The organism is Shewanella eurypsychrophilus (assembly GCF_007004545.3).
Taxonomy (GTDB): Bacteria; Pseudomonadota; Gammaproteobacteria; order Enterobacterales; family Shewanellaceae; genus Shewanella; species Shewanella eurypsychrophilus.
The window spans coordinates 5,481,541-5,596,883 of the sequence record NZ_CP045503.2; the positions used below are offsets into that span (position 1 = coordinate 5,481,541).

Genomic DNA, 115,343 nt, shown 5'->3' on the forward strand with positions numbered 1-115,343 from the left:
TGTCGGTGACTTAGTCTTTACCGCAGGCCACTATAAGAACATTGGCGGCGAAGGACGCCTACGCTTATTCGTCTTCAACGCTAAAGAGCGCTCATTTGTGGGTTACCGCGATATCATCGGTGATACTACACGTCGTTTCCGCACCCTGACCGATGCAAAAGGTAATGATGGTTTCTATACCATTATCGGCTCAGAAACTGGTATGACGCAGAACGGTAATGGTCCGACTCAGATGCTACGTTGGGTGGGTACACAAGATGCACCTTTTGCCGGTGGTGACGTGACGGATGATAGACTTCAAGGCGCTGAAACAGGCTGGGAAGTGGTTTCTGATGCGTCATTTGCTATGACTCACGGCATGATAGGTGACTGGCGTCAGTTCACTCATACCGATGGTACTGAGCGTTTAATCATGAGCTCAGCAGCTCACCCGCATGTCTACAAGTATGGCAATGGTGAAGAGCAGGTTCGTAACCCAGGTATTAGTGAATCAGTTATTCTACTGTCTAACCCGATCCCAGAGGGTGGCTTCACTGCAGCAAATCCAATGGAGTTCACCGAGATCTTCAACATGAACCGCTACGACCCTGCTGAACTTGCAAGTTGGGGACATAAGTGGGGAACCAGTGCGATTCTAGATGGTTATGTCTATTTCGGTACTTACCACCAGGGCAACGATGCGGGTTACAAGCACTTCGAGAAGGCTGCCCCTCAGTTAATGGCTGATGTAATCGCCCGTGAAGGTGCTGAAGCCTTCCAGGTTAACGAGTGGCGTGCAAGTTCAATCTTCCGTATGAAGCTTGCTGATCTTGAAGCGATTGGTGAAGGCAAGAAAGATCCTGAGCTGCTTTACGGTTACGAGACCATGAATATCGTCGATAAGGAAACTGCTTCATACAAGTCAGTACCTAACTTACTAGGTCAGAAGCCACTGTACGGCGAAGCCGGTATGGGTAACCCAGGTAACGTCTACTCTTGGACCTCGATCAGTAAAGATGGCAAGCTATTCTGGGGCTTCTTCGATGCCTTCTCAGGAATGCATGATCTGCTAAACAATGCCTACGCAGGTGATGTGATGATTCCAGGTGTACCAATGCCAATCCCTAACCCAGACTATAAAGATATGATGAAAAATAGTCCTGGCCAGTGGATGATGGATCATACCAAAGAGGTGATGACTGCCAATGGTACACTAGACGATTTCACTCCTGGTGGTGACCTAGTGGTATTCGATGATGTGAACAGCCCTGCACGTGTGTTGACCAAAGATGGTTTTGGCAACTTGTGTTCAAACGGCGTTCGTAACGTAGTAGATATCAACGACAAGCTTTACTTTGGTACATCAACTTGGTGTAACCTTTCAGACAAAGCGGGTCTTGAATTCTACCAGTACAAGCCTGAGCTAGATAAGAAGTAACTAGCAGTTTAACACTAAGGTAGGGCCTAAGGGCTCTACCTTTTTCGTTTTAGCTAGCCTTTACATTTTTAAACTATAAGCAAGCACACTCAGCATAGAAAACATTCAGGAAAACATTATGAATCAAGAATATGCAGCCATTTCCCGCATTGCCAGCAGCACATTATATAGTGAGGCTAGTGATGGTTTTATCCAGACACTGATCGAAAATGAGATAGCAACGAGCTGGCCAAAATTAACCCAGAGTCCTAAACGCCAGCAAGGGCTAGACCTATTAGCCTGTTATCTAAATGAGTATACAATCGAGAGTAATCTGCCACTAACTGTGGAGTTTAATCGACTATTTATCGGCCCAGAAACTATGCCTGCAGCGCCTTGGGGTTCTGTATACCTATTTAAAGATCAGCTATTAAATGGTGACTCTACCGTAGCGCTAAAGGCTTTCTTTAAGCGTAACAATATCGACTTTAAACTCAATGAAAACCAGCCAGTGGATCACTTAGGGCTTATCTTTGCAGCGATGGAACTGTTACTGAATACACCTGATAGTAAAGACGGTGAAAACCAGCTGCGCATCTTGATAGGCGAGCATATGTGCCCTTGGGTATACCGAGTGTTTGAGCTAATATTTGAGCACGCCAACAGTGACTATTACCGAGGCTTTTCCCTACTAATAGAAGATTTTGTCGATACTCTGATTAATGAGCTGAATATCATCCCAAGCCAAAGACCTATCTACAGGTAATTGAAGTTTGCTAATCTTTGAAAGGGCAAAACAAAAATTGAATAAAGATAATAGCGGTAATATTTAGGGGGGATGTTCAAATCCCCCAGCACCAACAAGCTCTTCTTGCTCTTTTAGCGATTTTCGTTAATAGACATTTGAATATACTGAGCTAGCAATCATACTCTCACGCTCAAATCACTGATCACTTTTAATAGCTTATCATAATCAACAGACTCATGATCTTTCCTCCACTTAAGCATATCGGTAAAAAGCATCATGTTTTCATATACATCTAATAGTGAACGATTGATGTAATTGCCTAAGGTTATTATTTTTTTAGGGAGCAACACACAACCTCTTTGATAGGGGTAAACTATTCCCATAGCTCTAAAAACTTGCTCCTGTGTCGCAATCAAATTGCCCTTTCTCATTGGTATCATCCAGAATTGAATGTGGATATTTCTCAGCTGTTCAATAACTTGCTCATGCTCACTCTGTTGACTTCCCCCCTCAAAAAGGCAGATTGCTGGATTAGCAGTGAGAAAAGCAATTCCTAAACGATTTTTTGTACCTGATGATATATATATCGGAGCTAGCAGTGCTGTTACCAATTTCTCACGATCATTCAAACATTCATGATCTTGGATATCTATCAGCATCTGGCGAGTATTAACGGCATCACGGATAAATAACCTAGCTAACACATCTTCCTTACCTGAAAAATGTTTATACAGAGTAGCTCTTGATACTTTAGCCCGCTTGCCAATATCTGCAAATTTAAAAGAGACCATACCATCTTCAAGAATCAACTCACGCGCGACTTCCAGTAGTTGTGATTCTCGATCTAACTTACTCATAACTCCACCTTGTACTTAATACTTTTCTAATATAAATAAACAACCGAAAACTAACCCATGTAAAAACATTAAGGAGGGCTTGGAATATATTGATTTTAAAATTCGCCTGTCGATGAGAGCTATTAAAAAAGGACCATGGAGCGGCATCCAACATTGCAGGGAAAGATGAGCATAACTTTAACTACATGGTCCATATCTAATACTTAAGATATAGAGATCATAATGAGGAACAACATAATCACACTCAGATTACCCACCAATTAGACAGCTGTCAAGACAGCAATCAACCCGAGCGGTTAAACTTATATCCAGATCTAAATTATTAAGTTAGATGTGACAGGAGCTATATCTGGCTTGGTGAGTTTGTGAGGTTGGCTCAAACTTGCGTAGGCGAGCCTTGTCACGCAAAGCTCAACAAATAGCACCCAGATCACAACGGCATCATCAAATTCAGGTCATTTTCATCAATACAGATCAATATCACACACTTGTTTGTACATGTGTCTATATAATTACCTAAAAATAAGTACGAAAACATTAATATCGTTTCCTTTAGAAACTACGAGTGTGAGAGAAGTGATGAGAATCTTACAAAAAATCGGCCTGCTAACTGCGTTTATCGCCGCTACAGTCCTCTCAGTGCCAAGCGCACTGGCAAATGACACCGCTACTCCTTTGGAGCAGCAACTGGTTAATAAATTCACGGAGGCTAACTACTCTAAGAAAGGTGCTGACACCTGTCTGATGTGCCACAAAAAATCACCATCCGTTATGGCTATTTTCAATACGCCACACGGCAATACCGACAAGGGCCCAATGGCTGGACTTCAATGTGAAGCCTGTCATGGACCACAAGGTAAGCACAAAGGTAACAACGAACCCATGCTCACTTTCGGGGATGAGTTCTCTGTCGAAGGTCGCAACAGCGTCTGTGAGTCTTGCCACAGCCAAGAGCACACTCCCTTCCATGACCAAGCCTGTAGTGATTGTCACAACATTCACCAAGCTGAGTTAGTTGCCGAGCAGCCACAAGCTCAATGTGCAAACTGTCACAGCCAGCAAGACTCGGCCCAGTTTAAGCGCTCGACTCACTTAGGCACCTTAACCTGCAGCGATTGCCACAACCCACATGAAGAAGCGCCGCTATCTATTAATGACACCTGTTACAGCTGTCATGCCGAGAAGCGTGGACCTGCACTTTGGGAGCACTCGCCTGTCACTGAAGATTGCACCACCTGTCACAACCCACATGGCTCGGTCAACGACAACCTGCTTAACAGTCGTGCACCTCAGCTTTGTCAGAGTTGTCACAACCAAGCCGGTCACCCAGGTGATGTGCACAACAGCTTAAATGGCTTCACTCAAGGGCAATCTTGCATGAACTGTCACAGCAAGATACATGGCTCGAACCACCCTTCTGGCCACTTGTTTGAGAAATAGGAGTCGATGATGAACGCTAAACTTACTTTAGTAGCACTCGCTGTTCTCTCAGCCAATGCTACCGCAGCAAACTTCGCTGTACCGCAAAATATTAATAATGACTATGCCTGTAAGCGTTGTGTCGCTCCCGAGCACAGCAACACTGTCGGTCTGATGACCGAGCAGCGCACTCACTTAGACAGCCAATACGGCGCCAATGCCGATATTCGTGGTGAAAACTACACTATCGATGCTAAAAATGCAGGCGCTGACAATGGTCATCTAAAAGCGGCAGCCAACCTAGGCGATTTCGCCCTGGAGCTGGCTTATGTTAACCGCTGGAACCTCGACGATAACGACATCGGCGCCGAGCGTCAGCAGTTATCGGCCGCGGCCAAGTATCAGACTCAGCTCGTTACCGCCTTTGTGAAAGCAAGCTCGGAAGACAAGCAGGGTCAGCGTATTAGTTCAGTCGTTGACCCAAAACCGACTAACTTCCTAGAGACCATCGACCACACCACCCAAGTGATGAACGCCGGTGTACAACTCCATGGTGACTTTTGGAATGTCGGTCTTGCAGCCGTTAACTCTGACTTTACTGATAACGCCGGTATCGATGCCGATAACAGCGCTCAGCAAGCCAGTGTTAAAGCCGGCCTGAACTATGGCAAGACGCGCCTAAGTGTCAGCGCTGCTTCGGGCAAGATGATACAAGATGGTCCTATCGAGCAAGAAAACTCCTTAGTGCCTATCTCAAACTTCGACGGTGAAGTCGAAACGCTCGACTACAGTGCCCGCATTAGCTCTCGCTTTGCAGGCATCAAGGTCGCAGGTTTTTACAGCTACAGTGACCGCGATAATGTCAGTGGCTCTTATGAGTTTTTCGAAGCCATCAACACCCCAATCGATAGCAGCAAGACACGTTACGGCGTCGACGCCAGCTACCGTTTAGGCAGCACTAAGTTCAGCGCTGGTTTCGAGCAAAACGACCGTGTTCGCTCAGACTCAGACCGTGAAGAGACTCAAGAGAGTGAAATCTTTGGCCGTGTCGACTACCGCTACCAGCAACTTAGCACCCACGTTAAGTTCACCAGCAGCGAACGCACTGGCTCACAGTACCGTATCGGCGACGATATCTTTCAAAAGTACTACTTAGCCGACCGCGACCGTGTCAGCACACAACTGGGTCTTGGCTATAGCCAAAACAACTACGGCGCCAACCTGAAAGTGGTTTTAGCCAGTGATGAGTACTCAAACAGCTCGGCGCTGCAAGAGTCTGATGAGATGTCAGTCAACCTCGACGGTTACTACCTTATCAGTAAGCAGATGACCCTGAATGCCTATGCCGGTACTCAGACCATCGACAGCCTAGAGATACACAACACCACAGTAAGCGATGAGTTCACCTACTTTGGTTTTGGGCTGAATAAGTACCAAATCAATGAAGATATGGCACTCGGCACCTCCTACACCTTCTCATTTTCGGGCAGTGACACTGCGGTAGATAGCACCGAAATGGGTGACTACTACCAGTACCAACACCTTGCTGAAATCCATATGGATTACCGCATCAATGCGCGTATCTCGACCCGTTTTACTTACAGCTATGAACGTAACTACGACACGAACTACGCCAACCAACCGATTGAAGCCATCAATAGTATTGAAGACCTTAATCAAAATTACACCGACCACAAGATCGGTGCATTTTTCACAATAAAGCTGTAAGGGCCGCAAGGTCATAAACTGAGGTAATAATTATGGAACGTCGCACGTTTCTAAAGTTCTCTGCAGCGGCGGCTGCGGTTGCAACTGTTACTGGCTGTGAAAGCAGCAGTGCCAGCGATCCTCTGCCGACTCCGAGTGAACCAGTACTCCCTCCAGTTGGAGAAGGTGTTACATGGGGCTCATGTGCCACTAACTGTTGGCAAGCATGTCCACTTAAGGTCCACAGTAAAGATGGCGTGATCACGCGCATTGAAACTGAAGGTAAGGCTACCGACGATTGGGATAGTTTCGATCACGAAATTCGCCCCTGCCCTCGTGGCCGCTCTATGCGTCAGAAGGTCTACAACCACGATCGTCTCAAGTACCCAATGAAGCGCGTAGGACGCCGAGGCTCCGATGAGTTCGTTCGTATTAGCTGGGAAGAAGCTGTCTCTAGTGTCGCCGCTGCTATGCAAAAAACATACGCTGAATACGGTAAAAACGCCATATTCATGCCTCTAGGTGGCGGCTCTCACGATCTAAATACAGGTGTGACGCAATCTAGTGTACGTCTACTAAATATGGCAGGCGGTTGTTTATTCTTCCATAACGATTACTCAGCATCTCAGTACCGTGAAGGTTCTGCTGGTATGTACGGATATCTAGCCTCTAACGATGGCGATACCGTCGGTTTTTGGAACACAGGCTCTAGCCTACGTAGTCTAGAAAACAGCGACCTAATGGTGTGTTTTGGGTATAACCCAATGGAAGCACGCTTAGGTGGTGCAGGTTCTGGTTATGAGTATTTGAATGTTAAGAAGAAGAACAACTTCAAGACATACTATATCGATCCACGCTTTACCGATACTGCAGTCACCGCTACCGATGAATGGGTACCTATCCGTCCAGGTACTGACGCTGCATTATGCGAAGCGATTGCCTACGTATTGATAGAGGATGGATACGCGAATATCCCATTTCTTGAACAATACACCTATGGATATGATAAGTACGAGGAGTATATCACTGGCGTAACTGATGGTATCGCTAGGACTCCGGAACGTGCTGAAAGCATCTGCGGTATTCCTGCAGAGAAGATTCGTGAGATTGCACAAGCTATAGGTACTGCATCGGCTCCTTTCGTGACGCAGGGCTTCGGACCTCAACGTCAAGGTAACGGTGAAAACAACGCACGAGCAGTGATGATGCTACCGATACTCGTCGGTAAGATCAGTGGCGCAGGAACTAACCATGGCGGTACGCCTGGTAATGATGGTTTATCCCATTACGCCATGATGCCGGCAGATTCGCTCAAAGATCTGATGAACATGAAAATCATGGACGTTACGATCCCTGCAGCTTCTCACTTAGATGCCATAGAGTTCGGCACTCAGATGAAGCCAAGCACCCATGACGTTCGTTACTCTGATAAAAGCTTGATGGATGCTGATACTCCGTTAGAGACTAACGTACGTTTCTTGTGGCTAGCATCCTCTAATATGTTGGCTAACCAGAATGGCGATATCAACCGTGCCGATCGTCTACTTAACGACGAAAGCTTAGTGGATTTTGTGGTTGTCGTTGAGCAGCATATGACAGCATCGGCCAAATATGCAGATATTATCTTGCCGGAAGTGAGCTGGCTTGAGATGTACGATGTGATCCAAAGCTACAACAAGATGGACTGCGGTTCACTCATGTACGCCTATGGAATCACACCTGCTATTGATCCTATGTTCGAATGCAAACCTGCATACGATATCTGCCACATGATCGCCAATGAGTTAGGCATAGGTAGCAAGTTCACCAATGGTGGCATGACCTACTTAGATCAAGTCCGCAAGGTGTTCGCTGAATTTAAGAAAAGCAATTCATGGATCCAAGGTGACACCTTTGAGGAGTTCGTCAGCTTCGGTCCTCAGCGCCGCCCAGCTGGAGAGCACCCTAACGTAGGCAAACTTCGCGACTTCGTTACTGATCCAGTGAACAACCCCCTAGGAACTCCTAGCGGCAAGGTCGAGATTTACTCTCAGTATTTTGAAAGTAAACAGAGCCAAGCCGAAGGTACCGACGAGATCAATCCACTGCCAGTGTACTTTGCTTGCGACGAGTCCTATGAAGATGCTACCGCTTCTGAGTACCCGTTCCAGTGCATTAACTACCACGGTAAACACAGTGCCCACAGCATTCACGCCAGCACACCTTGGCTCAATGAAGTGCTAGAGCATCACCTCTGGCTAAACCCAGTAGATGCAGGTGCGATCGGCGTTATCAATGGCCAAAAGGTCATCGTAGAAAGCCGTAGAGGCAAGCTAGAAATAACCGTTCGCGTCACTCCTCGTATCGTCCCAGGTGTCGTCGCTATGCCTCAAGGTCAATGGCGCCGTATGAAAGGTGACATCGATGTTGGTGGTTGTGCCAATACCTTGACCGATAGTAAGCCTAGCCCGGTTGCTAAGTCATTCCGCTCTAATACTAACCGAGTCAGAGTTTACTCGGCATAGGAGAAAGATATGCAATTAGGATTCTATGTTGATACAGAAATCTGTTCGGGCTGTAAGGCCTGTATGGTCTCCTGTAAAGATAAGAATGACTTGAATGTAGGGCGTAACTTCCGCCGCGTATATGAATACGCAGGTGGCAGCTGTACGGATAATGGCAATGGCGTGTTTTCCCAATCCGTATTTGCCTACTACACGTCAATCTCTTGTAACCATTGTGACATCCCAGCTTGTACCAAGGCCTGTCCGACAGGCGCTATGCATAAGCGCCCTGAAGATGGCTTGGTCATGGTTCATGACGACATCTGTATCGGTTGCTCATCTTGCGCACAGGCGTGCCCTTATGACGCCCCTCAGCTTGATGAAGCCCGAGGCAAGATGACTAAATGTGACGGTTGTATCGACAGGCTTAACGCTGGCAAACAGCCAATGTGTGTTGATAGCTGTATTCATCGAGCATTGGACTTCGGTCCTATCGATGAGCTACGTGCTAAGTATGGCGATACGGCAGAAATTGCCCCGTTGCCATCAGCAAGCATCACCAAACCAAACTTAATTCTTAGAGTACACCCTGACGGTCAACCTGTAGGTTCAGGCGCCGGCTCAGTAGTAAATCCAAATGAGGTATAACATGAATACTAAACTTTCTCTGGTAGCCATCTTGCTAGCAGGTACTATGGTAACCGGTTGTTCTGACGATGATTCAGAAACCATATATGTCTGTGAAAATGGCGATACGGTTTCTGCTCCAGAGCAATGCCCAACGACCCCAACGGATCCGACAGATCCTACTGACCCAACAGATCCGGTTGTGCCTCCAGTAGTAGATGGCCCGTTCGTACATGCTGCTCGTACTATCATCGATGGCGCGTTCTACAGTGCCACTAGCCCTAGCAACGAGTATGACCCGCTACGTGACTGGGAAAATACTATGCCTGCAGGATACCAAGAGATGCGTAATGCTTCGTACCCTTGGGGAACCACTGTTTATGATTCAGCAGTCAATGGCGAAGAGTTATGGATGGGTACTATCTCGAATGGTTGGTGTGTATGGCCATACCAGAACATAGGTATGCCAATTGAATTGACCACTTACGAGAGTGAGACAACAGGCTGTTCAGTTCCAGGCACTACAGGTACTCCATCACAGATCTTCATCTACAACTTCCGCACTGGCGCAAAGGAAGTGATTCATGAAGGCATGCTAACATCAGGCGGTCCTCAGTTTACTGAAGCGTTCGAACCTATTAACAATACCTATGGCTTCCGCGCTGCAGGAACTGTCGGTGATCTCGTGTTTGTTGCAGGTCACTGGAAAACAACTGAAGATAAAGGTCGTCTACGTCTATTCGTATTCAATGCTAAAGAACGTTCGTTCGTCGGTTACCGTGATATCGTCGGTGATACCACACGTCGCTTCCGTACTTTAGAGCATGCTGATGGCACGACTGGTTTCTACACTATCGTAGGTGCAGAAACTGGTATGACTCAAGATGGTAGCGGCCCGACTCAGCTACTTCGTTGGGTGGGTACCCAAGAGAAGCCTTTCGCAGGCGGTAACGCTGATTCGGGTTACGGTATGGATCTTGATCCATTAACTACTGTTGGCTGGGATGTTGTCTCGACTCAACTGGATGATGATACAACTCCGGGTGGCGTACAGTACGGTATGATCGGTGACTGGCGTCAATTCACCCATAGCGATGATACTGAGCGTCTTATCATGTCAGCCTCGGCACATCCTTTCGTTTACAAGGAAGGCAAGCGTAATGATAAGTACAAAGAGTCAGTAATCCTAATCTCAGATCCTATCCCTGCTGCTGGTTACAGTAAAACAGAGCAACTAACCTTCCGTGAAGTATTCGGTATGGATCAATACGATCCTGATACTAAAGGTCGCTGGGGAGCTAAATGGGGTACGAGTGCGATTAACGACGGTTTCATGTACTTCGGTACTTACCACCAAGGTACAGATGCTGCTTATAAGCACTTCGCTAAGGCAGACCCAGAGCTATTCACTGAGCTAACAGGTCTTGATCCACACGATTACTCTGTTATTGATGCGAATAAAGAAGCTGGTCATAAAGAATTTATGATTAACGAGTGGCGCGCCACTTCAATCTTCCGTATAGACCTTAAAAATATCGATGCTGTAAGCGCTGGCGACACCTCTAAGGTAGAGCTACTTTACGGTTACGAGACTATGCAGGTTAACGATGGTAACGGCTGGAAGGCTACACCTAACAAACTAGGCCAGAAGCCTATCCATGGTGAAGCTGGTATGGGTAACCCTGGTAACGTGTACTCTTGGACCTCAATTGCAAAAGATGGCAAGTTATTCTGGGGATTCTTCGATGCATTCTCTGGTCTACATGACCTACTGTTCGATGCATATGCCGGTGAGTACATGTTATTCGACGGTATCGTATTCCAGAACCCTGAATGGAAGAACCAAATGGCTAACAACCCAGCCATGTGGATGTACGATTACGCTAAAACTGAAATGGATGCTAACGGCCTAGCTGAAGAGTTTGTTCCAGGTGGCGATCTACTGATGATCGAAGCTGACGGTTCTGCACGTAAGCTTACCACTAGCGGTTTCGGCAACGAATGTTCTAACGGTATCCGTAACGTCGTCGATATCGATGACAAGCTGTACTTCGGTACGTCAACTTGGTGTAACCTTGGTCCGACTTCTGGACTCGAGTTCTACCAATATGAGCCTAGCTTAGACAAGTAGGTATATCATTAAGGCGGCCTTCTGGTCGCCTTTCTTTTTGTTTCGGAGTTAATATGAATAAAGCACTAGCTGAAATTACCCCTACCTTAGCTGCCAATATGTACCATGACCCGAGCGATGAAACTCTTGAGGTCTATAAAGAGCATGACTTTAACGAGTGTTACCCTCTATTGACAGAGAGCAAGACCCGCAGCGAAGGTGTTGCATTGGTGAGTAATTACATCACTCAATACACCAGTGAGCAATTGCCAGCACTACTATTAGATTTCAATCAGTTGTTTATTGGTCCAGGTAAAATGAAGGTACCATTATGGGGTTCATACTACCTGAGTGAAGATAACTTACTGTGTGGGCCAAGTACCCAGAGACTACAAAAACGCATCGATTCACTCGGCATAGCACTCAGCACAATCGATGGTGACAACCAGCCTACCGATCACATATCACTAGTTCTACAACTAGTGGAGTTTACCCTGCAGGAAGAGAAGAGCTTAGAGCTAAAAGTTATCGTAGCCGAGCATTTAGCTCCCTGGGCATATCGAGTGGCTGAACTAACAATCGAACACGCTAAAACTGACTTCTACTTAGGCTGGGGATTATTACTTAAGGATTATCTAGATGTGTTAGTTGAATCCAATGACATCATAGTGAAAGAGCTGAACCTATGGGGGTAGTAGGGCCTCTGAGACTCCAATGTTAAATCGGTAGGGTGGCGAGTAACAGAGATAACGTACAGAATATCTTGGTTTATGCTGTTAAGAAGGCTGTAGGAGTGCGCCCACGACCTCACTCCCCAGTTGAGTCAGCCCCACAAAGTAGGCAACTAGCACGCTATCATGCCCGCTTTCTTATGTCTTCCAATGGCTATTAACGTCTTTTCATAATCGACACTAGCATGCTCTTCACACCAATTTAATGCCTCTGTCAATTTCAGTAAGTTTTCAAATACTTTTCGCAAGGTATAGTTAATATGCTTACCTGCCGTCATCACGTTTTGCGGAATGATGACACAGCCTCTTTGATAGGGGAAAACAGAAGCCATTACCTCTTCCATCTCATCTTGAGTTACCTCGATATGGCCTTGCTTAAACGGTGCTATCCAGAACTCTAAAACAATGCCACGAATTTGAGTCACAATCAGCTCTAGCCTTGCTTGTTGCGCTTCACTGGCAAACATGAAAATGCCAGGGTTGGCACTGAGTAATGTGGTACCTGAACGATTTTGAGTTTCCATAGAGCCTGCAACTGGTGCCAACAGACTCAAGACTAACTTCTCTCTATCATTAAGGGTTTCATCGGCCTGAATATCGAGTAGCATCTGTCGAGTTTGACCCGCATCACGAACAAATAGGCTCACCACTACATCTTCTTTTCCTGAGAAGTGATTATATAGCGTAGCCCTGGATACGCCTGCACGCTTTGCTATCTCAACAAACTTAAAAGACATGGCACCATCTTCTAAAATGAGCTCTTTAGCGATATCCAGTAATAGTGCTTCACGTGTTGCTTTGCCCATAGCCATAAAAATCCCAAACCTTAAACAGATGACTAACGAGAGTCTATTTTAAAAAGAAATTAAAATAATAGTGCACTCTATAGCGATTAATTTTAGTGAATAAATAACCGAAAGTTCAAATAAACCTTCCTTTTGTAACCTAAGAATATCAGGCAATCAAAATATTAACCAACGTGTAAACCCTGACTCGATCACATATAGAAAAAACAGCACGACTTCAGTAGGGAGCCTGACGACTCTTTACATTCAGAGATGGACTCACTACTTATATCAGTTACAAAGCATATAGACACCTGCCCACGTATTTTGAGCTAGGGCTCACAAACTAGGACATTGGTTCTATTTAAGCTATTATTAGCAAAATATTGAGATAGATTCTGCGATAACACTCCCTGTTTTCTAGTGGTATAACCAGATAATAGACACATGCCAACTTCAGTTCCAAACACAATGAATCACACTTCACTTTCCATCAGAGCGATTATCTCTGGGATGTTTTTCGGCTCAATTTTGACGGTGTGCAACATCTATATGGGACTCAAGGTGGGCTGGACATTAAACCTTTCGGTTCTAGCCGCCCTGCTTGGATTTATCTTTTGGCATGGGGCTCACTCACTATTTAACACTAAAAAGTGGTCCGTGACCGAGAGTAATATTCAACAAACTGCGACATCAGCAGCCTGCAGTACCATGGCAGCAGGCCTAGTTGCTCCGATTCCCGCCTATCTAATTATTACAGGTAGCCCATTCGAATACTGGCCTATGGTCATCTGGATGATAGCAATCAGCTTATTGGGGATCTGTGTGGCTTCAGCGCTCAGACCTGCAATGGTTAACAATCCACGATTGCCCTTTCCAGCAGGAATAGCCACTGCAGAGGTGATAAGAGATATATTTGATAATGGCCAAGAAGCGAAGAAAAAAATCAGGGCCCTATTTATTGCGGCGGCAGTCGCCCTTTCTCACCGTATTATTTTTCCGGGATCGATGAAGCTATCATTGGGCTTTTCAATTCCTGGTTACGGTGCATTAACAGGCACCAGTATCAGCGCAAAAAATCTGGGATTTGTACTTGAACCATCATATATGCTGCTAGCATTTGGCAGTATTATAGGCCTACGGTCAGCGCTTAGTATCATGCTTGGCTGTATCATTGGCTGGATTGGACTTGGCCCCTACATTCTCGGTCAAGGCTGGGAACTGGCAGGCCCTACAGACGCTAGCTGGTTTGTCTATCTCGTGGACTGGCTACTCTGGCCTGGTGTGAGCTTGATGCTAGCATCATCCATCACCAGTACAGCCATTGTTCTACTTAGATCAAATAAGAACAAACGACTTGCACTTGAGTGGCACTGGCAGGAATATACCTTTCTTGCACTACTCACCCCGTTAATCGTTTCACTGCAAATATACTTTTTCGATATCAGCCTATTTGCCGCCATATTGGCCGTTCCTTTGGCCTTTATATTTGCTGTCGTTGCCGCGCAAGTTGTCGGTGAAACAGGGATACCACCAATGGGCGCACTAGGTAAGATGTCGCAACTGTCATTCGCGGTTATTAGCCCAGGCAATATCTCTACGAATTTGATGACAGGTAATGTGTCTGGTGGCGCTGCAGGCCAGGCAACCGATCTACTAAACGACCTGAAAGCAGGCTACCTACTCGGCACCTCACCAAGACAGCAGTTTATCGCACAAGCATGCGGCATAGTGACCGGCTGCTTAGTCAGCGCTGCAATATTCATGTTACTCATACCAAACCCAGCGACACAGTTGATGACAGAGCAGTGGCCAGCTCCAGGTGTTGCCATATGGAAGTCAGTAGCCATTGCGTTAACTGAAGGCTTAGAGGCAATACCACAATCGGCACGATATGCCATGTTTATCGGGATTATCGCAGCCACGATTAATGAAATTTTACCACTCTTAATCAAAGAAAAGTGGCATCGCTACCTGCCTAGCATGTCAGCAATGGGACTCGCTTTTGTATTACCAGCCCAAGTGAGTATCATGCTATTTATTGGTGCTATTTTAGCGTGGGGCTTACGCCTAATAGCACCTAAGTGGTCACAAAGATTTATGCTGGCTATTGCGGCAGGCTGTATAGCCGGAGAGAGTATTGCGGGGGTTCTGGGCTCTATTTTTTACCTTCTTTTCTAGCTCTCCTAATATTTTTCCATATGTTCCACCGTAATAGGCTTGGTATATCCCAACCTAGGCCGCTATTATCAATTATTCATTGAACTAAAAAGTGATTATATGTGCGGTAGACTCAATTTTATCGATGATCTCTTTATGCGTTCTATAATGCTGAAGCTATCGGTTGCCAACCCCAATGATATGGAATATCGCCGCTTTAAGAAGCCTACAGATGAGATCTATATTGTTCGTGAAACACTAGGGGTCAGAAGGTTACAACAGGCTAATTGGTGGTTACTGCAAGATATGACCTATGACAGCTTCACACCGAGTCGATTTACCTCATTTAACACGCGGTATGATAAATTGAATCAGCCAGGTTCTGCTGGATATCAGCCCTTCAGAGAGTAGATGCATCATCCTAGCAAAAGGTTTTGGGGAAACAGAGAAGCATGAAACTGGCGTCAAATACTACGACTTTATCGCTCAGGACTCGGCTATTATATTAGGTGGTCTTTTCAAAGAATGGCACCATCCAAAAACCGGGGAACATAGTGTCTCTTGCTCAGTCATAACCAACCCACCACATCCAGACTTAGCCCCATATCACAGTAAAGCTAGCCCGCTTATACTGCCACAGGAGCCAGCAACGTTAGATGCTTGGCTCGATCAAAGAAATCATCAAATTGATATGTTCAGAGAATTACTCAAACCTGCATTAAGGCATGACTTTATAGTGCAGCAGATAGATAAACCAAGCAGCCATAACCCCATCGGTGAAGCCATATTGCTTCACCCTAATGACTATCATTAACTCACTGTCTAGGCCAGCTTGAAGTAAAATCCAATAGAACTGGGAGGAGGTTAGCTGAGATAAACCTTTAACTTAGTTTCCTGCTCAAGCAGACTCTTATAAAGAGTAAATTGGTTAGCCGCACGCTCTAAATTATGGTTTTCATGATGAATATTGAAATACACATCACCATTAAGATGATCAGTAAGAAAACGGACACCAATCATCAAGCAGATCACACGAGCACCTAGCCAGAGACTATTCTTTTCATCTTCACTCAGTACTGTACCTAGCTCACTTAAATAACCACGACAGATAGCAGCAAAAATAGATTCTCGCACATGGACATTGTCTAAGGCTGTTGAATCTTCCTCCTCGGGTGAGGTAAAGGTTCTGACCATATCGCCAAAATCATACATGAGGTGGCCCTTCATGCAGGTATCAAGATCGATAATCGCTAGGCTGCTCATGTCACGCTTATCGTAAAGCATATTATTGATTTTAGTGTCATTATGACATATTCGTAGAGGTAACTTAGGAGATAACTCAGCCAGCTCGCTTAATAAAGCTTGCTGTGATGAGGCAAAATAGATCCATTCACGGCACCCTGCACTCCGTTGATGAACATCTTGCTCTACTGCACTCTGTAACTGCTCGAGCCTACCAGGGAGATGGTGAAACTGAGGAATAACATCTTCCAGCTGAGTGGCATCAAGATCACTCAATGCTGAAGAAAAATGACCAAAGGCTTTTGCTGCAGAGAAGGCTTCATCTTCGCAAGTCACGACCTCGATACTAAGGCTATGAGGCAGATAGCTAATCGCCCTCCAAAAACCCCGCTCTCCAAGATCGATAGCTAATTGCCCCTCGTCAGTCTTCAAAGGCTTAACTACCTGTAATGCGTACAGCTCTCTCTCTCTCTTCCCTGAAAGATGCTTAGCAATTTTATGAGCATTTTCAACCAAAGCATTCGGAGTTTTAAATACCTGAGTATTGATCCCTTGCAGAACAAGTTCACCATCACCCCAACGAACAAGGAAAGTATCGTTGATATGGCCATTGCCCAGAGGGGAAACTTTGGCATCATTGGTCCTGATACCAAAATAGGGCAGCACAGTCTGCCTAACAAAATCGATCACTCAATAACTCCATCACTCTTATTTGCTAAAACTCTGCAGAGTTTATCTTTTACCCACTCTACATCCTGGGGGTAGGTTACACCAAACCAAGGCTCTTGCGCCGTTTTAACCTGGATCTGTTTCGTGAGAATGGCCTCTGCCGGCGGATCATTATTTGCAAATCCAATATATTGCTGCACCACTGTTGGGAGATAACATTCAGACTTAGGCTCTAATCCATGCTCAGTAATAAAACGAGTTAACTCAGATTCTATGACAGTAAAAATATCATCAGAAAAGCCCCAGCAGGTCATAGAAACAGGAGTCTCAGCTTCCAATTGCTTATGTGAACCTTCACAACAACCATAAATGCCTTTCGAGGCAGAGTAAATATCTGTCCACTCTGCAACGCCTTTTAATATTCCCTGCTCAACCAAACAAACACCACGGTTGACTCCGCCATGCTCAGATAAAGTTAAACTCAATGGGTAAGCCACTAGCATCCAATCATTAGGAGATGCTCTTAAACCTTGAGCAAGAAGTGGAAACGCAGAGTCACCATAGTAGTCATCAGCATTAATCACGGCCATTAACCCTTTGACCTGGTGACGAGCACTCCAAAGTGCGTGAGCAGTTCCCCAGGGTTTGGCCCTATGACTAAAATCAACAAGGTAGTCGCGTGCAGCTTCAGGAAGATCATCCATCGTTTGATAGCTAAAGCAACATTCAAAATCTGCAGAGACATGGGGCTTAATACGTTTAGCCAACAAAGAGGTAAGTTCAGTCTCCAGCTCCGGCCTTATTACCAATACCACTTTAGTAAAATCAGCTCGATAGGCTGACATGATGGACAACTCAAGCATTGTCTCACCATTTGGGCCAAGACTCGCTAACTGCTTATCACCACCAAACCGGCTACCTAGCCCTGCGGCCATGATGACTAAAGTTAGCGGAGCTAAAGTTCGCGGAGTTTGAGCTAATGAGGTTTGGTTTTCTATGATGGTATTACTCAACATTCACAAAGCTTCTATAAATAATCTCGGCCGATACACGGATCAGCCGAGCAGTCTAATGACAAAACAATTTTTCCAGCTATAAATAGGGGATAAAAGCAGCGTTTCTCGCTAGCGCTGACTGGCTTCCCTTCAAGCTGAAATCATAGCCACATAACTTGACGCTCCCTCGACGAGCAATATCAGTGATAATGGCTTGAGTATCTAATGGAGAAAAACGTGCTTCGATTGCGGTATCAGGCATATATTCCACTAATATAGTTCGATAGTCAGTGCCGTTATTAAACCTCAGATTAGTACAACTTCTATCACCTTGAGCCGATGCCAGAGACCAGATTTCACCAGGCGTTCTTGTCTCTCCTAGCCAACGCATAATCAAGATATTGCCCTCGAGTAGAACACTAAACCCGTCAGGGATTTTAGCCTCTTCTCTAGCTGAGGTGAGTACTGGCTCTTCTACTGCTAGAGTCGTAAGCGCTACAGTCTCCTCCTCAGAACTAGAGACTAAGCTCCAAAGGCCACTCAAGAGCGTGATAGCTAATAGCCCCCCAGCAACACTTAATAAGATTTTGGGGTGCTGTTTACCCCACACAGCCCAGCCCTGCAGAGAAGCTGAAAATGACCTAATTGAAACTGAACTCTCCCAATCCTGCTGATTGTCTGAGGCATTACCTCGCTCCGATTCAGTATCAGACTCTTCCCGATAAGAAGTAGACCCATCGGCATCTAATGTCGGCTCTACTCTTCGCCGGTTAGCATGACTCTTTGCCACTGCAGCCGGGCCAGCATAACCATTTTGGTATCTGCTCACTTTACTTTTAGATGCAAGCATTGCTAAAAAAGCATTTACTGCTAAAGCAAAAAAGAAAGCGACAGAAGATAATAGTGTGCTATTTCCAAAGGCTAATGCCATCGAAAAAAGAGATAGAGGAATAAGAGGTAACCCTGAGTACCAAATTGGACGAGCAGCATCTCGCACTCTTCGATAAGTCGTTAACACCAGTAGTGGAGATAATAGCCCAGCCAGAATGAGCATGACGCTAGTTTGGCCAATAAGTAAAAACCCAAAGATTAAAACAAAATAAATAGAGGCACTTATTACAGCAAACCTGGCCCCATTATCACGACCATGAATACATAAAAGAGATTGATATTGCATGAAATAACACCTACAAAGATTCGAATTAAACAGCATAAACCTGAGCCAAGCCTTAATGACCGCCTTAGCTTCATACAGACTAACTAATTTATCAATCAAAGTCAGTGTCAGCTTGAAAAAAGCGAGTTTACAAAACATTAATCTTGCTTCATATGAATAAACTAGCGATTGAATGTACGGTATCAGATCTCAACCTGAATTAACCAAATCCTACTTAAGATTAAACTGACACTAGCGCCTATGCTTGAGTAGAGCGTATAATATACGGCTTCCCGGTATTCGGGAGCCTCATTTAGCATTAAAATTTTGGATACTTAGCTCATGACCGCACGCGGAAATCTATTTATCGTATCGGCGCCAAGTGGCGCAGGTAAGTCTTCTCTTATATCGGCACTTCTTAAAGACAAGCCCGCTGATAAACAGGTCTCCGTGTCACACACCACGCGCAAACCCAGATCAGGCGAAGTCAACGGACAGCATTACCACTTTGTCACAGTAGAAGAATTTAAGGCACTCATTGCCGAAAATGCTTTTTTTGAGTGGGCTGAAGTGTTTGGCAACTACTACGGCACCTCACGTAAAGTCATCGAGCAAACCTTAACAGACGGTATTGATGTATTCCTCGATATTGATTGGCAAGGCGCCCAACAGGTAAAAAAAGTCATGCCTGAAGCCATTGGTATATTTATTTTACCTCCTTCAAAAGCTGAGTTAGAAAAACGTTTAACGGGTCGTGGTCAAGACAGCAGTGAAGTCATCGCCGGCCGCATGGCCCAAGCCACCTCAGAGATCTCTCATTATGCTGAATATGATTTCATCATCATTAATGACGATTTTGATACCGCTTCTAGCGATTTAGTCGCAATTATTCGCAGCCAACGCCTAACTGGTGCTGGTCAAATTCATACGCAAAATGATATGATTAAAGATCTGTTGGCAGATTAGCTGTCATCATGTACAATTTTGCGTCATTTTTTCATCCTAACACTGGAGTTTCACACATGGCTCGCGTAACTGTAGAAGACGCCGTAAACCAAATCGGCAACCGTTTTGATATGATCCTGGTTGCAGCGCGTCGTGCTCGCCAAATCGCTGTGCAGGGCAAAGACCCTATGGTTGAAGAAGAGAACGACAAGCCTACGGTTATCGCACTGCGCGAAATCGAATTAGGTTTAGTTACTGCTGACACTTTGGATGCCGATGAGCGCCAAACTGTTCGTGAACGTGAAGCGGCAGAGATTGCTGCTGTTGCTGCGATTGCCGAAGGTCGTAACAACGTAATATAAGGAGTACAGCCACTTGTATCTGTTTGAAGGTCTCAAAGAGTCTGCATCAAGTTATTTAGAACCTGATCAGGTAGCATTACTCAAGCAGGCCTATCAGGTGGCGCGCGATGCCCATGAAGGTCAAATGCGCACAAGTGGTGAACCCTATATCACACATCCGGTTGCGGTCGCCCGCATCCTGGCCGATATGCGTCTCGATCATGAGACGCTTATGGCCGCTCTCCTGCACGACACCATTGAAGACACCCCGGTAACGAAAGGTGAATTGGCTGAGTTATTCAGTGAATCTATCGCCGAACTCGTTGAAGGCGTCTCCAAACTCGATAAGCTCAAATTTCGCGACAAGAAAGAAGCCCAGGCCGAAAACTTTCGCAAGATGATGATGGCAATGACTCAGGATATCCGAGTTATTCTTATCAAATTAGCCGATCGCACTCACAATATGCGTACCTTAGGGGCATTAAGACCCGATAAGCGTCGCCGCATTGCCCGAGAAACCCTAGAAATCTATGCCCCGATAGCCAACCGTCTCGGTATTCATAATATCAAGTGTGAGCTAGAAGAATTAGGCTTTCAGGCTTACTATCCAATGCGCTATCGCGTATTAAAAGAGGTGGTAAAAGCCGCTCGTGGCAACCGTAAAGAGTTGATCCAGAGCATCGAAGCTGCGGTGCATACTCGACTCGAAGATACTGGCTTAAAAGGCACTGTCAAAGGTCGCGAAAAGAACCTCTACTCCATCTATAATAAGATGCAGAGTAAAGAGCTACAATTTCAGGAAGTGATGGATATCTACGCCTTCCGCGTCATTGTTGACTCTATCGATACTTGTTATCGCGTCATGGGCGCCATGCATGGCTTATACAAGCCGCGTCCAGGTCGATTCAAAGATTATATCGCTATCCCTAAAGCCAATGGCTATCAATCGTTACATACCTCTCTATTTGGCCCTCATGCTGTGCCTGTAGAGATACAGATCCGTACCGAAGATATGGATCAAATGGCTGATAAAGGGGTCGCTGCCCACTGGGTTTACAAGAAAGGTAGCTCGGCAGAGCAAGGCACGACGACACAAGTTCGTGCCCGTAAGTGGATGCAAAGCTTGCTGGAACTACAGCAAAGCGCCAGTACCTCGTTCGAGTTTGTGGAAAACTTCAAGACAGAGCTCTTCCCTGAAGAGATCTATGTATTTACCCCAGAAGGCCGTATTCTTGAGCTTCCTGTTGGCGCCACACCAGTGGATTTCGCCTATGAAGTTCATACCGATGTCGGTAATACCTGCGTCGGTGCACGGGTAAATCGTCAAGCTTACCCACTGAGTCAACCATTGATCTCTGGCCAGACTATCGAGATCATTACAGCTAAAGGCGCACGCCCTAATGCTGCCTGGTTGAACTTTGTCGTTACAGGTAAAGCTCGCGCTAAAATAAGACAATTACTCAAAAGTTTAACCGAAGGTGACGCTGTTATTCTCGGTAAGCGTCTGCTCAATCACGCCCTAGGTGAAACTAAGCTAGATTCAATTGCTCAAGAGCAAATTGACAAGGTCGTTAATGATACCAAGCACGATACTTTAGAGGAATTACTCGCCGATATCGGTCTTGGTAATGCCATGAGCATAGTGGTTGCCCAGCGCTTACTCGGTGATAAGGTTGAAACTCTAGAGCACAACGACTCCCATATGATGCCGATCCGTGGTGCCGAGGGAATGCTAGTGACCTTCGCCAACTGTTGTCGCCCCATCCCGGGTGATGCGGTTATTGCGCACGTTAGCCCAGGTAAAGGGTTAGTGGTACATATGGAAAGCTGTGCCAATATACGTGGTTATCAAGGCGAACCAGATAAGTATATTCCTGTGCAGTGGGATAACGCTGAAGGCGTTGAATTCCAAGCAAACTTACGTGTAGAAATAGTTAACCATCAAGGCGCACTTGCCAAGATCACCTCAATTGTTGCCGGTGAAGGTGCCAATATTCATAACTTGAGTACCGAAGAGCGTGACGGAAGAGTCTTCCTGATCAACCTGAGGATCGCGGTCAAGGACAGAATTCATCTTGCTAACGTGATGCGCCGTATCAGGGTCTTACCCGAAGTGCTACGAACGTCTCGTAACCGATAAACATCTTATCCAACTAGACTAATTAAAGAGAGCGTTATGGCAGAAAAAATCATCATAGCAACCGATAAAGCACCACAGGCGATCGGCACCTATTCTCAGGCTGTTAAAGTGGGTAGCACTGTATACCTTTCGGGTCAGATCCCACTTAACCCTGAAACGATGCAGATGGTAAGTGATGAATTTGACGCTCAGGTTGTTCAGGTTTTTGAAAACTTAACTGCTGTGTGTGAAGCTGCTGGCGGCTCTTTGAGTGATATAGTTAAACTCAATATCTTCATGACAGATCTGAGTAACTTTGCCACGGTCAACGAGATCATGGAGCGTTACTTCACTCAACCCTATCCAGCTCGTGCAGCCATCGGTGTTAAGCAACTCCCGAAAGACTCATTAGTTGAAATGGATGGAGTCATGGAGATTTAATCTCTATGACTTATCTATCAGGGCGCTTCGGCGCCCTTTTGTATTTTTATCTTTTAAGAAGATCCCCATGAGCCCAGAACGCTTTGCACGTATCAATGAGATGTTGGATAACCGTCAACCTGACCTTACTCTATGTTTAGACAAGGTTCATAAGACCAATAATATCGCTGCAGTTATCCGCACCGCTGATGCCGTAGGTATTCATCAGATCCACGCAGTTTGGCCAGATATAGAGATGCGTGTCTCTGGCAATACCGCCTCTGGTAGCCAACAGTGGGTAAAAACCATCAAACATTATCATATGGATGAGGCACAGCAGGCGTTTCGCACTCAAAATATGCAAATTCTAGCCACCAACTTCTCCGAAGATGCCGTCGATTTCAGAGAGATTGATTATACCCGTCCAACCGCCATCATCTTAGGCAATGAACGTGATGGTGTCAGCGCCGAAGGCATAGCGGCTGCCGATCAACATATCATTATCCCTATGATTGGCATGGTGCAGTCTCTCAATGTTTCAGTAGCATCGGCCCTCATCATGTACGAAGCCCAAAGACAGAGGCAGGCAGCTGGCATGTATGGCAAACGTAAACTCGATAATGACTATTGCCAGATAAAGCTCTTTGAACAAGGCCATCCGATTTACGCTAAAGCCTGTAAACGCAAGAATATTCCTTATCCCGCCATTGATGAACTCGGCCAAATCACCGCCGATGACCTTTGGTGGGAAAAAATGCGCGCACCAGATTATCATTCACTTGTCGGATAACAAGTTGCTGAAATATCTTTTATTGGTTCAATTGGCAGGTTTGGTATTTAGTTAGTTTGTTTGGTACCAAAGCTTCATGTTTACCTATCACCTGCCGTGGGCTTAAGTGCAAACACTTATATGGACCCATCCCGTTTGCAAGACATTTGATATCAATTTTGAGAAGAGTTCATTGCACCCATATATTCGGCCTGTTTATGAGGTTAACCTCTGGCCCTGATGGATATTTGCCTCTACTTTCCTTATCATCTGTACGGCTTCTTATAGAGCCTAAGTGTTTGTAAGGTTTTAAGTAGAGCAGTCTGACTGTCTCATCATCAAATCAAGTGTCGTAGCAACTTGCTGGTGTGTTTTTACACTAACTCGGTTCGTCTTACTGTAGGGCTAACTGCTACGCAAATGTCCTATATTCATCTTCCCTTGCAGCAATAGCCCAGGTCATTCTTGCAAGCTTGTTCGCTACTGCAACACAAGCTTTATTGAACCCCTTTCTTTCAGCCAAAGCGTATGCCCAGCGGCTCAGCTTATCTTGCTTCCCTCCGCAGTGCTGCAAGACCGCTCTTGCGCCGTGTATAAATAACGTTCGTAAATAGGCATTGCCTCTTTTACTTATCCCTAGCAGGTTATCAATACCGCCACTGCTATGTTGCTTTGGCACTAAGCCACACCAGGCTGAGAAGTGCCTACCATTGGTGAAGTCTTTTCCATCCCCTACGGCTGCGTAAAAAGCAGTAGAGGTGATAGGGCCTATACCTGGCGATGTCTCTATACGCTGGCAAACTGGGTTTGTATTTCTCTCTTCTACTATCTGCATATCACAGCTTTTTAGACGTTTCTCAATATCGCTAAACTCGTCATGCAACTGACGAAATATGTATCTTCCTTTCACTGTCAGCTCATTGTTTTCATCAGATAAAATGTCAGGAAACGCTTTTCTAAATGCCGCTTTGCTTTTCGCTATTACGATGCCGTATTCTGCCAGCATGCCTCTGACTTGGTTGACTAAAGCTGTAGACTGTTTGTTTAAACGCTGCCTCATTCGGTGAAGCATCTGTACATCCTGCTGTTCAACAGGCTTTGGTTGTACGAAGCGCATGTTCGGCCTTTGGGCAGCCTCAGCAATGGCAAGGGCATCGTTATAATCATTCTTATTCCCTTGTCGATAGGGAATGACAAATTGTGGCGCGATTAACTTCACTTGGTGCCCGAGTTTTTGAAACTCCCTAGCCCAATAGTTTGCGCTACCACAGGCCTCCATGACTATTAGGCATGGCTCTATCTTGGCAACAAAGCACATCACATCTTTTCGCCTGAGCATCTTCTTTTTTACTAGCTTGCCAGCCTGATTTACTGCAACAAAATGAAAAACAGACTTTGCGATATCTAAACCAATTGTAGTAATCTTCATAGTGGACCCGTCCTCTTTCTGATGAGTTTTAGCAACTACATCGTGGCCCATTGCGAGGCCGATTAAAAGGGGATGGGTCCATTCCATTATCTGTGACACGCCGCAAGCACAATCCCTGTGGGCTCTACCGTGACATCCATGTCACGGAAGGTCACAGCCGCGTTTACACCTGATTATTTATCTCTTCGATTGGGGTTTGACTAGCAGGTAAGTCGTTTCTGGACACAAATAAATCAGAGGTTAGCATCTAACTTGTGAGCTTTATTTTAGGAAAAGTGTGGCAATTGTATATTAGTTAACGCCGCATTGAGGTGTGGGCAAGCCACCACAAAACAAAACCACTGCGCCATAAACACAAAACCCAACGATTGAACGAAAAATGCCAAGCGTTGGGAATCACTCTTAAATGCTTTATTAGCATTCTATTATGTAACTAAGTGAGCTTTATATTCACGAGCCTTTTGCACTAGATCTAAATTGCTATATTTAGAGCTAGAGATAACAGGATATGTCGAATATACCAATTTGATGAACTCTTCGTAGTTCTTGTTTTTTGTAGCTTCAATCACAAAGTCAACTATTTGCTTTAGCCGGGGACTTAGTTCAATTGAACGAGTAACATCTCTAGATAATACAAATAATTGCTTATTACCTCCAAACATAGTGGTAGTTGTCGTTACCTGAATTTCAGAATCATCTTTTGCCATTTTGACAAAATCATCTACATACGGTCCGTAATGATGAAAGTGCCAAACCGTATTAGTTAACTGCGAGTCGTACTCTAGTGCCGACTTCCAGTCCGTAAGATACAACATCTTAGTTAGTCGTGATGCTGATAACTCATCTTTATATGGATAAGCCTGTAATATATACTTGATAATATTCATAATCACATTTTCCATTAAAAGCCCTCCGATGAAGCCATTTCTAAGCTAGGCATATGACTATCTAATGATTCTAGCAGATGGCACAAGTTTGCCATCTCTCTTGGTGTCATGGCATTTTTAATTCTAGATAGTTTTAAGCCTTCAGCCTTAATGGACTCAAAAACTAAAACAGCTACTGTTTCCGTTTGGCGATTTCGGATTCTAAACCCCTGTAATGCCCTACTTTTCATTTTTATATTATCTAGAGTCTCAGTATCAAAAGAAAATTCATCGATATTGTACTGTTTCCAGCTTACCAACTCTGTTTCAGGATCATGAGGGTTAACATCCTGAAAGTAGCCTGTCTGCCAAATTTTCTCGATACAACCAATGTTTCTAGGGTACAATCTGCTTGGCCGTGTCCTGTATAGCTCATTATCAGAGTGTCTACCAACACACAAAAACAAATCCATATCCAGTTTATACAAACTTATTCTCTCATTCGAAGAAAGCTCAAACTTAGAAAAGTAGTTATTAAAAATGTATCGACTAAATAACTCATAGCAATTAATAGCATTACTCTCATTTTTCTCTTGAAGTTGTTGCACATCCTCAAGTAATTGCTCATTTTCACCATTTATTCTACGATATGCACTCTTCAAAAGTGAACGTGTCTTATAACCACCCACACCACTCCAAATTGCACAAATTAGAGCGCTGATAAATAGTGCTGTGAACCAGTCATCTAATGGCCAGAACTCCAAAAGTTCAACTCGAATACTCGGTGAAATCTGGCGACGAACCATCTCTTGAATTTCAGTAGGTATACCAATATAACCAAACGCAATGACACTATAAATACTTGGAAACAGCCCCAGACTTAAGAATTTATACCACCATCGTTTGTAAGGAGGCATGTTTTGTAATGCAAGCTCCAATATCTTCCACCTTATTGATATTAATAATAATTACATACTAATAAGTATAACGTACGCTTAAATTTTACGGTAGCTATGAAAGCTAACGTCTTAGTATTTATGCGTTGCGCTGTTTGCAGAGCAAAACGCGCATGCACAATTAACAAACCTACTATTTAAGCCTTACTAAAGTAAAGCTATTGATTTATAAGCACTCTACCAGAGTGGTGTTGAATAAACGAGCACTAGAAATTGGAAAGTGAGCATTTATAATAATGTCTTATCTAAAGTAGTCAGCAACGGTCACTTATTGATTCGCCAAAGTAGGTCAGCTGACTTGTTACAAATCTATGCTGCTTATGGCCTGTAACTCATAAAGGTGCATAAGTGAACTACGGAACACTAGCCATAATTCACAATCGAAGAGATAAGTAACCAAGTGTAGGTGCGGCTGCGAGCTTCGATTTCAGGGTGAGGCTTCACTTAGTGGAGCTGTGGAGCTCTTCCAAACAAAGGGGTCGTAGCGAATTAGGTAGATCTCATTATTCAAAATTGTTTACAGGTAAGGTTAATTAAATAACCTTCTTTTGAATAACCAAGTGTAGGTGCGGCTGCGGACTTCGGCTTCATGGATGAAGCCGCAGAGCGTATAGGGATATATTCACAACGTGACGCAGAAGTAGCTGCACATGCCTCGCCGGCCAGGCGGTAGATTGCAATAAAGAGGCGACCTTCAAACTACTACCCAAGAACAAAGCAGCCAAATGAAACCCAAAATTACCGAGTATAGAAGTAACTACACATTCTCCCCGCTGGGAAGCGATAGATAACCATGAAGGGTCGACCTTCAAACAAACTACCCAATACCAACTCAGCCAGAAGCTAAAACCAGAAAATGTAATTAGCCTTCATTCAAAGGCTAGGCCGACTTTGTATCAATTTAGCTCACAGTTATTCAAAGAGTTTGTCTTAAATCACATTTTTCGCCATACTCAAAATGCGTAGCCAGACAGAGTGATACCAAAATAATAACCAACACCTCTCTGCTTGGACTGGAATTAACAATGACAATAATGGAATTACCAATGGAATCATCCACCAAAACTCCTGTTGAGATGTTAGCGCATTGGGTCGAAAAACAAGGTGATTCGACCTACCTTAGACAACCTATAAATGGTCAGTACAAAGACTTTACCTGGCGGGATGTTCAGCAAAAAATGCAACAGCTTGCCGGAGCACTACGACACTTAGGGCTTAACCCCGGAGATAAAGTTGCCGTGCTTTCAAAAAACTGCGCCGAGTGGTTTATTACCGATCTGGCCTTAATGCACGGTGGTTATATTAGTGTTCCAATCTATCCAACTGCCAACGCCGATACCATTCGTTATGTAATAGAACATAGCGAAGCCAAAGCTATCATTATCGGAAAGCTCGACTACTGGGCCGACCAAGAAGCTGGTGTGGGTGGTGATATTTTAAGACTCGCCATGCCCTACGACACTATGCCTGCACAATATAAGTGGGACAGTCTACTCAAACTTGGCGAGCCCCTTGTCGATGCACCATTTGCCGAACCTGATCAGGTGATGACCCTAATCTATACCTCTGGCTCAACGGGTAAGCCAAAAGGTGCTATTCAAACGTTTTCCAGCTATGCCTGGACGTGTAAAGCCGTGGTCAGAGATCTGAAAACAGGTGTTGATGACAGACTTATCTCTTACCTGCCTCTGGCACACATTACCGAGCGTGTGGCGATGGAAGGATCCTCATTCTACTCAGGGAGTTGCGTGGCCTTTGTTGAGAGTTTAGATAGCTTTGTGGAAGATGTTAAACGAGCAAGGCCAACCATATTCTTCTCAGTACCTAGGCTCTGGAGCCTGTTCCAGCAAAATATTATTGCTAAAATTGGCCATAGTAAACTTAACTTTCTGCTTAAGATCCCTATTGTTAACGGTATTATCAAGAAGAAAATACATGCAGGTCTTGGCCTCGAGCATTGCCACCTGCTTGGCTCTGGCTCAGCCCCCATTCCTCCGTCGCTCATTAGCTGGTATCACGATATTGGTCTCAATATCAGTGAAGCTTGGGGGATGACAGAAAACAGCGCCTACTCCATCATCAACTATCCCTTCGATGCCAGTAAAATTGGCACTGTCGGCCGTGCAATTGAAGGCTGTGAAATCAAGCAAACCGACAGCGGTGAGCTCTTGGTAAAAAGCCCAGGATTGATGACAGGTTATTACAAGCAAGATGAGATGACCGCAGCCTCATTCGATGAAGAAGGTTACTTCCGTACCGGCGATCTTTGCTCTATCGATAGTGATGGCTGCGTTTCAATTACCGGACGAGTAAAAGACAACTTTAAAACCTCGAAAGGTAAATATGTTGCACCGGTACCCATAGAGAGAAAACTGGCCCAAGACCCTCACATTGAACTTCTCTGTGTTATCGGTTCAGGCTTGCCTCATCCTATCGCATTGGTACAACTGTCAGAAGGCGCAACACTGCAACCAAGAGAAGAGGTCCGTAGCTCGCTTAAAGCCACGCTCGACAGTATCAACCCAAACCTAGAATCACATGAAACAATCGATGCAATTATAGTCGTCAAAGAGGCTTGGGATGTCGATAACGATGTACTAACGCCAACATTGAAAATTAAACGCCATGTACTGGAACAGAGGTTTAGCGAAAAAGTCGATGGGATCCGTGGCGGAAAGATCCGCTGGGAAGAAGAGATAGATTAATTGGTATCATTCAATCATTGAAAGCACGCATTATGCGTGCTTTTTTGTATCGACAAAAAAGCTGGAATATAAAATATATTTAATGACACAAAATGATATGTTTATTGCCTTATAGTGAAAAATCCTTAAGCTGGCCAATCGAAAATCACATAGGAAAAACGAAAGATCATGTTAATTGCCCTCTCAATCTTAGGTGGCTTTATTATTCTCACCTTAGGCGCAGAAGCCTTAGTTCGTGGTGCCAGCGCTATCGCTCTTAGACTAGGTATTACACCACTCATTATCGGTCTCACCATTGTCGCCTTCGGCACCAGTGCACCAGAGTTAGCCGTGAGCTTGAAATCAGCCCTAGCGGGTAACAGTGGCATAGCACTAGGTAATGTCATCGGCTCAAACATTGCCAATATTGGCCTGATCTTAGCGATCACAGCCCTTATCCGCCCCATTCAAGTTAAATCACAAATGGTTAAACGTGACATCCCCATCATGATCGCGGCCTCCATGCTTTTTTGGGGCTTATTGCTCGATGGCGATCTCAGCTTTTGGGATGGCGCCCTACTCAGCAGTTTACTCGTTGGCTACCTAAGCTTTAGCTATATCAGCTCTAGAAACAGTGGTGAAAGTGAAGCGCTAGATGATAGCCCGCAAAAACCTATGCTTTCTGTGTTGTTTATTATCATAGGAATAAGCATGCTCGTCGGCGGCGGAATACTATTTGTCGATGGCGCGGTCGACTTGGCTAAGACTTTTGGCATCAGCGAAGTCGTGATCGGTTTAACGATTGTTGCCATAGGCACTAGTATGCCTGAGTTGGTCACTTCGGTTGTTGCAGCCCGTAAAGGCGAGAGTGATATTGCTATCGGTAACATCGTCGGATCGAACCTGTTTAATATCTTAGGTATCTTAGGTGTCACCGCATTGATTCACCCTATTGCTGCAGCGGGTATTCAAAACTTCGATTTTATGGTCATGCTGGCACTGGCAGTATTGGTGCTGCCTTTTGCCTGGAGTGGATTTAGAATTGGTCGTCGAGAAGGGGCCATTCTTTTACTCGGTTATCTAAGCTACATAGGCTATCTAGTCTCTCACGCCACTGCCTAGCCCTAACTCCCTAAACAACAGATGAGATCTTGGTGACATTTGTCATCATGATCTCATGACCTTTGTGCCTGCAAGTTTCCTGCAATCTCTTTGATACTAGTCCTGTACCCAAACAGGGGCTTTATGCATTATCAAGGAGAACAAGATGAAAAAATTCTTATTAGGCAGTCTTAGCAGCGTGCTAGTACTCTGTAGCCAAATGGCTATGGCCAACGATATCGAACAGATCGATGCCGCTGCTAACACGATGAATTTAGAACAGCTACAAACCTTAAGTCAGCAGGGCCAAGATTACGCTCAAGCTTATGCCTATTACCGTCTAGCCATTAGTGCCAATGTGCTTAGCCAGCCAACGCTTGCCAATAGTGCATTAAGCCATGCTCAATCAGGTCTTGAAGCCTTAAACCGAGTGTCATCCAATGCTGACAATCTTGCCCTGCTTGCCTCCGTTTACGGCATGCAGATTGCTCTAGATCCAGCAAAAGTGAGTATCTACGGCTCTAAAGTCGGTTTAACGCTGACTGAAGCTAAAACTCTCGAACCCAATAATCCCAGAGTCGTTCTTATTCAAGCCATATCAGCTTTTAATACACCTTCCGCTTATGGTGGAGGCATGCAAAAAACAATTATGTTAAGTAATATGGCTATTGATCTGTTTGCAGAACCTTGCGATAACATCTGTTGGGGCCACGCAGAAGCGTACACTTGGCGAGGACTAGCGAAACAGAATAGTGGCGACAAACAGGGAGCACTTGATGATTGGCAGCAAGCGATTAATGTACAAACGGATTACGGCTGGGCTCACTTCCTGCTTAAACAGAATAGAGAAGTAAGCCAATAGTTAGAGATAAGGCCGTTTTGTACCACACTCACCGGCCTTAGCGAGGAGGAAACCTTATGCATAACATTAATATCGCCACCGATACCAAACAGCGCAGTACTGAAGATAAACTTGCCTGGATATATTTGGTCAACCTAGTCTTCTATCTGATCCCACTATTTATCAATGATAAATCTGCATGGGAAATCGTATTAGCGCTATTAACTCTTATCCCATTTATCTACTGCTATTTCTGGGCATATCGCAGCCCCAGCGATAAAGCCATTTACCCTATATTAGCCATGATAATGTTGGGCATTGCGATCACACCGATCAACACAGGTTCACTGTCACTGTTCACCTTCGCGGGCTTTTTTATTGGCTTCTATTATCCGCTCAGAAGTGCATTTATCAGCCTACTAGGGTTTGTAGCTCTCCTTGCAACACTCACTTTTTTACTTGGCATCAATCACTATTATTTTATCGTCTACGGCGGATTACTCATCGGGGGAGTCGGCTTATTTGGTGTTGCAGAAAGGAAACGTGTCGAAGCTAAATGTCGTGAGCAGCAGAGTAAGGCCGAAATTAGCCAGCTGGCGACCATGCTGGAACGCGAAAGAATCGCAAGAGATCTCCATGACATCATGGGACACAACCTTTCCAGCATATCTCTAAAAGCTGAGTTAGCCGAAAAATTGCTAGATAAAAATCACTACGAACAGGCCAAAGAACAGTTAAAGGAACTCAACGCGATTGCCAGAGAGAGTTTAAGCCAGGTACGCGAAACCGTCTCGGGTTATAAACATAAAGGCCTCGCATCCAGTGTCATGTCCCTGTGCCAAACTTTGCGTGATAAAGGTGTAAGTGTGAGCCTAGAAGGTAATATTCCACAGCTTGGGCCTGAATTAGAAACCCATGTCATCTTAAGTCTCACAGAGCTGTGCAATAATATTCTTCGCCATAGCCAGGCCGATCACTGCAGCCTTATCTTTGGTGAGTCTGCAGATGAGATAAGCATTTCCATCACAGATAACGGACAGATAACACACATCATTGAAGGTAATGGTTTAAAAGGGATACGGGAACGCTTGAAAGCGTTCCAGGGTAAGCTAGATTATGTGGTGGATCAGCAATGTCGATTCACCATTACGTTTCCGGCACAAGAGTCATAACCAAAGGTTAATCCAGGATGAAGATATTACTAGCAGAAGATCAAGCTATGGTCAGAGGCGCACTAGCAGCACTTTTGAGCTTAGATGGCGAGTTTGAAGTCACCCAAGCCAGCGATGGGAATGAAGCACTATCTCTGTTAAAAGCCAATAGCTACGATCTTCTGCTAACCGATATTGAAATGCCGGGCCTGACAGGATTAGAGCTTGCCAAATGGTGCCAACAACACGCTTCTATCAAGGTAATTATTCTCACCACATTTGGCAGAGCTGGCTATATTAAGCGTGCTATTGAGTCGGGCGCTGGCGGATTCTTGCTCAAAGACGCACCTTCCGACAGTCTTATTAAAGCCATACACCAAGTCATGTCGGGGAAGCGAGTTATCGACCCAGAGCTGGCAATTATGGCCATAGGTGATGAAGTAGATCCTCTTAACGATAAAGAGCGCCGTGCTCTTCGCTTAGCTGGAGACGGAAAATCTACCGCAGAGATAGCCACCAGCCTGTTCATTGCTGAAGGTACGGTACGAAATTATTTATCTGAAGCCATAAGCAAGCTTAACGCTACCAACCGAATAGACGCGGCACGTATCGCTAAACAGAAGGGCTGGCTTTAACTTTGATATATAGCAATCACCCAGCAAGATTGCCATCACTGAATTATCTGATAGTATATGTATATAAATACAGTGTTTGAGTGTTTAGCTTAAATAACACTCAGCAATAAAATGGTACCGGGCGTGAAGAGACTCGATCTAGTTCCTGTCACAGAACTGAAAGGCGTAGCTAAAAAAATGGCCGAACGCCTGGCTAAGCTCGGCATCAATACTGTGCAAGACCTGCTTTTTCATCTGCCTTTAAGGTATGAAGATCGCACTCAGATTTTTCCGATCGCCTCACTCTACCCTGGTAGTTACGGCACGATAGAAGCGACAATTCAATCGAGTCAAATCATACAGGGTCGCAAACGTATGATGACCTGTACCGTAAGAGACGACACGGGTTATTTAACCCTAAGGTTTTTTAATTTCTCCGTGGCGCAGAAAAATGGCTTAGTCAATGGTGCAACCATCAGAGCCTATGGTGAAATTAGACGTGGTAAGCACCAGGCAGAAATCATCCATCCGGAATATAAGCTGATCCATGATGACTCAGATATGGTGATGAGTGATACCCTCACACCTGTATACCCTACAACCGAAGGGTTAAAACAGGCAAGCTGGATCAAACTGACAGAGCAAGCCTTAACCATGCTCGACAATGGCGGATTACAGGAATTACTGCCGCCTCAACTCCAGCCGAGTAATATGAGTCTCAAGCAGGCATTAGACTTACTCCACAGGCCTAATAATCAAGTGTCACAGTTCGATCTTGAACAAGGTCATCACCCGGCTCAACAACGCCTGATCCAGGAAGAACTTCTAGCCCATAACTTGAGTATGCTCAAACTGCGTCAACGCAGCAATCGCGATCATGCAGTTCCTATGGCTGCAACAGGTAAGCTACTCAATCCATTTTTAAGCGCTTTACCCTTCAAACCCACGGGCGCACAGCAAAGAGTCGGCGCTGATATTTGTGCCGATCTAGAAAAAAACTCCCCCATGATGCGTTTAGTTCAGGGAGATGTAGGCTCAGGAAAAACCTTAGTGGCAGCACTCGCAGCACTGCAGGCCATCGAAAACGGTTACCAAGTTGCCATGATGGCTCCGACTGAATTGTTAGCCGAGCAACACGCCGAGAACTTCGCTCTCTGGTTCGAGCCTTTAGGGTTAAAAGTCGGCTGGCTAGCCGGTAAAATAAAGGGCAAGGCCAGAGCACAGTCTTTGCAAGATATTGAGTCTGGTGAGGCTAATATCGTTATCGGCACCCATGCCATATTCCAAGAACAAGTTGTCTTCAACAATCTTGCCCTGATCATTATCGATGAACAACATAGATTCGGCGTTCATCAGAGACTTGGCTTACGAGAAAAAGGCATCAGCCAAGGATTTCATCCGCATCAGTTAATCATGACGGCTACCCCCATTCCTCGCACATTAGCCATGACAGCCTATGCCGATCTAGATACCTCAGTGATTGATGAGCTGCCACCAGGGCGAACTCCAGTGACCACGGTAGCAGTGGCCGATACCAAGCGAAATCAACTCATCGAAAGAGTCCGTCATGCGGCCACCACAGATAACCGGCAAACCTACTGGGTCTGTACCTTAGTCGAAGAGTCTGAGGTTCTCGAGTGCCAAGCAGCTGAAGATACGGCTGCGGAGCTAACTCTGGCACTACCTGAGCTAAAAATTGGACTGGTCCATGGCCGTATGAAGTCCGCAGAAAAACAGGCCATAATGGCCAAATTTAAGTCCGGCGAACTCAATTTATTGGTCGCGACCACTGTGATTGAAGTTGGCGTAGATGTACCCAATGCCAGCCTAATGATCATCGAAAATCCCGAACGTTTAGGTTTAGCACAACTGCACCAACTCAGAGGTCGAGTTGGCCGTGGCGCTATCGCCAGTCATTGTGTACTTATGTATAAATCACCACTGTCTGCCACCGCAACCAAAAGGCTTGGTGTGCTCAGAGAGAGTAATGATGGTTTTATTATCGCTCAGAAAGATCTAGAAATTCGTGGACCAGGCGAAGTACTCGGCACTAAGCAAACTGGCATTGCCGACATGAAGATTGCCGACTTAGTCAGAGACCAAGCACTGATCCCACATATTCAGAAACTGGCCGTCCACATCATGGAGCAGGTACCGGATAACGTCGACAGTATCGTTCAGCGCTGGCTAGGGGATAGAGAACAATTCGTTCAAGCTTAACCTAGAGTAACGAGTCCGTTAATTGTTCTTGAATTAATTATTCTTTAATTCGGTCAACTTCTCTAGACATGGCCGTTAATTTTTGCAAAATGGAGAGGTCCTCTTTTTGGCGTAATGCCTAAAATAGTCACTTCCTGTTACCGAGTCGTATTTATAAAGGGTATTACATGCAAGTCAACCAAGAAGATAGAATCGCACCGCAAGAGAAGTCAGCTAATACTAATACCTTAGCAATCGTTGCCGTTGCAGTTGCCGCACTCATTGCTGGTGGCGCGTATTACTACTTAAACAGCGACGAACCGACCCCAATTCCAGAGCCACTTCCGCTACAAATACCTGAAATGACTCCCGATGAGCCCATTGAGATTATCGCCGCTATTCCAGAACCTGAAATAGTTGAAGTTACCCAAGCAGAAGTGGTTGAAATTGACCCCTTACCTCAGGTCGAACCTTTACCTAGCTTAAGCGAAAGCGATGGCTACGTGCATAACAAAACAGTGGTCATGGCCGACGGCATGAAGATTGAACCTCTGTTAGTCGAGGAGAACCTGGTGAGACACTTTGTTGTCTTTATCGATAACCTGGCTCAAGGCGAGTTAGCCAGAAAGGTTAGCCCGCTCAAAGCACCTAATCGTAGCTTTACCGTTTCTGATATCACCAACAAAACTTATCTAAATCCAGATAGTTACCATAGATATGATCTCTATGCTGATTTTATTACCCATTTAGATGAGCAACAGCTCGCGGCAACTTATAAAGATCTGACTCCTCTTTTAGCTGAGGCCTTTGAAGAATTAGGTTATAGCAAAATAAGCTTTAATGAACGTATGCTAGAAGCTATTGACGTCATGCTAGCTGCGCCAATTATAGAGCAACCAATCGAATTAGACGGGATCAGTGTTAACTATCAGTTTGTCGACCCTCAGCTAGAGGCTTTGCCTAATGCGCAAAAACTACTGGTTCGCATGGGCCCTGAAAACACCAAGAAAGTTAAGGCTGCGCTACGTAAACTGAAGAAGCATCTAGATAACTAAAGCGCGCTCAATTAACCCAAATACCCGTAGTATCGTACTACGGGTGACCCACACCAATACTACACAGCTGCATACATAGCCGTAACAGCTGTATCTCAAAACACTTCATCATCTGAGTTATTCTAGTGTAGAATAAGCAAAATTGGCGAGCTAGCTACTGGTCAGAGAATCTTGATATTTAAACTTCTCTTTCACAGCTAAATTTTCAGCATTTGTAATTAAAACACAAACTTAGAATAGTGTCAGAGGCAGTTTAAAGTGCAGTTAAAATTTAGCATTTGTTCATGGGGAGCTTGGTCTCCTCAATATCAACAGAGTCAAGATTGGCAACAATGGAAAGATAATTCTCTAAGCCAACATACAGACCTGCCTGATGCCCCCAAACTAGCCCAAATTCCAGCGATGAAAAGAAGGCGCTTTAGTCGTCTGACAAAAATGCAGCTCGAAGCAGCTTTCCAAACCGATGCGCCTCAATCATGCCGGACAATATTCTCATCGAGACACGGAGAGCTAGAGCGAACTTTAGGCCTGCTCGACAACATTGTCACTCAAGAGCCATTGTCGCCAATCGCGTTCAGTCAATCGGTACACAATACCGCGAGTGGTATTTATAGCATTCTCAAGGAAAATAGAGCTGCATCAACCTCTATTGCTGCAGGTGAAGAAAGCCTGCCACAGGCTCTATTCGAGGCATTTGCCCAACTGACAGACGATCCTTCACCGCTATTATTAGTGTTTGCCGATCAGCCAGTACCTGGAGTTTATTCACAATTTGTCGAGGAACCCGAACTGCCATTATCCATGGCCTTCTTGCTGACTCTTGTCGATAACCAAAGCCCAGCGCCTGAATTAGTCATAACACCAGCCCGCGAACAGGCCAAGATAAGTTATGGCCAATTGTTACATAGCTTAGCCAATAAAAAGTCATTAGCCGGAGACATGTGCAATTTCCACTGGGAAGTTCGCTTTGACTGATACAGCAGTAAAGTTAACAGGCGCTGCCTATATTCCCCGATGGATCGGAGGCGTTAGCTGCTATATCACCTTTGGGATCGGTGGTTTACTGAGTTCATTAACCATATTACCTCTGCTGAGGTTTTGGCCTGGGACTGAATTAGCACGTATTCGTCGAGTACAAAAAGCCGTGCACATTATGTTTCGTGGTTTTGTCCATATGCTAACTTGGACGGGTGTTATCAAGCTCAACCCCATAGAGACTGAACGACTAAGTTCAGCCAAGGGTCTAGTTGTGATTGCTAACCACCCAACACTTGTCGATGTCGTCGTGTTAATCAGCCTAATGCCCAACGCAGGCTGTATAGTGAAGCAAGGAATATGGCGTAATCCATTTATGCGTGGCGTGGTCGCTTGCGCTGGGTATATTCCTAATCGAGGTGCAGAGCTATTACTCGAAGATTGCAAACAGGTGTTAGAAAGTGGCACCAACTTGATTATTTTCCCCGAGGGGACTCGCACAGTTTTAGGCACCTGCATCAATGATTTTGCGCGAGGCGCCGCCAATATTGCACTAAGAACCAAGACAGACTTATTGCCTGTGGTTCTTCGTACCAATGCACCCGGCTTGAGCAAGCAACAAGCCTGGTATGAAATACCCCGTCGCACCATAGGGATGCGAGTCGAAGTAGGCGAAACCATCAGGCATATCAGGTATGATGCTAACGTCGGTGGCGATGCCAAAATGGCACGTCAGCTTACACGGGATCTGGAAGATTACTTTAAAACGAACTTAAAAAAATGATGAAACTACATAACGAAATAAAACAATTGATTATAGATTGCCTCGATCTCGAAGATGTCACTATCGATGATATTGACACTGATGCAGCACTTTTTGGTGAAGGTTTAGGCTTAGACTCTATCGATGCTCTTGAGCTTGGCTTAGCAATTAAAAAGCAGTTCGATGTCAAAATAGAAGCGAACTCTGATGCCACGAAAGCACACTTTTATAGCGTGGCGAGTCTAGCCAGCTTTATTGAATCACAGCGAGCTTAGGAGAAATTATGCAAAGCCGTGAAGACATTCTTGAAGCACTAACGCAAATTTTAGTCGATGAATTTGAGATCGATGCAGAGGATATTTCACCAGAAGCCTCTCTTTATCAAGAATTGGATTTAGACAGCATTGATGCCGTGGACTTAGTCATTAAGCTACAACAGATGACTGGCAAAAAAATAAAGCCTGAAGAATTTAAAACCGTACGCACAGTAGATGATGTCGTTACGGCTATCGAAGGGCTCGTTAAAGAGTAATGCGGTTATTCTTGCAAATAGTGACCAGTTTACTGCTGCTAGGTTACCCTTTAGCTGTTTATTTTGGGCTAAACTATTTGCCAGCTGGCACCATAGCTATGGTGCTTTGCTTTATCTTAATCTTGCGGTTATTGATTCAAAAACAGCAAGTCAAAGCCATGATATTACCTATCATAGTTGGGATTGGCCTAACAGCAGCAAGCTTCATAGCAAAGCAGCATGATTGGCTACTTTATTACCCTGTGGTTATTAACTTAAGTATGCTGATCCTCTTCGCTTACTCGCTTAAGTTAGGCCCAAGCATGATAGAAAAATTAGCCAGGTTAAAAGAACCTAACTTGCCTGACGAAGCGATACCTTATTTAAAAAAAGTCACCCTTATCTGGTGTGGCTTATTTGTGTTCAATGGCTCTGTCGCCTTATACACAGCAAATTTTTCCTCCCTGGAAATATGGACTCTGTATAACGGCCTTATTGCCTATCTACTTATCGGGTCGCTACTGGGTGGCGAGTGGTTGTATAGAACTATTTGGTTAAAGAAATCATGACAGAGTTACTAAAATCTTGGTTATCCAAGGGGCCATCGAGCCAACAACTGATCAGTTTTGACCATCATGATATTGTCACTGGTGGCGTGTTTACCTCTCAGGTTGCTCATATCCATGAGCAGCTAAGTCAATCATCATCTCAGCGTTGGTTGCTCGCCTGTGAAGCTAGCGATCTGTTTGCTGTCGGCCTATGCGCCGCACTATTAGCTGGCAAGCAGGTCATATTACCCGCCAATACTCAGCCCGGCAGCCTAAGTGAACTGAATAATGAGTTTGATGGTGTACTTTCCGATGTAGCACTGTGTGAAGATAAAGCTTTTGTCATGCTGAAAAAGGAGTTTCCCAGCTCCAAGTATGAGTGGCCAAGCCTAGATAAATTAGGCAAGTTGGTCTTATTTACTTCCGGCAGCAGCGGTCAACCCAAAGCGGTTTACAAAACGATTAAACAACTCGATACAGAAGTCAGCATTCTTGAGCAAACGTTTGCCGCACACCTGCCACACTGCAGCGTGATCTCAACCGTCTCTCACCAGCATATCTATGGCTTGCTATTCAAAATTCTTTGGCCACTGGCTGCCAGTCGTCCGTTTCTTAGCGATATCGTGGAATATCCCGAGACTTTAACTTACTACACCAGCCTTTTTCCTAACCTGTGCTTAATCAGTAGTCCGGCGCAGCTATCTCGTCTACCCGAGGCATTGGATCATGAGCAGATGATGAGATCGCCAAGTCTAGTCTTTAGTTCGGGGGGGCCATTAAGTTTTGAGGCCGCCCAAGGCATAACTCACTGCTATGGTCACCCTCCGATTGAAGTTTTTGGTAGTACGGAAACTGGTGGTATAGCCTATCGACGTCAGACTCAAACCGATCAACCTTGGCAAGCATTCAGTAATATACAGATCTCTCAAGATCCTAAAGATGGTGCATTAACACTACAGTCTCCTTACTTAGAAGATGATAACTGGCTCAGATGTGAAGACAAAATTGAGCTTATCGAACCCGGTATTTTCCATTTAGCGGGACGCTTAGATCGCATCATTAAGATCGAAGAGAAACGCGTATCGCTATTGCAGATGGAAAGCCTGCTTGAGGGACATCCCCTAGTCAGTCAATCTGCTCTCGTTATGCTGACAGAGCCCAGAGTTCAACTCGGGGCCATCATAGTGCTATCGGCTCAAGGTCAGGCCCATTTAGAAGCTGAGGGTAAGTTGAGTCTCAACAATGTGCTTAAAGCGCACCTGTTAACTCAATTTGAACGGGTCACCCTGCCAAGACGCTGGCGTTATCCTGACTGTCTACCGGTCAACAGCCAAGGTAAACGGGTGTTGGCACAACTCACTGAGTTATTCGATCATGATTAAATCTAGTCTTCCCCAAATTCTGTCTACGACATTAAGTGGTGAAAGCGTACAACACCGACTCAAGATCGCTGCTGATTTGCCATTTTTTAAAGGCCACTTTCCAGAGCAAGCCGTATTACCTGGTGTCACTCAGCTTGACTGGGCGATTCGTTTAGGTTGTCAGCATTTTGGCTATACACAGGATGTTGCAACGTTAGAGGTGCTCAAATTTCAGCAATTGATGCTGCCAGACTCTGAAGTCACTTTAGAGATCAGTGAAAATAAGGCTAAGACTAAGTTGATTTTCAGCTATTTCGACGATGAAAAACGCTTTGCTTCCGGCCGTATTGTGCTTAACTCTACAGATAAAATCGAGAACAGCTGATGCAAGTTGCATTAGTTATCCCCAATTACAATCATGTTGTCGCCATCGAGGAAACCCTCGAGAAGCTGGCACATCTGCAGTTGCAATGCTATTTAGTCAACGATGGCAGTAATGATGAAACCCGCTATATGCTTACTGCGTTAGCGAGTAAATACTCCTGGGTCACCCTGTTGCACCACCCATTCAATCGGGGCAAAGGCGCAGCAGTAACAACTGGCTTAAGAGCCGCCTACCGAGATGGCTACACTCATGCGCTACAAGTTGATGCCGATGGGCAGCACAACTTAGACGATATACCCGCGATGCTGGAAAAAGCAGAAACAGCTCCTGAGGCACTCATATCAGGTCTGCCTCAGTATGATGAGTCAGTGCCTAAGAGTCGTTACTACGCACGTTACCTCACCCATTTCTGGGTCTGGGTCGAAACCTTAAGTTTCGACATTCAAGACTCTATGTGCGGCTTTCGAGTCTACCCGCTCGCAGCAACAGAGAAGCTATTTCTTTCTTGCGCCTTAGGTGAACGCATGGATTTCGATATCGAAATCTTAGTCCGTTTGCACTGGCAAGGCGTACCTGTGCTCCACCTGCCGACTCAAGTCATCTACCCCGAAGATGGGATCAGCCATTTTCAGGGCTTATGGGATAACATACGAATTTCAAGCATGCATACCCGTCTCTTCTTCGGCATGCTGAAGCGACTTCCAGGGAAACTCTACAAAAAATGTCTATCTGAAGACTCAGATTCACATTGGTCAGGTATGGCTGAACGAGGTAACTATTGGGGAATTAAATTTCTCGCAGCTAGCTACAAGCTAGGTGGTCATTGGCTCTGCCGTCTTATTATGTATCCCGTTATCCTGTATTTCTTCCTGACCGGACGAACCGCAAGAGAGGCATCGAAGGGTTTTCTCACGAAAGTAAAAGCCTTCGATCCACAACAAACTCAACTTCAGGGTGATATTAGCTGGCGTCATAGCCTTAAGCATTTCTTCGCTTTCGGCAATGCAGCCCTAGATCGCATCGATGCCTGGTGCGACAGAATTCAGCTCAGCCAAGTTGATTTCCCCAATCGAGCACAGCTTGCCGATCAACTCGAAGCTGGACAAGGGGCGGTATTACTCGCTTCCCACTTAGGCAACCTCGAACTTTGTCGAGCGATCTCTATTCACCAAAAAAAGGTGAAAGTTAACGTGATGGTAATGACCGAAAATGCCGAAAACTTCAATCGAGTACTGAAACAACTCAATCCAGACAGCTCAATAAACCTTATCCAGGTCTCCGAATTAGGTCCGACAACCTCTATGTTGTTGCAACAGAAAGTAGAGGATGGTGAGCTAGTGGTTATCGCCGCAGATAGAACCTCATCAAATACTCAAGGTAGAGTGATTTACGCCCCTTTTATGGGTGAGCCGGCGCCATTTCCTCAAGGCCCTTTCATTCTTGCAGGCTTACTCGACTGCCCTGTATATCTGATGTTCTGCCTGCGCGAGCAAGGCCGCTACGTGGTCCATTTAGAAGAATTTTCAAACACGTTAAAAGGCCCAAGAAAAGGCCGCATGCAAAGGCTCGAAGAAGCCGTGAACAACTACAGCGCACGACTCGAATATTTTGCACGGCGTGAACCCTTGCAATGGTTTAATTTTTTTGATTTTTGGCGCAACGATGACGATATTCATCGCGCCAACTCTCAGGGTAAAGATAGGACAGATAAATAGATGACTCAGAATAATCAATCAAAGCCAGCGGACATGATTGTTCAATTTGGTCACAGGGCCTTAACCCTGGAAGATGTGGTGGCTGTAGCCAAAGGCGCCAAAGCAAAACTTAAAGACACGAGTGACTACCAGACCTATATTCAAAAAGGGGCTCGCTTTATCGACAGCCTCCTTAAAGAAGAAGGTGTGGTTTATGGTGTCACCACAGGTTATGGCGATTCATGTACCGTCACCGTAGGACTCGATCTTGTCCATGAGCTGCCGTTACATTTATTACGTTTTCATGGTTGTGGTCTAGGTGAAATATTTAGCCCTGTTCAAGCCAGAGCCGTTATGGCATGCCGTCTCAGCTCATTAGCCGTAGGGAAATCTGGCGTCAGTTACGAGTTACTGCAACGCATAGAGACCTTGCTTAATCTCGATATTGTACCTGTGATCCCAGAAGAGGGCTCAGTGGGTGCCAGTGGCGATCTGACCCCGCTTTCATATCTGGCAGCGGTACTTGTGGGTGAACGAGATGTGTTCTATCAAGGTAAACGCCAAGCCACTGCTGATGTATATGCACAACTCAACATCACTCCATTACAGTTGCGCCCTAAAGAGGGCTTAGCACTCATGAATGGCACCGCGGTTATGACTGCTCTTGCCTGCCTTGCATACGACCGCGCTCAATACTTGAGTCGTCTGGCTAGCCGCCTCACCGCGATGGCGTCATTAACGCTGAAAGGTAACTCGAATCATTTTGACGATATCTTATTTGCTGCCAAGCCGCATCCTGGACAAAACCAAATTGCCGCTTGGATCCGTGAAGACTTAAATCATTATGAACATCCGCGTAATTCGGACAGACTGCAAGACAGATACTCCATTCGCTGCGCACCACATATCATAGGTGTCATGCAGGATGCCCTGCCCTTTATGCGACAGTTTATCGAAACCGAGCTCAATAGCGCTAATGACAACCCCATTGTCGATGCAGAAGGTGAACACATACTCCATGGTGGTCATTTCTATGGCGGACATATCGCCTTCGTGATGGATTCGATGAAAAATACCGTGGCAAATATTGCCGACTTGATCGATCGTCAAATGGCACTGGTCATGGATCCTAAGTTCAACAACGGCCTCCCGGCTAACTTATCGGCTTCAACGGGTGAAAGGTGCGCCATCAACCACGGCTTTAAAGCAGTACAGATAGGTGTATCGGCATGGACTGCTGAAGCGTTAAAAAACACCATGCCAGCCAGCGTGTTCTCTCGCTCTACTGAATGTCACAATCAAGACAAGGTCAGCATGGGAACCATAGCTGCGCGAGATTGCATGCGGGTACTACAGCTCACAGAGCAAGTTGCTGCAGCAGCGCTATTAGCCATGACTCAAGGGATCAATCTGCGCATATTGCAAGATGAACTGTGCCAATCCTCACTCACGCCTTCCGTGGCCAAGACCTTAGAGCAAGTCAAAGCAGACTTTGAGTTATTAACTGAAGATCGACCACTGGAATCTGCTCTCAGACAAACCGTCGATAAAATTCAAGCCGGTCTTTGGGAAGTGTGTTCATGAGTAAGGCCATATTATCCACTGAAATAGAGATACTTATCCCTTTTCATGATGTTGATTCTATGGGAATAACCTGGCACGGAAACTACTTACGCTATTTCGAAATAGCCAGGTGCCAGCTGCTCGACCAAATTGAATACGGTTACCGTGAAATGCAAGATTCTGGCTATTCATGGCCTATCGTCGATCTGCAGATCAAATATGTACAGCCCAGTACTTTCGACCAAAAGGTCAAGGTGATCGCGTCTCTAGTTGAGTGGGAAAATCGCATAAAGATCAACTACCAAGTCAGAGATCTAGCCAGCAATAAACGCTTAACCAAGGGCTATACTATTCAGGCTGCAGTCGATGCAGTAAAGAATGAGATGTGCTTCGTGACGCCTGATATTTTCAGACAGAAGCTCGCTCACCTGCTCCCGGTCACAAAAGATCAAACACCTGGAGTCGGCTAATGAAAAGAAGCTTCAGATCTTACCTCAAAATAACTAAAGTAAAATTTTTGCTGCAGTCACTATTGCTGACCTTTATGAGTCATAGTTTAGCATTGGCCGAAATACCGACACAAACAGCTAATTTTGAGGCCTTATTTCAATCTGAAGTGAACAATCATCAGATAAAGCCTATCTCCGATAGACTGGAACTTGGTGAACATGCCAGAGGCAAGTTTACTCAATACCGCCAGCTCAAAGTACTTAAGAAACCCTTAGTCAGCCACGGCAGCTTTATTTTTGATGCGCAGCTTGGACTTGCATGGAAACAGGAACGCCCTTTCAAGTCGACATTAATTTTAAAAGATAATGAGTTAATTCAAATTGATAGTTCTGGTGAACTGCATGTATCGAAAGCCAGTGACAATCGAGGTGCTGGCGCACTGGCTCAGACTTTACCGCTCTTACTTAAGGCGCTGTTAAGTGGTGAACTGGAAACACTGGATAAGCATTTTCACTTCTATTTGCTAGCGAGCTCGGCCAACGCACCTTGGATGATTGGCCTGAAGCCTAAAGATCCTTTACTGCTCAAGGCTATTCCTCAGCTAGTGTTAGAAGGTGATGAACAGGTTACAGCCTTAACACTACTCAGCACCAATGGTGACAGTAGCAAAATAGAGTTTGAAGAGATCGATAATCAAGCCCTTTCTATCGAGGAGCAGCAACAGCTGTCACCCACCACTTCTGACACACAAGATAAGTCTTCTCAGACGATCACAGAGCCTGAACACAAGCCTAAGACAATATCATGATCGATAGATTGGCAAGCTTACTTGGGCAATGCTCAGCAAAGTTAAAGTTCATCCTCTGGATTGGATTCATCTCGATCATTGTGCTTATCGGCATATCTCTTTGGCAAAGCGGCGCTAAAGTTCAAAGCGATATCCTGGCCATGTTACCCAACATTCAAGAAGATCCACTCACTGAAGTCGCCCTATCTCGCGTTGAAGATCAGCTTGCTAATTCACTCTACCTTGGCTTTGTTTCAAATAATAAAAATCAAGCCATCAGCGCTGCAAAAAGTGCCATGGCAGAACTGAATCTCAATGGCAAAGGCACTTTTATCGATATAAAGAGTGCGGATATGACTCAGGTAGAGTCACTCAACGATTACTATTTTTCTCACAGATTCCAGCTGTTAACCCAGCAACAGGCTGATAGCCTGAAAAACGGCGAGCTGGAACAGATGATCGACCAGGCTGAGCAGCAACTTTATAATGCCTTTAGTTACGCCACCAGCACTCTAATAGCCAAAGATCCTCTGCTGCTTTACCCGCAAAACCTACAAGCCCTAGCCCCGAAACAGGCGCTTGAGGTACAGCAAGGCATACTGATTGCGAAGCTTGTAAATCAAGTCTCAAGTAAAGTGCCAAGCCAAGTGCCAACCCAAGACTCCAGTCCAAAATTTGTGGCAATCGTCATGGCGAAAGGTCTCGGTAGTGCCTTTAACCCTAAGGTTCAAGAGCAACAAATAGCCGTACTCAAGCAAGCTTTTGACAAGCTAATGCTTGAAGATAAAGAGATCGAGATACTCAAAGCTGGTGCACTTTTCCATGCCGTGGCAGCGACCATAAGTGCAAAAAATGAAGTCACCCGTTTAGGACTCGCTTCTCTCATCGGCGTAAGCCTATTAGTCTGGTTAGCATTTAGATCTTTTATGCCACTGGCTATCGCGTTATTGACTATTTCCAGCAGCATGTTAGTCGCAATAGTCATGACTTTACTGATATTTTCAGAGCTGCACCTGCTCACCTTGGTATTTGGCACCAGCTTAATTGGTATCGCCATAGACTATAGCTTCCACTTTTACTGCGAACGTCTGAATAAGCCTAAGGCCACAGCGAATCAAGTGACCCAAGGGATATTCCCTGCAATTTCACTCGCCTTAATCACCAGTGTATTAGCTTATTCCGCCATAGGATTAGCGCCATTTCCCGGCATGCAACAAGTCGCTATTTTCTGTGCATCCGGACTGGTTTCAGCTTATATAACCATAATACTCGCCTACCCATTACTCGCATCAGGCAAGCTACCAAAGGGTGACCAACGGCTGAAGTTTGCTGATAGCTACTTACAAAAAATCAATGACCTGTTAAGTCATCTTAATGCTAAAGGTTGGAGTCTACTCCTCATTACAAGCCTGCTAATCTCTGGATTAGGCATCACTATGCTGACAGCTGATGACGACATTCGTAACCTGCAGCAGAGCCCGCCAGAGATCCTTGAGCAGGAGTCTACGCTCAGACAATTACTTAGCGGTGGCACAGATAATCAATTCCTGTTAGTCAGAGGCGATAGCGAGCAAGCCTTGCTACAAAATTTACAAGCCCTAGCACCAAGGCTAAACAGTGCAGTCGAAAAAGCGTTAATTGGTAATGCCTTTAGCTTAAATAATTACCTGCCAAGTCATAAACAACAAGCTGATAATTACCGCTTACAGGGTGAGATTTACAGAGACAAATTAGACACGATCATTTCCCGATTAGGGCTTAACGATTCTCTTGCGCCTGCATTACAACAGGCCTACCAGTCAGCCGATGGGGAATATATCGATGCAGCTTCCTTTCTCAACTCTAAAGCTGGACAAGTCTTTGCCCCTTTATGGATCGAGCCATCGAAGACTCAAGCACAATATGGCGCCATAGTGCTACTTGGTGGTATCACTGATATCGATCAGCTCAAGCGTCACTTTGCAGATCTTTCCTATGTACAGCTAATCGATAAGGTCGGCGATATTTCCCTAGTAATGGGTAAGTATCGACAACTTACATTAATTTTATTGGCATTGGCTATGCTAGTGGCTGCGATAATATTTTCTACTCGATTCAATATCAAACTAGCCTGCTGCGTGATCGCTGTACCGGCACTTTCAGCCATCTTTACTCTAGCAATACTCGGATTTAGTGGCAGTTCTTTAACATTGTTTCATGCTCTCGCACTGATCCTCGTCTTCGGGATTGGGGTTGACTACAGTTTATTCTTCGCCGAATCGAAACAGCAAAGCCGAGGCGTAATGATGGCAGTGTTTATGTCGGCAACATCGACAATACTCGCTTTTGGCTTGCTGGCATTCAGTAGCACTCCTGCCATTCATTATTTCGGTTTAACCCTACTAATCGGAATAAGTTTTACCTTTATGCTATCCCCTTTTATTCAAACTTTTACAAGGATTTTTAAGTGATGCTAGTCACCAAACAAACCCAAGGTGCCCCTGCAACTTACGACGTTGCGATTATTGGTGCAGGTCCATCGGGTAGCATCGCCGCCAGCCTTTTACACCAGCAAGGAAAGCGAGTCATCGTCATAGAGAAGCAAGACTTTCCTCGCTTCTCTATCGGGGAAAGCCTTCTACCGGCTTGCATGCAGATCATCGCAGAAGCCAACATGCTTGAGGCGGTCAACAAGGCCGGGTTTCAATTTAAAAATGGTGCAGCTTTTAGTCATAAGGGTCAGAGTAGCCAGTTTGATTTCACCAATAAGTTTACCCAAGGACCAGGAACCACTTTTCAGGTCGAACGCGCGAGTTTCGATAAACTGCTTGCCGATACAGCGCAAAGCCAAGGCGTAGAGATACGCTTTGGTGAATCTGTAGAAGCAATCGATCTCAGCCAAGAGCCAAAGTTAACGATAAGAAACCGCGACGGTCAGGTTTATTCAATCCAAGCCAAGTACCTGCTCGATGCCAGTGGATTTGGCCGTGTACTGCCTCAGTTATTAGACTTAGAGAAACCTTCTAGCCTACCAAGCCGCACCGCAGTATTTACCCATATTCGAGACAATATCGATGCCAGCATCGCTGATAACGCTCATTTCGATCGACAAAAGATATTGATCAGCGTTCACCCTGAAAACAAAGATATCTGGTACTGGCTCATTCCCTTGGGCAAAAATCTCTGTTCCTTAGGCGTAGTCGCAGAGCCTCATCTTTTAGGGGATGCCAAACAAAATCTCCAAGAAGTACTGTTAAAGATGCTTAAGCAGGAACCTAGCCTAAATAAGCTATTAGCTAACGCCGAAATAACTCGAGAATGCGCATCACTCAAAGGTTATTCGGCGAATGTCAGCACGCTCGCCACTGATAAGTTTGCCTTGTTGGGCAATGCAGGAGAGTTTCTGGACCCAGTATTTTCGTCAGGCGTCACTATTGCGATGCAATCAGCCTCAATGGCGGCTAAATGTGTTGTCAGACAACTCAATGGTGAGCAACTAGATTGGGACACTGAATACGCAAAACCATTAATGCGCGGTGTGGACACCTTCCGCACTTATGTGGAGGCTTGGTATGACGGGCGATTTCAGGACGTGATATTTTTCGATAAACCCGATGAGAAGATTAAACAGATGATCTGCTCTATTCTTGCGGGCTATGCTTGGGATGAAGCCAACCCCTTCGTCAATGACTCAGAGCGACGCTTAAACATGATTGTCGAACTCTGCCGATAAGGGCGTTAACATGAACTCATCAATCATACTCTCAAACTGCAAACACAGATTAGATACAGCGATAACTCTAGGCATACTATTTATCATCTCAATCATGCTTGCAGGCTGTAGTCATACCGTTCAGAGGGAGACCTGTGTGGCACTCGCCAAAGACGTGAGCTATTGCCTGGCACCTATTCCCTTGGATGGCGCTGAAGACAACTGGATACGTTCAGCGACACAGAAAGCAGAAATTAAGGTCGATGCATCACGACATGAACTGATGACACAGTTAGAGATAGACCCAAATAATCTGACCTTAGTCGGACTCGCGCCGTTAGGCCAGGCACTGTTCACGTTAATCTATGATGGCCAAAACTTAACTAGCGAACAAAGCATTTTACTCGGCAGTGAATTTAAAGCCGAGTATCTACTCGCAATGATACAGTTGATATACTGGCCTGAAGAGGCGGTAAATGCACATTTACGAGGTGCAAAGATCATCTCAATCGACTGTGCTGCACCAAGCTGTCGAACAATATATGCTAACTATGATGCTTCATTAAACGTACTCAGTAATAGTCGCCACGATGACACTGTTTTGAATATCGAGTACAGTCATAAGAATAAGTGGCAAGCCGAAATTAAATTGAATATACCTCAAGCTAACTTCGAGCTTAAGATCACACCAATTTGAGCCCTCGGTATTGACTGAGCCATCCATTACCTAAGAATTAGATTGATAGAGATAATGACTAGAATAGCCATCTCAAACCTAGGATTGTGTACGCCTCTGGGGCAAACTGCTGAAGCGGTATTAGCCAGACTCATTGCCGGAGATATAAGTGCAATGACGACGCGATCCGATCTCATACCAGATACTAAAACCTTAGTGGGTGAGGTCAGTTATGATCTGCCCGATGTGCCTGAACACTTAGCTAAGTTTAGCTATCGCAATAACCGTTTAATTCTGTGTGCGGCTAAGCAGATTACAGATACGGTAATTCAAGCTAAATCACAGTGGGGCAGCGAGCGGATAGGCATAGTTATTGGCACGAGCACTTCAGGCATAGCACAAGGTGAAGACGCTTTAGCTGAAAAAGCTAGATCTGATAGCTTTCCAGAGCACTACCACTATTCGCAACAGGAACTTGGCAACAGTAGCGAATTTTTACGCCAATACTTCAATATCACGGGTCCTTGCTATACGGTATCGACTGCTTGCTCCTCTAGCGCCAAAGTATTTGCCAGTGCTAGGCGATTACTGCAAGCGGATCTTTGCGATATGGTCATAGTCGGTGGTAGCGATAGTCTATGTAAGCTGACACTCAATGGTTTTAGCTCCCTAGAATCTGTTTCTAAGGGCCATTGCCTACCTTTTAGCGCCAATAGAGATGGCATCAATATTGGCGAAGGCGCGGCACTCTTTACCCTCGAAAAGCTCACTTCAGCTCATCAAGATTATGATGTACTACTGGCTGGCGTGGGAGAATCTAGCGATGCCCATCATATTTCTGCCCCGCACCCTGAAGGGAGAGGAGCCATAAGTGCTATCGAAGCAGCGCTCGATGATGCAGGCTTATCGCCGCAAGATATTGGCTACATCAATCTTCATGGCACTGCGACGCAAAAGAACGATGCTATGGAAAGCCGAGCTCTAGAGCAGATCTTCAATACGAATATTCCACCATGTAGTTCGACCAAGCCACTGACAGGTCATACTTTAGGTGCCGCAGGCGCTATCGAAGCGGCATTTTGTTATTTATTACTCAGTAAACATAACGTGCAAGGTAATCTACCCCCTCAAATTTGGGACGGTGTGCAAGATCTCAATGACCCACAGCTTCCCTTAGTTCGTTCTGGACAAACGGCCACGATTAACTATGCCATGAGTAACTCCTTCGCCTTTGGCGGCAGTAATGCCAGCCTCATACTCGCCAAAAATGAGCAAGGGCTAGATAAACTATGAGCCAATTGAAGCTATCGCCTGCTGTAATCAAACAGATGCCAGTATCTGAAGTCGTTCCCCATAGAGATCCGATGATCTTAATCGACCAACTTTTAGAGCATGGTATAGATACCTTGTTAACCCAAGTCAATATCAGTGAGTTAAGCCCCTATTTTGATGATGCGCACAAGGGGGTGCCTAACTATGTTGGTATCGAATATATGGCTCAAAGCATAGCGGCTCTAGCAGGTGTTGAGGCTAAGATCCGCGGCGATAAAATTCGCGTAGGCTTCTTACTCGGCACTCGAAAGCTCAAGATGCATATTCCCTATTACAGCCAAGGCGAAAGCTATCAGACTCGAGTGTCTCGCCTCTATCAGGAAGAGGCAGGGCTTGCGGTTTTTGAGTGCAAAATTTTTCACGAACAGACACTTGTCGCAGAAGCCAATATCAATGTATTTCAGCCTCAGGATGCACAAGCTTATATCTCTGAGAGCACGCAGGAAGAGAACAGATGAACACAGAAAAAAAGCGCGTCCTAATTACAGGCTCTAGCCGCGGAATAGGCAAAGCCATCGCCCTACAGCTGGCCGAAGCAGGCTTCGATATCGCTCTACACTTCCATACGAATATCGATGCCGCCGAGCAAACCAAATCAGAGTTGAGCGAACTAAGTGTTTCAGTCTCTTGCCTGCAATTTGATATTGCCGATCGTGGACAAGTCAAAGCAGCCATTGAAGCGGATATTGAACAAAATGGTGCTTATTATGGCGTCATCCTCAATGCCGGAATTAACTGTGATACCGCCTTCCCTGCCATGACCGAAAACGAATGGGATAGTGTGGTCCACACTAATCTAGATGGTTTTTACAATGTGATCCATCCAACTATCATGCCTATGATCCAGACTCGTCAAGGTGGTCGTATCATCACCATGGCGTCCGTTTCTGGTATCGCTGGCAACCGTGGTCAGGTGAACTACAGTGCATCAAAAGCTGGCATCATTGGTGCAACGAAAGCACTGTCGTTAGAGCTGGCAAAGCGTAAAATTACCGTCAACTGTATCGCACCAGGTCTTATCGAAACCGACATGGTGGCAGGTATTTCTAAAGATATGGTGAAAGAGATCGTGCCCATGCGCCGTATGGGCAAGCCATCAGAAATTGCCGGACTGGCTAAATTCCTGATGTCCGAAGATGCAGCTTACATCACCCGCCAGGTTATCTCAGTCAATGGCGGTATGATATGAATTTAGTCATCCCCGAAATAGCTAAATTTTTGATGTCTGAAGATCCAACCTATACCACTAGGCAAGTGATCTCAGTCTATGGAGGTATGATATGACCTCTAGCTCAATGGGAAGAAGAGTCGTGATCACAGGCTGTGGTGGTATTTCCAGTCTCGGCCATGATTGGCCGACAATTGCCAATAACTTAAAAGCGCAGAAAAACTGTGTGGTACGCTTCGATGAGTGGGATCGCTATGAAGGGCTTAATACCCGCCTAGCCGCACCGGTGACAGATTTCGAAAAACCTAAACATTACTCGCGTAAGCAGATCCGCTCAATGGGCAGAGTATCTTTAATGGCTACTAGAGCCAGTGAGCTCGCCCTTATCGACGCAAACCTACTCAACGACCCCATTATCACCTCGGGTGCTATGGGCATCGCCTATGGTTCATCTACGGGTAGCACAGATCCAATAATAGCCTTCGGCGACATGCTCAAGGATGGCGATATGTCAGGGATCACTGCCACCAGCTATATTCGTATGATGGCCCATACCACAGCCGTTAACGTTGGGGTCTTCTTCGGTCTCAAAGGCCGGGTGCATACCACCAGCAGCGCCTGCACCTCTGGCAGCCAAGGTATTGGTTATGCCTATGAAGCGATAAAATATGCTCAACAAGATTTGATGCTAGCAGGTGGCGGCGAAGAGCTATGCGCCACCGAAGCTGTCGTCTTTGATACCTTGTTTGCCACCAGCACCAAGAATGACTCTCCAGCGCTCAGCCCTAGCCCATTTGATAAGTCCCGTGATGGCTTAGTTATCGGCGAAGGGGCTTGTACTTTAGTGCTTGAAGAACTGGAACACGCCCAAGCTCGAGGCGCTAAAATATACGCCGAAATCGTCGGTTTCGGCACGAACTCAGATGGTTTACACGTGACTCAGCCCAATGCGACCACCATGGAGGTCGCCATAAGACATGCACTGAAAAATGCCAAGCTGGAACCTGAAGTCATTGGCTATGTCAGCGCCCATGGCACAGCAACAGATCGTGGCGATATTGCCGAGACTCAAGCCACCAGTTCAGTATTCGGCCCTCACATGCCCATCTCATCCCTAAAAAGCTATACCGGCCATACCTTAGGTGCTTGCGGGGCACTAGAAGCTTGGCTAAGTATAGAGATGATGAATGCTGGCTGGTTCGCTCCCACGCTCAACCTGACCGAAATCGATCCCGATTGTGGTGAACTGGACTATATCAAGGATGAGATCCGCCAAATTGAAACCAACTATGTAATGAGTAATAACTTCGCCTTCGGCGGCATTAACACCTCATTGATCTTCAAACGATGGAACACAAAATAGAAAGGGAACTCCAATGAAAACACTCGCGCTAGCACTCTGTTTAACCCTAAGTCTGTTCAGCCTAACGCTGTCAGCGAAGACACTGACTGAAGCTCAATATATCGAAGTATTTCAAGGTGAAGATATTCAGCAGCAGAAAGATGCCCTCGCGAGCTTAGTCATGGCGGGAATGTCAGAACCTAAGGTCTATAACAAGATTGAAGAGAATCTGCAAAAGTCGCTGCCATTAGCCGTCGATCGCCACAGCATAGATTACAGCGCCTGGTTATTGAAAGGCTTAGCCTATTCAGGCGATGAGAAATATATAGCCACCTTTAATGCAGTCATAGCGGGTGATTATCACAGTAAATTGCAAAAGTACGCTAGAAAATCACTTAAAATCTTAGATCAATACAAGGTCTGGGCACCGATATTAAGCAATAAGAGTCTCTATGATGATAAGTTCAGTCAAGCGAGTAACGTCTTAGCTAACGCGTTAAGAAGCGATGTTCTGGAACTTAAACTCAATGCAGCTAAACGTGTGATTAATCAAAATATTGATAGCGAGCAGATCAACGAAGTGCTCAATGAAGAACTTAAAGATACCCGACTGCTAAAACATGAAAAGCAGTCAATTCAAGCTTATGCTTATATGGCTAAAGCCTTAGCCATCACAGGTGATGAGAAATATAAACCGACTATAGAACAGTTGGCTCAAGACAGCAGCGAGAAAAAACTGCGTAAATATGCCTCAAAGTACTTAAAAAAGTACTACTAATACAAGTAACTGATACCAGGAACTAAAACCGATATCGATAAATACAGAAGGCGCCCTTAGGCGCCTTTTTACTTACTATCTTTATGCCGCAATAGCATTCAATGCAGCTTTTGCCTCGCTCATACCTTTCTCTGTCGCCTCAGGGCCCATGCTCAAGGCTTCGCCATAGACAGTTTCCACATCATCGATACCGATAAAACCCAGTACCGTCTTCAAATAAGGCACCACATGATCAGCCGAGCTGTCTTTATGTACCCCACCTCGAGTCGTGATCACAATCGCTCGCTTACCTGTGATCAAGCCTTGCGGGCCACTCTCTGTATAGGTAAAGCTCACACCAGCACGAGCAATAAGATCAATCCAGTTTTTAAGCTGAGTCGGAATAGAGAAGTTATACATAGGAGCTGCGATCACTATGGTGTCATGATCTTTAAGCTCTTGGATCAGCTTATTAGATAGACTTAACACCTCTTGCTGACGCTGTGAAAGATCATCTCCACCTTGTAAACCCATGGCGATTTCACCATCGAGAACCGGTAAAGGTTCAGCCGCCAGATCACGAACCGTGATATCGGCTCCCTGCTCAGTCCAATGTTGGCTCAAGTGCTCAATCAATTGACCCGATTGAGAGTAACCACCTAAGATGCTCGACTTTAAAATAAGAACTTTTGACATAGCTGACTCCATTAGATTCTATGATTGAGAGACTCTCTCAATTCGATGAAGCCAGTCTAATAAACGATTAAAGAGAATAAAAGCGGATAAAATCTATCAAAACATCCTAAAAAATAGAATCGTTGTGGTGTGGGGGGACACTCTAAAAGAGAAATGATGGCTCAGGTTTATTCGTCTAAGATATGCTCTGCTTTGGTTTGCTTATGTAGAGCCCCTCAAAGATTGCGCAGCATGTGTTATCACAATAGAGTTTAACCTCGAGCATTACCTTGAGTCGCCGGCCCTTAGATAATACTGACATATCGACCTGTGGCCAACTCACTTTAGCCACAGGTGCGGCTTCAATGGGAGCGATGTATTTTACCTTGGCATCGGCCAAGACGATATCGCCCTCTAAGCCGGCAAGCGACTGCTGTAACCACACCATGCCCCAGCCAGTGAGCGTCATCAGCGTATAAATACTGCCGGCAAACATGGTTTTATGCAGATTGATATTGGGCTCGAGTGGCGCCGTGACCCGAAATTCTTTATTGAAATATGACACAGGCTCGATCTTCATAAAGCCACTGACCGGAATAGTTCTATGCCAAGTCTGCTGCAACTCTGATAAGAGCTTGTCTATATTTTCTGGCATTCCAATACTTCCCAGTCCATCAAACTTATTTGAGTGAGAAAACAAGGTCTAGCCTATACCGTCAGGTTAAAAGTAACCGGACCATCATTGACTAGGCTGACCTGCATATCGGCAGCAAACTCACCGGTCTGGGTTGTCACGCCTTTGGACTGACAGAATCCGATAAACTCTTCATACAATACCTTTGCCTGCTCCGGTGTCCCAGCGCCAGAGAAGCTCGGCCTCAAGCCACGTCCGGTATCTGCAGCTAGCGTAAACTGAGATACCACCAGCAAGGAACCTCCCGCCTGTTGCAGATTAAGATTCATCTTGCCATTCTCATCAGAAAATACACGATAACTCATCACCTTAGTGGCTAACTTCTCCATTTTGGCCGTGTCATCTTCACGCTCGACACCGAGCAATACTAACAAGCCTTTATCTATTGCGCCGATAGTTTCACCATCGACATCCACTTTAGCTTGCTTTACACGTTGAATAAGGGCTATCACGTTACATATTTCTCTTTTTAAGAAATTCCTAGGAACTAGGTCCTAGGAACTTGTTTGATCACAAAGACTGAGCTTGCTGCATTACCGGAATCGGCTTAATCAAATCCTCTGAACCTTTTGGTAGAGAGCGACCAACCTGACGTAAACCTTCGTCGGTCCACAACATGAATCGGCGGATCTCTTCCAGCTCTATCGTATTGACAAAAGTCGCTGCCCCTTGCACCTGAATAACTGCACCGTTATCGCGAAGGGTAAACTTAGCAAAATTCAGCTTATGGTTAAGGGTACCAATCAAGATAAGCAGCTCTTTACTGCCCTTGAGCTTAGGATGAACCGCATAGAAACGATTCATCATGATGCGATCAATACCGTTTGGATTTATACTTGGCTGTAGGACAAACTGGTTATCATCGAACTGTAACGCAATTCGGTTTGGGCTCGCCATCGTTGCCAAGTAATTCTTTTTAATTAAGGCTTCAAATAATGTTTTAGTTGCATCTTCGTTCGACATTCCACCTAAAGTCACACTCTCCGGAGCCGCAGCAGTACTTGCTGGCACATCGCTAGATTCCGTCGCCGCGCAGGCACTTAAAACAATGGCTAAGCCAGCGATCATCAATTTTCTCATTTATCTATTTGTCCTTCATATTATTTGCCATTTCCCGTATGGCATAAACGACTTCACCAAACATTTTATCATTGGCTAACCCATGATACCCGCTTTTAATTACCGAGTAATTGATGATATTTGAACCAAATTCCAATAAAAAGTTCTCAGTAATTTGAGAGGGACAGACCCAATCTAACTCGCCTTGTAATATACGAGTTGGCGCCTGTATACCCGCTGATAATTGTCGCATTAATTGGTAAGCACCGAAATATTGGTGGCTAGCATAATGTAACTCTAATTCAGCCAGGCTTTTACTACTGGTTGACTCTATACAAACTAAATCGCAACCAGGCATTGATAGTGACTGCTCCCACTGAAGCCAGGCTTGAATAAATTCGTGCCGTATATCAACATTCTCATGATTTAAGCCCGCTCTGTATGTCTCGAACAATCGTTCAATATTCGAGGTATAAGGTGCTAGAGCAGTAAAAGCTAAATACTCTGTAGCAAAAAGATTCGCGGCGCCCTTATTGGAGTACAACCAGTTGGTACCATTTTCGCTGGGAATAAACAGCCCCCAAAACACTTGAGACAGCACTCGCTCAGGAAAAGCACCACTGTAAATCAAACCTAAAGTTGCACCAAATGAACCACCCACTAGACACCAACTAGAAATATTCAGCCAAACTCTCACTTTTTCAAGATCTTTAAGCAGAGATAACAGGGTATTGTGCTCTAGCTCTCCAAGAGGCTTAGAACGCCCCGTTCCTCTTTGATCTAACATTAAAATATGAAAGATATCGCCATCAAATAACATCAAGTCATCACTAACACAACCCGCTCCAGGCCCACCATGCAGATACAGAACCGGGATCCCATTAGGATCACCGTATTGAGCCAGATGCAGCTTATGCCCACCTCCTACATCGAGCCAGTCACGGCGGATCAATGCAGGAAGCTCGCTCATGACTTTACCGATGGCTTGGTTGAATGCTTTCCTAGGTGAGGCTTATCTGTGCCCTCAAGCTTCTCGGCCTCTACTTCTACGCTGTGAGTTGAGTAGCTGATGTCCATCTTTAGCTCATCCTTGCCTGATGGGAAATCTGATGTCTGGTGTTTAACAATGGTCTGTTTCTTATCAAGGTACTCTGGCATAGCGGCCGTGATCACGGCGCCAATCAAGACAATCATCCAGGAAAGATATACCCACATAAACAAAATTGGGATAGTAGCTAGCGCACCGTAAATCGCCTCATAACTTGGAAATTGGGTCAGATAGAAGGCGAAGGCTTTCTTACCAAATTCAAACAAGAGAGCAGCAGCAATAGCCCCCAATAAGGCGTGAAAAAATTTAACCTTAGTATTAGGCACCACCATATAGATAAGCAGGAAGGTAGCGACCGAGAAAAACATCGGTAAGCGCTCCACCAGCAATGGCACCACACCTGACAGATCGGCGCCATTGAACACCTTAAGTGACACCACATAGGAAGTAGCCACTAGACTCGCCCCCATAAGCACTGGCCCTAACGTTAACACCATCCAATACATAGAAAATGAAACAGCCATAGAACGCTTCTCTGTAGTACGCCAAATACTATTGAGGGACTTATCTATGTTAGATATCAGCATGATCGCCACCACCATCAATGCAGCGATACCCACAGCCGTCCCTTTGGAGGCATTGTCGACAAATTCATTAATGTAAACCTGTACGCTGTCACCGGCCGAAGGCAGGAAATTATTATAGATAAAGCTTTCTATCTGCTCCCTAATACCGCCGAAAACCGGAAAAGCGGATAGCATAGACATGGTCACAGCGATCATAGGAACCAGTGACAGTAGGGTGACGTAGGCAAGGTGACCTGCGCGTATATTAATCTGATCTTCCGCAAGTCGTTGCTTTAGATGTATCATAAAATGCCAGATGCTCAGCATCAATGTACGAACATGGGTTCCATCTATCTTATTTATCACAGCTATCTCTTGATTCTCTTGATTTAAGGAGTTGGTATTAAATACGTATATTCGTACAATAAAGCTTATAACCTAAGATTTACAAGTGTAAGGAATAAATAGATGTCACAACAAGGTTCTGCAGGCAACGTGATTGCCGCTATCGCAAGCTTCTTCTTTCCTGGCTTAGGGCAATTAGTACAGGGACGGATCATGGCAGCATTGCTTTTCTGTATAATAACTATCGTAGGCTATGCCATGTGGTGGCTGATCTTTCCCGCAATTATAGGCGGTATCGCTCACCTTTGGAGCATCATAGACGCCGCTAGGTTCAGAGCCGATTAAAGGTCTCGACTCACCCCTATTAAGTTTCCTACTATGGACAAGGACTATCCAAAAATGAAGAGATATTTATCAATTGCCATCGTGGCCACCAGCTTACTCTTAACAGGCTGTCAAAGTGCCTATTATGGTGCCATGGAGAAAGTGGGCTACCACAAGCGTGACATAATGGTCGACCGCGTCACCGACGCTAAAGAATCTCAAGAGGAAGCACAAGAGCAGTTCAGTTCAGCGTTAGCAGAGATGCAAGCCTTGCTCAACCACGACGGTGGCAATCTAGAGGCGGCTTACAACAAGGCCAAAGATGAATATGAATCCTCTCAGGATGCGGCCGATGATGTCAGCAATCGCATCGATAAGGTCGAAGATGTCGCCGAAGCACTGTTCGACGAATGGCAAACCGAGATAGGCGAAATAAGTAAAGCCAGTCTGCGCCGTAGCAGTGAGAGTAAGTTGCGTGAGACTCAGCGATCATATGAGCAGTTAGTACGCACCATGAAGCGCGCCGAGAGTAAGATGGCACCGGTACTCACCGCAATGAAAGATAATATGCTTTATCTGAAACATAACCTCAATGCCCAAGCGATTGGGGCCATCAAGGGCGAGTTTGCCAGCCTACAGACAGATATTTCAGGTTTGATCAAAGAGATGAACAAATCTATCGAAGAGTCCACCAAGTTTATTGCTTCGATTGAAGGAAATTAAGATATTAGGCTCTAGGCTCTAGAAAGCTAAAAACTTAAAGCTCTGAGCATGTTATGTTCAGGGCTTTTTAATGTCAGGAACGGTTTAGACCATGGCGGTCAGATATACTTATCCCCGATCGCAAGGATAGCGATGGAGGGGATTTGTATCTGAATACATTATCATATTGCTTCCCCCTACCTCAGCAATATAAAAAAACAAGCCATGTAATCATGCTTTTGTGATGCATCTCCTAGCCTAGATGCTATCTAGACCTATTATTTAGAGATGACACACAAAAGCATTTTCTGGCCAGAACTAACTCTCAATTAACACCTCTGATTGATACAAGTTGTCACTAACATCAGAAACCACATGACCTTTATAGAATCATTAACCTTAATGCTAGCACTCGCCTATAGTGCAAGCTTACTTTACTGGAGTGGAAAAAAATCAGGAGCCGTGACCACTATCATTCTGGCTATTGGCGCCTGTATAAGCTCACTGTATTGGCCCTTAATGATCGCGAGTGCTATCGCAGCATTATCTATCTTCCTGCTAACTAAATTTAAGCCTGAGCTTGCCAAAGGTGAGCAGAGGATAAACACTCTGCGAGATGCAACTCAACATCTACTGGCACTGTCTATGCTGTTAGTCGGGGTTCAATTTGTGATGAACACCGCCATGCTAAAAGCCGGCATCACGCCTTGGCTAATGAGGCCCGATGTTGGTGATGCTTTTCTGCCCATTGCTGGTGGTATCGAGATAAAAGCCATACTCACCTTAGGCCTGTGGGATCAAACGCACCCCGCCGCCGCCGTAATGCTAGCTGTGGTCTTGCTGACAGGACTACTATGCAAACGCGCTTTTTGTGGCTGGGCCTGCCCTTTAGGCATAGCCGGTGAATACCTGTATAAACTCAGGAAGCGTTTTATAAAAAGTGAGATGCTGCCACCAGCCTGGTTGGACTGGCCACTTAGAATGCTTAAATATCTACTGTTAGCCGCATTGCTCTACATCATCATAGGCATGCCAGCTCAATCAATCCCTCACTATCTAGAGGGTAACTATCACAAGATAGCCGATCTTAAAATGGCGCTATTCTTCATGACTCCCGGACTCGTTACCTTAGCGTGCTTCGCGTTCATCTTAGGACTCGCTGCATGGCGTCGTCAGGGCTTTTGCCGCTATATCTGCCCCTATGGTGCCCTGCTCGGTCTATTAAGCTTCCTGAGCCCGTTTAAGATACGCAGAAGCACTCAGCACTGCTTAATCGAATCCAAGGGAATGAACTGCGATAAGTGCACCCGAGCCTGCCCCGCAAACATCTCGGTGCACACTCAGAAGAATATTCGCTCCGACGAGTGCCAAGCCTGTATGCGTTGTGTATCGGCTTGCCCCAAGAAGGAAGCACTGCACTTCAGCACCCGTAATGGGATTAAGCTTTCAGCGAGAGGATTAACCATAATGCTGTTACTCATTATGTTCCTCATCCCACTAGGCGCCTATGTTGGCGGGTTTTGGCACAGCCAAACCTTAGATGCAGATCGTATTTACTTGATACAGCATTTAGGTTCAATTGGACATTGATACATTAGCCTTCAAAATGGATTGGCCTTCGAATGAAGGCTGATTACATTTTCTATATTTGTACATCTGGCTTAGTTGGTATTGGGTGATGTGTTTGAAGATCGCCCCTTCATTGCAACCTACCGCCTGGCCGGCGAGGCATGTGCAGATGCTTCTGCGAAACGCTGTAAATATGTCCCTATACGCTCTGCGATTTCATCCCTGAAATCGAAGCTCGCAGCCGCATATACACTGTTATTTAACAAGAATATTTCTCTTGTTAGATTAGCGCATTGCTATGGGAGCTTGATCTCAAAAGATGCTAATTAGTTACGGCCCCTTTATTCATTTCATCCCAAACCGAAGCCCTCGATCTCACTTACATCTAGTTATAATCTCTTCGATTTAGCCTTATTTTAACAAAGATCCCCCAAAGCTCATTCATCCAAATTAACCATAGAAAGCTAATGAGTAGTAAAAGAAACGAAGCCTGAATTAAGTTATTTTCCTAAAGCTACTTTTGACTTCAAAATCACAGCCATGTAAGGACTTAATTATAGAAAAACACAGTCGGACACACCTTTAAATTTCAATGATTTAAGTTTACCTATATCATTGCCAAAGTTAATGTATTTTGAGTATCTGAATTCAGGAGCAAAGTTTGAAGTCTTTGAGTGAAATACTGGTAACAATGCCGAAACGTGCAGAAAGGAAGCCTGACGACTATTTAGTTAAGTCGTTTGTACATGTAGGTTCTGTTTTTTCACTATTTTCATGCCTTGAAAATCAAATCATATACGGCAGGCGTGGCACGGGTAAAACACACCTTCTTAAATACCTTAAAAACGACGTGCAGAGTCAAGGTGCAATAACTCTAGAACTAGATATGAGAACTATGGGGTCCACTGGTGGGATGTATTCAGACTCTCAACTTAGTTTAAGTGAAAGAGCATCCCGCTTGCTTTCAGATACGCTCTGCGAGATTAGAGAGCAAATCCTTGATACTTGCTACGAACATGATCAATGCGACCTATCCGAGTTAGCACCGCTTTTAGATTGCTTTGTTGAAGAGGCGACTAACATGAGTGTTGATGGCCAATTTGAAAGAGAAGTAAACAAGAAAAACTCCTTTGCCTCTGAGACCTCACGCAACCTAGCAGCCTCAATCGCAAAACAAGCAAGTTTATCAGTAGGACGTAAAAACTTAGAAAAAGAAAGTGACTCAGATTCATTAACAACAAAAGAAACTGGCAAAAAAATTCTTCGGATGCATTTTGGGTCCCTCGCAAAAATGCTTAAACGCATAGTACAAAAACTTCCACAAAACAGGCTTCTAATACTCATAGACGAGTGGAGTGAAGTTCCTTTAGAACTACAGCCTTACCTTGCTGACATGCTTAGGCGAATAGTGTTTGCCATACCGACCATAACAGTAAAAATTGCAGCTATACCTCATCGCTCAAATTTCAGAGCCTGCAGCGATAATGGTGAATTTATAGGCTTAGAAATCACTTCAGATGCTTCTACTTCAATAAACTTAGATCAGTTCATGGTGTTTGATAGCGATAGTGATAAATCCGTAAGTTTCTTTAAAAATTTAATATACAAACATGTAAAAGCGGCAGATAGAAGCAACATGGTTCCTGATGACATTGAATCATTTATATCTCAAATATTCACAAATAAGCCAGCTCTAGAAGAATTTGTCAGAGCAAGCGAAGGCGTTCCTAGAGATGCTATTCATATCATTTCTCAAGCATCACTTAATCAAAACGGCCAGAAGATAGGGGTAAAAACTATCCGAAACGCTGCTAGGTATTGGTACACGACCTCAAAGAGCAAAGATATCAACTCTCGAAAAAAAGCAGTGCAGTTACTTGAGTGGATAGTCAATATTGTAATTGGGCACAAGAAGACAAGAGCATTTCTTGTTCAAAGTGATGTAAATGATGACCTTATAGATTTCCTCTATGATTCCCGTGTTATCCATCTAGTCAAACAAGGCGCTTCGGTTAAATCTATACAGAGTCAGAAATTCAACTTGTACTCGTTAGATTATGGCTGTTATGCACACTTAATTAACACAAAGGAAGAGCCTAAGAGATTGTTATGTGATGATGCCAACTATATTTTAGTTCCCAAAATAGACAATACCTATAATCGGAGTTCTATCTTGAATTTAGAGCGTTACTACAATGCAGGCTTATTGCCCCTAGTGGAGCATACTGATGAAATTGTTCTGCCTAGACAGTTTTATTCTGAGACTACGACTATTCTAGATTTTGATGATGAAATTTTTAACTCGTTCCCCCGATACCTCGAAGCCCAAAAGATTAAAGGGACTGTATTTATCCCTATCATTTTCGCAGGATTGATTATTCGAAAGAAGCAAAAGCAAAAGTGGAGTAGTGGTAGCGAAATTACACATTCAATCAATACTTATATTGTGTCAGATAAAGATAACGCCAAAATTCCAAACAATATTTCTAGGGCTCTGAGAAGTGAATTGTTGTTGAGTGAAGGTTGGCTCGTTAGACATTCTACATCAGATTCACCAGTTTTTAGTTTATCTGACAATTGGGAAGAACACTGGATCTATTACTTTAAGTGTCCACCTCCACAGACTTAAAATACTATATATTCACTAAGTTAGATCATACCAAGGTCATAGATTCTGAACATACTATCTTTCTCATCTATACCCAAGATCTTGCTTGATACTCCGCATTGCCAAATCGAAGAGGTGGATAACCCGGTGTGAACGCGGCTGTGACCTTCCGTGACACGGATGTCACGGCAAAGCCCACAGGGATTGTGCTTGCGGCGTGTCACAGAAGTGGTTGCACTTAAGCCCACGGCAGGTGATAGATATCAACGAAGCTATACTTACCAGATGACATCCAAATACAAAGCCAGCCCAATGAATCCGCAATAGATATTTCAGGAACTTGTTATCCAACAAGTCATCACGTTTTGTCCAGAAACAAGTTTCAAACCAGTAGATCTAAAATCGAAGATATAAATACTCAGGTGTGAACACGGCTGTGACTTTCGACAGCAAGGACGCTGTCGCAGAGGCTATATGGACCCTTTCCGTCAATAGAGAGGACGCCGTGTCACAGAAGTGGTTGCACTTAAGCCTGCTGCAAGCAATAAACATCAATGCCGCTACGGTAATGAGCAAACTAATCAAATAACAATAAAGCCAAATGAATCAAACCAATAAACTGACACTATCTGCCAGGCTGCAGATAACAAAAAGCCCTGAGCATTTACATGCTCAGGGCTTTTCTTACGAAATTCGAAACCTTACGTTTCGATTAACGTAACTAACTCGAAGAGATTACTTACGGTTGTGACGCTTACGCTCGTTCTCAGACAAGAAACGCTTACGAACACGAACGTTCTTTGGCGTTACTTCTACTAGCTCGTCATCATCGATAAACTCAAGCGCTTGCTCAAGTGTCATAGTGATAGGCGTAGTCAATACTTGCGCTTCATCGGTACCCGATGCACGCATGTTAGTTAGCTGCTTACCTTTCAAACAGTTCACTGTTAAGTCATTTGCGCGAGCGTGAAGACCAACAACTTGACCTTCATAAACTTCTGCAGCGTGACCAATAAACAGACGACCACGCTCTTGAAGATTAAATAGAGCGAAGGTCAATGCCTTACCGGTAGCGTTAGAGATCAATACGCCACGAGCACGCTGACCGATATCACCACCTTTCACTGGACCATAATGGTCGAATGAATGGTAGATAAGACCTGAACCAGAAGTCGCTGTCATGAAATCAGTTTGGAAACCAATCAAGCCACGGCTTGGGATAACGAAATCGATACGTACACGACCCTTACCATCTAGCTGCATGTCTTTCATGTCACCCTTACGGATACCAAGCTTCTCGATAACGCTACCTTGATGTTGCTCTTCAACATCGACAGTTAACGTTTCGAATGGCTCACACATCTCGCCGTCGATCTCTTTAACGATAACTTCAGGACGTGAAACAGCTAGCTCGTAACCTTCACGACGCATATTTTCAATTAGGATTGACAGGTGAAGCTCACCACGACCAGAAACACGGAAACGATCCGGGCTTTCAGTCTCTTCCACACGTAGTGCTACGTTGTGTACTAGTTCCTGCTGCAGACGTTCAAGGATGTTACGTGAAGTCACGTACTTACCTTCTTTACCTGCAAACGGAGAAGTGTTGACCTGGAAGGTCATAGTCAGAGTAGGCTCATCGACAGATAACGCAGGCAAAGCCTCTACATTAGTCGTAGCACAAACAGTATCAGAGATAAGTAGCTGACCCAGACCTGTGATAGCCACGATGTCACCGGCATTACCGACTTCTACTTCGTTACGATCAAGACCCATGTAACCTAATACTTGGCCAACTTTACCGTTACGCTTAGTACCATCGGCACTAATTATGGTTACTTGCTGGTTAGTCTTAATGCTACCGCGCTTGATGCGACCGATACCGATAACGCCCACGTAGGAGTTGTAATCGATCTGGGAGATCTGCATCTGTAAATCACCTTCTGCATCAGCATCTGGTGAAGAAACTTTCTCGACGATTGTTTCGAACAGCGGCGTCATGTCGCCTTCTGAGATGTCTGGGTCTAGACCAGCAAAACCGTTTAATGCAGAAGCATAAACGATTGGAAAATCTAGTTGCTCATCGGTAGCACCTAAGTTGTCGAACAGGTCGAAAACTTGGTCGATAACCCAATCAGGACGCGCGCCAGGGCGGTCAATCTTGTTGATTACGACAATAGGCTTAAGGCCTAGGGCGAAAGCTTTCTTGGTTACGAAGCGAGTCTGTGGCATTGGGCCATCGACAGCATCAACAAGAAGCAATACCGAGTCAACCATAGATAGAACACGTTCTACCTCACCACCGAAATCGGCGTGACCAGGAGTATCAACGATGTTGATACGGTAATCGTTCCACTTGATGGCAGTATTCTTTGCCAGAATCGTGATTCCACGCTCCTTTTCAAGATCGTTCGAATCCATCACCCGCTCAGTGGCTTCTCCTCGAGTTTCAAGGGTTCCAGACTGCGCCAGCATCTTGTCTACCAAGGTAGTTTTACCATGGTCAACGTGTGCAATAATGGCGATGTTACGTAAATTCTCTAACACAGATAAACCTCTTACCATCAAAATATAGGGGGTATTTGTAACAGCTTAAATAATAGCTGTTGCAATAAAAAACGTGCCATTCTACTCTAGCCGAGGGCTCTCGCACAGGATTATTTTTTAGTCAGCTATGAATAGTTTGTTTTATATGCCTTCGCACCATAATGGTGATTGCACCAAGATCGAACTTTGCATGCACCAATGTAGTGCGAATACTCATAGCTGTGCGCTCTCCGCCTTTTTAGTTCCCTTTAAAATCATATCGTTACGTTTTTGGCATGAGTCTAGCTTATTGAAAGCAATAATCGTATAAAAGCGTTAATGAAGTTTAAAATAAATAAGGGTTAACCCTTTACCCTACTCGGAGACTTAGAATGTCAGCTGAATCAGTTTTACAACAACTCGAAGAATTAGAAGTTAAGTTTGTTGATCTACGCTTTACCGATACAATAGGTAAAGAGCAACACGTTTCAATTCCTTCTCATCAAGTCGATGCAGACTTTTTTGAAGACGGTAAGATGTTTGATGGCTCATCAATCTCAGGTTGGAAGGGCATTAACGAATCAGACATGGTTTTGATGCCAGATGCTGCCAGCTTTGTACTTGACCCTTTTACAGCAGAAACCACAGCTAACATTCGTTGTGACATTTTAAATCCAGGTACTATGACGGGTTACAATCGTGACCCTCGCTCAATCGCTAAGAAAGCAGAAGAGTATTTACGCTCTACAGGTATCGCTGACACTGTATTGATTGGCCCAGAGCCAGAGTTCTTCCTTTTTGATGATGTTAAGTACGGCGCTGACATGTCTGGTTGTTTCTACAAGGTTGATGCCGAAGAAGCTTCTTGGAACTCAGGTACTAGCTATGAAGGTGGCAACACGGGTCACCGTCCAGGTGTTAAAGGCGGTTACTTTCCTGTAGCTCCTGTTGATTCTTCACAAGATCTACGTAGCGCTATGTGCCTTGTACTTGAAGAGATGGGCCAAGTGGTTGAAGCTCATCACCATGAAGTAGCAACAGCTGGTCAAAACGAAATTGCGACTCGCTTTAATACGCTAACGCTGAAGGCCGATGAAGTTCAGGTACTTAAGTATGTTATTCATAACGTCGCACACGCTTATGGTAAGACAGCGACCTTTATGCCTAAGCCAATTGTTGGTGACAACGGTAGCGGTATGCACGTTCACCAGTCGCTTGCTAAAGACGGTGTTAACCTTTTCGCCGGTGACAAGTACGGTGGATTAAGTGAAATGGCTCTGTTCTATATTGGCGGAATTATCAAGCATGCGCGTGCAATCAACGCTTTTTCTAACCCATCGACTAACTCTTATAAGCGCCTAATTCCACACTTTGAAGCGCCTGTAATGCTTGCTTACTCAGCGGCTAACCGCAGCGCTTCTATCCGTATTCCAATGGTACCAAGTGCTAAAGGACGTCGTATCGAGTTAAGATTTGGTGATCCGATGGCTAACCCATACTTAGCCTTCTCTGCAATGCTAATGGCTGGCCTTGACGGTATTCAAAACAAGATCCACCCAGGTGAAGCGATGGATAAAGATCTATACGATCTTCCACCAGAAGAAGCGGCTGAGATCCCAACAGTGGCAACTTCACTTGAAAATGCACTCGAGTGTCTTGATGCTGACCGTGAATTCCTGACTCGTGGCGAAGTATTCAGCAACGATTTCATCGATTCATATATCAAGCTTAAGACTGCTGATGTTGAGCGTGTTAACCAAACCACTCACCCAGTTGAATTCGAGCTTTACTACAGCTTGTAAGCTCGCAAATTCATAGAGCAGTATTACCGCTGACTCGATTGAATAATCTGAAACCCTAGCCAAGTGCTAGGGTTTTTTATTTCTCTAAGAGTCAAATTTGACTCCACTTACAGCCTTGGTTACTTTTACAGCAGTCTTCTTGTTAATCATTCAACGATTAATACATATAAATGGATTCTTGCATGTGGAATATACTCCAGCCCTATCGTTCTTCAATCATCTTACTCGCCGCACTTTTTTTAGGTGGTTTACTGGGTATTTTACTTCCTGATATTGCACTGAAGCTTAAGCCTATTGGGCAAATTTTTCTCAACTTACTGTTTATGATCATCGTCCCCTTAGTCGCTATCAGTGTGACCTCTTCCATCGCCCGTATGACAGATTTAAAGAAGCTAGGCACCATACTTATCGCAGTTTTGTTGGTTTCAATTGTCATGGCAATTATCCCTGCTGCAGGGATAATCGCTTTGGCCTCTATATTCGATCCGGCTCAAGGGGTTGTGATCAACTTAGAGCAAGCAATAGAAACAGGCTCAGGTAAAATGGACTTTGTCAGCTTACTTACCACCAATGACTTTGTCGGCTTACTATCCAAATCTAACATTCTTGCCCTCATCATCATGTCGGTAATATCAGGTATCGCCATAGGTCAGTCGGGTAAAGATGGCGAAAAAATTTCGGCGATGCTGGATTGCCTGAACACCGTGGTATTGAAGATTGTATCGATTCTAATGCTTGTAGCCCCTGTTGGATTGGGGGCTTTTTTCGCATCGACTATGGCCAGCCAAGATACTCAACTGCTCACGACTTTTGCCCGTGCTATTGCGTTATTCTTCGCCGCAGCAGCCATCTATTTTACCTTAGGGAGTTGTTTCTACGCTTGGCTAGGTGGTGGAGTCAAAGGAATCAAAGTATTTTGGCTCTACGCTTTAGTCCCTTCTATTACAGCCTTAGGAACCAGTTCCTCTTTAGCGACACTGCCAGTCAACATTCGAGCGGCCAATAAAATGGGGATCAGAGAGGATATTGTTGATATATGTTTGCCCCTATTAGTAAACTTTAACAAGGGAGGTGCATCCATGACGACAGCGTTGAAAATTGTCTTTATATACTCTCTGTTAGGTTTAGAGTTCACCCCCGAGATATTGGCAGTTACCCTTCTTATCTCCGTATTATCGGCATTTATTATTGGCGGTGTGCCTGGAGGGGCATTTCTAGGGGAGATATTTATTGTCACAACTCTTGGATTACCCATAGAAGTGATCCCTATTTTAGTCATTATTGGCGCAATTACCGATGCTCCAGCCACGGTAATTAATGTAACCCATGACCTCAATGCGACTCAAATCATTGAACGATTGAGCGGTAAACGCCATCATGCTATCAGCGAAACAGGCGGCTAGATTCAGCTTACAGACCATATCCTAAACCTTTACAAAGTTTATTTAGCGATCACTGAATAAGCTTTATTTAAACAGAAGGTTATGAGCAGTAAATACTAGACAGTTCAAAAAATATACCTTAAGTTGCAATTGTGACACAGATCACATTTACGATGAAAAGGACTCTAGTATGAAAAAAATATCCTCTGCAGTACTGCTCAGTGCAGGCATTTTATTTTCAACAGCAAGCATCGCCAGCATGAATGGCATTGTTGAATGCAACGACTGCTCACAAACAAGATCACAACTGACGGCGAACGAGTTTAAAGGCGAAAACGTGTTTGTTGTAGACTTCGTTAATCGTACTGCACAAAAGTATATTGTTGAAGGTAAAGATACTGCACAGCTTACCAGCATGACTTTAGGCGAGCTTAACCGTATCAATCAGAAGTATGATTATCGAAAGGCACACTTAAGAGCCGTTAAACCTTAAAAGGTTATTATCAGTCAGGCCTTCAGATTTTCAGATTTTCAGATTTTCAGGCCTGAGTTTAAGCTGTCATCAACGACCGCTACTGTGAATATGACATTCGATTAGCTATAACAATAGAATAATAATCTAGAATTATTTACTTGTGATTTTTGATGAAAAAAAAGCTAACCTTGTAGGGCATACAAATATGTAACAAAGGAACTTTTATGCGTTGTGTTGTCATCATTTTTCTACTGTTTTTTACTGTGCTAGCTCATTCGGCCGTATACAAATGGGTCGATGAAGATGGCAAAGTTCATTATTCAGACAAGCCTGTAGAAAACTCTGAAGCTGTTGAATTTAAAAGTAATACTGAAAACAAAATTAAATTGCAGATCCCTGTAAGCATCGACTCTGGCACAGCGAAAGAAGATTCAACTCCGTCATATGAGTTAGTCATTACCTCTCCTACAGAAGAACAAACCATTAGAGATAATGAAGGAAATATCTCCATTATGGCGACGATATCGCCTGACTTAGCGGCTAAACATCGGTTAGTACTACTGATGGACGGTATCATAGTCGGTGATCCCCAAAATACACCGATATTCAAGCTTAGAAATATCGATAGAGGAGAGCATAGCTTCGAAATCAAAGCTATTGCACAAAACGGCAAACAACTTGCATCTACATCACTAAGAACAATATTCCTTCACAGATCAATTATTAGTCGCCAAGCAACACCAAGTCCTTTAAGTGGAAATTAATAGAAAGTAGATTTTTATTAGTTAGTTAGCTTAGATTAATATTAGCAGTTGAACTGAGAAGAGTATTGCACAGTGCACCAACTTGGTGCACCATGATGGTGCATCGAATTCGCTGGGAGTACTAATGGATCTTAAACACCTTTTCAATAACCTTGTTACTGCAGTCATGGTCATAGATGTCGACCTAAGGCTGTGTTACGCCAACTCGGCAGCAGAGCAGTTACTAGGTATAGGTAGCCATCGCTTAACAGAGCACTCTCTTGCTGATAACTTTCAAATTATTGGTATTAGCACTGAGTTACTCAGTAATGCTTTAAGAGACAATCAAGGGCTGACAGTCAATACAGCTCCCTTGGTAACACTAGATAATCAGCACCATACTGTTGATATTACTTTTACCCCGCTCGAACAAGAACAAGGTCTGGGCTTACTAGAGCTTAGACAAGTCGATCAGCAACGTCGCATCCATCAACAGCTAACATTAGATGCTCAACAGCAAGCAGCTCAATATTTAGTTCGCAATTTAGCTCACGAAATAAAGAACCCCTTAGGCGGGCTTAGGGGGGCTGCACAACTACTTTCCCGCGAATTACACGATCCTGAGTTGAATGAATTTACCGACATGATAATAGAGCAAGCAGATCGATTAAGAAACTTGGTTGATCGATTGCTGGGCCCACAACGACCTAGCCAACATTCATTACAAAATATTCATCAGGTCATTCAAAAAGTACTGAAGCTGGTCACTATGGCTTTACCAGATAATATCAAGTTAAAACAAGATTATGACCCATCCATACCTGATATAAATATGGACTCTGAGCAGTTACAGCAAGCAGTGTTAAACATTGTTCAAAATGCAATTCAAGCACTCGAATATGCTCATTTTGATACAGAAAAACAAATAACAATAAAAACCCGAACTCAGCACCAAGTCACCATAGGCACCAAGCGTCACAAAATAGTCATAGCTCTATCTATTATCGATAATGGGCCAGGCATCAAACCTGAACTCATGGATACCCTATTTTACCCAATGGTGACAGGTAGAGATCAAGGGTCTGGCTTGGGTTTATCGATCTCACATAACTTTGCTAGGCTGCATGGTGGAAGGATCGATTGTCAATCGAAGCCGGGGGAAACTGAGTTTACTATTTTACTGCCAATACAAAGCAAGTAATCGAACAAGAATAATTTAAGTTCATCAGGGGAAACAAGTATGACGGAGCAAGTGTGGGTACTCGATGACGATAGTTCGATCCGTTGGGTTGTTGAAAGAGCATTAAAAGGTGCCAAAATATCCTCAGCAAGTTTTGCCGCGGCAGAATCCTTGTGGCAGGCATTGGATCAGGCGCAGCCAAAAGTAATTATCTCTGACATACGCATGCCAGGCACTGATGGTTTAACCCTATTAGAGAGACTGCAGACACACTATCCGAATATACCAGTGATCATAATGACTGCACATTCTGACTTAGATAGCGCAGTCAGTGCTTATCAGGCTGGCGCATTTGAATACTTACCTAAGCCCTTCGATATAGATGAAGCTGTCGCCCTGGTTGAAAGAGCCCTGACTCACTCAAATGAGCAAACCATCGCACCAGTCGAAGATATACAAGTAAAGGCGCCAGAAATAATAGGTGAAGCCCCGGCGATGCAAGAGGTCTTCCGCGCAATAGGCCGCTTATCCCGTTCATCCATTAGCGTGCTTATTAATGGCCAATCAGGGACAGGTAAAGAATTAGTCGCTAGCGCACTACATAAGCATAGCCCACGAAAAGATAATTCTTTCATTGCCATTAATATGGCTGCAATACCTAAAGACTTGATTGAGTCTGAATTATTTGGACATGAGAAAGGGGCTTTTACCGGTGCAGCGGGAGTTAGGCAGGGGCGATTCGAACAGGCAAACGGTGGTACTCTGTTTCTCGATGAAATTGGCGATATGCCATTAGATGTACAGACCCGATTATTACGTGTGTTAGCAGATGGTCAATTTTATCGAGTCGGTGGCCACTCACCAGTACAAGTCGATGTTAGAATTATCGCAGCAACGCATCAAGATTTAGAGCAACTGGTTCAAAAAGGTGATTTTAGAGAAGATCTCTATCACAGGCTGAATGTGATACGGGTTCATTTGCCACCTTTATCCCAAAGGCGAGAAGACATACCTCAACTAGCTAGGCACTTTTTAAATTCTGCAGCCAAAGAGATCTCAGTAGAAGTCAAAATACTCACGCCAGAAACAATTGAAAAACTAACTCAGCTGCCTTGGCCAGGTAATGTACGTCAACTAGAAAATACCTGTCGCTGGTTAATGGTCATGGCATCCGGGCAAGAGATATTACCCCAAGATCTCCCGCCTGAACTTTTAAAAGAACACAACCAAGCTAAGTCCCAATCATCAGGAGAACCATCAGATTGGCAAGGATCGTTAAAGCTTTGGATTGCTGAACGCCTTAGTGCTGGCGACAATGATCTGCTAACCGAAGTGCAACCCGCATTTGAGCGCATATTACTGGAAACAGCGCTGGCCCATACCAATGGCCATAAGCAAGAAGCCGCTAAACGACTCGGTTGGGGACGTAATACTCTCACCCGCAAACTCAAAGAGCTCTCGATGGATTAACAATCTCTCCCCTAAATGACTCAAGCCTACTGATTAGAGTAGGCTTTTTTATGCCTATAGCATAGAGACGAAACGGGTTATTTGAATCCGTAATCTTTGGCTTTCGTAGATATCTGGATCATGACAGGCGCCTTTGTTAAGGTTTTAAAAGCTCCTGCTTCGAAGCTATTCCGCCGCTGAGCGGTCAGGCTCTCCAGTTCGACGACTACGTCGCCTCTCGCTACAAAGTAGATGAATGCTTCGCATCCAAAGCGCGACATCTCTACCCCCATGTGTTCAGCCTTCGGCAAGTATCATGTCCATTCCAAGCTGGGCCATGGCCAGCTACGCTAAAGCTTCGCGCTAACCCACATGGATGTGGGAAATGCAGAAAGTACATGGAGCAACTTTCTGCCATAAACACATCGCTATTGCGATATTCGCCCTACTATCACATGAAATGAATCTCACTGCGTTCGGACTTTCTATTTCCCCATGCTCGTTCGGTCATCTTTCCAGGCTAAAACGAAAAAAGCCCGTTGCGTTAGCAACGGGCTTTATCGACTCTCTTTACGAGAAATTAGGCGCCTGGAAATGACCTACTCTCACATGGGGAGACCCCACACTACCATCGGCGCAATTGCGTTTCACTTCTGAGTTCGGGATGGGATCAGGTGGTGCCACAATGCTATGGTTTCCAGACTAATTTGGCAAAATTTCGAAAGCTGGCGATTCAGATGCATTAACGCGTCTAAATCGCAAAAATAATTGGTCTAACTTAAATCAAATACGTATTCTTTTGTTCTTATGAAGTAACACACACATTAACTACACAAACCCATCTGGGTTGTATGGTTAAGCCTCACGAGTCATTAGTACAGGTTAGCTCAACGCCTCACAACGCTTACACACCCTGCCTATCAACGTCCTAGTCTCGAACGGCTCTTTAGAGGAATTAAATTCCTAGGGATGACTCATCTTAGGACTCGCTTCCCGCTTAGATGCTTTCAGCGGTTATCGATTCCGAACGTAGCTACCGGGCAATGCTATTGGCATAACAACCCGAACACCAGCGGTTCGTCCACTCCGGTCCTCTCGTACTAGGAGCAGCTTCCTTCAATCATCCAACGCCCACGGCAGATAGGGACCGAACTGTCTCACGACGTTCTGAACCCAGCTCGCGTACCACTTTAAATGGCGAACAGCCATACCCTTGGGACCGACTTCAGCCCCAGGATGTGATGAGCCGACATCGAGGTGCCAAACACCGCCGTCGATATGAACTCTTGGGCGGTATCAGCCTGTTATCCCCGGCGTACCTTTTATCCGTTGAGCGATGGCCCTTCCATTCAGAACCACCGGATCACTATGACCTACTTTCGTACCTGCTCGACGTGTATGTCTCGCAGTTAAGCTGGCTTATGCCATTGCACTAACCGTACGATGTCCGACCGTACTTAGCCAACCTTCGTGCTCCTCCGTTACTCTTTGGGAGGAGACCGCCCCAGTCAAACTACCCACCAGGCACTGTCCTCAACCCCGATTCAGGGGCCAGAGTTAGAACATCAAAACTACAAGGGTGGTATTTCAAGGTTGACTCCACAAAAACTAGCGTCTCTGCTTCAAAGTCTCCCACCTATCCTACACATGTAGGTTCAATGTTCAGTGCCAAGCTATAGTAAAGGTGCACGGGGTCTTTCCGTCTAGCCGCGGGTATACGGCATCTTCACCGCAATTTCAACTTCACTGAGTCTCGGCTGGAGACAGCGTGGCCGTCATTACGCCATTCGTGCAGGTCGGAACTTACCCGACAAGGAATTTCGCTACCTTAGGACCGTTATAGTTACGGCCGCCGTTTACCGGGGCTTCGATCATGAGCTTCTCCGAAGATAACCCAATCAATTAACCTTCCGGCACCGGGCAGGCGTCATACCGTATACTTCCTCTTGCGAGTTTGCACAGTACTGTGTTTTTGATAAACAGTTGCAGCCACCTGGTATCTGCGACTGCCAGCAGCTTAAGGAGCAAGTCCCATCACCGCCGGCAGCGTACCTTCTCCCGAAGTTACGGTACCATTTTGCCTAGTTCCTTCAGCCGAGTTCTCTCAAGCGCCTTGGTATTCTCTACCCAACCACCTGTGTCGGTTTGGGGTACGATTCCTACTAACCTGAAGCTTAGAAGATTTTCCTGGAAGCATGGCATCAACTACTTCATCCCCTTGGGGACTCGTCATCAACTCTCAGCTTTGCAATTTAATGCGTTCACCCGGATTTGCCTAAGTGAACAGCCTACAGCCTTAAACGCGGACAACCAACGCCGCGCTAGCCTAGCCTTCTCCGTCTCTCCATCGCAGTTAGTAGAAGTACGGGAATATTAACCCGTTTCCCATCGATTACGCCTTTCGGCCTCACCTTAGGGGTCGACTTACCCTGCCCTGATTAACATTGGACAGGAAACCTTGGTCTTTCGGCGAGGGAGTTTTTCACTCCCTTTATCGTTACTCATGTCAGCATTCGCACTTCTGATACCTCCAGCGTGGGTTACCCCTTCGCCTTCAACGGCTTACAGAACGCTCCTCTACCGCTTGCTAGTAAACTAGCAAACCCATAGCTTCGGTGTATTGCTTAGCCCCGTTAAATCTTCCGCGCAGGCCGACTCGACTAGTGAGCTATTACGCTTTCTTTAAATGATGGCTGCTTCTAAGCCAACATCCTAGCTGTCTAAGCCTTCCCACATCGTTTCCCACTTAGCAATAACTTTGGGACCTTAGCTGATGGTCTGGGTTGTTTCCCTTTTCACGACGGACGTTAGCACCCGCCGTGTGTCTCCCGTATAGTACTCATTGGTATTCGGAGTTTGCAAAGGGTTGGTAAGTCGGGATGACCCCCTAGCCTTAACAGTGCTCTACCCCCAATGGTATTCGTACGAGGCGCTACCTAAATAGCTTTCGAGGAGAACCAGATATCTCCGAGTTTGATTGGCCTTTCACCCCCAGCCACAAGTCATCACCGCATTTTTCAACATACGTGTGTTCGGTCCTCCAGTTGATGTTACTCAACCTTCAACCTGCCCATGGCTAGATCACTCGGTTTCGGGTCTACACCTTGCAACTAAACGCGCAGTTAACACTCGGTTTCCCTACGGCTCCGCTATTCGCTTAACCTTGCTACAAAATGTAAGTCGCTGACCCATTATACAAAAGGTACGCAGTCACGGTCTCAAGGACCGCTCCCACTGCTTGTACGTATACGGTTTCAGGTTCTATTTCACTCCCCTCACAGGGGTTCTTTTCGCCTTTCCCTCACGGTACTGGTTCACTATCGGTCAGTCAGGAGTATTTAGCCTTGGAGGATGGTCCCCCCATGTTCAGACAAGATGTCACGTGTCCCGTCCTACTCGTTTTCATCTATAGTTAGTTTTCATGTACGGGGCTATCACCCTGTGCCGCTGAGCTTTCCAACTCATTCCACTAACACCCTATAGACTTAAGGGCTAATCCCCGTTCGCTCGCCGCTACTAGGGGAATCTCGGTTGATTTCTTTTCCTCCGGGTACTTAGATGTTTCAGTTCCCCGGGTTTGCCTCACATACCTATGTATTCAGTATGTGATACTCACTTATGTGAGTGGGTTTCCCCATTCGGATATCGTTAGCTCAAATGCTTGTTACTAGCTCGCCAACGCTTTTCGCAAGTTACTACGTCCTTCATCGCCTCTGACTGCCAAGGCATCCACCGTATACGCTTAGTCACTTAACCATACAACCCACATAGGACTGTATCGCAACTAATGGTGTTTACTTTCGCCAAAAGAATACTCTTGAAGTACATTGCTGCACTTCGGCACTTGATTTAAGTGTTTGAGAACTCAATTATTTTATATTTCGCGCTAATGCTATAAACCACTGCAATTACCGAATCTTACGAATCAGCTTTCACAATAGTCCCTTTCACATTAACACTATCAGCTTTCCAAATTTTTAAAGAACAAACATCACCGTAAAGGCATGTTTCTCGCTCTAACAAGAACAAGTTATCTGTGTGAACACTCAGCAAATATTGAGTTAGTCGTATAGGTAAGGAGGTGATCCAGCCCCAGGTTCCCCTAGGGCTACCTTGTTACGACTTCACCCCAGTCATGAACCACACCGTGGTAAACGCCCTCCCCGAAGGGTTAAGCTATCTACTTCTGGTGCAGCCCACTCCCATGGTGTGACGGGCGGTGTGTACAAGGCCCGGGAACGTATTCACCGTAGCATTCTGATCTACGATTACTAGCGATTCCGACTTCACGGAGTCGAGTTGCAGACTCCGATCCGGACTACGACCGGCTTTGTGGGATTAGCTTGACCTCGCGGCTTTGCGACCCTCTGTACCGACCATTGTAGCACGTGTGTAGCCCTACTCGTAAGGGCCATGATGACTTGACGTCGTCCCCACCTTCCTCCGGTTTATCACCGGCAGTCTCCCTAAAGTTCCCACCATTACGTGCTGGCAAATAAGGATAAGGGTTGCGCTCGTTGCGGGACTTAACCCAACATTTCACAACACGAGCTGACGACAGCCATGCAGCACCTGTCTCACAGTTCCCGAAGGCACCAAGCTATCTCTAGCGAGTTCTGTGGATGTCAAGAGTAGGTAAGGTTCTTCGCGTTGCATCGAATTAAACCACATGCTCCACCGCTTGTGCGGGCCCCCGTCAATTCATTTGAGTTTTAACCTTGCGGCCGTACTCCCCAGGCGGTCTACTTAATGCGTTAGCTTGGGAGCCCAGTAACTAAGTTACCAAACTCCGAGTAGACATCGTTTACGGCGTGGACTACCAGGGTATCTAATCCTGTTTGCTCCCCACGCTTTCGTACCTGAGCGTCAGTCTTTGTCCAGGGGGCCGCCTTCGCCACCGGTATTCCTTCAGATCTCTACGCATTTCACCGCTACACCTGAAATTCTACCCCCCTCTACAAGACTCTAGTTTGCCAGTTCAAAATGCAATTCCCAGGTTGAGCCCGGGGCTTTCACATCTTGCTTAACAAACCGCCTGCGTACGCTTTACGCCCAGTAATTCCGATTAACGCTTGCACCCCTCGTATTACCGCGGCTGCTGGCACGAAGTTAGCCGGTGCTTCTTCTGCGAGTAACGTCACAGCTATAGTTTATTAAACTACAACCTTTCCTCCTCGCTGAAAGTGCTTTACAACCCGAAGGCCTTCTTCACACACGCGGCATGGCTGCATCAGGCTTTCGCCCATTGTGCAATATTCCCCACTGCTGCCTCCCGTAGGAGTCTGGGCCGTGTCTCAGTCCCAGTGTGGCTGATCATCCTCTCAGAACAGCTAGGGATCGTCGCCTTGGTGAGCTATTACCTCACCAACTAGCTAATCCCACCTAGACTCATCTAATCGCGAAAGGCCCGAAGGTCCCCTCCTTTCCCCCGTAGGGCGTATGCGGTATTAGCAGTCGTTTCCAACTGTTATCCCCCACGACTAGGCAGATATCTAGGCATTACTCACCCGTCCGCCGCTCGACAGCGAAAGTAGCAAGCTACCTTCCTGTTTCCGCTCGACTTGCATGTGTTAGGCCTGCCGCCAGCGTTCAATCTGAGCCATGATCAAACTCTTCAATTAAAGTTTTTTTGATGCACTTCCTTTCGAAAATGACATCGGCTCAACGAATTATACTGTTTCACAAACCCGAAAGTTTATGAAGCTTACATATTTTGCTTCTTTGAATTTACTTTCTCGAAAGAAAGTAGAAACCAAAGTTGCTATGGTCACTCAGTAGTTCATTGAGTAAATTTTTGATTGCCTACATTCCGAAGAAAAGAAGGCAATTTCGAATAACTCAACACCTGTGAGTGCCCACACAGATTTCTTGTTTTGAATTGTTAAAGAGCTTGGTACTTGATAGTACCGCCGTTGACGCTAGGCCGTAGGCTTTTACTGACTAACTAAGACGTTTCGTCTTGGCTAGGGAGGCGTATTCTACACTCTCCGTGGTTGGCGTCAAGAGCTTTTAAAAATTAAATTTTTAAGCGCTTACTTGTTGCCCTGACTGGCTTTGGTCTTACTTAGCTTCTGCTTAATAGGACTGGTTTGCCGTGTCAGTGGATGCGCATTATAGGGATGTCAGCCCAGAGCACAAGGGCTTATTTGAAGTTATTTTAAAATAACTAACCGAGTGCATAGTTATCACTCAACAAGACGTTTTATAGTACAAAAACAGCTTAGTGATTAGCCGCTAATGCATTTAGGCAACAAAAAAGGGACCAAAGGTCCCTTTTCTATATAGATGGCAATGATGATTTAAGGTTTATCAATAAAGCTTTGGATAAGCTCAATGGCTTTTTTATCATCCCAGTCAACAAAGGTGCGTACAAAAGCAATGAGTTCACCTTCTTTATTTAGAATAAAGGTGGCAGGTATTGTATCAAGTGGAAATACCTGAGCTAACATCTGCTTTTCATCATAATAAGAAGTGAAATCTTCCATACCTAGCTCTTTTAGGAAAGGTTCTACTTTTTTCTTTCCCTCAAAATCTATAGATATAGGTAAAATTTCAAACTGACTGTTATCAAATTTTGATGACAGCCTCTTTATTGCTGGTAACTCACGGACACATGGCGGACACCAGGTCGCCCACATGTTAACCATGATGACTTTTCCTTTATATTGGCTAAAGTCAACCGGCTCGCCTTTTGCGTCACTAAATGGAACCACTTCGATAGGATAGGTTTGAGGTAACACATTAACCAAATCAATACTCGAAGCTTTACCTTCAGCTTTTTTCTCCATGCCTGGATATGCCATAACAGAAGAAACCGACATCGAAGTAAGCAAACCCAGTATTAACGCTTTAGCACGCCAATGGTTCATTTATCATCTCGCTTAAGCAGCTTATCTAATTCACTCTGCTCTTCAGCGCTAATCTCTACAACTTCAGTAGCGACAATGCGTTGTTTACGAATAAAAATAAAACCAATTATAAATGCAATAATCAGCAAGCCAACAGGTCCTAACCATAACACTAAGGTTTTAGCTTCCATTCTAGGCTTATACAAGACAAAATCACCATAACGGCTAGTCATAAACTCTATAACTTCAGCATCATTTTTACCTGCATCAACCATCTCATAGACTTCAAGACGTAAATCTTGCGCTACAGGAGAGTTTGAATCAATCAGATTCTGATTTTGGCACTGTGGACAGCGTAGAGAATGTGCAAGCCCAAGCGCACGTTTCTGATTTTCAACTGACTTGAATTCATAAGTATCTACTGGTGTTGCATTTACTGCAGTAACGGTTAACGACAGAAGTAACGCAGCCATTATAGTAAAAATAGATTTAATCATGATGCTCCCTCCTGTTTAGCCACTGCTTGTAACTCTTTAATCATAGGTAATAACGTTTCACTCCAAACACGCTGGTCGATTGGGCCTGCATATCTGTAGCGGATAATACCATTATGATCAACCAAGTAGCTCTCTGGAGCACCGTATACCCCTAGGTCTAAACCTAGTCGGCCATCATGATCAAAGATATTCTTGGTGTAAGGATCCCCTTCACGAGTAAGCTCTCTAATGGCCGGACCTCGATCATCTCGATAGTTAATACCATAGATAGGTAAAATATTCTGTCTTGCAAAGCGCATCAAATAAGGATGCTCATACTTACAAGATGGACACCAAGTAGCCCAAACATTAAGTAACGACACTTTACCTATCAAAGTTTCATTCGTGATTATTTCGCTACTATCTTCCAAACGCTCCAGTTGGAAAGCCGGGATCGGCTTTCCTTCTAAGGCAGATTCCAATTGCTGAGGGTTTAGGAAGAGACCTTTATAGAGGAACACTCCCATCACCATCACTAGGATCAGTGGAATAAATAATACTAGCTTTTTCATACTTGCCCCAATTCAAGTTAAGCTGTAGCCAATTAAGCCGTAGCCAATTTTGCTTTATCTGTGTCTTTAGATTTCTCTGTCACTTTCTTTGTACGGTAGCGCTTATCCGATGCAGCAAAGAAACCACCGACCATCATAAAGATACTTCCGAACCATAACCAGCGAACAAATGGCTTGTAGTTAAGACGCACAGCAAACTGTGTTCGACTCAGTGGATCACCCATGGTGACATAAAGATCACGGAACAGTCCCCAATCGATACCCGCCTCAGTCATATCCATAGTACGCACATTGTACTGACGACGATCCGGCTTCAACATAGTGACATATTCACCGTTATAGGTAACTTCAATCTGACCCTGTTGAGCCGTGTAGTTAGGACCAACAACATTTAGTGTTTCAATGTAGTTGAATTTATAGCCTGCTAACTCTTGACTAATACCCGGTCCCATACGGACACTCTTTTCCAATGAGTAATTAGAAACCATAGTGCCGCCAACAACAGATACTGCGATACCTAAGTGAGCAATGAGCATACCCATTTCGCTGCGACCCAGCCGGGCAAGACTCAAACCACCATCTTTATCTTTTATAAGATCATAGCCGGCTCTGAATGTTGTTAGGGTCACCCATGAAGCTGCACCAATACCCAACATAACCCAGATATTAAACTGACCATCGACTAAGAAAGGCGTCGCAACACCAACGATAGATGCCACAATAGCAGGAATAATGAGCTTAGCTTTTAACACACCTGGCTTAGACTTTTTCCAGCGTATGTTTGGACCAACACCCATAAATACAAATAGTACAAGAATGATTGGTACGAAGACTGCGTTAAAGTATGGAGGTCCTACAGATATCTTACCCATATTCAGGGCATCAATAAGTAAAGGATAAAGCGTACCCAGTAGCACAGTTCCACAAGCTACAGTCAATAGAATATTACAGACCAGTAGCATGGTCTCTCTTGACAGTAAATTGAAACGCGCCGGGCTCTTCATCTGACTGGCTCTGAATGCAAACAGAGTCAAGGAACCACCGACAGCTATACCCAATAGAAGCAGAATAAACATGCCTCGGCTAGGATCTGCAGCAAATGAGTGAACCGAAGTCAACACACCTGAGCGTACGATAAAGGTACCTAGCAAGCTTAATGAGAACGCAGTGATAGATAACAGAACGGTCCAGTTTCTAAAGGCCGCTCGTTTCTCAGTAACAATAACAGAGTGAAGTAATGCCGTGCCGATTAACCATGGCATAAATGAAGCATTTTCTACTGGGTCCCAGAACCACCATCCGCCCCAGCCAAGCTCATAATAAGCCCACCACGAACCTAATGAGATACCACCGGTGAGAAATACCCAAGCCGCTAATGTCCAAGGACGGCTCCAACGTGCCCAAGCAGAATCAAGACTACCACCCATTAGTGCAGCGATTGCAAATGCAAAACTAACAGCAAAGCCAACATAACCTAAATAAAGCATAGGAGGATGAAAAATGAGTCCCACATCCTGAAGCATTGGGTTAAGGTCACGCCCTTCCATCGGTACCGGGAATAGACGTTCAAATGGACTTGAAGTCAAGATCATGAATAAGGTGAAGCCTATGATGATCAGTGCCAACACGGCAAGTACCCGAGCGACAAACACCTCTTCAATCGACTTACTGAAGTAAGCTACTGCCGCAGCCCATGCTGATAGTGCGAAGACCCAAAACAGTAGTGAACCTTCATGACCCCCCCATACCGCAGCAATTTTGAAGAAAATAGGCAGTTGTGAGTTAGAGTGATGGGCTACGTATGCTATCGAGAAATCATCAATAGCAAAACTATAACCAAGCACAACAACAGATAAGAAGATAAAGAAAAACATGCCATAACTTAATGGCCAAGCATATCTAACTAGATATTGGTCTTTACGAGCAACACCAATTAAAGGAACACTGGCTAACAGGAAGGCAAATGCCAAACCTATAATCAGTGATAGGTGTCCTAATTCTGGGATCATGGGGTTTCCTCAGTCCTATAGATTAATTGTATAAGCTTACGCTTAATTCAATCACTCAACATCCTTAAGCAAACAATAAATTAGCTGCTGAAGGTTTAAAATTTGAGTCATTTTAGTATTTGCTATTGTATCTGTCTGCTTCTTTCGCACAAATATGGGTTATTTGTCTCATTCTTAGTTCATTTATTACAAGAGATACAGTTGTTAAATACAACAGATTCTATGCTCTGACCCTTAGATGAATCTTAAGTTTCAGCCATTTTTCAAAAATAGAATCGAACTGTGAACCAGCACTCAACTATTACTTTTTACCGAACTCAACACCTTATATTACTGTTCAATGAATAATCTTTACGTATAATCCTATTCCTAGCCCAGCGGTGTATCCGCTTTTCTTGTAACTAATGTGAAAAAGAAATAATGACCACTCTCTGGATTTTTATTGCGCTTTTTGTGTTAGTCAGCCTAGTGCTGATTTGGTTTCCTCATTTCCGTCAACAAAAGATGCTTAAAACGGAAGAAGCAGGTGTTCGCAGACAAACGAACCTTGAGCTGTTTAACGCCCGTCTAGCTTTTTTAGAAAAAGAGCTGGATGAAGAGCTACTCGATCAAGTCGAGTTCGATGCTCTCAAAAAAGAATTAGAGATAAGCTTGTTACAAGATATGAAACAAGGTGAAGATGAATCTCTTATCAACAAGGTAAAGCCGAAAGGTTTGATGTGGCCTGTATTAATGTCAGTCGTTATCATAGGCATTTCTGGTTACTTCTACAGTACCCTTGGCGCCTACGCTAAATTAGACCAGCCAGTAAAAGCGAGTCAGCATGATGGTATGAATGCAGACCAAATAATGCAACAGCGTCTACAAATGATGGAAGCGCAAGTTAAAGCGGAACCTGAAAATAGTCAATTGCTGTTTAGCCTTGGCCATATGTACATTTCAGCAAGCCAATACAATGACGCTATTAAAACATTCGATCAAGCAATGGTACTAGTTGGAACCCATGCTGAATTGCTAGGACCTAAAGCAACGGCAATGTACTACAGAGCCAACCAACAGATGACACCAGCAGTTGAAGCTATTATAGAGCAATCTTTGGCACTTGATGCAGAAGACCCATCAACGCTATTGCTTGTGGGTATGGATGCATTCTTTACTGCGGACTATAACGTAGCGATCGATGCTTGGCAGGCCATTCTCGATAGCGAGAGAAAAGATGTTGATCGTAGTGCTATTATCAATGCAATTGATAGCGCAAAAATGAGAATGCAAACTGAAACAGGCGAAATGCCTGATGATGCAGCGCATGCAAATGTAGAAGCTACGACTAAAAGCGTTAGCGTTGAAGTATCTGTATCTGATGAGCTAGCTAAGCAAGTAGGCAGTTCTGATATGCTGTTCATCTTTGCTCGCAATACCGAAGGACCCAAGGTCCCTTTAGCCGCAGTCAAAATTTCGGCTAAATCACTACCTACAACAATTACCTTAGATGACTCGACCTCTATGGGTGGCGATGTAAAACTCAGCAGCGCTAAGAATGTTGAGATAATTGCAGTTCTCTCTAAGCATGGCAGCGTAAAGCCTCAAGCAGGCGACCTTCAGGGTCGACTTGCTATGGTTAAAGTCGGTGGTTCTGCTCAGTTGGTTATTGATACTCAAGTAAAGTAATCGGTTAGCAACGCGAAACTAAAGGTCTGCATTTGCAGGCCTTTTTTATTGGCTGATAATCAATGAAGAGCAATAGGTGCTAATACCATTCCGAATATTCAGCGGGAAAATAGAGAGGATTCGACACTGGGCTACACAGTCGAAGATAAGAATTTCAGACATAAAAAAACCGGCTATATACCGGTTGTTTTTATGCCCAATGAAGGAGCAAGATAAAGATTACTTAGACATAAAGTCGATCGCATTCTTATAATCTTCATCAGTACAATCAGTACACATTCCACCTGGTGGCATTGCGCCTTTACCAGTTTTAACTGTACCGACTAATATGTCCATACCTTGTGCTATACGGGGCTCCCAAGCAGCAGCATCGTGTGCTTTTGGAGCGCCAGCGACACCCATGCTGTGGCATACTTGACATGCCTTGTCATATACAGCCTTACCATCTTGTGCAAATACGTTTGCAGACAAAGTCAAAGCAGCGACTGCAGTCATAGCTATCAGTTTTTTCATGTTCGATGTTCCTAATGCAAATTCTAACAAAGCTCAATGCCGCCTTTCCTCTGACAATGTAGAGTAGGCAGACTATTTTTATAGCTGCATTAGAATACATCAAACTTCAATAAAACTCACCTTTTTGTGATTTCAGTCAAAGCTTGCAGATTATAAGCACAACTTACAGCCTAAATTCGATATTATATTAGCAGTTGTTAAAAGAGCTTTTATTAAAAATGAAAAAGTTCCAATATTTTGTTAAAAGCTTTCAAATATTGGAAGCACATCAAATTGCTGACACATAGCCTCAAGCATTACTAAACCCTTAAAAAGGATTGTGTTAAGATCCCTTGTGTTTATTAATGGCTTGATATAGAGGACTCAGTGGTAGAAGAAATGACAAAGACCCTAATCTCAGCCAATGATCTGACCTGCATACGTGAAGAGCGCATCTTGTTCGATGAACTCAATTTTGAGATCTCTGCCGGTGAAATCGTTCAAATTGAAGGCCCAAACGGATCAGGTAAAACCAGCTTATTACGCATTCTTGCTGGCCTATCTCGCCCCTATGCTGGCGATGTACATTACAAAAATGAAGACATAAATCGCTGTAGAGATGAATATAATGATGACCTTCTCTATATAGGCCATCTTGCAGGTGTTAAATCTGAGTTAACCGCAGAAGAAAATCTTAACTTCAATTTAAGAATTAGTGGTTATGATGATTTCGATACACGTGACATCCTTGCAAAAGTTAATTTGGCCGGTTTTGAAGAGGCTTTAGCAGGTCACCTATCCGCTGGTCAGCATAGACGCACCGCTCTTGCGCGTTTATGGCACACTAAGTGTAAAATTTGGCTTTTAGATGAGCCCTTCACTGCTATCGATAAGAAAGGCGTTGAGGAGTTAGAGCTACTCTTCCTTGCTCACTCTAAACGTGGCGGCTGCGTAATCTTAACGACACACCAAGATATGGGCATTATCGGCGACGATATCCTGCGTAAAATCAGCCTTGAATATCGCTTTGTATAAAGGTTCAAAAATGAAAAAAGGCATTAGTTTTAGACAAGCATTTTTTACACTATTAAAGCGTGATCTACAGATAGCAATTCGTCATAAAGGCGACATATTCAATCCGCTACTGTTTTTCATCCTAGTGGTAACCCTATTTCCATTGGCAATTGGCCCGGAACCAAAAATATTATCAAGAGTTGCTCCTGGTATTATCTGGGTTGCAGCTTTACTTGCTTCAATGCTCTCATTAGAGAGATTATTTAAAGCAGACTATAACGATGGTAGCTTGGAGCAAATGTTACTCAGTCCACAGCCTTTACCTCTAATGGTATTAGCTAAAGTGTTAGCTCACTGGATATTGACTGGCGTTCCATTGATTCTAGTTGCACCACTTTTAGCCGTGTTACTTCATTTAGACGATAATAGTTATGGTGCGCTAATGGCGACACTAGCTCTTGGCACCCCCGTATTAAGCTTATTAGGCGGCATAGGTGTTGCGTTGACGGTCGGCTTACATAAAGGTGGGGTATTACTAAGCCTGCTGATCTTACCCTTATATATTCCAGTACTCATATTTGCAACAACGGCAATCGATGCGGCTGGTTTAAATTTACCTTATAGCGGTCAACTCGCAATTATCGGTGCGATGCTGGTCGGTTCATTAATCTTGGCACCTTTTGCTATTGGTGCTTCATTAAGAGTGAGTACAAACTAATATGTGGAAATGGCTACATAGCTACGCAGACCCAGAGCGTGCGTATAATCTATCTGGTAAACTTCTTCCTTGGTTCGCAATGCTTGCCATAAGCCTTGTTGGTATCGGTTCAGTGTGGGGATTAGCATTCGCACCAACAGATTATCAGCAAGGTGAAAGCTACCGTATCATCTTTATTCACGTCCCTGCTGCATCCATGTCAATGGCTGCCTATATGGGAATGGCGACCTCTGCTTTTATTGGTCTTGTATGGCAAATTAAATCTGCCGACTGGGCTGCCGCCGCAATTGCTCCAATAGGCGCTGTAATTACCTTTATCGCCTTAATTACTGGTGCAACTTGGGGTAAGCCGATGTGGGGCACTTGGTGGGTCTGGGATGCACGCCTTACAGCAGAACTAGTGCTACTATTCCTTTATCTAGGTGTTATAGCTCTTTATGCATCTTTTGAAGATAAGGTCCTAGCTGCAAGAGCTGCAGGGATTTTAGCTATTGTAGGTGTCATTAACATCCCGATTATCAAATACTCTGTAGAGTGGTGGAGCTCACTGCATCAGCCATCTACTATTAAAATCACAGAAAAATCGGCAATGCCGACTGAGATGCTCTATCCGTTACTGATAAATATTCTTGGTTTCGGCGTAATGATTGGCGCTATCACCTTAGTCAGATTTAGAGCAGAAATTTTGGCTCGTAACAGTATGCGACCTTGGGTTCGTACTCTAGCTAAAGCCCAGGGAGTTAAATAATGCAATTTGATTCGTTCAGTGATTTTATTAACATGGGTGGCTATGCATTTTATGTATGGCTGGCGTACGGTGTAACATTTGCATCATTGGGAATACTGGTCATTCACAGCATGGGACAGAAACGAAAAGTGCTGACTGAAATAGCCAAGAAAATACAGCGTGAAGAACGCCTAAAAGAGAATCGGAGTAATAAATCGTGAATGCCAGACGTAAAAAAAGATTAGCTTTAGTAGTCGCATTAATTGGCGGCGTAGCAGCGATTGCATCGCTTTTGCTGTATGCATTGAATTCAAACCTTAACCTCTTTTACACGCCAACTGAAATAGTACATGGCAAAAAAGATACCGGCGTCTTGCCTGAAGTCGGTCAGCGTATCCGTGTCGGCGGAATGGTAACCATAGGCTCTATGGTTCGTGATCCTGACAGCTTACATGTTGAGTTTGCCGTTCATGATTCATTGGGTGGTGAGGTCATAGTCACTTATGACGATCTGCTTCCTGATCTTTTCCGTGAAGGCCAAGGTATCGTCGCTCAAGGTGTACTGATCGAAGGTGGCAAGTTGCAGGCAACTGAAGTACTTGCTAAGCATGATGAAAACTATATGCCTCCAGAAGTTGCCGAAGCTATGGGACAAACCCATGAGAAGCTAGACTACAACACAGAGCAGAAAAGCGGTTACTAAATTTTGTTACTTTTAAAAGGCCTCATTTGAGGCCTTTTTTATGCCCATAAAACACCGTTCCAGCGCAATTAAGCTATAACTAAGGAAAGCCCAACAGAGACTGATCTAGATGCGTAGTGTCTCACTCCTATTGCTCTTGCTGCACATATGCACTTCATATTGTCAGGCAGGCTCAATACTGATCATAGAAAGCTACCATCAAGAATATCCATGGGATGTAAATTTCAATCAGGGCATTCGCACGATTGTTAAAGATAAACTTGAGTTTCATCATGCATACATGAATACCAAGCGCCTTCCCACTGTCGAGTTTATTCAGCAGGCTGATTTAGCTTGGCAACAGTATCTGACGCTAAAACCGGATTTAGTCGTATTAGCAGATGATAATGCGATTAGATTACTCAGTTCGCGTTTTGCTAAGACAGAAATTCCAATTGTTTTTCTAGGCCTAAATAGTAATCCGCGTGATTATGATCTACACACATTTACAAACTTCACTGGAGTATTGGAGCGCCCACTATTTAAACGGTCAATATTACTGGTGAATCAGACACTAGCAAATCGAAAGGATAAAAAAGTATTGGTTCTTTTCGATAATAGCCGGACCTCTAAAGCCGCAGTTGAAAGCCTTATACAGCCAGAACAAGAGCAATTGCGATTAGGTAATACTCAGGTTAACCTTGAGCTATCCCTTTCTTACACTGCTTGGCAGCGAACCGTCTTAGCAGCTAAAGAGAAAGGATACGATGCAATCTATATTGGCTTGTACCACACCTTAGTAGACAAGCATGGAAGCAATACCTCACCCAGTGAAGTGATGACTTGGACTAACCGTAATTCACCTGTACCACACTTTGGATTCTGGGAATTTTCCATCGGTTCAAAGAGTAATATTGGCGGCTATGTGCTTGACGGCTTTGAACATGGGAAACTTGCTGGAGAACTTATCTTACAGATCCTTGCTGGAAAGGAACCTTCAGATCTCCCCTATATTTCTGATAAGCAAGGTCAGTACTTATTCAGCACCGCGGGTGTTGAAAAATGGAGCATAGTCATACCAAAGGAGATAAAGGCTAAAAGCATCTGGAAAGACTGAGGCAGATGCCTAAACTAGGCCAAGCATCTGCTATATATGGCTCTTGTCTTTTTGAGCTTATTTTCTTCCCCTATTAGGCAATAAACTCGACTTAGCCGTAACCTCTGGCTGCTCCTTCACCTCATCCGCTTCTTCTGATTTCGAACTTGGTAAAATTAGATTGAGTATCACAGCTGAAATAGTGCCTGTTGTAATACCTGAGTGGAATAACATCTTAAGATCTTCTGGGAAGTGCTGTAATAAATTAGGCTCCAAAGTCACCGCCATGCCCGATGCTAACCCCACGCAAACCACCAAGGCATTACGTCGAGAATCGGTCGCTTGCACTAGCATACGAATACCTGCGTAGGCAATCATACCAAACATAACAAAGCCAACCCCGCCTAATACGGGTTTAGGTACTGTTACAGCTAAAGCTGCGAACTTAGGAAAGAGGCCTGCTAAGATCAACAAAACACCAGAGATCCCTACAACAAACCGGCTCGCGACACCACTGATCCCAACAATACCCACGTTCTGGCTAAAGCTGGCTACTGGCATCGCAGTCATTAATGAGGCAAATGTACTACCTAAACCATCACCGAGCAGACCACGTTTAAGATCTTTTCCGGTAACCTCAGTATGACAGTTACTGCCTAGCGCCATAAAATCCCCCGTCGCTTCCGCCACCACAACAACATACACTAAACTCATAGTGATAATTGCCGGTATTGAAAAGGTCATGCCATATTTAAACGGTTCTGGCAGAGCAACCCAATGGGTATCAGATAGGGGCTGTAGATCCACCATACCGAGTGCAAGTGCCATTAAGTAACCTGCGGCAAGGCCTATTACAATGGAAGATGCGGCAATTGCACCTTTGCAACGTACGGAAACAAAAATAACCACAGCTAATGAAAAGAACGCTAGAAACACTTTCGGTAAGGAGGCAAAACTTGGGTCTCCTGCGGGAGCATCGCCAATCCAGCTCATCGCTACTGGGAGTATGGTTAAGCCGATTAAGGTCACCACGACACCACTCACTACACTAGGAAATAATTTTTTGACATAGTCCATATAGAAACTGGCAATAATAACCACAAACGACCCCACAAAAGCCGCCCCCATAATTCCGGCCATGCCTTCGGTCTTGCCTATACCTATTAAGGTTCCTAAAAATGCGAAACTAGCGCCCATCACCACAGGTAACCTAATACCTACAGGCCCGATACCAAAGCATTGCGCCATGGTGACTAAGCCTGAAACAAGTAGCGAAGCACTAATAAGAATAACTATTTCATTTGGAGGTAAGCCAATTGACCCTCCCACAATAAGAGGTACTGTGACTATGCCACCGATAGATGCCAGCATATGTTGAAGTGCAAGAAAAAAAGTGATCCCATAGGGGGGGCGTTCATTAAGCTTGTATAGCAATTTCATGTCAAAACCCTCAATCCAATTATTGAACCTCCTCCTCAAGACCTATATTCATATAGATATACTTGGTATTGAGAAGGTAGATGTTTTGCTGCTTATTAGTGCTCGATATTGTTAATGTTATATTTGCTGCATTACCCCTGCTTAATAACGGCTTTAATTGAATCAACAATGGGTTGATAGCCAGTACATCGACATACATTCCCCTCTAAGGCATCTAGTAACTCACCATCACTGGGTTGACTGTTTTGCTTTAGCAGTGCGGTAGCACTCACTAACACGCCAGGGGTACAGAAACCACACTGCACTCCGCCCTTTTCAATAAAGGACAGCTGTAATTGTTGGGCCAAAGGATCATCATCTAATCCCTCGATAGTCGTCACTTCTGTGTTATCACATTGCGCGGCCAGTACCATGCATGAGCATACGGCTCGCCCATCGAGCATCACAGTACACGCACCACACTCGCCAACTGAACAGCCCTCTTTAGTCCCAGTTAACAGCAAGTCATCCCGTAGTAGATCAAGCAGACGTAAGGAACCCTCGACCTTTATACGATGCGATATTCCATTAACAGACATAGCAATCTCTGTTTGCATAAGCTTATTCGTGTTCATGGTCATCTCCTGCTAGTTCTGTGACTATTTCTCGCATTACACTACGGAACATGTTGATAAATACCGGCTGCTTATATTGCGCTGACCAGCGTCCACCAATCGCAGTTTCAATCATGTCTAATAGCTGCCGTTCTGTTTCGGCGAGATTCTCTGCAGTTAATTGTCGCCCTAATAGGTAACGTTCTAATTCAACCAACCTGCGAGGGTGACTAAATAATGCGCCATCTGCGATTCTAATCAGGTCAACTTGATTTTTTTCATTAAGGCTTAGCACGCATGCCAAAGACAAACGGGATATGTTGACCGCATTTCTACGTCCTAACTGCCTATATTTATGTAAAGCATTGGGGATGTTATCGATAGGAAGAATAACCTTAGTGAGTAGCTCACCAGGCTTTATCAGTGTTTTGTAGCTGCCACAGATAAACTCACTTATAGGGAAACGTCTCGTTTCCGTAGCCGATTGAAGCTCAACCAAAGCGTTGTAAATCAATAAAGGCGGGATTGACTCTGCGCAAGGGGCTGCATTAATTAAATTACCGCCTATGGTTGCTCGATTACGTATCTGGTTTGAACCCACGGTCTTACAGGCTTCCCAGAATATCGGGAACGTCTCAGCAATAATGCCATTTTCGACGATCTCATTAAAATTGGCGCCACCACCGATAATCACTTGATCGTTAACAAGGGTGATCCCCTTTAGTTCAGCTAGTGCCGAAATATTGAGTAGATTATAGCTTTTGGTATGAAGTCGGCCCCTAACTAGAATGTCGGTGCCGCCAGCTAGAGGAATAAGACTCGCGTCAGCTAATGATGCGAGTGCTTCAGCTAAACTCCTTGGCGTAGTGACATTGGTATTAGACAGTCTATGGGTCTGCTTTTTTAGTGATGAGCTATCTAATAGCTCACTCTGCCTAGCAGGTTTCTTTAGGTTAAACCCTAAGGTTATCTGCTCAAGCGTCAGCGGTAGTTGATAGAAACGTTTATTCAATGCAAAACTAGCTGCATTATTGATCGCTGCCGCACCTAGCTCAGTACATGGCTCACCGATACTCTTGGCGCCAAATGGCCCACCATCATCACTGTTCTCAATAGAATGTATATTAATCCGAGGAATGTCTTTAATCGTCGGCAGTAAGTAGCTATCGAAGTTCTCTGACTTTAATTCGCCATAGGCAATGTTGTAATCTTCTAGTACGCCCAAGCCAAATGCCTGTGCGATGCCACCACTCACCTGCCCTTCAAAACCAACACGATTAATCACCTGGCCAACATCATGCACTGCAGTGACATCAACAAGTTCAAGCTTGCCAGTGTTAGTATCAACCTTTACTTCGATAACCTGACAGCCATAAACCCACGTAAAATAGGGGTTGCCGCTTCCAGACTCTTCATCCCAAGTAATGTCCGGTTGATCAAACCAGCCATAAGCCGCTAAATTCACACCTGCCCACTTAGTTTGATCTACCGCTTTAGCAAAGCTAATACATAACTCAGGCCGCTGACGGTTGCTTATCAACCCATTGCACCATGTTGTTTCATCGATATCGGTCACCTGAAGTGAATCGGCAATGACAGCGAAAATCCTTGACCTTATCGTCTCAGCCCCATCTTTTACCGCATTTCCACCCGTCATCGTTGCTCTAGATGCTACCGTAGGTCCACCATCAGAAATCATCGATGTATCAGGCTCAGTGAAAGTCACTGAGCCGACCGGAATACCAAACACTTCAGCAGCAATCAACGACATGGTTGCTTGAAGTCCCTGACCGTTTTCACAAACACCGGTGGAGATGCTAACACTGCCATCACTGTTAACAGAAACTAACGCCGATGAGGTATCCACCCCTTCAGCTCCCATAGAGCAACCACGGTAACTGAGCGCTAATCCAACGCCGTATTTGATCTCACTATTGAGGGTATTTAACTTTTGATATTGCTTAACTTTATTATCGTAATCTGATTCTAAGACTGCTTTTTCTAATACTTCGACAGCTGATACTTTATGGTTATCAAACTTTTGCCCTGTAATACTGACGCTGCCCTGTTTGAGCGCATTAATTTTTCTTACCTCAACGGCAGAGATATGACAATGCTCGGCTATCTCATCCATTAATGATTCATTGGCGTAAACAATTTGCGGCGAACCAAACCCGCGCATAGCGCCAGTATAGGTGTTATTGGTGTATACACCGGTTACGTCAACCCGGACGTGTTCTATCTCATAAGGGCCAGCTGCTTGCACTGCGGAGCGCCACGTGACAAACGGAGTACAAGCAGCATATGCCCCACTGTCGGCCAGTATATTGATTTGTATCGCTTGGATTTTACCATCGCTATTGAAGCCCACTTTGTAGGTCATCTCATAGGGGTGGCGTTTACTGGTTTCAACGATGGACTGCTCACGCGTGTAGTTAAACTGCACGGGTCGTCCTGTTAACTGAGCCATTAAAGCTACCCGGCAGGATAAGTGATCGATGCTGTCATCTTTGCCACCAAACGAGCCCCCCATTACGGCACGCTTAACGTTTACTTGAGCTTGATTAACGCCCAGGTAACTAGCCACAAATCCGCGGACTCGGTGAGGGTTCTGTATCGAACCTGTCACAACCATATTTGAGCTGGTGGGATCGATGTAAGCCGTTACAGATTCTGGTTCAATGTAAGCATGCTCTTGGAAGCCAATCTTGTATTGCCGTTCGATAATATGATCTGACTTTGCAAAGCCATGGATGAGATTACCTTTCGCCGTATGGTGGTGTGCAACCACATTTGATTCACTACCAGGTTGAATCAATCGAGCACCAGCGGAGAGTGCCTCTGTGATAGTGGATAACGGCTTATAAACTTCATACTCTACTTTGATCAGGTCACTGGCTTCACAAGCAGCTTCATATGACTCTGCAGCAACGATGGCAACCACATCCCCCATAAAACGAACTTCGTCTTTGATGATGGGAGGGTAGTCTCTAATTATGACACCGGCGAAAGGATCACCAGGAATATCATCGAAGTCTGCAATTCTAACCACGCCAGCTACATTGAGCGCTGCAGATAGGTCGATTGATTTGACTTTACCAGCAGGAATATCAACGTATCGGCACACACCATACAACATGCCTGGTAGTTTAATATCCTTACCATATTTTGCTCTGCCACTAACCTTAGCAAAACCATCTGCACGCTTTATCCCTTGTCCGATTTGATTAAAATTAACCATTCACACCATCCTTTTTGCTGCTTAAATATGGCTCGCTACCAAGTGAAGCGAACAACTACAGTCATTGGGTTTACTCGATGCGCATAACAGCTTTGAAATTTGTAGGATCAATCTCGATCTTGAGGAGCTTATAGATATACGCATGGCGGTAATGTAAGCAGGGAGTAGACCAATAAATAAACATATGGGAAATGAAACAGAGAAACGTGACAAACATCACTCAATCGATGCGATTCCAATGGATTAACAGCTGGGGAAGGAATGATAAAGACTGAATGAATTGATTGAGAAGCTTGATAATTCTCATATTGATAGCGCAATAGATCTCGACTATCAGTTTGATTGATTGCTAGACATAAAAAAGCCGGGCAGAAGCCCGGCTTTTTCTAAATGAAACCTTAATTACTCAGCAGCGTCTTCAACTTCAACAGCTTCAGTTGCTTCTGGGCGACCTACTAGTTCGATAAATGCCATAGGCGCTTTATCACCAGTACGTAGACCGCACTTAAGGATACGGGTGTAACCGCCAGGACGTTCCTGGTAGCGTGGACCCAATTCATTAAATAACTTACCTACGACTTCAGCGTCGCGAGTACGTGCAAATGCCAAACGGCGGTTTGCAACGCTATCACTCTTAGCAAGTGTTATCAGAGGTTCAACTACGCGACGCAGTTCTTTCGCTTTAGCTACAGTAGTCTTGATCACTTCGTGACGGACTAAAGAGCTTGCCATGTTACGAAACATAGCTTGGCGATGACTGCTGTTACGGTTTAGTTGACGACCACTCTTACGATGGCGCATGACCTAATCCTTATTACCTTATCTGTACAAAAATCGTGGTTTAAAGGTCGTCGACTAGGCTGGCTGGTGGCCAGTTTTCTAGACGCATTCCTAACGACAATCCGCGAGAAGCCAAAACATCCTTAATTTCAGTAAGAGATTTCTTACCTAGGTTAGGTGTCTTAAGCAGCTCAACTTCAGTGCGCTGTACCAGATCTCCGATATAGTGAATCGCTTCAGCCTTCAAACAGTTAGCTGAACGTACAGTTAGCTCTAAATCGTCCACAGGACGCAACAAAATCGGATCGAATTCCGGCTTTTCTTCTTTCTGCTCTGGCTCAGTAACATCACGAAGTTCAACAAATGCATCTAGCTGTTCAGCTAGAATTGTTGCAGAACGACGAATGGCTTCCTCAGGATCGATAGTACCGTTTGTGGTCATATCAATAACGAGTTTATCCAAGTCAGTACGCTGTTCAACACGTGCAGCTTCTACATTATAGGCTATACGAGCGACAGGTGAGAAAGAAGCATCAACCAACAAGCGACCAATAGGGCGATCATCGTCTTCGGTTTGTGCACGGGCTGAAGCCGGTACATAACCGCGACCACGCTCTACGCGGATACGCATGCTGATATCATTATTACCTGTCAAATGACAGATAATATGCTCAGGATTCATGATTGTAACATCACCATCATGGGTGATGTCTGCTGCAGTAACAGGGCCTGCGCCTGACTTACTTAACGTAAGCATAGCTTCATCTTTCCCTTCAACAACCACTGCTAAACCTTTAAGGTTTAGTATGATCTCCAGGATATCTTCTTGCACGCCTTCCTTGCTACTGTATTCATGCAGTACACCATCAATCTCTACTTCGGTTACCGCGCAGCCTGGCATAGACGACAATAAGATACGACGCAACGCGTTACCTAAAGTGTGACCAAAACCACGTTCAAGCGGCTCAAGTGTAACTTTGGCACGTGTTGGATTAACCTGCTCGATATCAACGAGACGCGGTCTAAGAAATTCTGTAACAGAACCCTGCATTGTGTCCTCTCTTTTGTGTTAACTTTACTTAGAGTAAAGTTCGACGATAAGCTGTTCGTTAATTTCCGCAGATAAATCACTACGCTCAGGTAGACGCTTGAAAGCACCTTCCATCTTAGTGTTATCAACTTCAACCCATGTCGGCTTTTCGCGTTGAGAAGAAACTTCTAAAGCAGCTACGATACGCGCTTGCTTCTTAGACTTCTCACGAATGCTAATTACATCATTCGCAGACACTTTGAATGATGGAATGTTAACAACGCTGCCGTTAACCAAAATTGACTTATGGCTAACTAGTTGACGAGATTCAGCGCGAGTAGCACCAAAACCCATACGGTATACAACGTTATCAAGACGGGTTTCTAAAAGAGTAAGTAGGTTTTCACCAGTATTACCTTTTTGACGTGCAGCGTCTTTGTAGTAATTACGGAACTGCTTTTCTAGCACACCATAAGTACGACGAACTTTTTGTTTCTCGCGTAGCTGAACACCATACTCAGACAAACGGGTCTTACGAGCGCCGTGTTGTCCAGGTGCAGTTTCAAGCTTACACTTCGAATCGATTGCTCTCACGCCGCTTTTTAGGAAAAGGTCTGTACCTTCTCTGCGGCTGAGCTTGAGCTTTGGACCCAAGTATCTTGCCATGTTCTTTCTCCAACTATCCTATTAAAAACGACGTGTTATACGCGACGTTTCTTAGGAGGACGACAACCATTATGAGGGATAGGCGTCACATCGGTAATGTTAGTTATCTTGTAACCAACCGAGTTTAGTGCGCGAATCGCTGATTCACGTCCTGGACCTGGACCCTTTACAAAAACTTCAAGGTTTTTAACACCGTAGTCCTGAGCAGCAACACCTGCACGCTCAGCAGCAACCTGTGCAGCAAAAGGGGTAGATTTACGTGAACCACGAAAACCTGAACCACCTGAAGTTGCCCAAGATAGTGCATTACCTTGACGATCAGTAATGGTAATAATTGTGTTGTTGAAAGACGCGTGGATATGCGCCATACCATCAGCAACCTGTTTACGTACACGCTTACGCGGAGAACGTGACGGACTTTTAGCCATATTGGATTACCCCGTTACTTTCTGATTGGTTTACGTGGACCTTTACGCGTACGCGCATTGGTCTTAGTACGTTGCCCACGAAGAGGCAGGCTACGACGGTGACGTATTCCACGGTAACAACCAAGGTCCATAAGACGCTTGATGTTCATGGAAACTTCACGACGCAAATCACCTTCTACAGTGTATTCGGCAACTGCTTCGCGTAGTGTATCAATTTGAGCTTCGCTCAATTCCTTGATCTTAGCTTCTTCAGCAATAGAAGTAGCCGCGCAGATTGCTCTAGCGCGAGTACGACCAATACCGAAGATTCCAGTCAATGCAATGACTGTATGCTTCTGATCAGGAATGTTAATGCCAGCGATACGGGCCACTATGCACTCCTAAATAGTTAATGGTTATCTGTGAAAAGCCCGGTAGGATACTCGACAGACAACAGTTTTGCAAATAAATTTTGTTCAGCCCGAACAGGGCTGAACAAATGTTTTTAGCCTTGACGCTGTTTGTGTTTAGGTTCAACACAAATCACGCGTACAACGCCACTACGTTTGACGATCTTGCAATTACGGCAGATCCTCTTCACGGAAGCTCGAACTTTCATATCATCACTCCGAGAAAACTGTCTTAGCGACCAAAGCGATCTAAGTTCGCTTTATTCACTAGGTTAGCTTTCTTCATTACAGACTCATACTGATGAGACATCATATGGGTCTGAACTTGAGCCATAAAGTCCATGATTACGACTACCATAATAAGTAGTGAAGTACCGCCAAAATAGAACTGTACTTTCCACGTAATTAACATGAACTCCGGAATTAAACAGATAAAGGTAATGTACAAAGCGCCTGCTAATGTCAAGCGAGTCATAACCTTATCAATGTAACGCGAAGTCTGTTCTCCAGGACGGATCCCGGGAATAAACGCACCACTTTTCTTCAAGTTATCAGCTGTTTCGCGTGGGTTAAACACCAACGCAGTATAGAAGAAACAGAAGAAAATGATCGCTGTTGCATACAATAATGAGTAGAGCGGTTGTCCCGGTGACACGGCAAGTGAAAAATCACTTAACCATGATAAAGACTCATTTTGACCAAACCACTGAGCCAGTGTGCCTGGAAACAAAATGATGCTCGACGCAAAAATTGGCGGAATCACACCTGCCATATTAACCTTGAGCGGTAGATGTGTGCTTTGCGCTGCAAAGACCTTACGGCCTTGCTGTCGCTTAGCGTAGTTAACAACGATTCGTCGCTGACCACGTTCCACAAATACAACAAAATAGGTTACAGCAAATACAATCACTGCAATCAACAATAGTACTAGTACGTTCAAGTCACCTTGACGCGCCTGCTCAGCCGTTTGGCCAATAGCAGATGGTAGACCAGCAACAATACCTGCGAAAATTAATATCGAGATACCATTACCAATGCCTCGCTCGGTAATCTGCTCACCTAGCCACATAAGGAACATAGTTCCTGTCACTAGACTCACAACTGCAACGAAGTAAAAACCAAATCCTAAGTTTACAACTAAACCTGGAACTAAGTTAGGTAGACCCGTTGCGATACCGATTGCCTGGAATGTACCCAGGACCAATGTGCCGTATCGTGTATATTGACTGATCTTCTTACGACCAGATTCGCCTTCCTTTTTCAGTTCGGCTAATGCTGGATGTACCACAGTCAATAGTTGCATTATAATCGATGCCGAAATATACGGCATGATACCTAATGCAAAGATAGAAGCACGTTCAAGGGCACCACCAGAGAACATGTTAAACATGCCTAAGATGGTATCCCTTTGCTGATTAAACAGCTCTGCTAATACAGCTGCGTCAATACCAGGAATTGGTACAAACGAACCGGCTCTAAAGACGATAATCGCACCAATCACGAACAGGAGGCGAGTCTTCAGTTCAGAAAATCCACCTTTCGCGCTTTTTAAATCAAGTCCTGGTTTTGCCATCGACGTATTATTCCTCGATCTTTCCGCCGGCAGCTTCAATAGCTGCACGTGCACCTTTGGTTACCTTGAGACCTTTTACGGTCACTGGGCGCTCAATGGTACCTGAAAGAACGATTTTAGCAAACTGTATGTTGCGAGTAACAAGATTCGCATCTTTCAGTGCATTCAAGTCGACAACATCACCGTTAACTTTAGCAAGTTCGCTAATGCGAACTTCTGCTGATACCAACGCTTTACGCGAGGTAAAACCAAACTTAGGTAGACGGATCTTAAGTGGCATTTGACCACCTTCGAAACCGATGCGAACGCCGCCACCAGAACGAGACTTCTGTCCCTTGTGACCGCGGCCACAAGTTTTACCAGTCCCAGAACCGATACCGCGACCTACACGTTTAGCTGCTGATTTAGAACCAGCTGCTGGAGATAGAGTATTTAAACGCATTATTAATCCTCCACCTTAACCATGTAGTAAACCTTGTTAACCATACCGCGAGTAGAAGGAGTATCTTCAACTTCAACAGTGTGGTTAATTCGGCGCAGACCTAGACCTAGTAAAGTTGCACGGTGCTTTGGTAAGCGACCGATTGAACTTTTAGTCTGAGTTACTTTAAAAGTTTTCTTAGCCATGGTGCATTAACCTCGAATTTCTTTAACATTCAGGCCACGCTTAGCTGCAATTTGTGATGGTGACTTCATGTGCACCAACGCATCTACAGTTGCGCGAACGATGTTAATCGGGTTAGTAGAACCGTATGCTTTCGACAGTACGTTATGAACGCCTGCTACTTCCAATACGGCACGCATTGCGCCACCGGCAATAATACCGGTACCGTCTGATGCAGGTTGCATGTAAACACGCGAACCAGTATGACGGCCCTTTACAGGGTGGTGCAGAGTACCATTGTTCAATTCAACAGTAACGATGTTGCGTCGAGCCTTTTCCATCGCTTTCTGAATTGCTGCTGGTACTTCACGCGCTTTACCATAGCCAAAGCCGACTTTACCGTTACCATCACCGACTACAGTTAGTGCAGTGAAGCTAAAGATACGTCCGCCTTTAACTACTTTTGAAACACGATTTACTGCAACTAATTTCTCTTGCAGGTCGTCTTTTTGCTGAGCTTCGAATTTAGCCATTTTCATCATTCCTTAGAACTTGAGGCCAGCTTCACGAGCGGCGTCTGCTAATGCAGCTACACGTCCATGATACTTGAAACCGGAACGATCGAATGCAACTACAGTTACGCCTTTTTCGATAGCTCGCTCAGCAACGGTTTTACCCACTACTTTAGCTGCATCAACGTTGCCTGTGTATTTTAGCTGCTCTGTTACCGCTTTCTCAGCAGTAGAAGCTGACGCCAAAACCTGTGAATCAGGACTAATTACCTGAGCATAGGTGTGACGTGGTGTACGATGTACAACCAGACGGTTAACGCCCAGCTCTTGGATCTTCTTACGGGCGCGTAGTGCGCGGCGTAAGCGAGATGTTTTCTTATCCATATCGCGTTACCTACTTCTTCTTAGCCTCTTTACGACGTACTTGCTCGTCGGAATAACGAACACCTTTACCTTTATAAGGCTCTGGTGGACGATATCCGCGAATCTCAGCTGCGACTTGACCAACTAACTGCTTATCAGTACCCGTAAGTACGATTTCAGTTTGTGAAGGACAAACAGCTGTTACGCCGTCTGGGAGTTCGTGTACTAGTGGATGTGAGAAACCTAAAGTCAAATCAACGCCTTTACCAGCGATTTTCGCACGGTAACCGACACCAATTAGAGTTAGTTTTTTCTCAAAACCAGCTGTAACACCAACAACCATATTGTTGATTAAAGCTCGAGCTGTACCTGCTTGAGCGTTATTTTTAACGCCTTCAACAGAACTACACTTGATTTCATTGTTGTCAATAACAACAATAACATCAGAGTTTATTACTCGAGTCAAACTACCTTTAGTACCTTTTACGGTGATAGTTTGTTCGTTTAAAGTCACTTCTACGCCTGCAGGAATAGCGACTGGTGCTTTTGCGACACGAGACATTGCTAGCTCCTTAAGCTACGTAGCAGATAACTTCCCCACCCATGCCATTTTGGCGGGCGGTACGATCAGTCATCAAACCTTTAGAAGTGGACACAATTGCGACACCCAGTCCGCCCATAACCCTTGGAAGTTCGTCTTTACCTTTGTAAATACGAAGACCAGGACGGCTAACGCGCTGGATAGTCTCAACGACTGGTTGACCTTGGAAATACTTAAGAGTGATTTCAAGGACAGGTTTGGCTTCATCTGCTACGGCGTAGTCAGTGATATAACCTTCTTCTTTAAGCGTTTGCGCGATGGCAACTTTTAGCTTATTAGAAGGCATAGATACTGATACGTGGTTAGCAGCTTGGCCATTACGAATACGGGTTAACATATCCGCTATAGGATCTTGCATGCTCATATTAGCTTACTCCGTGACACGTGCTTACCAGCTGGCCTTGCGTAGACCAGGAACTTCACCACGCATAGTTGCTTCACGTAATTTAATACGGCTAAGGCCGAATTTACGTAAATAACCATGTGGGCGACCAGTTTGACTACAGCGATTGCGCTGACGCGCTGCGCTAGAGTCACGTGGTAGAGCTTGTAACTTAAGAACTGCATCCCAACGATCTTCATCAGAAGTTGTTGGAGCGCTAATGATAGCCTTAAGAGCAAGTCGCTTTTCAGCGAACTTAGCCACGAGCTTGGCACGTTTTACTTCACGTGCTTTCATTGAACTTTTTGCCATTACGCTACCCTTATTTCTTGAATGGGAAGTTAAAGCCTTCAAGCAAAGCTCGGCCTTCTTCATCATTCTTCGCAGAAGTAGTGATCACAATATCCATTCCGCGGATCTTATCGATTTTGTCGTATTCGATCTCTGGAAAGATAATTTGCTCACGTACACCCATTGCGTAGTTACCACGGCCATCGAACGACTTAGCGCTCAAACCACGGAAATCACGAATACGCGGGATTGCGATATCAACTAAACGCTCTAAGAATTCCCACATACGCTCACCGCGCAATGTAACCTTACAGCCTATCGGGTAGCCATCACGGATTTTAAAACCAGCCACTGACTTACGAGCTACAGTCACTACTGGCTTTTGACCAGCGATAGCAGTCATGTCACGAAGCGCATGCTCCATAACTTTCTTATCTGCTACTGCTTCGCCAACACCCATGTTAAGGGTGATTTTCTCAATCCGAGGGACTTGCATGACACTGGTAAAACCAAACTTCTTAACAAGTTCAGCACTAACAGTCTCTTGATATTTATCATGCAGTTTCGCCATCGTTTACTCCAATTACTTAACGAGTTCACTGTTAGACTTAAAGAAACGAACTTTCTTACCGTCTTCTAGTCGGAAACCTACGCGATCAGCTTTGCCAGTGGCAGAGTTGAATAGCGCTACGTTTGATGCTTGTATCGGTGCTTCTTGCTCAATAATACCGCCAGCTACGCCCAATTGTGGGTTTGGCTTCTGGTGTTTCTTGACAAGGTTAAGACCTTCAACAATTAATTTACCAGTAGGAAGAACCTGAGAAACTTTTGCACGTTTCCCTTTATCTTTACCTGCTAGTACTATTACTTCGTCTTCACGACGGATTTTAGCTGCCATTTGAAGCTCCTTACAGTACTTCTGGTGCCAGAGAAACAATTTTCATAAATTGTTCGTTACGCAATTCGCGCGTCACTGGGCCAAAGATACGAGTACCAATCGGTGCATTGTTTGCGTTAAGCAAAACTGCTGCGTTCCGATCGAAGCGAATGACTGAACCGTCTGGACGACGAACGCCTTTCTTAGTACGAACTACAACCGCGCTATAAACATCACCTTTCTTCGCTTTACCGCGAGGAATAGCTTCTTTAACAGAAACCTTAATGATGTCGCCGATACCGGCATAACGACGGTGAGATCCACCTAAGACCTTAATACACTGAACTCTACGAGCGCCACTGTTGCAGGCAACATCTAGAGTAGATTGCATTTGGATCATTGTAAATGCTCCGCTAACGTTACTTCACATCCCTTATTGGGACTACTATTTCGCCACTTTTTGACTAACATTTAGTCTAAAAAGGCGCGCAAGTATAACATCCGAATTTAGGAATAGATAGTATTAAAATAAAAGCGGCTCCTTAAGAAGGAGCCGCTTAGCTAAACTTAATATAAATTAAGCTTGTGTCACTACTTCAACCAGGGTCCAAGACTTAGTCTTAGATAGAGGACGACATTCGCGAATAGTCACGACATCACCTTCATTACACTGATTTGTTTCGTCATGTGCATGGATCTTAGTAGTGCGCTTAAGGTACTTCCCATATAAAGGATGCTTAACCTTACGCTCAATAGCAACAGTGATAGACTTGTCCATCTTGTTGCTAAGTACACGACCCTGCAAAGTACGGATTTTATCAGACATTACGCACCCGCCTTAGAAGTAATAATGGTCTTAACGCGCGCTACATTGCGACGCACGATTTTCAGCTGATGAGTCTGAGTCAACTGACCAGTTGCGTGTTGCATGCGCAGATTAAACTGCTCACGCAGCAGACCAAGCAGTTCAGCGTTCAGTTCTTCAACGCTCTTTTCTGTTAGTTCGCTCGCTTTCATTACATCACCGACTTAGTTACGAAGGTCGTTTTAAGAGGCAGCTTGGAGGCAGCAAGAGCGAAAGCTTCACGAGCTAGCTCCTCTGAAACACCATCCATCTCATAAAGAACCTTACCTGGTTGAATCTGGCAAACCCAGTATTCAACGTTACCCTTACCTTTACCCATACGCACTTCAAGAGGCTTAGAGGTAATTGGCTTATCAGGGAAAACGCGGATCCAGATCTGACCTTGACGTTTAATGTGACGTGTCATAGCACGACGCGCAGCTTCAATCTGACGAGCAGTTAGACGACCACGTCCAACAGCTTTCAGACCGAAATCACCGAAGCTAACTTCAGTGCCGTTCGCTAGACCACGGTTGCGGCCCTTGAACATTTTGCGAAACTTAGTTCTTTTTGGTTGCAGCATTGCCAGCTCTCCTATTTACCGCGAGGCTTACGCTTCGGCTGCTGTTTCGGCTCTTCATGAGCAGGAACGATACCGTCTAGAACTTCACCTTTGAAGACCCAAACTTTAACGCCGATCACACCGTATTGGGTGTGACTTTCTGCAGTAGAATAGTCGATATCAGCACGAAGAGTATGTAGAGGTACGCGACCTTCACGATACCACTCAGAACGCGCGATTTCAGCGCCGCCTAGACGGCCACTAACTTCAACCTTGATACCTTTAGCACCAAGACGCATTGCATTTTGTACTGCGCGCTTCATAGCACGACGGAACATAACACGACGCTCTAGCTGCGAAGCGATGCCATCGGCAACAAGCTTAGCATCTAGCTCAGGCTTACGGATCTCAGCGATGTTAATTTGAGCTGGAATACCAGTCAGCTTAGCAACTGCGTTGCGTAGCTTCTCAACGTCTTCGCCTTTCTTACCAATCACAACACCTGGACGGGCAGTGTGAATAGTAACGCGAACACTCTTGGCTGGACGCTCGATAACTATCTTAGATACTGATGCTTGCTTAAGTTTCTTTTCTAGAAACTTACGCACTTCCCAGTCGCTGTTCAAGTTGCTGGCATAGTCTGACTTATCAGCGTACCAGGTCGAGATCCAAGGCTTAGTGATACCCAGACGGATACCATTAGGATGTACTTTCTGTCCCATTGCTAACTCCTAGCGATCTGACACAACCACTGTAATGTGGCTGGTGCGCTTGATTATACGATCAGCACGGCCTTTAGCACGTGGCATGATACGCTTCATAGTTGGACCTTCATCGATCATAATCGCTCCAACTCGTAATTCGTCAATGTCAGCACCTTCATTGTGCTCAGCATTAGCGATAGCAGAGTCCAGTACTTTTTTAACAAGTACTGCAGCTTTTTTAGAGCTGAAAGTTAGAATTTCGAGAGCCTTAGCAACAGGCAGTCCACGGATTTGATCTGCAACCAAACGACACTTTTGAGGCGACGTACGGGCAAAACGATGTTTAGCTAAAACTTCCATCTTATTCCTCCCGTATTAACGCTTCTTCGCTTTCTTATCTGCAGCATGGCCGCGATAAGTGCGAGTTGGTGAAAATTCACCAAGCTTGTGGCCGATCATTTCGTCAGTTACGAACACAGGTACGTGCTGACGACCATTATGGACAGCGATGGTCAACCCAATCATATTAGGGATGATCATAGAGCGACGAGACCAAGTCTTAATAGGCTTCTTGTCTCCCGCTTCCATCGCTTTCTCTACCTTCTTCAGCAAGTGTAGGTCAATGAATGGACCTTTCTTGAGAGAACGTGGCATGGCGAATCCTCTTACTTTTTATTGCGACGACGTACAATGTACTTGTCGGTGCGTTTATTACTACGAGTCTTATAACCCTTAGTTGGGACACCCGTTGGTGATACTGGATGACGGCCACCCGAAGTACGGCCTTCACCACCACCATGGGGATGATCTACTGGGTTCATTGCAACACCACGAACTGTTGGGCGTACGCCTCTCCAGCGCTTAGCACCTGCTTTGCCTAACTGGCGTAGCATATGCTCGGCATTACCAACTTCACCCAATGTCGCGCGGCAATCTACTGGTACTTTACGCATTTCGCCAGAGCGAAGACGTAGAGTAGCGTATTCGCCATCACGAGCTACAACTTGTACATAAGTACCTGCTGAACGAGCGATCTGAGCACCTTTACCAGGCTTCATCTCGACTGCGTGAACAACGCTACCAATAGGAATGTTGCGTAATGGTAGAGCGTTACCGCTCTTAATTTCTGCATCGATACCAGACTGAAGTTTATCTCCAGCTTGCATGCCTTTGGCTGCAAGGATATAACGACGCTCACCATCAGCATACAAAACTAGTGCGATGTTTGCTGTGCGGTTTGGATCATATTCCAAACGCTCAACTTTTGCAGGGATACCATCTTTATTGCGTTTGAAATCAATAAGACGGTAATGCTGCTTATGTCCACCACCAATGTGACGAACAGTGATACGACCGGTATTATTACGGCCACCACTTTTTGACTTCTTAGCCAACAAGCCTGCAAAAGGTTTGCCTTTATGCAGGTCATTGTTCACCACTTTAACTAAGTGGCGACGACCAGCAGAGGTAGGCTTACACTTAATAATTGCCATGATAATTCTCCTTTGCTTACTCAGCGCCGACGAAATCGATGTCAGCACCTTCAGCTAGAGTAACGTAGGCTTTTTTCCAATCTACACGACGACCCATACGGGCACCGGTACGCTTGGTTTTGCCTTTGTTAACTAGAGTGCGAACTGAATCAACTTCAACTTCGAACAACTTAGCGACTGCAGCTTTAATTTCAGCTTTAGTAGCGTCAACAGCTACACGGAAAACTACCGTGTTGTTATTTTCTGCACAAACAGTACTCTTTTCAGAGATATGTGGTGCAAGAATAACTTTTAGCAAACGTTCTTCGCTTATCATCCCAGCATCTCCTCGATTTGCTTAACAGCATCGGCAGTTACTAGTACTTTGTTGAACGCGATAAGGCTAACTGGATCAATACCAGCAACATCACGAACGTCAACTTTGTACAAGTTGCGAGCGGCCAAGAACAAGTTCTCGTCAATTTCTGGAGTAACAATCAACACGTCTTCCAGGTTCATTTCTGCCAATTTAGCTTTTAGCTCTTTAGTTTTAGGAGCTTCAACACTAAACGACTCAACCACGATAAGACGGTCTTGACGTACCAATTCAGAGAATATGCTTTTCAGCGCTCCACGGTACATCTTCTTGTTAACTTTTTGGCTGTGATCTTGAGCTTTAGCAGCGAATGTTACGCCACCGCCACGCCAGATTGGGCCTTTAACACTACCGGCACGAGCGCGGCCTGTGCCTTTTTGGCGCCATGGCTTTTTGCCAGAACCAATAACTTCCGCACGAGTCTTTTGAGCACGAGTGCCCTGACGTGCGTTTGCAGCATATGCTACAACTACCTGATGAACCAGTGCTTCATTAAAGTCACGGCCGAAGGTAGTTTCGGAAACTTCCAGAGCACTTTGTGCGTCTTTCAATACCAATTCCATTACTATCTCCTCAGACCTAAGCTTTAACGGCAGGTTTGATGATCAGGTTGCCATTAGTAGCCCCCGGAACAGCACCCTTAACCAATAGCAAGTTACGTTCAACATCTACACGTACAACGTCTAGATTCTGTGTAGTAACACGCTCTGCACCCATGTGGCCTGACATTTTCTTACCTTTGAAAACGCGACCAGGTGTTTGGTTTTGACCGATAGAACCGTTGGATCTATGTGCCAGTGAGTTACCGTGTGTCATATCTTGTGCATGGAAGTTCCAACGCTTAATACCGCCTTGGAAGCCCTTACCTTTAGATTGACCAGTAACATCAACTTTCGCTATGTCAGCGAAGATATCAACATTAAGCTCAGCACCAACTTCAATGCCTTCGCCTTCGTCATCTGCCAAACGCACTTCCCATAAACCACGACCGGCTTCTACGCCAGCCTTAGCAAAGTGACCTGCTTCTGGCTTAGTGATGCGATTAGCTTTTTTGTTACCAGTAGTAACTTGAAGAGCACGGTAACCGTCAGTTTCTAAGGTTTTCACCTGAGTAACGCGGTTTGACGTGATTTCAATTACTGTAACTGGGAGAGAAACGCCATCTTCACCGAAGATGCGAGTCATACCCACTTTACGACCGATAAGACCGATAGCCATCTCGAAAACCTCTTATTAACCCAAGCTAATCTGAACGTCAACACCAGCCGCAAGATCAAGACGCATAAGCGCATCTACAGTCTTTTCAGTTGGCTCAACGATGTCAACTAGACGTTTGTGAGTACGAAGTTCGTACTGATCACGCGCATCTTTATTAACGTGTGGAGAAGTCAAAATGGTATAACGTTCTTTACGCGTTGGAAGTGGAATTGGACCACGAACCTGTGCGCCTGTACGCTTAGCAGTTTCAACGATTTCCGCAGTAGATTGATCGATCAGACGATGATCAAATCCTTTTAAGCGGATACGGATTCTTTGGTTCTGCATTGACCAGAGCTCCTAAAATGGACACATAAAAAATCACCCTCTTGCACTTCCTATAGGAACGCAGAGCGAGATGATTTAACCGTTCGACTCACAATCGGAGTCGCTGTTTTTTTGTGTTAGGCCTATTGCCTAACTAATTTAATTCGCCTAATGGTTAAGGCGAAGGGGTATTATACTGATTTAAACGACCAGATCAACCCCGTTGTCTGAAATACCGTCAAATAGTCGATAATCAACAAAGTGGCGGTCATTATACCTAGCCAGATCAGGAATACTAGCCTTGTAACTATTTTTCAGGCAATAAAAAAGGAAGCCGAAGCTTCCTTTTCTTTAGTGTCTAGTAAGACTAATCGCTATTAAGCGATGATCTTAGCTACAACACCAGCACCAACAGTACGGCCACCTTCACGAATAGCGAAGCGTAAACCTTCATCCATCGCGATTGGGCAGATTAGTGTTACTACCATCTGAACGTTATCACCAGGCATTACCATCTCTACGCCTTCTGGAAGCTCGATAGTACCGGTTACGTCAGTTGTACGGAAGTAGAACTGTGGACGATAGCCTTTGAAGAATGGAGTGTGACGTCCGCCTTCTTCTTTTGACAGAACATAGATTTCTGATTCAAAAGTTGTATGTGGAGTGATTGAACCTGGAGCAGCTAGAACCTGACCACGCTCAACGTCTTCACGCTTAGTACCACGTAGAAGAACACCACAGTTCTCACCTGCACGACCTTCGTCAAGCAGCTTACGGAACATTTCAACACCAGTACAAGTCGTCTTAGTCGTATCTCTGATACCAACGATTTCTACTTCTTCACCAATTTTGATGATACCGCGCTCTACACGACCAGTTACAACTGTACCACGGCCTGAGATTGAGAAAACATCTTCGATTGGAAGAATGAATGCACCATCGATAGCACGCTCTGGCTCTGGGATATAAGTATCCAAAGCATCTGCAAGCTCAAGAATCTTAGCTTCCCAATCAGCTTCGCCTTCAAGGGCTTTAAGTGCTGAACCTTGGATAACTGGTAGGTCATCACCTGGGAAGTCATATTCAGAAAGAAGTTCACGAACTTCCATTTCTACAAGCTCAAGAAGCTCTTCATCATCTACCATGTCACATTTGTTCATGAATACGATGATGAAAGGTACGCCAACCTGACGAGAAAGCAGGATGTGCTCACGAGTCTGTGGCATTGGACCATCTGTAGAAGCAACTACTAGAATTGCGCCATCCATTTGAGCAGCACCAGTGATCATGTTTTTAACATAATCGGCGTGACCAGGACAATCTACGTGTGCGTAGTGACGTGCAGGAGTATCATACTCGATGTGAGAGGTATTAATTGTAATACCGCGCTCACGCTCTTCAGGAGCGTTATCGATTTGTGAGAAATCTTTAACATCACCACCGTAAGTCTTTGCCAAAACAGCAGAGATAGCAGCAGTTAGAGTTGTTTTACCATGATCGACGTGTCCGATAGTACCAACGTTAACGTGTGGTTTACTACGTTCAAATTTTTCTTTAGCCACGATATATTCCTTTCTTTTCAGAAATGCTCGGCTTCGAACCGAGCAATAGCAATTAATTTATACAAATATGGATAACAGGGCTACTAGCCTCTAGCTTCCATAATCGCTTTAGCAATGTTTTGCGGTGCATCGGAATACTTCAAAAACTCCATAGAGTATGAAGCACGCCCTTGAGTTGCACTACGCAAATCAGTTGCATATCCAAACATTTCAGATAGAGGTACGGTTGCATGAACGAGTTTGACGCCGGCAATGCCGTCGTCCATTCCTTCGATCAAGCCACGACGTCTATTCAAGTCACCAACAACATCACCCATGTAATTCTCAGGTGTTGTCACTTCAACTTTCATGCAGGGTTCTAAAATTACTGGGTCAGCTTCTAAAGCGCCCTTTTTAAAACCCATGGAAGCCGCAACTTTAAAGGCCATCTCATTGGAGTCCACATCATGATATGAACCGTCATAGAGCGTAACCTTCACGTCCAAGATAGGGAAGCCAGCGAGTACGCCGCTCTTCATCTGCTCTTGAATACCTTTATCTACTGCAGGGATGTATTCTCTCGGAACAGCACCACCAACAATCTCGTTGACAAATTCGTACCCAAAACCTTCTTCTTGAGGCTCCAGTTTCAACCAAACATGACCAAATTGACCACGTCCACCTGACTGACGTACAAACTTGCCTTCGACTTCTACATTCGAGCGAATAGTCTCGCGATATGCGACTTGAGGTTTACCTACGTTACACTCGACACTAAATTCACGACGCATACGGTCGACAATAATATCTAAGTGTAGCTCACCCATACCAGAGATCAGTGTCTGACCCGATTCAGGATCGGTTTCAACACGGAAGGAAGGATCTTCTGCTGCAAGTTTTTGCAACGCGATACCCATCTTCTGCTCATCGGCTTGAGATCTAGGTTCAACAGCAATCGTAATCACTGGCTCAGGGAACTCCATACGCTCAAGGATAACTTTATGATCGGGATCACAAAGAGTATCACCTGTAGTCACGTCCTTAAGACCAATTGCAGCCGCGATGTCGCCAGCGCGTACTTCTTTGATCTCTTGGCGATCGTTTGCATGCATCTGCACCATACGACCGACGCGTTCCCGCTTCTGTTTAACCGAATTATAAACGCCAGAACCTGTTGCTAATACACCCGAATATACGCGTATAAAAGTCAAAGTTCCAACAAATGGGTCTGTCGCTATCTTAAATGCCAACGCGGAGAAAGGAGCATTATCGTCCGCAGCGCGTTCGACCTCTTTCTCATTGTCATCTAGGCCTTTAATTGCAGGCACTTCGACTGGCGAAGGTAGATATTCGATAACGGCATCTAAAACTGCTTGCACACCTTTGTTCTTAAATGCAGAACCACAGGTAGCAAGTACAATTTCATTAGCGAGAGTACGTTGTCGCAGCGCCGTCTTGATCTCTTCTTCTGATAGTTCGCCCTCTTCGAGGTACTTCTCCATCAGTTCATCCGAGGCCTCAGCGGCTGCTTCAACCAGGTATTCACGCATCTCACTCGCTTTATCGGCAAGTTCAGCAGGAATATCTTCATAGGTGAATGTTGTTCCATTATCAGCTTCTGACCAGTTAATGGCCTTCATCTTGATCAGGTCAACAACGCCTTTAAACTCTTCTTCCGCACCAATGTTCATTTGAATTGGTACACAAGTCGCACCCAAACGGTTACGTATCTGTTCGACGACACTATCAAAGTCAGCACCAGCACGATCCATCTTGTTGATGAATACAATACGCGGTACATGATACTTATCAGCTTGACGCCAAACAGTCTCAGATTGTGGTTCAACACCCGACGCCCCACAGAACACAACAACGGCCCCATCGAGTACGCGCAAAGAACGTTCAACTTCAATAGTGAAGTCTACGTGTCCTGGTGTATCGATGATATTGATACGGTGCTCAGTAAACTGTGCCTCCATACCGCGCCAGAATGTGGTTGTTGCCGCAGAAGTAATGGTTATACCACGCTCCTGCTCCTGTTCCATCCAATCCATGGTGGCTGCGCCATCATGAACTTCACCAATCTTATGAGAAACACCGGTGTAGAACAAAACACGTTCTGTCGTTGTGGTTTTACCTGCGTCGACATGAGCAACAATACCAATATTTCGGTAGCGCTCAATCGGAGTTGTACGAGCCACGTTTAAACCCTCTTAACTAAGGTGAAAACCTTAGAGATGTAGAAAATGGAGCTGGCACAAGCCAGCTCCAACAGATTACCAGCGGTAATGAGCAAACGCTTTGTTTGCTTCTGCCATACGATGCACGTCTTCGCGCTTCTTAACAGCAGTACCTTTGTTATCTGAAGCGTCTACCAATTCACCTGCTAGACGTAGAGCCATAGATTTTTCACCGCGCTTACGAGCAGCTTCAACTAACCAACGCATACCCAATGCATTACGACGAACTGGGCGTACTTCACATGGTACCTGGTAAGTAGAACCACCAACACGACGAGACTTAACCTCGACTGAAGGGCGAACGTTTTCCAGGGCTGCTTCAAGGATCACTAGATGATCTTCGCCTTTCTTTTCGAAAGCGGTATCTAGTGCCTTGTAAATAATCTTTTCTGCAGTCGACTTTTTGCCGTCCTGCATAATGACGTTGATGAACTTAGCCAGCAACTCACTTTTAAACTTTGGATCTGGTAGGATTTTACGTTGTCCTACAACGCGACGTCTTGGCATAACAATTTCTCCGTATGCTTCAGGGACCCCAAAACTGGAATCTTAATATTAGCTTGGCCTTACTTAACGGAAAACGTTAAGACTTAGGGCGCTTAGCTCCGTACTTAGAACGACCTTGACGACGGTCACTCACGCCAGCACAATCTAATGCGCCACGAACAGTGTGGTAACGTACACCGGGTAGATCTTTAACACGACCACCACGGATTAGAATTACACTGTGCTCCTGCAGGTTGTGGCCTTCACCGCCGATGTACGAAGTTACTTCGAAACCGTTAGTAAGACGCACACGAGCTACTTTACGTAGTGCAGAGTTAGGTTTTTTTGGTGTGGTTGTGTATACGCGAGTACAAACACCACGTTTTTGTGGACACGCTTCCAACGCAGGCACGTTAGTCTTGTCGACTTTAGGTGCGCGTGGCTTACGAACCAACTGGTTTACAGTTGCCATGTATTGCTCCGAATCAGTTGATAAACTCAACAGTAAGGTGTGAAAAATCTATATCCCACAGGTGTGGGACGCGAAAGTTTAGAAAGGTAATGGCTATCTGTCAAGAAATAGACAACTTTTAACCGATATTAACTAAAAAAAAGGCGCTCAAGGCGCCTTTTTTTACATTCTATTTACTTTTAAGCCCGATTTAATCAGAACTTCCAGCAAGATTTAGCAGATCTGCCAAGTTTTGCTCGGCTTCACTTGCACTAATCGATGATGCTTGCTCAGACGTCTTACCCGCTGCTTTAGCAGCAGCTGCGGCATTACGTTTCTGATGGTAAGCATAACCAGTACCAGCAGGGATCAAGCGACCAACGATCACGTTCTCTTTCAGACCGCGTAGTTTATCACTCTTACCACCTACAGCCGCTTCAGTAAGTACACGAGTAGTTTCCTGGAACGATGCAGCAGAGATAAATGACTCTGTCGCTAGTGATGCCTTGGTAATACCAAGAAGTTCACGATCGAATGTCGCAGGCTTCTTACCTTGCGCTTCAAGTTCGCGGTTAGCGATCTTAACGCGAGCCACTTCAGCTTGCTCACCAGCTAAGAACTTGCTATCACCTGCATCAGTGATTAAACACTTACGTAGCATCTGGCGAATGATCACTTCGATATGCTTATCGTTAATTTTTACGCCCTGAAGACGGTAAACGTCTTGGACTTCATTAACGATATAGTTAGCCACTTTATGAATACCACGAAGACGTAGAATATCATGTGCAGCTTCAGCACCATCGGCAATAACTTCACCACGTTCGACTTTTTCACCTTCGAACACGTTAAGGTTACGCCACTTAGGGATCATCTCTTCGTATGGCTTGCCACCATCAGCAGGCGTGATCAACAGACGACGCTTACCTTTAGTTTCTTTACCAAACGAGATAGTACCTGAGTATTCAGCAAGAATTGCTGGCTCTTTTGGCTTACGTGCTTCGAATAAATCAGCAACACGAGGTAGACCACCGGTAATATCACGAGTCTTTGACGACTCCTGTGGAATACGTGCTAACGCATCACCAACGTTGATCGTAGCGTTATCATCCTGGTTGACAATTGCGTTGCCAGGTAGGAAATATTGCGCCGGTACTTCAGTACCAGGGATCATCAAGTCATTACCATCAGCGCCAACTAGACGAATCGCAGGACGCATCTCTTTACCAGCTGTTGGACGTTGACCGACTTCCATCACCACGATTGAAGACAGACCCGTAAGATCATCGGTCTGACGTGTCATAGTGACGTTTTCAATCATATCGACGAACTTGTTACTACCCGCT

Annotated in this window: 115 protein-coding genes, 3 rRNA genes and 1 pseudogene (2 of these 119 only partly in view); 60 read left to right on the forward strand and 59 right to left on the reverse strand. The window is 44.8% G+C overall.

Annotated features, from left to right (window positions below):
- Positions 1-1,417 carry the 3' portion of a hypothetical protein gene (locus FM038_RS23500; protein WP_223292959.1) on the forward strand. 659 nt of this gene lie to the left of the window's left edge, so 1,417 of the gene's 2,076 nt are visible here — the last part of the coding sequence; its start codon lies off the left edge, out of view; the stop codon is at positions 1,415-1,417.
- 118 nt (positions 1,418-1,535) lie between these two features.
- Positions 1,536-2,162 (forward strand): TorD/DmsD family molecular chaperone, encoded by a 627-nt coding sequence (locus FM038_RS23505; RefSeq protein WP_142873543.1) that lies wholly within the window; start codon positions 1,536-1,538, stop codon positions 2,160-2,162.
- A gap of 158 nt (positions 2,163-2,320) precedes the next feature.
- On the opposite strand, the gene FM038_RS23510 is transcribed toward FM038_RS23505, so the two are convergent.
- A complete protein-coding gene (locus FM038_RS23510) occupies positions 2,321-3,001 on the reverse strand; it encodes a TetR/AcrR family transcriptional regulator (protein WP_142873542.1) in 681 nt (226 codons plus the stop codon).
- 579 nt (positions 3,002-3,580) lie between these two features.
- Here FM038_RS23510 and FM038_RS23515 point away from each other — a divergent pair.
- Genes FM038_RS23515 through FM038_RS23540 form a run of 6 tightly spaced genes read left to right on the forward strand, consistent with a single transcriptional unit; the run spans position 3,581 to position 12,042 of the window.
- Positions 3,581-4,441, forward strand: a complete 861-nt coding sequence (locus tag FM038_RS23515) for a DmsE family decaheme c-type cytochrome (RefSeq protein WP_142873541.1) — start codon at positions 3,581-3,583, stop codon at positions 4,439-4,441.
- A gap of 9 nt (positions 4,442-4,450) precedes the next feature.
- Entirely contained in the window at positions 4,451-6,148 is a 1,698-nt protein-coding gene (locus FM038_RS23520; protein ID WP_142873540.1) for an MtrB/PioB family outer membrane beta-barrel protein, read from the forward strand.
- 32 nt (positions 6,149-6,180) lie between these two features.
- On the forward strand, positions 6,181-8,631 hold the full coding sequence (locus tag FM038_RS23525; protein ID WP_142873539.1) for a molybdopterin-dependent oxidoreductase: 2,451 nt from the start codon (positions 6,181-6,183) through the stop codon (positions 8,629-8,631).
- Positions 8,632-8,640: 9 nt separating this feature from the next.
- Complete coding sequence (locus FM038_RS23530) at positions 8,641-9,258, forward strand: DMSO/selenate family reductase complex B subunit (protein ID WP_142873538.1); 618 nt, start codon at positions 8,641-8,643, stop codon at positions 9,256-9,258.
- Position 9,259: 1 nt separating this feature from the next.
- Positions 9,260-11,368, forward strand: coding sequence for a hypothetical protein (locus FM038_RS23535; protein ID WP_142873537.1), 2,109 nt, complete (start codon positions 9,260-9,262; stop codon positions 11,366-11,368).
- 53 nt (positions 11,369-11,421) lie between these two features.
- Positions 11,422-12,042 (forward strand): TorD/DmsD family molecular chaperone, encoded by a 621-nt coding sequence (locus FM038_RS23540; RefSeq protein ID WP_142873536.1) that lies wholly within the window; start codon positions 11,422-11,424, stop codon positions 12,040-12,042.
- Between the two features lie 149 nt (positions 12,043-12,191).
- Here the strand turns inward: FM038_RS23540 and FM038_RS23545 are convergent, their stop codons facing one another.
- On the reverse strand, positions 12,192-12,884 hold the full coding sequence (locus FM038_RS23545) for a TetR/AcrR family transcriptional regulator (RefSeq protein WP_142873535.1): 693 nt from the start codon (positions 12,882-12,884) through the stop codon (positions 12,192-12,194).
- A gap of 426 nt (positions 12,885-13,310) precedes the next feature.
- Between FM038_RS23545 and FM038_RS23550 the strand changes: the two genes are divergently transcribed.
- The 3 genes and pseudogenes from FM038_RS23550 to FM038_RS25395 all read left to right on the forward strand — a co-directional run.
- Entirely contained in the window at positions 13,311-15,044 is a 1,734-nt protein-coding gene (locus FM038_RS23550; RefSeq protein ID WP_142873534.1) for an OPT family oligopeptide transporter, read from the forward strand.
- Positions 15,045-15,179: 135 nt separating this feature from the next.
- The gene (locus tag FM038_RS25390) at positions 15,180-15,434 is read left to right on the forward strand and encodes a hypothetical protein (protein WP_336512788.1); all 255 of its coding nucleotides are present in this window, start codon (positions 15,180-15,182) and stop codon (positions 15,432-15,434) included.
- A gap of 7 nt (positions 15,435-15,441) precedes the next feature.
- Positions 15,442-15,714: pseudogene (locus tag FM038_RS25395) on the forward strand (SOS response-associated peptidase family protein); the annotation flags it as partial.
- A 173-nt stretch (positions 15,715-15,887) separates the two neighbouring features.
- Here the strand turns inward: FM038_RS25395 and FM038_RS23560 are convergent.
- The 3 genes from FM038_RS23560 to FM038_RS23570 all read right to left on the reverse strand — a co-directional run bounded on the left by FM038_RS23560 (position 15,888) and on the right by FM038_RS23570 (position 19,106).
- Complete coding sequence (locus tag FM038_RS23560) at positions 15,888-16,955, reverse strand: phosphotransferase enzyme family protein (RefSeq protein WP_185965808.1); 1,068 nt, start codon at positions 16,953-16,955, stop codon at positions 15,888-15,890.
- Positions 16,952-17,869: an NTP transferase domain-containing protein gene (locus tag FM038_RS23565; protein WP_223293114.1), complete on the reverse strand. Its 918-nt coding sequence runs from the start codon at positions 17,867-17,869 to the stop codon at positions 16,952-16,954. The genes FM038_RS23560 and FM038_RS23565 overlap by 4 nt, the downstream gene beginning before the upstream one ends.
- Before the next feature lie 157 nt (positions 17,870-18,026).
- A complete protein-coding gene (locus tag FM038_RS23570; RefSeq protein ID WP_142873532.1) occupies positions 18,027-19,106 on the reverse strand; it encodes a DUF805 domain-containing protein in 1,080 nt (359 codons plus the stop codon).
- Positions 19,107-19,427: 321 nt separating this feature from the next.
- On the opposite strand from FM038_RS23570, the gene gmk reads away from it, so the two are divergent.
- The 5 genes from gmk to trmH all read left to right on the forward strand — a co-directional run bounded on the left by gmk (position 19,428) and on the right by trmH (position 23,700).
- Positions 19,428-20,051: a guanylate kinase gene (gene gmk / locus FM038_RS23575; protein ID WP_142873531.1), complete on the forward strand. Its 624-nt coding sequence runs from the start codon at positions 19,428-19,430 to the stop codon at positions 20,049-20,051.
- A 56-nt stretch (positions 20,052-20,107) separates the two neighbouring features.
- Positions 20,108-20,392, forward strand: a complete 285-nt coding sequence (rpoZ, locus tag FM038_RS23580; protein WP_012004474.1) for a DNA-directed RNA polymerase subunit omega — start codon at positions 20,108-20,110, stop codon at positions 20,390-20,392.
- Between the two features lie 13 nt (positions 20,393-20,405).
- The gene (spoT, locus tag FM038_RS23585) at positions 20,406-22,511 is read left to right on the forward strand and encodes a bifunctional GTP diphosphokinase/guanosine-3',5'-bis pyrophosphate 3'-pyrophosphohydrolase (protein WP_142873530.1); all 2,106 of its coding nucleotides are present in this window, start codon (positions 20,406-20,408) and stop codon (positions 22,509-22,511) included.
- 36 nt (positions 22,512-22,547) lie between these two features.
- Entirely contained in the window at positions 22,548-22,931 is a 384-nt protein-coding gene (locus FM038_RS23590; RefSeq protein WP_142873529.1) for a RidA family protein, read from the forward strand.
- Between the two features lie 67 nt (positions 22,932-22,998).
- Positions 22,999-23,700, forward strand: coding sequence for a tRNA (guanosine(18)-2'-O)-methyltransferase TrmH (trmH, locus tag FM038_RS23595; protein WP_142873528.1), 702 nt, complete (start codon positions 22,999-23,001; stop codon positions 23,698-23,700).
- Positions 23,701-24,091: 391 nt separating this feature from the next.
- Here the strand turns inward: trmH and FM038_RS23600 are convergent, their stop codons facing one another.
- From FM038_RS23600 to FM038_RS23610, 3 genes are all read right to left on the reverse strand, one after another.
- The gene (locus tag FM038_RS23600; RefSeq protein WP_142871492.1) at positions 24,092-25,108 is read right to left on the reverse strand and encodes an IS110 family RNA-guided transposase; all 1,017 of its coding nucleotides are present in this window, start codon (positions 25,106-25,108) and stop codon (positions 24,092-24,094) included.
- A 425-nt stretch (positions 25,109-25,533) separates the two neighbouring features.
- Positions 25,534-26,010, reverse strand: a complete 477-nt coding sequence (locus tag FM038_RS23605; protein WP_142873527.1) for a Panacea domain-containing protein — start codon at positions 26,008-26,010, stop codon at positions 25,534-25,536.
- Positions 26,010-26,912: a hypothetical protein gene (locus FM038_RS23610; RefSeq protein ID WP_142873526.1), complete on the reverse strand. Its 903-nt coding sequence runs from the start codon at positions 26,910-26,912 to the stop codon at positions 26,010-26,012. Before FM038_RS23610 ends, FM038_RS23605 begins: the two co-directional genes overlap by 1 nt.
- A gap of 1,064 nt (positions 26,913-27,976) precedes the next feature.
- Here FM038_RS23610 and FM038_RS23615 point away from each other — a divergent pair.
- The 26 genes from FM038_RS23615 to FM038_RS23740 all read left to right on the forward strand — a co-directional run bounded on the left by FM038_RS23615 (position 27,977) and on the right by FM038_RS23740 (position 54,599).
- Positions 27,977-29,635 (forward strand): AMP-binding protein, encoded by a 1,659-nt coding sequence (locus FM038_RS23615; protein WP_142873525.1) that lies wholly within the window; start codon positions 27,977-27,979, stop codon positions 29,633-29,635.
- Positions 29,636-29,803: 168 nt separating this feature from the next.
- Positions 29,804-30,736 (forward strand): calcium/sodium antiporter, encoded by a 933-nt coding sequence (locus FM038_RS23620; protein WP_142873524.1) that lies wholly within the window; start codon positions 29,804-29,806, stop codon positions 30,734-30,736.
- 145 nt (positions 30,737-30,881) lie between these two features.
- Positions 30,882-31,577 (forward strand): hypothetical protein, encoded by a 696-nt coding sequence (locus FM038_RS23625; protein WP_142873523.1) that lies wholly within the window; start codon positions 30,882-30,884, stop codon positions 31,575-31,577.
- A gap of 56 nt (positions 31,578-31,633) precedes the next feature.
- Positions 31,634-32,728, forward strand: a complete 1,095-nt coding sequence (locus FM038_RS23630; protein WP_142873522.1) for a sensor histidine kinase — start codon at positions 31,634-31,636, stop codon at positions 32,726-32,728.
- 17 nt (positions 32,729-32,745) lie between these two features.
- Positions 32,746-33,342 (forward strand): response regulator transcription factor, encoded by a 597-nt coding sequence (locus tag FM038_RS23635; protein ID WP_142873521.1) that lies wholly within the window; start codon positions 32,746-32,748, stop codon positions 33,340-33,342.
- Between the two features lie 123 nt (positions 33,343-33,465).
- A complete protein-coding gene (gene recG / locus FM038_RS23640) occupies positions 33,466-35,541 on the forward strand; it encodes an ATP-dependent DNA helicase RecG (protein ID WP_142873520.1) in 2,076 nt (691 codons plus the stop codon).
- Positions 35,542-35,708: 167 nt separating this feature from the next.
- Complete coding sequence (locus tag FM038_RS23645) at positions 35,709-36,575, forward strand: DUF3014 domain-containing protein (RefSeq protein ID WP_142873519.1); 867 nt, start codon at positions 35,709-35,711, stop codon at positions 36,573-36,575.
- A 258-nt stretch (positions 36,576-36,833) separates the two neighbouring features.
- Complete coding sequence (locus FM038_RS23650; RefSeq protein WP_142873518.1) at positions 36,834-37,550, forward strand: beta-ketoacyl synthase chain length factor; 717 nt, start codon at positions 36,834-36,836, stop codon at positions 37,548-37,550.
- Positions 37,522-38,334, forward strand: a complete 813-nt coding sequence (locus FM038_RS23655; protein WP_142873517.1) for a lysophospholipid acyltransferase family protein — start codon at positions 37,522-37,524, stop codon at positions 38,332-38,334. Before FM038_RS23650 ends, FM038_RS23655 begins: the two co-directional genes overlap by 29 nt.
- Positions 38,334-38,588, forward strand: coding sequence for a phosphopantetheine-binding protein (locus tag FM038_RS23660; RefSeq protein ID WP_142873580.1), 255 nt, complete (start codon positions 38,334-38,336; stop codon positions 38,586-38,588). The genes FM038_RS23655 and FM038_RS23660 overlap by 1 nt, the downstream gene beginning before the upstream one ends.
- Before the next feature lie 8 nt (positions 38,589-38,596).
- Positions 38,597-38,845 carry an acyl carrier protein gene (locus tag FM038_RS23665; protein WP_142873516.1) on the forward strand — a complete coding sequence of 83 codons (249 nt, stop codon included), beginning with the start codon at positions 38,597-38,599 and terminating at the stop codon, positions 38,843-38,845.
- Positions 38,845-39,393, forward strand: coding sequence for a COG4648 family protein (locus tag FM038_RS23670; protein ID WP_142873515.1), 549 nt, complete (start codon positions 38,845-38,847; stop codon positions 39,391-39,393). The genes FM038_RS23665 and FM038_RS23670 overlap by 1 nt, the downstream gene beginning before the upstream one ends.
- Positions 39,390-40,754 carry an AMP-binding protein gene (locus FM038_RS23675; RefSeq protein ID WP_142873514.1) on the forward strand — a complete coding sequence of 455 codons (1,365 nt, stop codon included), beginning with the start codon at positions 39,390-39,392 and terminating at the stop codon, positions 40,752-40,754. The genes FM038_RS23670 and FM038_RS23675 overlap by 4 nt, the downstream gene beginning before the upstream one ends.
- Positions 40,747-41,118 carry an ApeI family dehydratase gene (locus tag FM038_RS23680; RefSeq protein WP_142873513.1) on the forward strand — a complete coding sequence of 124 codons (372 nt, stop codon included), beginning with the start codon at positions 40,747-40,749 and terminating at the stop codon, positions 41,116-41,118. Before FM038_RS23675 ends, FM038_RS23680 begins: the two co-directional genes overlap by 8 nt.
- Complete coding sequence (locus FM038_RS23685) at positions 41,118-42,833, forward strand: glycosyltransferase family 2 protein (RefSeq protein ID WP_142873512.1); 1,716 nt, start codon at positions 41,118-41,120, stop codon at positions 42,831-42,833. The genes FM038_RS23680 and FM038_RS23685 overlap by 1 nt, the downstream gene beginning before the upstream one ends.
- Positions 42,834-44,396, forward strand: a complete 1,563-nt coding sequence (locus tag FM038_RS23690) for an HAL/PAL/TAL family ammonia-lyase (RefSeq protein WP_142873511.1) — start codon at positions 42,834-42,836, stop codon at positions 44,394-44,396.
- Complete coding sequence (locus FM038_RS23695; RefSeq protein ID WP_142873510.1) at positions 44,393-44,845, forward strand: acyl-CoA thioesterase; 453 nt, start codon at positions 44,393-44,395, stop codon at positions 44,843-44,845. The genes FM038_RS23690 and FM038_RS23695 overlap by 4 nt, the downstream gene beginning before the upstream one ends.
- Positions 44,845-45,633, forward strand: a complete 789-nt coding sequence (locus tag FM038_RS23700; RefSeq protein ID WP_142873509.1) for an outer membrane lipoprotein carrier protein LolA — start codon at positions 44,845-44,847, stop codon at positions 45,631-45,633. Before FM038_RS23695 ends, FM038_RS23700 begins: the two co-directional genes overlap by 1 nt.
- Positions 45,630-48,062: an MMPL family transporter gene (locus tag FM038_RS23705; protein WP_142873508.1), complete on the forward strand. Its 2,433-nt coding sequence runs from the start codon at positions 45,630-45,632 to the stop codon at positions 48,060-48,062. The genes FM038_RS23700 and FM038_RS23705 overlap by 4 nt, the downstream gene beginning before the upstream one ends.
- Complete coding sequence (locus FM038_RS23710) at positions 48,062-49,324, forward strand: NAD(P)/FAD-dependent oxidoreductase (protein WP_142873579.1); 1,263 nt, start codon at positions 48,062-48,064, stop codon at positions 49,322-49,324. The genes FM038_RS23705 and FM038_RS23710 overlap by 1 nt, the downstream gene beginning before the upstream one ends.
- Positions 49,325-49,334: 10 nt before the next feature.
- Complete coding sequence (locus tag FM038_RS23715; protein ID WP_142873507.1) at positions 49,335-50,000, forward strand: DUF3261 domain-containing protein; 666 nt, start codon at positions 49,335-49,337, stop codon at positions 49,998-50,000.
- Between the two features lie 54 nt (positions 50,001-50,054).
- The gene (locus tag FM038_RS23720) at positions 50,055-51,272 is read left to right on the forward strand and encodes a beta-ketoacyl-[acyl-carrier-protein] synthase family protein (RefSeq protein WP_142873506.1); all 1,218 of its coding nucleotides are present in this window, start codon (positions 50,055-50,057) and stop codon (positions 51,270-51,272) included.
- Positions 51,269-51,769, forward strand: coding sequence for a hotdog family protein (locus FM038_RS23725; protein WP_142873505.1), 501 nt, complete (start codon positions 51,269-51,271; stop codon positions 51,767-51,769). Before FM038_RS23720 ends, FM038_RS23725 begins: the two co-directional genes overlap by 4 nt.
- Entirely contained in the window at positions 51,766-52,500 is a 735-nt protein-coding gene (locus tag FM038_RS23730) for a 3-ketoacyl-ACP reductase FabG2 (protein ID WP_142873504.1), read from the forward strand. Before FM038_RS23725 ends, FM038_RS23730 begins: the two co-directional genes overlap by 4 nt.
- 106 nt (positions 52,501-52,606) lie before the next feature.
- Positions 52,607-53,842: a beta-ketoacyl-ACP synthase gene (locus FM038_RS23735; RefSeq protein WP_419555655.1), complete on the forward strand. Its 1,236-nt coding sequence runs from the start codon at positions 52,607-52,609 to the stop codon at positions 53,840-53,842.
- Between the two features lie 13 nt (positions 53,843-53,855).
- A complete protein-coding gene (locus FM038_RS23740; RefSeq protein WP_142873502.1) occupies positions 53,856-54,599 on the forward strand; it encodes a hypothetical protein in 744 nt (247 codons plus the stop codon).
- A gap of 81 nt (positions 54,600-54,680) precedes the next feature.
- Here the strand turns inward: FM038_RS23740 and FM038_RS23745 are convergent, their stop codons facing one another.
- The 6 genes from FM038_RS23745 to FM038_RS23770 form a co-directional block, all read right to left on the reverse strand.
- A complete protein-coding gene (locus FM038_RS23745) occupies positions 54,681-55,274 on the reverse strand; it encodes an FMN-dependent NADH-azoreductase (RefSeq protein WP_142873501.1) in 594 nt (197 codons plus the stop codon).
- A gap of 175 nt (positions 55,275-55,449) precedes the next feature.
- Positions 55,450-55,908 (reverse strand): thioesterase domain-containing protein, encoded by a 459-nt coding sequence (locus FM038_RS23750; RefSeq protein ID WP_142873500.1) that lies wholly within the window; start codon positions 55,906-55,908, stop codon positions 55,450-55,452.
- Positions 55,909-55,961: 53 nt separating this feature from the next.
- On the reverse strand, positions 55,962-56,399 hold the full coding sequence (dtd, locus tag FM038_RS23755) for a D-aminoacyl-tRNA deacylase (RefSeq protein ID WP_142873499.1): 438 nt from the start codon (positions 56,397-56,399) through the stop codon (positions 55,962-55,964).
- Between the two features lie 58 nt (positions 56,400-56,457).
- Complete coding sequence (locus FM038_RS23760; RefSeq protein ID WP_142873498.1) at positions 56,458-57,027, reverse strand: hypothetical protein; 570 nt, start codon at positions 57,025-57,027, stop codon at positions 56,458-56,460.
- A 4-nt stretch (positions 57,028-57,031) separates the two neighbouring features.
- Positions 57,032-57,976, reverse strand: a complete 945-nt coding sequence (locus FM038_RS23765; protein WP_142873497.1) for an alpha/beta fold hydrolase — start codon at positions 57,974-57,976, stop codon at positions 57,032-57,034.
- Entirely contained in the window at positions 57,973-58,947 is a 975-nt protein-coding gene (locus FM038_RS23770) for a virulence factor BrkB family protein (protein ID WP_229601143.1), read from the reverse strand. Before FM038_RS23770 ends, FM038_RS23765 begins: the two co-directional genes overlap by 4 nt.
- 141 nt (positions 58,948-59,088) lie before the next feature.
- Here FM038_RS23770 and FM038_RS23775 point away from each other — a divergent pair, with 141 nt between their 5' ends.
- From FM038_RS23775 to FM038_RS23790, 4 genes are all read left to right on the forward strand, one after another.
- Entirely contained in the window at positions 59,089-59,310 is a 222-nt protein-coding gene (locus FM038_RS23775) for a hypothetical protein (protein ID WP_142873496.1), read from the forward strand.
- A gap of 54 nt (positions 59,311-59,364) precedes the next feature.
- Positions 59,365-60,012, forward strand: coding sequence for a DUF2959 domain-containing protein (locus FM038_RS23780; protein ID WP_142873495.1), 648 nt, complete (start codon positions 59,365-59,367; stop codon positions 60,010-60,012).
- 354 nt (positions 60,013-60,366) lie between these two features.
- On the forward strand, positions 60,367-61,581 hold the full coding sequence (locus FM038_RS23785; RefSeq protein ID WP_142873494.1) for a 4Fe-4S binding protein: 1,215 nt from the start codon (positions 60,367-60,369) through the stop codon (positions 61,579-61,581).
- 640 nt (positions 61,582-62,221) lie between these two features.
- Positions 62,222-64,189: an ORC-CDC6 family AAA ATPase gene (locus FM038_RS23790; RefSeq protein WP_142873493.1), complete on the forward strand. Its 1,968-nt coding sequence runs from the start codon at positions 62,222-62,224 to the stop codon at positions 64,187-64,189.
- A 714-nt stretch (positions 64,190-64,903) separates the two neighbouring features.
- Here the strand turns inward: FM038_RS23790 and typA are convergent.
- The gene (typA, locus tag FM038_RS23795) at positions 64,904-66,715 is read right to left on the reverse strand and encodes a translational GTPase TypA (protein WP_142873492.1); all 1,812 of its coding nucleotides are present in this window, start codon (positions 66,713-66,715) and stop codon (positions 64,904-64,906) included.
- Between the two features lie 371 nt (positions 66,716-67,086).
- On the opposite strand from typA, the gene glnA reads away from it, so the two are divergent.
- From glnA to FM038_RS23830, 7 genes are all read left to right on the forward strand, one after another.
- On the forward strand, positions 67,087-68,496 hold the full coding sequence (gene glnA / locus FM038_RS23800; RefSeq protein WP_142873491.1) for a glutamate--ammonia ligase: 1,410 nt from the start codon (positions 67,087-67,089) through the stop codon (positions 68,494-68,496).
- A gap of 182 nt (positions 68,497-68,678) precedes the next feature.
- Complete coding sequence (locus FM038_RS23805; RefSeq protein ID WP_142873490.1) at positions 68,679-69,899, forward strand: dicarboxylate/amino acid:cation symporter; 1,221 nt, start codon at positions 68,679-68,681, stop codon at positions 69,897-69,899.
- A gap of 169 nt (positions 69,900-70,068) precedes the next feature.
- The gene (locus FM038_RS23810; protein WP_142873489.1) at positions 70,069-70,371 is read left to right on the forward strand and encodes a hypothetical protein; all 303 of its coding nucleotides are present in this window, start codon (positions 70,069-70,071) and stop codon (positions 70,369-70,371) included.
- 206 nt (positions 70,372-70,577) lie between these two features.
- On the forward strand, positions 70,578-71,117 hold the full coding sequence (locus tag FM038_RS23815; RefSeq protein ID WP_142873488.1) for a DUF4124 domain-containing protein: 540 nt from the start codon (positions 70,578-70,580) through the stop codon (positions 71,115-71,117).
- 124 nt (positions 71,118-71,241) lie between these two features.
- Positions 71,242-72,297: a nitrogen regulation protein NR(II) gene (gene glnL, locus FM038_RS23820; RefSeq protein ID WP_195873162.1), complete on the forward strand. Its 1,056-nt coding sequence runs from the start codon at positions 71,242-71,244 to the stop codon at positions 72,295-72,297.
- Between the two features lie 39 nt (positions 72,298-72,336).
- Positions 72,337-73,746 carry a nitrogen regulation protein NR(I) gene (glnG, locus tag FM038_RS23825; RefSeq protein ID WP_142873487.1) on the forward strand — a complete coding sequence of 470 codons (1,410 nt, stop codon included), beginning with the start codon at positions 72,337-72,339 and terminating at the stop codon, positions 73,744-73,746.
- Between the two features lie 364 nt (positions 73,747-74,110).
- A complete protein-coding gene (locus FM038_RS23830; RefSeq protein WP_142873486.1) occupies positions 74,111-74,323 on the forward strand; it encodes a hypothetical protein in 213 nt (70 codons plus the stop codon).
- Here FM038_RS23830 and rrf read toward each other — a convergent pair.
- From rrf to FM038_RS23865, 7 genes are all read right to left on the reverse strand, one after another.
- Positions 74,312-74,427: ribosomal RNA gene (rrf, locus tag FM038_RS23835) — 5S ribosomal RNA — on the reverse strand. The two genes, FM038_RS23830 and rrf, sit on opposite strands and share 12 nt — an antisense overlap.
- Positions 74,428-74,576: 149 nt before the next feature.
- Positions 74,577-77,481: ribosomal RNA gene (locus FM038_RS23840) — 23S ribosomal RNA — on the reverse strand.
- 318 nt (positions 77,482-77,799) lie between these two features.
- A 16S ribosomal RNA gene (locus tag FM038_RS23845) occupies positions 77,800-79,346 on the reverse strand.
- Together the 16S, 23S and 5S rRNA genes form the textbook arrangement of a ribosomal RNA operon.
- 678 nt (positions 79,347-80,024) lie before the next feature.
- Positions 80,025-80,594, reverse strand: coding sequence for a TlpA family protein disulfide reductase (locus tag FM038_RS23850; RefSeq protein WP_142873485.1), 570 nt, complete (start codon positions 80,592-80,594; stop codon positions 80,025-80,027).
- Positions 80,591-81,070 (reverse strand): heme lyase NrfEFG subunit NrfF, encoded by a 480-nt coding sequence (gene nrfF / locus FM038_RS23855; protein ID WP_142873484.1) that lies wholly within the window; start codon positions 81,068-81,070, stop codon positions 80,591-80,593. The genes FM038_RS23850 and nrfF overlap by 4 nt, the downstream gene beginning before the upstream one ends.
- On the reverse strand, positions 81,067-81,621 hold the full coding sequence (locus FM038_RS23860) for a DsbE family thiol:disulfide interchange protein (RefSeq protein WP_142873483.1): 555 nt from the start codon (positions 81,619-81,621) through the stop codon (positions 81,067-81,069). The genes nrfF and FM038_RS23860 overlap by 4 nt, the downstream gene beginning before the upstream one ends.
- A 32-nt stretch (positions 81,622-81,653) precedes the next feature.
- Positions 81,654-83,630 (reverse strand): heme lyase CcmF/NrfE family subunit, encoded by a 1,977-nt coding sequence (locus FM038_RS23865; RefSeq protein ID WP_142873482.1) that lies wholly within the window; start codon positions 83,628-83,630, stop codon positions 81,654-81,656.
- A gap of 420 nt (positions 83,631-84,050) precedes the next feature.
- On the opposite strand from FM038_RS23865, the gene ccmI reads away from it, so the two are divergent.
- Entirely contained in the window at positions 84,051-85,298 is a 1,248-nt protein-coding gene (ccmI, locus tag FM038_RS23870) for a c-type cytochrome biogenesis protein CcmI (RefSeq protein ID WP_142873481.1), read from the forward strand.
- 219 nt (positions 85,299-85,517) lie between these two features.
- Here the strand turns inward: ccmI and FM038_RS23875 are convergent, their stop codons facing one another.
- A complete protein-coding gene (locus FM038_RS23875) occupies positions 85,518-85,811 on the reverse strand; it encodes a c-type cytochrome (RefSeq protein ID WP_142873480.1) in 294 nt (97 codons plus the stop codon).
- A 378-nt stretch (positions 85,812-86,189) separates the two neighbouring features.
- Between FM038_RS23875 and ccmA the strand changes: the two genes are divergently transcribed.
- The 6 genes from ccmA to FM038_RS23905 all read left to right on the forward strand — a co-directional run bounded on the left by ccmA (position 86,190) and on the right by FM038_RS23905 (position 90,048).
- On the forward strand, positions 86,190-86,825 hold the full coding sequence (gene ccmA / locus FM038_RS23880) for a cytochrome c biogenesis heme-transporting ATPase CcmA (RefSeq protein ID WP_142873479.1): 636 nt from the start codon (positions 86,190-86,192) through the stop codon (positions 86,823-86,825).
- A 10-nt stretch (positions 86,826-86,835) separates the two neighbouring features.
- Positions 86,836-87,522 (forward strand): heme exporter protein CcmB, encoded by a 687-nt coding sequence (gene ccmB, locus FM038_RS23885; protein ID WP_142873478.1) that lies wholly within the window; start codon positions 86,836-86,838, stop codon positions 87,520-87,522.
- 1 nt (position 87,523) lies between these two features.
- Positions 87,524-88,270: a heme ABC transporter permease gene (locus FM038_RS23890; protein WP_142873477.1), complete on the forward strand. Its 747-nt coding sequence runs from the start codon at positions 87,524-87,526 to the stop codon at positions 88,268-88,270.
- A complete protein-coding gene (gene ccmD / locus FM038_RS23895) occupies positions 88,270-88,470 on the forward strand; it encodes a heme exporter protein CcmD (protein ID WP_142873476.1) in 201 nt (66 codons plus the stop codon). Before FM038_RS23890 ends, ccmD begins: the two co-directional genes overlap by 1 nt.
- The gene (gene ccmE, locus FM038_RS23900) at positions 88,467-88,952 is read left to right on the forward strand and encodes a cytochrome c maturation protein CcmE (RefSeq protein WP_142873475.1); all 486 of its coding nucleotides are present in this window, start codon (positions 88,467-88,469) and stop codon (positions 88,950-88,952) included. The genes ccmD and ccmE overlap by 4 nt, the downstream gene beginning before the upstream one ends.
- A 109-nt stretch (positions 88,953-89,061) precedes the next feature.
- Positions 89,062-90,048 carry an ABC transporter substrate-binding protein gene (locus tag FM038_RS23905; protein ID WP_142873474.1) on the forward strand — a complete coding sequence of 329 codons (987 nt, stop codon included), beginning with the start codon at positions 89,062-89,064 and terminating at the stop codon, positions 90,046-90,048.
- Positions 90,049-90,105: 57 nt separating this feature from the next.
- Here FM038_RS23905 and FM038_RS23910 read toward each other — a convergent pair whose 3' ends face one another.
- The 36 genes from FM038_RS23910 to rpoC form a co-directional block, all read right to left on the reverse strand.
- On the reverse strand, positions 90,106-91,467 hold the full coding sequence (locus tag FM038_RS23910; protein WP_142873473.1) for a nucleobase:cation symporter-2 family protein: 1,362 nt from the start codon (positions 91,465-91,467) through the stop codon (positions 90,106-90,108).
- A gap of 131 nt (positions 91,468-91,598) precedes the next feature.
- Entirely contained in the window at positions 91,599-92,081 is a 483-nt protein-coding gene (locus tag FM038_RS23915; protein WP_142873472.1) for a (2Fe-2S)-binding protein, read from the reverse strand.
- Entirely contained in the window at positions 92,068-95,301 is a 3,234-nt protein-coding gene (locus FM038_RS23920) for a molybdopterin cofactor-binding domain-containing protein (RefSeq protein WP_142873471.1), read from the reverse strand. The genes FM038_RS23915 and FM038_RS23920 overlap by 14 nt, the downstream gene beginning before the upstream one ends.
- 402 nt (positions 95,302-95,703) lie before the next feature.
- Positions 95,704-96,102, reverse strand: coding sequence for a 50S ribosomal protein L17 (rplQ, locus tag FM038_RS23925; RefSeq protein WP_142873470.1), 399 nt, complete (start codon positions 96,100-96,102; stop codon positions 95,704-95,706).
- A gap of 40 nt (positions 96,103-96,142) precedes the next feature.
- The gene (locus FM038_RS23930) at positions 96,143-97,132 is read right to left on the reverse strand and encodes a DNA-directed RNA polymerase subunit alpha (protein WP_142873469.1); all 990 of its coding nucleotides are present in this window, start codon (positions 97,130-97,132) and stop codon (positions 96,143-96,145) included.
- A gap of 24 nt (positions 97,133-97,156) precedes the next feature.
- Positions 97,157-97,777 carry a 30S ribosomal protein S4 gene (rpsD, locus tag FM038_RS23935; protein ID WP_142873468.1) on the reverse strand — a complete coding sequence of 207 codons (621 nt, stop codon included), beginning with the start codon at positions 97,775-97,777 and terminating at the stop codon, positions 97,157-97,159.
- Between the two features lie 35 nt (positions 97,778-97,812).
- Positions 97,813-98,205 carry a 30S ribosomal protein S11 gene (gene rpsK, locus FM038_RS23940; protein WP_012327241.1) on the reverse strand — a complete coding sequence of 131 codons (393 nt, stop codon included), beginning with the start codon at positions 98,203-98,205 and terminating at the stop codon, positions 97,813-97,815.
- A 14-nt stretch (positions 98,206-98,219) separates the two neighbouring features.
- Positions 98,220-98,576, reverse strand: a complete 357-nt coding sequence (gene rpsM, locus FM038_RS23945; RefSeq protein ID WP_077750933.1) for a 30S ribosomal protein S13 — start codon at positions 98,574-98,576, stop codon at positions 98,220-98,222.
- A 113-nt stretch (positions 98,577-98,689) separates the two neighbouring features.
- Positions 98,690-98,803 carry a 50S ribosomal protein L36 gene (gene rpmJ / locus FM038_RS23950; protein WP_126523259.1) on the reverse strand — a complete coding sequence of 38 codons (114 nt, stop codon included), beginning with the start codon at positions 98,801-98,803 and terminating at the stop codon, positions 98,690-98,692.
- Between the two features lie 23 nt (positions 98,804-98,826).
- Positions 98,827-100,167, reverse strand: a complete 1,341-nt coding sequence (gene secY, locus FM038_RS23955) for a preprotein translocase subunit SecY (RefSeq protein WP_142873467.1) — start codon at positions 100,165-100,167, stop codon at positions 98,827-98,829.
- A gap of 7 nt (positions 100,168-100,174) precedes the next feature.
- The gene (rplO, locus tag FM038_RS23960; RefSeq protein ID WP_142873466.1) at positions 100,175-100,609 is read right to left on the reverse strand and encodes a 50S ribosomal protein L15; all 435 of its coding nucleotides are present in this window, start codon (positions 100,607-100,609) and stop codon (positions 100,175-100,177) included.
- 2 nt (positions 100,610-100,611) lie between these two features.
- On the reverse strand, positions 100,612-100,794 hold the full coding sequence (gene rpmD / locus FM038_RS23965) for a 50S ribosomal protein L30 (RefSeq protein WP_142873465.1): 183 nt from the start codon (positions 100,792-100,794) through the stop codon (positions 100,612-100,614).
- A gap of 6 nt (positions 100,795-100,800) precedes the next feature.
- Positions 100,801-101,304 (reverse strand): 30S ribosomal protein S5, encoded by a 504-nt coding sequence (gene rpsE, locus FM038_RS23970; protein ID WP_142873464.1) that lies wholly within the window; start codon positions 101,302-101,304, stop codon positions 100,801-100,803.
- Between the two features lie 12 nt (positions 101,305-101,316).
- Positions 101,317-101,667: a 50S ribosomal protein L18 gene (gene rplR, locus FM038_RS23975; protein WP_126523264.1), complete on the reverse strand. Its 351-nt coding sequence runs from the start codon at positions 101,665-101,667 to the stop codon at positions 101,317-101,319.
- 10 nt (positions 101,668-101,677) lie between these two features.
- Entirely contained in the window at positions 101,678-102,208 is a 531-nt protein-coding gene (gene rplF / locus FM038_RS23980; RefSeq protein WP_142873463.1) for a 50S ribosomal protein L6, read from the reverse strand.
- Positions 102,209-102,218: 10 nt separating this feature from the next.
- Positions 102,219-102,611, reverse strand: coding sequence for a 30S ribosomal protein S8 (gene rpsH / locus FM038_RS23985; protein ID WP_142873462.1), 393 nt, complete (start codon positions 102,609-102,611; stop codon positions 102,219-102,221).
- A gap of 24 nt (positions 102,612-102,635) precedes the next feature.
- Complete coding sequence (gene rpsN / locus FM038_RS23990; protein WP_142873461.1) at positions 102,636-102,941, reverse strand: 30S ribosomal protein S14; 306 nt, start codon at positions 102,939-102,941, stop codon at positions 102,636-102,638.
- Positions 102,942-102,951: 10 nt separating this feature from the next.
- Positions 102,952-103,491 (reverse strand): 50S ribosomal protein L5, encoded by a 540-nt coding sequence (gene rplE / locus FM038_RS23995; RefSeq protein WP_142873460.1) that lies wholly within the window; start codon positions 103,489-103,491, stop codon positions 102,952-102,954.
- 12 nt (positions 103,492-103,503) lie between these two features.
- Entirely contained in the window at positions 103,504-103,818 is a 315-nt protein-coding gene (gene rplX, locus FM038_RS24000; RefSeq protein WP_142873459.1) for a 50S ribosomal protein L24, read from the reverse strand.
- A gap of 10 nt (positions 103,819-103,828) precedes the next feature.
- On the reverse strand, positions 103,829-104,197 hold the full coding sequence (gene rplN / locus FM038_RS24005; protein ID WP_012144640.1) for a 50S ribosomal protein L14: 369 nt from the start codon (positions 104,195-104,197) through the stop codon (positions 103,829-103,831).
- A gap of 177 nt (positions 104,198-104,374) precedes the next feature.
- Positions 104,375-104,623 carry a 30S ribosomal protein S17 gene (gene rpsQ / locus FM038_RS24010; RefSeq protein WP_142873458.1) on the reverse strand — a complete coding sequence of 83 codons (249 nt, stop codon included), beginning with the start codon at positions 104,621-104,623 and terminating at the stop codon, positions 104,375-104,377.
- The gene (gene rpmC, locus FM038_RS24015) at positions 104,623-104,814 is read right to left on the reverse strand and encodes a 50S ribosomal protein L29 (RefSeq protein ID WP_005503550.1); all 192 of its coding nucleotides are present in this window, start codon (positions 104,812-104,814) and stop codon (positions 104,623-104,625) included. Before rpmC ends, rpsQ begins: the two co-directional genes overlap by 1 nt.
- Entirely contained in the window at positions 104,814-105,224 is a 411-nt protein-coding gene (gene rplP, locus FM038_RS24020) for a 50S ribosomal protein L16 (protein ID WP_013053414.1), read from the reverse strand. Before rplP ends, rpmC begins: the two co-directional genes overlap by 1 nt.
- 11 nt (positions 105,225-105,235) lie before the next feature.
- Positions 105,236-105,925, reverse strand: a complete 690-nt coding sequence (gene rpsC, locus FM038_RS24025) for a 30S ribosomal protein S3 (protein ID WP_077750923.1) — start codon at positions 105,923-105,925, stop codon at positions 105,236-105,238.
- Between the two features lie 9 nt (positions 105,926-105,934).
- Positions 105,935-106,267 carry a 50S ribosomal protein L22 gene (gene rplV, locus FM038_RS24030; RefSeq protein ID WP_142873457.1) on the reverse strand — a complete coding sequence of 111 codons (333 nt, stop codon included), beginning with the start codon at positions 106,265-106,267 and terminating at the stop codon, positions 105,935-105,937.
- Between the two features lie 15 nt (positions 106,268-106,282).
- The gene (gene rpsS / locus FM038_RS24035) at positions 106,283-106,561 is read right to left on the reverse strand and encodes a 30S ribosomal protein S19 (RefSeq protein ID WP_006083596.1); all 279 of its coding nucleotides are present in this window, start codon (positions 106,559-106,561) and stop codon (positions 106,283-106,285) included.
- 11 nt (positions 106,562-106,572) lie between these two features.
- Positions 106,573-107,400, reverse strand: a complete 828-nt coding sequence (gene rplB, locus FM038_RS24040) for a 50S ribosomal protein L2 (protein WP_142873456.1) — start codon at positions 107,398-107,400, stop codon at positions 106,573-106,575.
- Positions 107,401-107,416: 16 nt separating this feature from the next.
- Entirely contained in the window at positions 107,417-107,716 is a 300-nt protein-coding gene (gene rplW / locus FM038_RS24045; RefSeq protein WP_142873455.1) for a 50S ribosomal protein L23, read from the reverse strand.
- Positions 107,713-108,318 (reverse strand): 50S ribosomal protein L4, encoded by a 606-nt coding sequence (gene rplD, locus FM038_RS24050; protein ID WP_142873454.1) that lies wholly within the window; start codon positions 108,316-108,318, stop codon positions 107,713-107,715. Before rplD ends, rplW begins: the two co-directional genes overlap by 4 nt.
- 16 nt (positions 108,319-108,334) lie before the next feature.
- On the reverse strand, positions 108,335-108,973 hold the full coding sequence (rplC, locus tag FM038_RS24055; protein WP_142873453.1) for a 50S ribosomal protein L3: 639 nt from the start codon (positions 108,971-108,973) through the stop codon (positions 108,335-108,337).
- 15 nt (positions 108,974-108,988) lie between these two features.
- Entirely contained in the window at positions 108,989-109,300 is a 312-nt protein-coding gene (rpsJ, locus tag FM038_RS24060; protein WP_005503530.1) for a 30S ribosomal protein S10, read from the reverse strand.
- A 356-nt stretch (positions 109,301-109,656) separates the two neighbouring features.
- The gene (tuf, locus tag FM038_RS24065) at positions 109,657-110,841 is read right to left on the reverse strand and encodes an elongation factor Tu (RefSeq protein WP_142873441.1); all 1,185 of its coding nucleotides are present in this window, start codon (positions 110,839-110,841) and stop codon (positions 109,657-109,659) included.
- An 83-nt stretch (positions 110,842-110,924) separates the two neighbouring features.
- Positions 110,925-113,021 carry an elongation factor G gene (gene fusA / locus FM038_RS24070; RefSeq protein ID WP_142873452.1) on the reverse strand — a complete coding sequence of 699 codons (2,097 nt, stop codon included), beginning with the start codon at positions 113,019-113,021 and terminating at the stop codon, positions 110,925-110,927.
- 75 nt (positions 113,022-113,096) lie between these two features.
- Positions 113,097-113,567 (reverse strand): 30S ribosomal protein S7, encoded by a 471-nt coding sequence (rpsG, locus tag FM038_RS24075; RefSeq protein WP_142873451.1) that lies wholly within the window; start codon positions 113,565-113,567, stop codon positions 113,097-113,099.
- A gap of 76 nt (positions 113,568-113,643) precedes the next feature.
- The gene (rpsL, locus tag FM038_RS24080; protein WP_142873450.1) at positions 113,644-114,018 is read right to left on the reverse strand and encodes a 30S ribosomal protein S12; all 375 of its coding nucleotides are present in this window, start codon (positions 114,016-114,018) and stop codon (positions 113,644-113,646) included.
- Positions 114,019-114,208: 190 nt separating this feature from the next.
- Positions 114,209-115,343 carry the 3' portion of a DNA-directed RNA polymerase subunit beta' gene (gene rpoC / locus FM038_RS24085; RefSeq protein ID WP_195873163.1) on the reverse strand. The gene runs 3,092 nt beyond the window's last position, so 1,135 of the gene's 4,227 nt are visible here — the last part of the coding sequence; the start codon falls outside the window, past its right edge; its stop codon occupies positions 114,209-114,211.

Coding starts and splice junctions, on each gene's coding strand:
- rplQ (WP_142873470.1), bottom strand. CDS start 96,102: ATGCGCCATCGTAAGAGTGGTCGTCAACTAAACCGTAACAGCAGTCAT.
- FM038_RS23890 (WP_142873477.1), top strand. CDS start 87,524: ATGTGGAAATGGCTACATAGCTACGCAGACCCAGAGCGTGCGTATAAT.
- rplE (WP_142873460.1), bottom strand. CDS start 103,491: ATGGCGAAACTGCATGATAAATATCAAGAGACTGTTAGTGCTGAACTT.
- FM038_RS23520 (WP_142873540.1), top strand. CDS start 4,451: ATGAACGCTAAACTTACTTTAGTAGCACTCGCTGTTCTCTCAGCCAAT.
- rplF (WP_142873463.1), bottom strand. CDS start 102,208: ATGTCTCGTGTCGCAAAAGCACCAGTCGCTATTCCTGCAGGCGTAGAA.
- FM038_RS23660 (WP_142873580.1), top strand. CDS start 38,334: ATGAAACTACATAACGAAATAAAACAATTGATTATAGATTGCCTCGAT.
- rpsD (WP_142873468.1), bottom strand. CDS start 97,777: ATGGCAAGATACTTGGGTCCAAAGCTCAAGCTCAGCCGCAGAGAAGGT.
- rpsC (WP_077750923.1), bottom strand. CDS start 105,925: ATGGGACAGAAAGTACATCCTAATGGTATCCGTCTGGGTATCACTAAG.
- rpsG (WP_142873451.1), bottom strand. CDS start 113,567: ATGCCAAGACGTCGCGTTGTAGGACAACGTAAAATCCTACCAGATCCA.
- rpmC (WP_005503550.1), bottom strand. CDS start 104,814: ATGAAAGCGAGCGAACTAACAGAAAAGAGCGTTGAAGAACTGAACGCT.
- rpmJ (WP_126523259.1), bottom strand. CDS start 98,803: ATGAAAGTTCGAGCTTCCGTGAAGAGGATCTGCCGTAATTGCAAGATC.
- rpsN (WP_142873461.1), bottom strand. CDS start 102,941: ATGGCAAAAAGTTCAATGAAAGCACGTGAAGTAAAACGTGCCAAGCTC.
- FM038_RS23685 (WP_142873512.1), top strand. CDS start 41,118: ATGCAAGTTGCATTAGTTATCCCCAATTACAATCATGTTGTCGCCATC.
- FM038_RS23765 (WP_142873497.1), bottom strand. CDS start 57,976: ATGAGCGAGCTTCCTGCATTGATCCGCCGTGACTGGCTCGATGTAGGA.
- ccmI (WP_142873481.1), top strand. CDS start 84,051: ATGACCACTCTCTGGATTTTTATTGCGCTTTTTGTGTTAGTCAGCCTA.
- rplR (WP_126523264.1), bottom strand. CDS start 101,667: ATGGATAAGAAAACATCTCGCTTACGCCGCGCACTACGCGCCCGTAAG.
- rplW (WP_142873455.1), bottom strand. CDS start 107,716: ATGATAAGCGAAGAACGTTTGCTAAAAGTTATTCTTGCACCACATATC.
- FM038_RS23785 (WP_142873494.1), top strand. CDS start 60,367: ATGACCTTTATAGAATCATTAACCTTAATGCTAGCACTCGCCTATAGT.
- FM038_RS23830 (WP_142873486.1), top strand. CDS start 74,111: ATGCAGAAAGTACATGGAGCAACTTTCTGCCATAAACACATCGCTATT.
- rpsJ (WP_005503530.1), bottom strand. CDS start 109,300: ATGCAGAACCAAAGAATCCGTATCCGCTTAAAAGGATTTGATCATCGT.
- FM038_RS23775 (WP_142873496.1), top strand. CDS start 59,089: ATGTCACAACAAGGTTCTGCAGGCAACGTGATTGCCGCTATCGCAAGC.
- FM038_RS23515 (WP_142873541.1), top strand. CDS start 3,581: ATGAGAATCTTACAAAAAATCGGCCTGCTAACTGCGTTTATCGCCGCT.
- FM038_RS23630 (WP_142873522.1), top strand. CDS start 31,634: ATGCATAACATTAATATCGCCACCGATACCAAACAGCGCAGTACTGAA.
- FM038_RS23725 (WP_142873505.1), top strand. CDS start 51,269: ATGAGCCAATTGAAGCTATCGCCTGCTGTAATCAAACAGATGCCAGTA.
- FM038_RS23850 (WP_142873485.1), bottom strand. CDS start 80,594: ATGAACCATTGGCGTGCTAAAGCGTTAATACTGGGTTTGCTTACTTCG.
- trmH (WP_142873528.1), top strand. CDS start 22,999: ATGAGCCCAGAACGCTTTGCACGTATCAATGAGATGTTGGATAACCGT.
- FM038_RS23930 (WP_142873469.1), bottom strand. CDS start 97,132: ATGCAGGGTTCTGTTACAGAATTTCTTAGACCGCGTCTCGTTGATATC.
- FM038_RS23505 (WP_142873543.1), top strand. CDS start 1,536: ATGAATCAAGAATATGCAGCCATTTCCCGCATTGCCAGCAGCACATTA.
- FM038_RS23705 (WP_142873508.1), top strand. CDS start 45,630: ATGATCGATAGATTGGCAAGCTTACTTGGGCAATGCTCAGCAAAGTTA.
- rpsE (WP_142873464.1), bottom strand. CDS start 101,304: ATGGCTAAATTCGAAGCTCAGCAAAAAGACGACCTGCAAGAGAAATTA.
- rpsS (WP_006083596.1), bottom strand. CDS start 106,561: ATGCCACGTTCTCTCAAGAAAGGTCCATTCATTGACCTACACTTGCTG.
- FM038_RS23645 (WP_142873519.1), top strand. CDS start 35,709: ATGCAAGTCAACCAAGAAGATAGAATCGCACCGCAAGAGAAGTCAGCT.
- FM038_RS23920 (WP_142873471.1), bottom strand. CDS start 95,301: ATGGTTAATTTTAATCAAATCGGACAAGGGATAAAGCGTGCAGATGGT.
- FM038_RS23860 (WP_142873483.1), bottom strand. CDS start 81,621: ATGAAAAAGCTAGTATTATTTATTCCACTGATCCTAGTGATGGTGATG.
- FM038_RS23905 (WP_142873474.1), top strand. CDS start 89,062: ATGCGTAGTGTCTCACTCCTATTGCTCTTGCTGCACATATGCACTTCA.
- FM038_RS23635 (WP_142873521.1), top strand. CDS start 32,746: ATGAAGATATTACTAGCAGAAGATCAAGCTATGGTCAGAGGCGCACTA.
- FM038_RS23770 (WP_229601143.1), bottom strand. CDS start 58,947: ATGCTGAGCATCTGGCATTTTATGATACATCTAAAGCAACGACTTGCG.
- FM038_RS23530 (WP_142873538.1), top strand. CDS start 8,641: ATGCAATTAGGATTCTATGTTGATACAGAAATCTGTTCGGGCTGTAAG.
- rpsL (WP_142873450.1), bottom strand. CDS start 114,018: ATGGCAACTGTAAACCAGTTGGTTCGTAAGCCACGCGCACCTAAAGTC.
- FM038_RS23865 (WP_142873482.1), bottom strand. CDS start 83,630: ATGATCCCAGAATTAGGACACCTATCACTGATTATAGGTTTGGCATTT.
- FM038_RS23815 (WP_142873488.1), top strand. CDS start 70,578: ATGCGTTGTGTTGTCATCATTTTTCTACTGTTTTTTACTGTGCTAGCT.
- rpmD (WP_142873465.1), bottom strand. CDS start 100,794: ATGGCTAAGAAAACTTTTAAAGTAACTCAGACTAAAAGTTCAATCGGT.
- FM038_RS25390 (WP_336512788.1), top strand. CDS start 15,180: ATGCGTTCTATAATGCTGAAGCTATCGGTTGCCAACCCCAATGATATG.
- FM038_RS23625 (WP_142873523.1), top strand. CDS start 30,882: ATGAAAAAATTCTTATTAGGCAGTCTTAGCAGCGTGCTAGTACTCTGT.
- FM038_RS23510 (WP_142873542.1), bottom strand. CDS start 3,001: ATGAGTAAGTTAGATCGAGAATCACAACTACTGGAAGTCGCGCGTGAG.
- gmk (WP_142873531.1), top strand. CDS start 19,428: ATGACCGCACGCGGAAATCTATTTATCGTATCGGCGCCAAGTGGCGCA.
- nrfF (WP_142873484.1), bottom strand. CDS start 81,070: ATGATTAAATCTATTTTTACTATAATGGCTGCGTTACTTCTGTCGTTA.
- FM038_RS23780 (WP_142873495.1), top strand. CDS start 59,365: ATGAAGAGATATTTATCAATTGCCATCGTGGCCACCAGCTTACTCTTA.
- FM038_RS23715 (WP_142873507.1), top strand. CDS start 49,335: ATGAACTCATCAATCATACTCTCAAACTGCAAACACAGATTAGATACA.
- rplP (WP_013053414.1), bottom strand. CDS start 105,224: ATGCTGCAACCAAAAAGAACTAAGTTTCGCAAAATGTTCAAGGGCCGC.
- FM038_RS23710 (WP_142873579.1), top strand. CDS start 48,062: ATGCTAGTCACCAAACAAACCCAAGGTGCCCCTGCAACTTACGACGTT.
- FM038_RS23540 (WP_142873536.1), top strand. CDS start 11,422: ATGAATAAAGCACTAGCTGAAATTACCCCTACCTTAGCTGCCAATATG.
- FM038_RS23590 (WP_142873529.1), top strand. CDS start 22,548: ATGGCAGAAAAAATCATCATAGCAACCGATAAAGCACCACAGGCGATC.
- secY (WP_142873467.1), bottom strand. CDS start 100,167: ATGGCAAAACCAGGACTTGATTTAAAAAGCGCGAAAGGTGGATTTTCT.
- FM038_RS23690 (WP_142873511.1), top strand. CDS start 42,834: ATGACTCAGAATAATCAATCAAAGCCAGCGGACATGATTGTTCAATTT.
- FM038_RS23730 (WP_142873504.1), top strand. CDS start 51,766: ATGAACACAGAAAAAAAGCGCGTCCTAATTACAGGCTCTAGCCGCGGA.
- FM038_RS23615 (WP_142873525.1), top strand. CDS start 27,977: ATGGAATCATCCACCAAAACTCCTGTTGAGATGTTAGCGCATTGGGTC.
- FM038_RS23700 (WP_142873509.1), top strand. CDS start 44,845: ATGAAAAGAAGCTTCAGATCTTACCTCAAAATAACTAAAGTAAAATTT.
- FM038_RS23760 (WP_142873498.1), bottom strand. CDS start 57,027: ATGAGAAAATTGATGATCGCTGGCTTAGCCATTGTTTTAAGTGCCTGC.
- FM038_RS23525 (WP_142873539.1), top strand. CDS start 6,181: ATGGAACGTCGCACGTTTCTAAAGTTCTCTGCAGCGGCGGCTGCGGTT.
- FM038_RS23605 (WP_142873527.1), bottom strand. CDS start 26,010: ATGGAAAATGTGATTATGAATATTATCAAGTATATATTACAGGCTTAT.
- rplB (WP_142873456.1), bottom strand. CDS start 107,400: ATGGCAATTATTAAGTGTAAGCCTACCTCTGCTGGTCGTCGCCACTTA.
- FM038_RS23695 (WP_142873510.1), top strand. CDS start 44,393: ATGAGTAAGGCCATATTATCCACTGAAATAGAGATACTTATCCCTTTT.
- FM038_RS23535 (WP_142873537.1), top strand. CDS start 9,260: ATGAATACTAAACTTTCTCTGGTAGCCATCTTGCTAGCAGGTACTATG.
- rplN (WP_012144640.1), bottom strand. CDS start 104,197: ATGATCCAAATGCAATCTACTCTAGATGTTGCCTGCAACAGTGGCGCT.
- FM038_RS23915 (WP_142873472.1), bottom strand. CDS start 92,081: ATGAACACGAATAAGCTTATGCAAACAGAGATTGCTATGTCTGTTAAT.
- FM038_RS23740 (WP_142873502.1), top strand. CDS start 53,856: ATGAAAACACTCGCGCTAGCACTCTGTTTAACCCTAAGTCTGTTCAGC.
- FM038_RS23910 (WP_142873473.1), bottom strand. CDS start 91,467: ATGAAATTGCTATACAAGCTTAATGAACGCCCCCCCTATGGGATCACT.
- FM038_RS23745 (WP_142873501.1), bottom strand. CDS start 55,274: ATGTCAAAAGTTCTTATTTTAAAGTCGAGCATCTTAGGTGGTTACTCT.
- FM038_RS23620 (WP_142873524.1), top strand. CDS start 29,804: ATGTTAATTGCCCTCTCAATCTTAGGTGGCTTTATTATTCTCACCTTA.
- ccmA (WP_142873479.1), top strand. CDS start 86,190: ATGACAAAGACCCTAATCTCAGCCAATGATCTGACCTGCATACGTGAA.
- rplD (WP_142873454.1), bottom strand. CDS start 108,318: ATGGAATTGGTATTGAAAGACGCACAAAGTGCTCTGGAAGTTTCCGAA.
- FM038_RS23875 (WP_142873480.1), bottom strand. CDS start 85,811: ATGAAAAAACTGATAGCTATGACTGCAGTCGCTGCTTTGACTTTGTCT.
- glnG (WP_142873487.1), top strand. CDS start 72,337: ATGACGGAGCAAGTGTGGGTACTCGATGACGATAGTTCGATCCGTTGG.
- FM038_RS23675 (WP_142873514.1), top strand. CDS start 39,390: ATGACAGAGTTACTAAAATCTTGGTTATCCAAGGGGCCATCGAGCCAA.
- FM038_RS23750 (WP_142873500.1), bottom strand. CDS start 55,908: ATGCCAGAAAATATAGACAAGCTCTTATCAGAGTTGCAGCAGACTTGG.
- FM038_RS23565 (WP_223293114.1), bottom strand. CDS start 17,869: ATGGCCGCAGGGCTAGGTAGCCGGTTTGGTGGTGATAAGCAGTTAGCG.
- rplX (WP_142873459.1), bottom strand. CDS start 103,818: ATGGCAGCTAAAATCCGTCGTGAAGACGAAGTAATAGTACTAGCAGGT.
- glnA (WP_142873491.1), top strand. CDS start 67,087: ATGTCAGCTGAATCAGTTTTACAACAACTCGAAGAATTAGAAGTTAAG.
- rplO (WP_142873466.1), bottom strand. CDS start 100,609: ATGCGTTTAAATACTCTATCTCCAGCAGCTGGTTCTAAATCAGCAGCT.
- rpsQ (WP_142873458.1), bottom strand. CDS start 104,623: ATGTCTGATAAAATCCGTACTTTGCAGGGTCGTGTACTTAGCAACAAG.
- FM038_RS23810 (WP_142873489.1), top strand. CDS start 70,069: ATGAAAAAAATATCCTCTGCAGTACTGCTCAGTGCAGGCATTTTATTT.
- FM038_RS23600 (WP_142871492.1), bottom strand. CDS start 25,108: ATGAAGATTACTACAATTGGTTTAGATATCGCAAAGTCTGTTTTTCAT.
- FM038_RS23545 (WP_142873535.1), bottom strand. CDS start 12,884: ATGGGCAAAGCAACACGTGAAGCACTATTACTGGATATCGCTAAAGAG.
- rplV (WP_142873457.1), bottom strand. CDS start 106,267: ATGGAAGTTTTAGCTAAACATCGTTTTGCCCGTACGTCGCCTCAAAAG.
- FM038_RS23720 (WP_142873506.1), top strand. CDS start 50,055: ATGACTAGAATAGCCATCTCAAACCTAGGATTGTGTACGCCTCTGGGG.
- FM038_RS23570 (WP_142873532.1), bottom strand. CDS start 19,106: ATGCAATATCAATCTCTTTTATGTATTCATGGTCGTGATAATGGGGCC.
- rpsH (WP_142873462.1), bottom strand. CDS start 102,611: ATGAGCATGCAAGATCCTATAGCGGATATGTTAACCCGTATTCGTAAT.
- ccmD (WP_142873476.1), top strand. CDS start 88,270: ATGCAATTTGATTCGTTCAGTGATTTTATTAACATGGGTGGCTATGCA.
- rpsK (WP_012327241.1), bottom strand. CDS start 98,205: ATGGCTAAAAGTCCGTCACGTTCTCCGCGTAAGCGTGTACGTAAACAG.
- glnL (WP_195873162.1), top strand. CDS start 71,242: ATGGATCTTAAACACCTTTTCAATAACCTTGTTACTGCAGTCATGGTC.
- FM038_RS23735 (WP_419555655.1), top strand. CDS start 52,607: ATGGGAAGAAGAGTCGTGATCACAGGCTGTGGTGGTATTTCCAGTCTC.
- FM038_RS23680 (WP_142873513.1), top strand. CDS start 40,747: ATGATTAAATCTAGTCTTCCCCAAATTCTGTCTACGACATTAAGTGGT.
- FM038_RS23550 (WP_142873534.1), top strand. CDS start 13,311: ATGCCAACTTCAGTTCCAAACACAATGAATCACACTTCACTTTCCATC.
- rplC (WP_142873453.1), bottom strand. CDS start 108,973: ATGGCTATCGGTCTTATCGGTCGTAAAGTGGGTATGACTCGCATCTTC.
- FM038_RS23670 (WP_142873515.1), top strand. CDS start 38,845: ATGCGGTTATTCTTGCAAATAGTGACCAGTTTACTGCTGCTAGGTTAC.
- rpoZ (WP_012004474.1), top strand. CDS start 20,108: ATGGCTCGCGTAACTGTAGAAGACGCCGTAAACCAAATCGGCAACCGT.
- ccmB (WP_142873478.1), top strand. CDS start 86,836: ATGAAAAAAGGCATTAGTTTTAGACAAGCATTTTTTACACTATTAAAG.
- FM038_RS23805 (WP_142873490.1), top strand. CDS start 68,679: ATGTGGAATATACTCCAGCCCTATCGTTCTTCAATCATCTTACTCGCC.
- FM038_RS23665 (WP_142873516.1), top strand. CDS start 38,597: ATGCAAAGCCGTGAAGACATTCTTGAAGCACTAACGCAAATTTTAGTC.